Origin of the sequence: Solirubrobacter deserti (assembly GCF_027587175.1) — a bacterium.
Taxonomy (GTDB): Bacteria; Actinomycetota; Thermoleophilia; order Solirubrobacterales; family Solirubrobacteraceae; genus Solirubrobacter; species Solirubrobacter deserti.
The window spans coordinates 1-102,924 of record NZ_JAPCID010000027.1; the positions used below are offsets into that span (position 1 = coordinate 1).

93 protein-coding genes and 4 pseudogenes are annotated in these 102,924 nt (G+C 72.1%); 41 read left to right on the forward strand and 56 right to left on the reverse strand.

Annotation, left to right across the window (positions count from 1 at the left end; translation table 11 throughout):
* Positions 1 to 5,472, reverse strand: a 5,472-nt coding sequence (locus OJ962_RS18610) for a PKD domain-containing protein (protein ID WP_270006526.1), incomplete at its 3' end; no start/stop codon positions are given.
* A 282-nt stretch (positions 5,473 to 5,754) separates the two neighbouring features.
* On the opposite strand from OJ962_RS18610, the pseudogene OJ962_RS18615 reads away from it, so the two are divergent.
* Positions 5,755 to 6,057: pseudogene (locus tag OJ962_RS18615) on the forward strand (ferritin family protein); the annotation flags it as partial.
* 77 nt (positions 6,058 to 6,134) lie between these two features.
* Positions 6,135 to 6,944: a family 1 encapsulin nanocompartment shell protein gene (locus OJ962_RS18620; protein ID WP_202951993.1), complete on the forward strand. Its 810-nt coding sequence runs from the start codon at positions 6,135 to 6,137 to the stop codon at positions 6,942 to 6,944.
* On the opposite strand, the gene OJ962_RS18625 is transcribed toward OJ962_RS18620, so the two are convergent.
* From OJ962_RS18625 to OJ962_RS18635, 3 genes are all read right to left on the reverse strand, one after another.
* Complete coding sequence (locus OJ962_RS18625; RefSeq protein WP_202951994.1) at positions 6,945 to 7,646, reverse strand: hypothetical protein; 702 nt, start codon at positions 7,644 to 7,646, stop codon at positions 6,945 to 6,947.
* Between the two features lie 109 nt (positions 7,647 to 7,755).
* Positions 7,756 to 9,348 (reverse strand): peptide chain release factor 3, encoded by a 1,593-nt coding sequence (locus OJ962_RS18630; RefSeq protein WP_202951995.1) that lies wholly within the window; start codon positions 9,346 to 9,348, stop codon positions 7,756 to 7,758.
* Positions 9,349 to 10,002 (reverse strand): alpha/beta fold hydrolase, encoded by a 654-nt coding sequence (locus tag OJ962_RS18635; RefSeq protein WP_202951996.1) that lies wholly within the window; start codon positions 10,000 to 10,002, stop codon positions 9,349 to 9,351.
* Positions 10,003 to 10,136: 134 nt separating this feature from the next.
* On the opposite strand from OJ962_RS18635, the gene OJ962_RS18640 reads away from it, so the two are divergent.
* The 3 genes from OJ962_RS18640 to OJ962_RS18650 are packed head-to-tail and all read left to right on the forward strand — an operon-like array spanning position 10,137 to position 12,949.
* Complete coding sequence (locus OJ962_RS18640) at positions 10,137 to 10,466, forward strand: winged helix-turn-helix transcriptional regulator (RefSeq protein ID WP_202951997.1); 330 nt, start codon at positions 10,137 to 10,139, stop codon at positions 10,464 to 10,466.
* A gap of 2 nt (positions 10,467 to 10,468) precedes the next feature.
* A complete protein-coding gene (locus OJ962_RS18645) occupies positions 10,469 to 12,682 on the forward strand; it encodes an LLM class flavin-dependent oxidoreductase (RefSeq protein WP_202951998.1) in 2,214 nt (737 codons plus the stop codon).
* 9 nt (positions 12,683 to 12,691) lie between these two features.
* On the forward strand, positions 12,692 to 12,949 hold the full coding sequence (locus OJ962_RS18650) for a hypothetical protein (RefSeq protein ID WP_202951999.1): 258 nt from the start codon (positions 12,692 to 12,694) through the stop codon (positions 12,947 to 12,949).
* A 74-nt stretch (positions 12,950 to 13,023) separates the two neighbouring features.
* On the opposite strand, the gene OJ962_RS18655 is transcribed toward OJ962_RS18650, so the two are convergent.
* The 4 genes from OJ962_RS18655 to OJ962_RS18670 all read right to left on the reverse strand — a co-directional run bounded on the left by OJ962_RS18655 (position 13,024) and on the right by OJ962_RS18670 (position 17,789).
* Entirely contained in the window at positions 13,024 to 13,788 is a 765-nt protein-coding gene (locus OJ962_RS18655; RefSeq protein ID WP_202952000.1) for a sporulation protein, read from the reverse strand.
* Between the two features lie 277 nt (positions 13,789 to 14,065).
* Positions 14,066 to 15,997 carry an ATP-dependent metallopeptidase FtsH/Yme1/Tma family protein gene (locus OJ962_RS18660; RefSeq protein ID WP_202952001.1) on the reverse strand — a complete coding sequence of 644 codons (1,932 nt, stop codon included), beginning with the start codon at positions 15,995 to 15,997 and terminating at the stop codon, positions 14,066 to 14,068.
* Positions 15,998 to 16,062: 65 nt separating this feature from the next.
* On the reverse strand, positions 16,063 to 16,866 hold the full coding sequence (locus tag OJ962_RS18665) for a serine hydrolase (protein WP_202952002.1): 804 nt from the start codon (positions 16,864 to 16,866) through the stop codon (positions 16,063 to 16,065).
* Complete coding sequence (locus OJ962_RS18670; RefSeq protein WP_202952003.1) at positions 16,863 to 17,789, reverse strand: LysR family transcriptional regulator; 927 nt, start codon at positions 17,787 to 17,789, stop codon at positions 16,863 to 16,865. Before OJ962_RS18670 ends, OJ962_RS18665 begins: the two co-directional genes overlap by 4 nt.
* A 98-nt stretch (positions 17,790 to 17,887) precedes the next feature.
* Between OJ962_RS18670 and OJ962_RS18675 the strand changes: the two genes are divergently transcribed.
* The gene (locus OJ962_RS18675; RefSeq protein ID WP_202952004.1) at positions 17,888 to 18,697 is read left to right on the forward strand and encodes a class D beta-lactamase; all 810 of its coding nucleotides are present in this window, start codon (positions 17,888 to 17,890) and stop codon (positions 18,695 to 18,697) included.
* Between the two features lie 11 nt (positions 18,698 to 18,708).
* A complete protein-coding gene (locus OJ962_RS18680) occupies positions 18,709 to 19,845 on the forward strand; it encodes a D-alanyl-D-alanine carboxypeptidase (protein WP_202952005.1) in 1,137 nt (378 codons plus the stop codon).
* Here OJ962_RS18680 and OJ962_RS18685 read toward each other — a convergent pair.
* Together OJ962_RS18685 and OJ962_RS18690 are read right to left on the reverse strand one after the other, a co-directional pair.
* Positions 19,842 to 21,161 (reverse strand): SLC13 family permease, encoded by a 1,320-nt coding sequence (locus OJ962_RS18685; RefSeq protein WP_202952006.1) that lies wholly within the window; start codon positions 21,159 to 21,161, stop codon positions 19,842 to 19,844. The genes OJ962_RS18680 and OJ962_RS18685 overlap by 4 nt on opposite strands.
* A 9-nt stretch (positions 21,162 to 21,170) precedes the next feature.
* Entirely contained in the window at positions 21,171 to 23,921 is a 2,751-nt protein-coding gene (locus OJ962_RS18690; protein WP_202952007.1) for an FAD-binding and (Fe-S)-binding domain-containing protein, read from the reverse strand.
* 85 nt (positions 23,922 to 24,006) lie between these two features.
* Between OJ962_RS18690 and OJ962_RS18695 the strand changes: the two genes are divergently transcribed.
* The 13 genes from OJ962_RS18695 to OJ962_RS18755 all read left to right on the forward strand — a co-directional run bounded on the left by OJ962_RS18695 (position 24,007) and on the right by OJ962_RS18755 (position 35,192).
* On the forward strand, positions 24,007 to 24,612 hold the full coding sequence (locus OJ962_RS18695) for a TetR/AcrR family transcriptional regulator (RefSeq protein WP_407697524.1): 606 nt from the start codon (positions 24,007 to 24,009) through the stop codon (positions 24,610 to 24,612).
* A complete protein-coding gene (locus OJ962_RS18700) occupies positions 24,600 to 25,688 on the forward strand; it encodes a Gfo/Idh/MocA family protein (protein ID WP_202952009.1) in 1,089 nt (362 codons plus the stop codon). The genes OJ962_RS18695 and OJ962_RS18700 overlap by 13 nt, the downstream gene beginning before the upstream one ends.
* A gap of 24 nt (positions 25,689 to 25,712) precedes the next feature.
* Positions 25,713 to 26,846 (forward strand): pyridoxal-phosphate-dependent aminotransferase family protein, encoded by a 1,134-nt coding sequence (locus tag OJ962_RS18705; RefSeq protein ID WP_202952010.1) that lies wholly within the window; start codon positions 25,713 to 25,715, stop codon positions 26,844 to 26,846.
* Complete coding sequence (locus OJ962_RS18710; protein ID WP_202952011.1) at positions 26,843 to 27,970, forward strand: CaiB/BaiF CoA transferase family protein; 1,128 nt, start codon at positions 26,843 to 26,845, stop codon at positions 27,968 to 27,970. Before OJ962_RS18705 ends, OJ962_RS18710 begins: the two co-directional genes overlap by 4 nt.
* Positions 27,967 to 28,698, forward strand: a complete 732-nt coding sequence (locus tag OJ962_RS18715; protein ID WP_202952012.1) for an enoyl-CoA hydratase/isomerase family protein — start codon at positions 27,967 to 27,969, stop codon at positions 28,696 to 28,698. The genes OJ962_RS18710 and OJ962_RS18715 overlap by 4 nt, the downstream gene beginning before the upstream one ends.
* Before the next feature lie 55 nt (positions 28,699 to 28,753).
* On the forward strand, positions 28,754 to 30,043 hold the full coding sequence (locus OJ962_RS18720) for an MFS transporter (RefSeq protein ID WP_202952013.1): 1,290 nt from the start codon (positions 28,754 to 28,756) through the stop codon (positions 30,041 to 30,043).
* Positions 30,040 to 31,152 carry a mannitol dehydrogenase family protein gene (locus OJ962_RS18725; protein WP_202952014.1) on the forward strand — a complete coding sequence of 371 codons (1,113 nt, stop codon included), beginning with the start codon at positions 30,040 to 30,042 and terminating at the stop codon, positions 31,150 to 31,152. Before OJ962_RS18720 ends, OJ962_RS18725 begins: the two co-directional genes overlap by 4 nt.
* Positions 31,149 to 32,168, forward strand: coding sequence for a LacI family DNA-binding transcriptional regulator (locus tag OJ962_RS18730; RefSeq protein WP_202952015.1), 1,020 nt, complete (start codon positions 31,149 to 31,151; stop codon positions 32,166 to 32,168). Before OJ962_RS18725 ends, OJ962_RS18730 begins: the two co-directional genes overlap by 4 nt.
* 25 nt (positions 32,169 to 32,193) lie before the next feature.
* Complete coding sequence (locus OJ962_RS18735) at positions 32,194 to 32,706, forward strand: hypothetical protein (protein ID WP_202952016.1); 513 nt, start codon at positions 32,194 to 32,196, stop codon at positions 32,704 to 32,706.
* Between the two features lie 40 nt (positions 32,707 to 32,746).
* Entirely contained in the window at positions 32,747 to 32,953 is a 207-nt protein-coding gene (locus OJ962_RS18740; RefSeq protein ID WP_202952017.1) for a sigma factor, read from the forward strand.
* A gap of 20 nt (positions 32,954 to 32,973) precedes the next feature.
* Positions 32,974 to 33,270: an RNA polymerase sigma factor gene (locus tag OJ962_RS18745; RefSeq protein ID WP_202952018.1), complete on the forward strand. Its 297-nt coding sequence runs from the start codon at positions 32,974 to 32,976 to the stop codon at positions 33,268 to 33,270.
* 591 nt (positions 33,271 to 33,861) lie between these two features.
* Complete coding sequence (locus OJ962_RS18750) at positions 33,862 to 34,254, forward strand: hypothetical protein (protein WP_270006527.1); 393 nt, start codon at positions 33,862 to 33,864, stop codon at positions 34,252 to 34,254.
* 71 nt (positions 34,255 to 34,325) lie between these two features.
* Positions 34,326 to 35,192 (forward strand): putative metal-binding motif-containing protein, encoded by an 867-nt coding sequence (locus tag OJ962_RS18755; protein WP_270006535.1) that lies wholly within the window; start codon positions 34,326 to 34,328, stop codon positions 35,190 to 35,192.
* Between the two features lie 212 nt (positions 35,193 to 35,404).
* On the opposite strand, the gene OJ962_RS18760 is transcribed toward OJ962_RS18755, so the two are convergent.
* The 16 genes and pseudogenes from OJ962_RS18760 to OJ962_RS18830 form a co-directional block, all read right to left on the reverse strand.
* Positions 35,405 to 36,910 carry a Kelch repeat-containing protein gene (locus OJ962_RS18760; protein WP_270006528.1) on the reverse strand — a complete coding sequence of 502 codons (1,506 nt, stop codon included), beginning with the start codon at positions 36,908 to 36,910 and terminating at the stop codon, positions 35,405 to 35,407.
* A 73-nt stretch (positions 36,911 to 36,983) separates the two neighbouring features.
* Positions 36,984 to 37,220, reverse strand: a pseudogene (locus OJ962_RS34470) (M23 family metallopeptidase); the annotation flags it as partial.
* A 156-nt stretch (positions 37,221 to 37,376) separates the two neighbouring features.
* Positions 37,377 to 37,808: pseudogene (locus OJ962_RS34475) on the reverse strand (peptidoglycan-binding domain-containing protein); the annotation flags it as partial.
* Between the two features lie 60 nt (positions 37,809 to 37,868).
* Entirely contained in the window at positions 37,869 to 38,501 is a 633-nt protein-coding gene (locus OJ962_RS18770; RefSeq protein WP_202952024.1) for a hypothetical protein, read from the reverse strand.
* A 10-nt stretch (positions 38,502 to 38,511) separates the two neighbouring features.
* Positions 38,512 to 39,783, reverse strand: coding sequence for a cytochrome P450 (locus OJ962_RS18775; RefSeq protein ID WP_202952025.1), 1,272 nt, complete (start codon positions 39,781 to 39,783; stop codon positions 38,512 to 38,514).
* Complete coding sequence (locus tag OJ962_RS18780; RefSeq protein WP_202952026.1) at positions 39,780 to 40,886, reverse strand: amidase; 1,107 nt, start codon at positions 40,884 to 40,886, stop codon at positions 39,780 to 39,782. The genes OJ962_RS18775 and OJ962_RS18780 overlap by 4 nt, the downstream gene beginning before the upstream one ends.
* Before the next feature lie 55 nt (positions 40,887 to 40,941).
* Entirely contained in the window at positions 40,942 to 42,591 is a 1,650-nt protein-coding gene (groL, locus tag OJ962_RS18785; protein WP_202952027.1) for a chaperonin GroEL, read from the reverse strand.
* A gap of 18 nt (positions 42,592 to 42,609) precedes the next feature.
* On the reverse strand, positions 42,610 to 43,638 hold the full coding sequence (locus tag OJ962_RS18790) for an NAD(P)-dependent alcohol dehydrogenase (RefSeq protein WP_202952028.1): 1,029 nt from the start codon (positions 43,636 to 43,638) through the stop codon (positions 42,610 to 42,612).
* Positions 43,635 to 44,276 (reverse strand): metal-sulfur cluster assembly factor, encoded by a 642-nt coding sequence (locus OJ962_RS18795; RefSeq protein WP_202952029.1) that lies wholly within the window; start codon positions 44,274 to 44,276, stop codon positions 43,635 to 43,637. The genes OJ962_RS18790 and OJ962_RS18795 overlap by 4 nt, the downstream gene beginning before the upstream one ends.
* Entirely contained in the window at positions 44,273 to 45,325 is a 1,053-nt protein-coding gene (locus OJ962_RS18800; RefSeq protein WP_202952030.1) for an amidohydrolase family protein, read from the reverse strand. The genes OJ962_RS18795 and OJ962_RS18800 overlap by 4 nt, the downstream gene beginning before the upstream one ends.
* A 15-nt stretch (positions 45,326 to 45,340) precedes the next feature.
* Complete coding sequence (gene mimD, locus OJ962_RS18805; protein ID WP_202952031.1) at positions 45,341 to 45,685, reverse strand: propane 2-monooxygenase effector subunit MimD; 345 nt, start codon at positions 45,683 to 45,685, stop codon at positions 45,341 to 45,343.
* A 3-nt stretch (positions 45,686 to 45,688) separates the two neighbouring features.
* Positions 45,689 to 46,771: an aromatic/alkene monooxygenase hydroxylase subunit beta gene (locus OJ962_RS18810; protein ID WP_202952032.1), complete on the reverse strand. Its 1,083-nt coding sequence runs from the start codon at positions 46,769 to 46,771 to the stop codon at positions 45,689 to 45,691.
* Positions 46,772 to 46,780: 9 nt separating this feature from the next.
* Positions 46,781 to 47,779 carry a 2Fe-2S iron-sulfur cluster-binding protein gene (locus tag OJ962_RS18815; RefSeq protein WP_202952033.1) on the reverse strand — a complete coding sequence of 333 codons (999 nt, stop codon included), beginning with the start codon at positions 47,777 to 47,779 and terminating at the stop codon, positions 46,781 to 46,783.
* Positions 47,780 to 47,788: 9 nt separating this feature from the next.
* Positions 47,789 to 49,438 carry a ferritin family protein gene (locus OJ962_RS18820; protein WP_202952034.1) on the reverse strand — a complete coding sequence of 550 codons (1,650 nt, stop codon included), beginning with the start codon at positions 49,436 to 49,438 and terminating at the stop codon, positions 47,789 to 47,791.
* Positions 49,435 to 50,259, reverse strand: coding sequence for an IclR family transcriptional regulator (locus OJ962_RS18825; RefSeq protein WP_202952035.1), 825 nt, complete (start codon positions 50,257 to 50,259; stop codon positions 49,435 to 49,437). The genes OJ962_RS18820 and OJ962_RS18825 overlap by 4 nt, the downstream gene beginning before the upstream one ends.
* 32 nt (positions 50,260 to 50,291) lie before the next feature.
* On the reverse strand, positions 50,292 to 51,797 hold the full coding sequence (locus OJ962_RS18830) for a GAF domain-containing protein (protein WP_238930935.1): 1,506 nt from the start codon (positions 51,795 to 51,797) through the stop codon (positions 50,292 to 50,294).
* A 105-nt stretch (positions 51,798 to 51,902) separates the two neighbouring features.
* Here OJ962_RS18830 and OJ962_RS18835 point away from each other — a divergent pair, with 105 nt between their 5' ends.
* Positions 51,903 to 52,583: an ABC transporter ATP-binding protein gene (locus OJ962_RS18835; protein ID WP_407697525.1), complete on the forward strand. Its 681-nt coding sequence runs from the start codon at positions 51,903 to 51,905 to the stop codon at positions 52,581 to 52,583.
* Entirely contained in the window at positions 52,580 to 53,914 is a 1,335-nt protein-coding gene (locus OJ962_RS18840; RefSeq protein WP_202952038.1) for a hypothetical protein, read from the forward strand. The genes OJ962_RS18835 and OJ962_RS18840 overlap by 4 nt, the downstream gene beginning before the upstream one ends.
* On the opposite strand, the gene OJ962_RS18845 is transcribed toward OJ962_RS18840, so the two are convergent.
* Positions 53,883 to 55,436, reverse strand: coding sequence for an MDR family MFS transporter (locus OJ962_RS18845; RefSeq protein WP_270006529.1), 1,554 nt, complete (start codon positions 55,434 to 55,436; stop codon positions 53,883 to 53,885). The two genes, OJ962_RS18840 and OJ962_RS18845, sit on opposite strands and share 32 nt — an antisense overlap.
* Before the next feature lie 67 nt (positions 55,437 to 55,503).
* Positions 55,504 to 55,941 carry a VOC family protein gene (locus tag OJ962_RS18850; protein WP_202952040.1) on the reverse strand — a complete coding sequence of 146 codons (438 nt, stop codon included), beginning with the start codon at positions 55,939 to 55,941 and terminating at the stop codon, positions 55,504 to 55,506.
* 39 nt (positions 55,942 to 55,980) lie between these two features.
* On the opposite strand from OJ962_RS18850, the gene OJ962_RS18855 reads away from it, so the two are divergent.
* A complete protein-coding gene (locus OJ962_RS18855) occupies positions 55,981 to 56,994 on the forward strand; it encodes an AGE family epimerase/isomerase (protein ID WP_202952041.1) in 1,014 nt (337 codons plus the stop codon).
* Here the strand turns inward: OJ962_RS18855 and OJ962_RS18860 are convergent.
* From OJ962_RS18860 to OJ962_RS18900, 9 genes are all read right to left on the reverse strand, one after another.
* Entirely contained in the window at positions 56,972 to 57,835 is an 864-nt protein-coding gene (locus tag OJ962_RS18860; RefSeq protein WP_202952042.1) for a DMT family protein, read from the reverse strand. The two genes, OJ962_RS18855 and OJ962_RS18860, sit on opposite strands and share 23 nt — an antisense overlap.
* A gap of 28 nt (positions 57,836 to 57,863) precedes the next feature.
* The gene (locus OJ962_RS18865) at positions 57,864 to 58,112 is read right to left on the reverse strand and encodes a hypothetical protein (protein ID WP_202952043.1); all 249 of its coding nucleotides are present in this window, start codon (positions 58,110 to 58,112) and stop codon (positions 57,864 to 57,866) included.
* On the reverse strand, positions 58,112 to 59,620 hold the full coding sequence (locus tag OJ962_RS18870) for a tripartite tricarboxylate transporter permease (protein WP_270006530.1): 1,509 nt from the start codon (positions 59,618 to 59,620) through the stop codon (positions 58,112 to 58,114). The genes OJ962_RS18865 and OJ962_RS18870 overlap by 1 nt, the downstream gene beginning before the upstream one ends.
* Before the next feature lies 1 nt (position 59,621).
* Complete coding sequence (locus tag OJ962_RS18875; RefSeq protein ID WP_202952044.1) at positions 59,622 to 60,068, reverse strand: tripartite tricarboxylate transporter TctB family protein; 447 nt, start codon at positions 60,066 to 60,068, stop codon at positions 59,622 to 59,624.
* Positions 60,065 to 61,039: a Bug family tripartite tricarboxylate transporter substrate binding protein gene (locus OJ962_RS18880; RefSeq protein WP_270006531.1), complete on the reverse strand. Its 975-nt coding sequence runs from the start codon at positions 61,037 to 61,039 to the stop codon at positions 60,065 to 60,067. Before OJ962_RS18880 ends, OJ962_RS18875 begins: the two co-directional genes overlap by 4 nt.
* 46 nt (positions 61,040 to 61,085) lie before the next feature.
* Positions 61,086 to 61,715, reverse strand: a complete 630-nt coding sequence (locus OJ962_RS18885) for a hypothetical protein (RefSeq protein WP_202952046.1) — start codon at positions 61,713 to 61,715, stop codon at positions 61,086 to 61,088.
* 86 nt (positions 61,716 to 61,801) lie between these two features.
* The gene (locus OJ962_RS18890) at positions 61,802 to 63,685 is read right to left on the reverse strand and encodes a TIM barrel protein (protein WP_202952047.1); all 1,884 of its coding nucleotides are present in this window, start codon (positions 63,683 to 63,685) and stop codon (positions 61,802 to 61,804) included.
* Positions 63,686 to 63,832: 147 nt separating this feature from the next.
* A complete protein-coding gene (locus OJ962_RS18895; protein ID WP_202952048.1) occupies positions 63,833 to 64,756 on the reverse strand; it encodes a sialidase family protein in 924 nt (307 codons plus the stop codon).
* Positions 64,757 to 64,775: 19 nt separating this feature from the next.
* The gene (locus tag OJ962_RS18900; protein WP_322101337.1) at positions 64,776 to 65,540 is read right to left on the reverse strand and encodes a ThuA domain-containing protein; all 765 of its coding nucleotides are present in this window, start codon (positions 65,538 to 65,540) and stop codon (positions 64,776 to 64,778) included.
* 135 nt (positions 65,541 to 65,675) lie between these two features.
* On the opposite strand from OJ962_RS18900, the gene OJ962_RS18905 reads away from it, so the two are divergent.
* Genes OJ962_RS18905 through OJ962_RS18935 form a run of 7 tightly spaced genes read left to right on the forward strand, consistent with a single transcriptional unit; the run spans position 65,676 to position 72,659 of the window.
* Positions 65,676 to 66,833: an inositol-3-phosphate synthase gene (locus OJ962_RS18905; protein ID WP_202952050.1), complete on the forward strand. Its 1,158-nt coding sequence runs from the start codon at positions 65,676 to 65,678 to the stop codon at positions 66,831 to 66,833.
* A gap of 2 nt (positions 66,834 to 66,835) precedes the next feature.
* Positions 66,836 to 67,729, forward strand: a complete 894-nt coding sequence (locus OJ962_RS18910) for an SCO3242 family prenyltransferase (RefSeq protein ID WP_202952051.1) — start codon at positions 66,836 to 66,838, stop codon at positions 67,727 to 67,729.
* Positions 67,726 to 68,568: a sugar phosphate isomerase/epimerase family protein gene (locus OJ962_RS18915; RefSeq protein ID WP_202952052.1), complete on the forward strand. Its 843-nt coding sequence runs from the start codon at positions 67,726 to 67,728 to the stop codon at positions 68,566 to 68,568. Before OJ962_RS18910 ends, OJ962_RS18915 begins: the two co-directional genes overlap by 4 nt.
* Positions 68,565 to 69,278 (forward strand): EboA domain-containing protein, encoded by a 714-nt coding sequence (locus tag OJ962_RS18920; protein WP_202952053.1) that lies wholly within the window; start codon positions 68,565 to 68,567, stop codon positions 69,276 to 69,278. Before OJ962_RS18915 ends, OJ962_RS18920 begins: the two co-directional genes overlap by 4 nt.
* Positions 69,275 to 70,135 (forward strand): TatD family hydrolase, encoded by an 861-nt coding sequence (locus tag OJ962_RS18925; RefSeq protein WP_202952054.1) that lies wholly within the window; start codon positions 69,275 to 69,277, stop codon positions 70,133 to 70,135. The genes OJ962_RS18920 and OJ962_RS18925 overlap by 4 nt, the downstream gene beginning before the upstream one ends.
* Positions 70,135 to 71,268: a metabolite traffic protein EboE gene (gene eboE / locus OJ962_RS18930; protein ID WP_202952055.1), complete on the forward strand. Its 1,134-nt coding sequence runs from the start codon at positions 70,135 to 70,137 to the stop codon at positions 71,266 to 71,268. The genes OJ962_RS18925 and eboE overlap by 1 nt, the downstream gene beginning before the upstream one ends.
* Positions 71,268 to 72,659 (forward strand): nucleotide pyrophosphatase/phosphodiesterase family protein, encoded by a 1,392-nt coding sequence (locus tag OJ962_RS18935; RefSeq protein WP_202952056.1) that lies wholly within the window; start codon positions 71,268 to 71,270, stop codon positions 72,657 to 72,659. The genes eboE and OJ962_RS18935 overlap by 1 nt, the downstream gene beginning before the upstream one ends.
* Before the next feature lie 24 nt (positions 72,660 to 72,683).
* Here OJ962_RS18935 and OJ962_RS18940 read toward each other — a convergent pair whose 3' ends face one another.
* The 9 genes from OJ962_RS18940 to mftA form a co-directional block, all read right to left on the reverse strand.
* Entirely contained in the window at positions 72,684 to 73,850 is a 1,167-nt protein-coding gene (locus OJ962_RS18940; protein ID WP_202952057.1) for an ROK family transcriptional regulator, read from the reverse strand.
* Positions 73,851 to 73,965: 115 nt separating this feature from the next.
* Positions 73,966 to 74,385, reverse strand: coding sequence for a MarR family winged helix-turn-helix transcriptional regulator (locus OJ962_RS18945; RefSeq protein WP_202953333.1), 420 nt, complete (start codon positions 74,383 to 74,385; stop codon positions 73,966 to 73,968).
* Positions 74,386 to 74,474: 89 nt separating this feature from the next.
* The gene (locus OJ962_RS18950; protein ID WP_270006532.1) at positions 74,475 to 76,079 is read right to left on the reverse strand and encodes an acyl-CoA mutase large subunit family protein; all 1,605 of its coding nucleotides are present in this window, start codon (positions 76,077 to 76,079) and stop codon (positions 74,475 to 74,477) included.
* Positions 76,054 to 77,055, reverse strand: coding sequence for a glycosyltransferase (locus tag OJ962_RS18955; protein ID WP_202952059.1), 1,002 nt, complete (start codon positions 77,053 to 77,055; stop codon positions 76,054 to 76,056). The genes OJ962_RS18950 and OJ962_RS18955 overlap by 26 nt, the downstream gene beginning before the upstream one ends.
* Positions 77,052 to 77,846, reverse strand: a complete 795-nt coding sequence (locus OJ962_RS18960; RefSeq protein ID WP_202952060.1) for a mycofactocin-coupled SDR family oxidoreductase — start codon at positions 77,844 to 77,846, stop codon at positions 77,052 to 77,054. The genes OJ962_RS18955 and OJ962_RS18960 overlap by 4 nt, the downstream gene beginning before the upstream one ends.
* The gene (gene mftE / locus OJ962_RS18965) at positions 77,843 to 78,565 is read right to left on the reverse strand and encodes a mycofactocin biosynthesis peptidyl-dipeptidase MftE (RefSeq protein WP_202952061.1); all 723 of its coding nucleotides are present in this window, start codon (positions 78,563 to 78,565) and stop codon (positions 77,843 to 77,845) included. Before mftE ends, OJ962_RS18960 begins: the two co-directional genes overlap by 4 nt.
* Positions 78,558 to 79,712: a pre-mycofactocin synthase MftD gene (mftD, locus tag OJ962_RS18970; protein ID WP_202952062.1), complete on the reverse strand. Its 1,155-nt coding sequence runs from the start codon at positions 79,710 to 79,712 to the stop codon at positions 78,558 to 78,560. The genes mftE and mftD overlap by 8 nt, the downstream gene beginning before the upstream one ends.
* Positions 79,712 to 80,893, reverse strand: a complete 1,182-nt coding sequence (mftC, locus tag OJ962_RS18975; RefSeq protein ID WP_202952063.1) for a mycofactocin radical SAM maturase — start codon at positions 80,891 to 80,893, stop codon at positions 79,712 to 79,714. Before mftC ends, mftD begins: the two co-directional genes overlap by 1 nt.
* On the reverse strand, positions 80,893 to 81,012 hold the full coding sequence (gene mftA / locus OJ962_RS18980; RefSeq protein ID WP_202952064.1) for a mycofactocin precursor MftA: 120 nt from the start codon (positions 81,010 to 81,012) through the stop codon (positions 80,893 to 80,895). Before mftA ends, mftC begins: the two co-directional genes overlap by 1 nt.
* Positions 81,013 to 81,084: 72 nt before the next feature.
* On the opposite strand from mftA, the gene OJ962_RS18985 reads away from it, so the two are divergent.
* From OJ962_RS18985 to OJ962_RS18995, 3 genes are read left to right on the forward strand one after another with little or no spacing between them, the layout of a single operon-like run.
* On the forward strand, positions 81,085 to 82,239 hold the full coding sequence (locus tag OJ962_RS18985; RefSeq protein WP_202952065.1) for a glycosyltransferase: 1,155 nt from the start codon (positions 81,085 to 81,087) through the stop codon (positions 82,237 to 82,239).
* A 13-nt stretch (positions 82,240 to 82,252) separates the two neighbouring features.
* Positions 82,253 to 84,220, forward strand: a complete 1,968-nt coding sequence (locus OJ962_RS18990; protein ID WP_202952066.1) for an MMPL family transporter — start codon at positions 82,253 to 82,255, stop codon at positions 84,218 to 84,220.
* The gene (locus OJ962_RS18995; protein ID WP_202952067.1) at positions 84,217 to 85,596 is read left to right on the forward strand and encodes an FAD-dependent oxidoreductase; all 1,380 of its coding nucleotides are present in this window, start codon (positions 84,217 to 84,219) and stop codon (positions 85,594 to 85,596) included. The genes OJ962_RS18990 and OJ962_RS18995 overlap by 4 nt, the downstream gene beginning before the upstream one ends.
* Here the strand turns inward: OJ962_RS18995 and OJ962_RS19000 are convergent.
* Genes OJ962_RS19000 through OJ962_RS19010 form a run of 3 tightly spaced genes read right to left on the reverse strand, consistent with a single transcriptional unit; the run spans position 85,573 to position 89,462 of the window.
* Entirely contained in the window at positions 85,573 to 86,586 is a 1,014-nt protein-coding gene (locus OJ962_RS19000; RefSeq protein ID WP_202952068.1) for a PucR family transcriptional regulator, read from the reverse strand. The two genes, OJ962_RS18995 and OJ962_RS19000, sit on opposite strands and share 24 nt — an antisense overlap.
* Entirely contained in the window at positions 86,587 to 88,137 is a 1,551-nt protein-coding gene (locus tag OJ962_RS19005; protein WP_202952069.1) for an aldehyde dehydrogenase family protein, read from the reverse strand.
* Positions 88,134 to 89,462, reverse strand: a complete 1,329-nt coding sequence (locus OJ962_RS19010) for a proline dehydrogenase family protein (RefSeq protein WP_202952070.1) — start codon at positions 89,460 to 89,462, stop codon at positions 88,134 to 88,136. The genes OJ962_RS19005 and OJ962_RS19010 overlap by 4 nt, the downstream gene beginning before the upstream one ends.
* A 76-nt stretch (positions 89,463 to 89,538) precedes the next feature.
* Between OJ962_RS19010 and OJ962_RS19015 the strand changes: the two genes are divergently transcribed.
* Entirely contained in the window at positions 89,539 to 90,534 is a 996-nt protein-coding gene (locus OJ962_RS19015; RefSeq protein WP_202952071.1) for a zinc-dependent alcohol dehydrogenase, read from the forward strand.
* On the opposite strand, the gene OJ962_RS19020 is transcribed toward OJ962_RS19015, so the two are convergent.
* Genes OJ962_RS19020 through OJ962_RS19030 form a run of 3 tightly spaced genes read right to left on the reverse strand, consistent with a single transcriptional unit; the run spans position 90,531 to position 94,602 of the window.
* Entirely contained in the window at positions 90,531 to 92,369 is a 1,839-nt protein-coding gene (locus OJ962_RS19020) for a CHAT domain-containing protein (RefSeq protein ID WP_202952072.1), read from the reverse strand. The two genes, OJ962_RS19015 and OJ962_RS19020, sit on opposite strands and share 4 nt — an antisense overlap.
* Before the next feature lie 14 nt (positions 92,370 to 92,383).
* A complete protein-coding gene (locus OJ962_RS19025; RefSeq protein ID WP_202952073.1) occupies positions 92,384 to 93,097 on the reverse strand; it encodes a copper chaperone in 714 nt (237 codons plus the stop codon).
* Positions 93,097 to 94,602 carry a tyrosinase family protein gene (locus OJ962_RS19030; RefSeq protein WP_202952074.1) on the reverse strand — a complete coding sequence of 502 codons (1,506 nt, stop codon included), beginning with the start codon at positions 94,600 to 94,602 and terminating at the stop codon, positions 93,097 to 93,099. Before OJ962_RS19030 ends, OJ962_RS19025 begins: the two co-directional genes overlap by 1 nt.
* A 155-nt stretch (positions 94,603 to 94,757) precedes the next feature.
* Between OJ962_RS19030 and OJ962_RS34480 the strand changes: the two are divergent.
* Together OJ962_RS34480 and OJ962_RS19035 are read left to right on the forward strand one after the other, a co-directional pair.
* Positions 94,758 to 95,150: pseudogene (locus tag OJ962_RS34480) on the forward strand (DUF1963 domain-containing protein); the annotation flags it as partial.
* 157 nt (positions 95,151 to 95,307) lie between these two features.
* Positions 95,308 to 95,454 carry a DUF1963 domain-containing protein gene (locus OJ962_RS19035; RefSeq protein ID WP_255525676.1) on the forward strand — a complete coding sequence of 49 codons (147 nt, stop codon included), beginning with the start codon at positions 95,308 to 95,310 and terminating at the stop codon, positions 95,452 to 95,454.
* A gap of 4 nt (positions 95,455 to 95,458) precedes the next feature.
* Here the strand turns inward: OJ962_RS19035 and OJ962_RS19040 are convergent, their stop codons facing one another.
* From OJ962_RS19040 to OJ962_RS19050, 3 genes are all read right to left on the reverse strand, one after another.
* Positions 95,459 to 96,292, reverse strand: a complete 834-nt coding sequence (locus OJ962_RS19040; RefSeq protein ID WP_202952076.1) for a cyclase family protein — start codon at positions 96,290 to 96,292, stop codon at positions 95,459 to 95,461.
* Between the two features lie 86 nt (positions 96,293 to 96,378).
* Entirely contained in the window at positions 96,379 to 97,407 is a 1,029-nt protein-coding gene (locus tag OJ962_RS19045) for a hypothetical protein (RefSeq protein ID WP_202952077.1), read from the reverse strand.
* A gap of 11 nt (positions 97,408 to 97,418) precedes the next feature.
* The gene (locus OJ962_RS19050; protein WP_202952078.1) at positions 97,419 to 98,381 is read right to left on the reverse strand and encodes an LLM class F420-dependent oxidoreductase; all 963 of its coding nucleotides are present in this window, start codon (positions 98,379 to 98,381) and stop codon (positions 97,419 to 97,421) included.
* A 77-nt stretch (positions 98,382 to 98,458) separates the two neighbouring features.
* On the opposite strand from OJ962_RS19050, the gene OJ962_RS19055 reads away from it, so the two are divergent.
* From OJ962_RS19055 to OJ962_RS19075, 5 genes are all read left to right on the forward strand, one after another.
* Positions 98,459 to 99,151: a response regulator transcription factor gene (locus OJ962_RS19055; RefSeq protein ID WP_270006533.1), complete on the forward strand. Its 693-nt coding sequence runs from the start codon at positions 98,459 to 98,461 to the stop codon at positions 99,149 to 99,151.
* Entirely contained in the window at positions 99,148 to 100,536 is a 1,389-nt protein-coding gene (locus tag OJ962_RS19060) for a sensor histidine kinase (protein WP_202952079.1), read from the forward strand. The genes OJ962_RS19055 and OJ962_RS19060 overlap by 4 nt, the downstream gene beginning before the upstream one ends.
* A 236-nt stretch (positions 100,537 to 100,772) precedes the next feature.
* Entirely contained in the window at positions 100,773 to 101,447 is a 675-nt protein-coding gene (locus OJ962_RS19065; RefSeq protein WP_202952080.1) for a lysozyme, read from the forward strand.
* A gap of 2 nt (positions 101,448 to 101,449) precedes the next feature.
* Positions 101,450 to 102,127, forward strand: a complete 678-nt coding sequence (locus OJ962_RS19070) for a M15 family metallopeptidase (protein WP_202952081.1) — start codon at positions 101,450 to 101,452, stop codon at positions 102,125 to 102,127.
* Between the two features lies 1 nt (position 102,128).
* On the forward strand, positions 102,129 to 102,290 hold the full coding sequence (locus OJ962_RS19075; RefSeq protein ID WP_202952082.1) for a hypothetical protein: 162 nt from the start codon (positions 102,129 to 102,131) through the stop codon (positions 102,288 to 102,290).
* Here OJ962_RS19075 and OJ962_RS19080 read toward each other — a convergent pair.
* On the reverse strand, positions 102,287 to 102,924 hold a 638-nt coding region (locus OJ962_RS19080), incomplete at its 5' end, for a penicillin-insensitive murein endopeptidase (RefSeq protein ID WP_270006534.1). The two genes, OJ962_RS19075 and OJ962_RS19080, sit on opposite strands and share 4 nt — an antisense overlap.

Sequence of the window (102,924 nt, forward strand, 5' to 3'; positions counted from 1 at the left end):
CGCGCGCGCCGCGCCGGCGCGGGCCGCGCGGGCCCCGCCGGACTCGGACGCCAGCCCCACGGTGCCGTCGCACGGCCCGCCGTTGTCGGCCGGGCACGCGACGCGCAGGCCCGCGGAGCCGTCCGGGCCGAGCGCGAGCTTGGAACCGGTCGCCGATGACGCGCTGGGCGGCGCGCCCGGGCGCACGGCCCGGACGCCCTTGCCGTCGATCGCGCTGATGACGGTGATCGGCGAGGTCGTGTCGACGCGGAACGTCCACACGGCGGGCGTCTCGTCCACGTTCCCCGCCTTGTCGGAGGCGCGCGCCTCGAAGCGGTGCTCGCCGTCGGCCAGATCGGGGGAGCGGAAGCTGGCGTCGCAGGGCGCGAACGGCGCGTCGCCGAAGCGGCACTCGAACGTCGCGCCCGGCTCGTTGGCGCGCAGCTGGAACTGCGGACGCGTGTCGGTGGTGAGCTTGGCCGGACCGGACGCGATCACCGTGGTCGGCGCGAGCGTGTCGATCGCGAACGAGCGCGTGGCCGGCGTTTGGTCGGTGCCGAACTGGTCCTTGGCGCGCACCTCGAGCTCGTAGGCGCCGTCGGCCAGCGGGCCGGGACGATAGTCGCTCTCGCACGCGGTCCACTCGCCCGGAGCGAAGCGGCACTCGTAGCTGATGCCCTCGTCCTTGGACGCGACCAGCTCGAAGCGCGGCTCCGGGTTCGTGCCGAGCCCGTTGGGGCCGCCGTAGATCGCCGTGTTCGGGATCGAGCCGGCGATCGAGCGCACCTCGACGGACGCCTTGGAGGTGGCGATGTCGGCGATGCCGGTCGACGTCAGGCCCGCGAACTGCGTGGCGTCGTGCGCGGCGGAGGCGGTGGAGACCGCGGTCCGCTGGCCGTTGCGGTGGGTGACGGCGAAGTGCTGCTCGCCGAACCCGTGGCCGGCGACCGTGAACGGGCCGGTCCAGGTGTGCACGCCGTCGGCGATCGCCGGGCTGGCCGTCGAGAGCCCGCTGCTCGTGCCCGGCGTGTAGTCCCACGCGCCGTCGCTGTCCACCGCGATCGAGCCGACGGGCAGCGCGGTCGCGTTCGGGTTGCGGACGGTGAGCACGAACGCGTTGTCGTCGAGCGGCTGCACCTGCGTCTTCGCGGGAGCGAGCGCCACCGTCATCGGGACCACGCCGTCGGGCCCGAAGGCGCCGACCGACGCGCGCGACGTCTCGCCCTGGGCGGGTGCGGTCACGCTCCAGGCGATGCCCACGCCGTGCGCGGCGACCGTGCCTTCGCACGCGCAGCCGTTGCTGAGCTCCGCGCCGGCCTTCACGCGCGCGAACAGGCCGGGGCCGCTCTCGTGGCGGGCGTCGGGCGTGAGCGGCAGCAGCGCGGCCAGCGTGCGGCCCGTGGCCAGCTCGCCCTCGCACGCGGCCATGCCGGTGGCGACGTCGCGCAGCGAGCGGCGCTGCTCCTCCGGCCCGATCGCGCATTCCGCGGCGCGGTAGACCGTCGCCGTGCGGGCGCTGCCGGTGTCGTTGACGAGCGCGGTGTCCGTGCGGTACCAGCCGCGGCCGGCCTGGTAGGCGTCCGTCTGGCGGAGCTTGACGCCGGTGGCGCCGAGCGCGACCGTCGTCACGAGCTTGGCCACCGCGCCGTCCACGGTCGCGACCTGGCTCACGGGCGTGAACGCGGTCGTGCCGGGGAGAACGTCGGCCGGGCCGTAGACCGTCCCGCCGAGCGCGACGAACGTGCCGCACGCGCCGCCGGTCTCGGCGAACAGCGGGATCTCCCGCACCGCGCTGCAGCGCAGCGTCTTGTCGACGCCGAGGAAGTCCAGCGGCACGCTGTTGGCGGTCAGCACGCCCTTGATGGCGATGACCTCGAACTCGAACGTGACCGCGTTGGAGCCGTCGTCCTCGACGATCAGCTTGACGGTGTAGGTGCCGTCGTCGGGGTAGGTGTGCGAGAGCTTGGGCTCACCGACCGTCGTCTGGCCGTCGCCCCACTCCCAGCGGTACTCGACGATGCGGCCGTCGGTGTCGGCCGAGAGCGAGCCGTCGAACGCGAGCGTCAGCGGACCCGTGATCTTGGCGTCGGCGTTGGCCGTCGGCGGCACGTCGAACCACGTGAACACGTCCGCGCCCTGCGCGCCGTTGCCGTCGGCGAAGTCGTCGATCATGGCGGCGGCCGCGGTCGAGAGGATCGCGCGGCGGCCGTCGGCGCTGAGCGCGATCCGCTCGAACGGCGCGGTCGCGCCCGAGGCCACATGCGACGTGCGGTCCTTCGCCAGGTCGCGGCGGAACAGGTCGCCGTCCGTGGTCGCGTACAACAGGAAGCGGCCGTCGTCGGAGAGCCCGTGCAGCGTTGCCTCCGCGATCGTCGTCGTGCCCACCTTGACGTCGGCGCCGGCCTGGTAGGCGACCGTGCTGCCCGCCAGGCGCGGGTTGGTGCCCTCGCCGATCTGGATCTCGGCGCCGTCGCCGCGCCGGTAGATCACGCCTTCGCGCTCGTACGCGACGACGGTGCCGTCCGCGCTGAGCTGGGCGTTCGTCCCGGTGCCGACCAGCTTGTCGTCGAGGCGGAGCTGCTCGCCCTCGGAGAACAGCACGTGCCCGTTCTGAACCGCCACCGGCGCGCCGCCACCGACGCGGTCGAGCGCGCCGGTCGCGACGTCGTACGTGTACGTGCCGTGCTTGCTCGGGTCAGCCGCCTCCTCGGAGCGGAACGCGACCGTCTTGCCGTCGTCGCTCAGGAACGCCGGGCCCGCCGGCCCGACGCGCTTCGTCGTGCTCGACTGCACGTCGCGCAGGTACAGCTGGTCGGCGGCCGTGAACAGCGTGAAGCGGCCGTCGTCGCTCAGGCCCAGCGCCTGCGCGCCCTCGGCGTCGGTGATGGCCACGAGCGCGCCGCTCACCAGGTTGCGGCGGAAGATGGTGCCCGGCGCGCCGAGGTCGGAAGCGGCGGACTCGAAGAGCGCGTACTCGCCCGCGATCGGGCCGGCGGCGCTGGTGGCGTTGGCGCCGGTGGTCTCGGTCCCGGCCGCGCGGCTGGCCAGCGTCAGCTGGTGGTTGACCGGCACGACGCGGTAGTCGACGCTGCGGGTCGTGGTGTTCCCGGCGCCGTCGGTGGCGGTGACGGTGAACGTCTTCTCGCCGGGCGTCTCGGTGTCGAACGGCTCGCCCGAGGCGACGTCGCCCTGGCACTGCTTGACGCCCGAGCCGCCGAAGTCGCGGCAGCTGTAGTCGGCCAGGTAGAAGCGGTCGGCGCGGTAGATGCCGCCGTCGACGGGCGTGTCGATGGCGATGTCGGGCGCGATCGAGTCCTCCCCGGAGACCGCCGGGGCGATCCAGGCGTAGCCGTCGGCGCTCTCGGCGTTGCGGTCCGAGAAGCCCGCGAGCACGTTGGAGGCGGTCGTGACGTAGGCGGCGGTCTGGCCGGCGCTGCTCAGCGCCGCGCCGGTGATCGCGCCGTTCGGGCCCTGGTCGTCGAGATCGGTGAGCGCGGAGTACAGATGCGTGCGCAGGTCGACGCGGTAGACGGCGCGCTGGCCGTCCTGGATGGCGAGCGCGTGCGTGAGGTCCGTCGCCGTGGACGCGATCAAGGCGTGCTTGCCGTCGGCCGACAGGGCCAGCACGTCGCTGTCGGCGTTGCCGCCGTACCGGAGGTCGTCGCCGACGGTGATCAGCTCGGGCGGCGCCTCGTCGTCGGCGGGGTGGCGCCGCACGTACGCGTCCAGGCGGTTGACCCGGCCGAACCCGCCACGGTGGGCCACCGCGGCGAACGCGACCGTCCGGCCGTCGGCGCTGAGCTCGGCGTTGCCGGTCGGCCCGTCGGCGCCGTTGGTATCGCTGGCGGTGAGGTGGGAGGCGAGCGTCGGCGCGGCCGCGTCGAGCGAGCGGCGGTAGACGTCGGCCTCCGCGGGGCCGTTGCGGTCCCTGAACTCGTCCATCACGTCCGTGGCCGCGGAGCTGAACAGCACGACGCGGCCGTCATGGCTCACGCCGCGCAGCCGCACGGACATCTCGGCCTCGCCCGTGGTCTCCGTCGCGCTGCCCAGTCGGCCGTCGACGAGCTTGGTCGTCGCGGTCTGCGCGTCGTGCACGAAGACGCTCGGCTGCTCGCCGTTGCGGTCGATGAAGCCCGGAACGAGGTCGGTCGCGCGCGACTCGAACGCGACGTGGCGGCCGTCGGGCGTCATCCGCGCCGCGAGCGCCTCGTCGCCGATCTCGCCGCTCTCGCCGGTGGTGCGATCGAAGCGGAAGAGGGTGTCGGCGTCGTCGGCGACGAGCACGTAGCGGCCGTCGTCGGAGACGGCGACCGGGGTCCCCGCGCGCACGGCGATCGTGCGGCGGTTCTGCATGTCGCGCAGCCGGACGGAGGACCCGGCGCGGAACGCGACCCAGCGGCCGTCGGCGCTCGCGACCGGCGTGACCGCGTCGCCGTCCTCGTCGACGGACACGAGCTCGATCTCGCCGGCGATCAGGTCGCGCCGGAACACGTCGGCCCGGCCGTCGGTGTCGGCCGTGTCGGTGATGTCCGTCGCGCGGGAGCTGAAGACGGCGTAGCGGCCGTTGCGCGCGAGCGCGACCTCGCCCAGCTCGCCGTCCGCGCCCTCCGTGCCCTTGCCGTGCGCGGCGCTGATCAGCGTCGTAGTGCCACGGTCGGGGCGGCGCGCCCAGTCGATGAACTCGGGAACCTCGTACGGGTTGCAGGCGACGCGCCGCGCGGCGCCGCCGTCGGCGTCCACCACGGCCACCTCGCCGTTGCAGGTGTGCTGGTCGCCGCCGACGCCCGTGAGGCCGAACGCGATCCGCGTGCCGTCCGGCGACCACGCCGGCTCACCGCCGGCGACGCCGGGGGACGTGTACAGGACGGAACCGCTGCCGCCGCCCGCGCCGATCTTGCGCAGCTCCGGCGGCCCGGGGTCGTCGTCGTCCTCGAGCGGCGTATGGATGTAGGCGATCTCGGACCCGTCGGGCGACCAAGCGGGCGACGACTGGCTGTAGCCGCCGCTGGTCAGCCGCGTGGCGGCACCGCCGGTGACCGGGGCGCTGTAGATCCTCTCGCGCTCGTTGAAGTCGGGCTGCGCGGTGAACGCGACGCGGTCGCCGTTCGGCGACCACTTCGGGCGGTGCGGCTCGACCACCCCGCTGATCGCCAGCTTGCGCGGCGCGCCGCCCGCGACGTCGATGACGTAGAGCGCGCGGTCGCTGTCGAGGTCCTCGGCGCTGAAGATCAGCTGCGAGCCGTCCGGGGACCACGTCGGGTCCTGGACGTCGACGACGGTCGAACCCTCGTCGTCGAGATAGAGCACCGCGGGCTCGCCACCGTCGGCGGACACCACGGCAATCCGCGTCTGCTGGTACTCACAGCCCTCGCAGTAGGACTGCTGCCCGAACGCGACGCGGCGGCCGTCGGCCGAGACGGCGATGCCCGCCGGCACCCAGCCCCCGCCGATCCCCGCGAGCGTGCGGGAATTCGTGCCGTCGCGCTTGATCACGCGAAGGTCGTTGGCGCGGTCGACAAAGGCGATGCGGCCTTCCTGGCCTGGGTACGCGGCGTGGGCGGCGGTGCCGCCGGCGGCGCATCCCAGCGCCGCAAGCAAAGTGGCAAGGCCCGTTATGCGCGCGAGCCATCGCGAGATTCGTCCGTGAAGCACGGCGGCAGAGTGCGCCGAGCGCCTTGCCCGACGATTGCCGCAACCTTGCCCGCAGCTAAACTCTAAGGCTCGACTCAACGGTCAGGTACGTCGCTGCGCAGCGCGATGCGTATCGTCCCGCGCATGGGCTTCGACCAGTACCACGAGCCGCCGGAGGAGCTGCCGGCGCGAACCAGAACCTTCGCCCGGTTGTGCGCCTCGCTCACGGAGGAGGCGGAAGCGATCGGGTGGTATGAGCAGCGTCTCGCGGTCGAGCAGGACCCGGAGGCGCTGGCGGTGATGCGCAACGCGCAGACCGAGGAGTTCAAGCACTTCGCGATGGACCTCGAGTTCCTGCTGCGGCGCACGCCCGTGTGGCGAGAGATCGCGCGCGGAATCCTCTTTCAGGAGGGGGACATCGTGGAAGCGGGCGAGGAGGCCGAGGAGGGCGCCGGGCTCGGCGGGTCCGGTGGCGGCGGGCAGGTCGGCTCGCTGGGGATCGGGAGCTTGAGGGGAGCGGGGCTGTGAACCATCTGCTGCGCGAGCGCGCGCCGATCACCGAAGAGGGCTGGGCCGAGCTCGACCAGAGCGCGCGCGAGCGGCTCGAGCCGGGGCTGGCGGCGCGCAAGGTCGTGGACTTCTCCGGTCCGCACGGGTGGGACTACAGCGCGACGAACCTGGGCCGCATCGAACCGCTGCCCGACGGGGGAGACGGCCTGACCGCCTCACGCCGGCGCGTGCTCCCGCTGGTCGAGATGCGCGTGGAGTTCGCGCTCTCGCGTTCCGAGCTCGACGACCTCGAACGCGGGGCCGAGGACATCGACCTCGAGCCGCTGGAGGTCGCCGCGCGGCGGATGGCGCGCGCCGAGAACCGCGCCGTCTTCCACGGCTGGGCGTCAGCCGGCTTCGAGGGGATCGCCGAGTCCTGCACGCACGACCCGGTGACGCTCTCGGACGACTTCAACGCCTACACCGGCCAGGTCGCCGCGGCGGTCGAGACGCTGCTGCGCAACGGCATCAAGGGGCCGTACGCGCTGGCGCTCGCCCCCGAGCAGTACACGGGCGTGGTGCAGGGCACCGAGCACGGCGGCTACCCGCTGTTCGACCACCTGCGCAAGATCCTCCAGGGCGGGCCGATCGTGTGGGCGCCCGGGATCAGCGGCGCGGTGGTGGTGTCCCTGCGCGGCGGCGACTTCCTGTTCGAGTCCGGCCAGGACCTCGCGCTCGGCTACAGCCACCACGACGCGCAGTCGGTCTACCTGTACCTGGAAGAGAGCTTCAGCTTCCGGGTGGCGACGCCGGAGGCGGCCTGCGCCTTGACGCCGCCGAAGTGATCACCAGCCGCTCGCGCCGCCGGCGCCGCTCGGCCCTTCCCCGCTCGACCCCTCGGCCCCGCCGCGCCCCTGCTCGCGCTCCTCGTCGGTCGGCGGGAAGAGCTTCGCGTCCCAGCCGACCGGCGACGGCACCGGGCTCACGCGCGGGATGCCGCACGTCGTCAGCAGGTGGCTGACCACCGTGTTGCTGTTGGGCCCGTACCACTCGTACTTGATCTCGGCGTCGCCGATCCGGATCAGCTCGTCGGCGAGGTGGTCGCCCTTGCCCATCGCCGCGCTGCCGCTCAACGCACGCACGCTGGCCGCCCGCGGGTCGTAGTCCTGGAACGTCTCGGCGGTGTAGAGCCCGTGGTCGATCTCGATGTACGACAGCACGCCGCCCGCGAGGCGGCCGAGGTACTTGCCGCCGCCGTCCGGGCCGGCCCGGTACCCGTACTGCACGCCGCGCTCGTTCGTGTAGACGATGAACAGGTGGTTGGCGCCGAGCCCGGTGGGGACCGCGCACACGTCCACCGCGCAGCGCTCGGGATCGGCCCCCGCTGCCTGCGCGGCCTCCGCCTCACGGGCCAGATAGCGCCCGAAGGCCTGGTTGCCCATCGCCCCGGCGAGCGCCCGGACGTCCGTGTGCGGCGTGCGCCGCACGTCGGGCGCCGCCTCATCCGGCCTTCGTCGCGGCAGCGTGTGCGGGCGTTCGAACGGCATTGGGCACCTCCCGTCAACTGACATGGCCTGTCGGTCCGCCAGACGGAACCCGGGCGCCCGCTATTCCCCGGGCGTGTAGCCGTGCGCGGCCGCGGCGGCGTGGTGCGCGTCAGACCGGGTCGTCGGCGCCGATCAGGCGCTCGAGCCGGACCGTCGGGTTGCGCTGCGCGAAGCGGTCGAGCACGAAGCGGTTCGGGAAGACGGCGACCTGCGTCCCGTCGGCACGGACGAAGACGTCGGTGTGGCCGCTGTCGGCGAGGACCTTGGCCGCGCCGTCGGCGTCCGTGCGCCGCGCGGCCTTCCACTCGAGCATCTGCAGGCTGACCTCGGCGCCGAACTCCGTGCGCAGGCGCTCGACCGCGACCTCGAACTGCATCGGGCCGACGCCGGCCAGCACCGGGACCGGGTCCTGCGTGTGCTCGCGCCGCAGCACGTGCACGACCCCCTCCTGGTCGAGCTGCTCGAGCCCGCGCCGGAACTGCTTGTGGCGGCTCACGTCCCGGTTGGAGACGGTCGCGAACGATTCGGGCGTGAGCGTCGGGATCGCCGGGAAGCGGACGTCGGCGCCGAGGTGGAGCGTGTCGCCGACGCGGACGTCGCCGCCGATCACGACGCCGACGACGTCCCCGGGGAATGCCTCGTCGAGCGAAGAGCGGTCCTGGCCGAAGACCTCGTGCGCGAAGCTCAGCGCCAGCGTGCGCCCGGTGCGCGCGTTCGTGACGCGCATGCCGCGCTCGAAGCGGCCGGAGCAGATGCGCACGAACGCGACGCGGTCGCGGTGGCGCGGGTCCATGTTGGCCTGGACCTTGAACACCAGCGCCGCGAACGGCGACTCCACCGCGCGCGGCGTGCCGTCCTCGAGCGCGCGCGGCTGGGCCGGCGGCGCGAGCTCGCGGACGGCGTCGAGCAGCAGGCCGACGCCGAAGTTCCACGCCGCCGAGCCGAACAGCAGCGGGATCAACTCCCCGCGCCCGTACGCGTCGGCGTCGAACGCGCTGTCGGTCGCGTCGATCAGCTCGAGCTCCTCCTGCGCTGTCGCCCAGGCCGGGTCGTCCTCCGGCCCGCGGTCGGTGACGATGTGCTCGAGCGCGATCCCGCTGCCGCCGGTCACGCGCGTGAACTCGTGGAAGGAGCCGTCGCGCCGGTTGATCACGCCGCGGAACTCGCCGGGCGCACCGACCGGCCACGTCAGCGGCGCGAGCGGCAGCTCGAGCTGCTCGGTCAGGTGGTCGACGATCTCCAGCGGCTCCATGCCCGGGCGGTCGTACTTGTTCACGAACGCCATCAGGGGGATTCCGCGCGCGCGGGCCACCTGGAACAGCTGCTCGGTCTGCGGCTCGACGCCGCGCGCCGCGTCGATCAGGATCACGGCCGAGTCGACCGCCGCCAGCACCCGCAGCGTGTCCTCGGAGAAGTCCTTGTGGCCCGGGGTGTCGAGCAGGTTGAAGACGACGTCCGCGTACTCGAAGCGCAGCACGGTCGAGGTGACCGAGATGCCGCGGCGGCGCTCGACCTCCATCCAGTCCGAGGTCGCCGCGCGGCGGCCCTTGCGCGCCGTCACCGAGCCGGCCTCACCGACCGCGCCGGCGTACAGCAGCAGCTTCTCGGTCAGGGTCGTCTTGCCCGCGTCCGGGTGCGAGATGATGGCGAACGTGCGGCGGCGCGCCGCCTCGTGCACGACGCGTCGGCTGTCGGCATCCACTCAGTGCAGATTACGAACCGCGCTCGGCGCCAGCGCGGCCACGATCGCTTCCGGCTGGCTGAGCGCCGCGAGATGCCCACCCGGCGTGGGCACGACGTCGAGGCCGAGGCGCTCGTGGGCGACGCGCGCCTGGAAGTCGTAGGGGAAGAAGCGATCCTCGCGGGACGCCAGCACGGTGGTCGGCACGTCCGGCCAGCGGTCGAACGCGCACGGCTGCGCGAACGCGATGTCGGCCTCGGGGCGCTGATGGGAGGCCCCGGCGGCACCGACCTCCGGCGGCACGTCGTGGAGCAAGTGCGCGTGCTCGTCGAAGTCGGCGGGGAACTCGTGGCCCGTGTTGTCCCACCACTGGCCCGGCGTCTCGCCCGGCGCGGGAACCATCGCGTTGAGGAGCACGAGCTGCTCGACGGGTAGCCGGTCGCACACGCCGAGCGCTGTGAAGGCCCCCATCGACTGGGCGACGAGTGTCACGCGATCGGCACCGGCCGCGGCGGCGAGCACGATCCGCTCGTACTCGCGCAGGCCCGCGGTCGGGTTCGCGCCGGGCAGGTCGACGGCGATCGCGGTGTGGCCGGCGGCGGTCAGCAGCGGGACGACGCGGTGCCAGTACCAGGCGGCGCCGCCGGCGCCGGGGATCAGGACGAAGGTGGTCACGCGGATAAGACGCCGCGCGCCGCGCGAACTCATCGGACGCGCCGTGCCGCGCCGCGCCGCCGCTCCGTGTCTCCACGGCCTGCTGCCGCCCGCGGCTAGTTGCTTCGATTTCCGAAGTCGCTAATATTTCGTGCGTGAAGCAGCTCACCCACCATGAGTGCGTCGCCGCCGACGTAGCGCTCAGCAAGGCGTTCGGCCTGCTCGGCAAGCGCTGGACCGCGGTCGTGCTCGGCACGCTCGGCGCCGGTGGCCCCACCGGCTTTCGTGAGCTGTCGCGGGCGGTGGGCGGGATCTCGGATTCCGTGCTGTCCGATCGCCTCACCGAGTTGACGCAGGCCGGCCTCGTCACCCGCACCGTCGACGAAGGTCCGCCCATCTCGGTCACCTACGCGCTCTCGGAGCGCGGCGCCGCGCTGATGCCGGCGTTCGATCAGATCTCCACTTGGGCCCAGGAGCACCTCTAGCCATGGCCGACTATGGACACGAACTGGTCTTCGGCACCTTTCTCACGCCGCAGGCCGCCAACCCGGAGAGCGTCGTCGCGCTCGCGCAGCTGACCGAGCGCGCGGGACTCGAGCTCGCCACCTTCCAGGACCACCCGTACCAGTCCGCGTTCCTGGACACGTGGACGCTGATGACGTGGGTGGCCGCCAACACGGAGACGCTGAAGATCTCCCCGAACGTGCTCAACGTGCCGCTGCGGCTGCCGTCCGTGGTGGCCCGCAGCGCCGCCAGCCTCGATCTGCTGTCCAAGGGCCGCTTCGAGCTCGGCCTCGGCGCGGGCGGCTTCTGGGACCCGATCGTCGCCATGGGCGGCCCGCGCCGCACTCCCGGCGAGGGGGTCACGGCGCTCAGCGAGGCGATCGACATCATCCGCCAGCTGTGGGACGTCACCACCCGGCGCGGCGTGCGCGTGGACGGCGAGCACTACAAGGTGATCGGCGCCAAGCGCGGGCCCGAGCCGGCGCACGAGATCCCGATCCACCTCGGCGCGTACAAGCCGCGCATGCTGCGGCTCACGGGGGAGAAGGCGGACGGCTGGCTGCCGTCGCAGGCCTACATGCAGCCGGGCGACTTCGCGCCCGCGAACGCGCGCATCGACGCCGCGGCGGAGGCCGTCGGCCGCGATCCGCGCGAGATCCGGCGCATGCTCAACGTCAACACCGACGACGTGGACCAGCTGGTGGAGCTGGCGCTCGAGCACGGCTTCTCCACGTTCATCCTCGGCAGCGACGACCCGTACGCGATCGAGCGCTTCGGCCAAGACGTCGCGCCGGCAGTGCGCGAGGCGGTCGCGACGGAGCGAGCCGCGCGGGGGACGGCCACCGGCCCTTTCGGTCGTAGCCCAGCCGTCCGCGCGCAGCGGCTGCCGGGCATCGACTACGACGCCGCCCCGGTCGCGGCCGTCGAGCCGGGGGACCGCGCCTACGGCAAGGTCCGCTCGTCGTACTCCTACAAGGGCTCGCCCGGGCTCGTCCTCCAGCCCAAGACCGCCGAGGAGGTCTCGCAGGCGCTCATCTACGCCCGCGAGCAGGACGTCCCGCTGGCCATCCGCAGTGGCGGCCACGGCATCTCCGGGCGCTCGACCAACGAGGGCGGCGTCGTCATCGATCTCGGGGCGCTGAACGGCATCCAGGTCGTGGGGGACAAGGCGCTGCTCGGCCCCGGCGCGCGCTGGGGCCACGTCGCAGCCGAGCTGGGCAAGCACGGGCTCGGGATGAGCTCGGGCGACTACGGCGACGTCGGCGTCGGTGGGCTCGCCACCACCGGCGGGGTCGGCTTCATGTCGCGCCTGCACGGGCTGACCATCGACCACGTCACGGGCGCGCGGGTCGTGCTCGCGGACGGCCGCATCGTGGACGCCGACGAGGAGCTGCTGTGGGCGCTTCGCGGCGCGGGCGCGAACTTCGGCATCGTCACCGAGTTCGAGCTCGAGCCGTACCCGGTCGGCAACGTCGTCTTCTCCTCGATGGCGTTCGACGCGAGCCGGCCGGCCGAGGTGCTCACCCGCTGGGGGTACCGGGTCGAGAACGCGCCGCGCGAGCTGACGAGCTTCCTCAACCTGGTGACGCAGCAGGGCGGGCCGGTCGCGCAGCTGTACTCGGTCTACGCGGGTGAGGACACGGACGCCGCGATCGAGGCGCTCACGCCGCTGCTGGACATCGCGCCCGTGCTCGACCAGCAGGCGCAGCTCGTCCCGTACCCGGCGGTCGTCGCACCGCGCGGCGGCCTGCACATGGGCGGCTCACCGACCGCGGTCCGCGCAGGGCTGGCCACGCACCTGTACGAGCCGACGGCGCAGGCGCTCGAGGATCTGCTTGCGACGCGCGAGTCCTCGTGGCTGCAGGTGCGGGCGGTCGGCGGCGCGGTCAACGACATGCCGGCCGACGCCACCGCCTATGCCCATCGCACGCAGAACTTCAGCGTCAACGCGGTCGGGCGCAGCTCGATCGAGCGCCTCAACGCGGCGTGGGACGAGCACGTGTATCCGCACATGGACGGGCTCTATCTAAGCTTCGACACCGACCCGCGGCCCGAGCGGCTGCTGGACGCGTTCCCGGAGCCGACGCTCTCCCGGCTGCGTGAGTTGAAGGCGAAGTACGACCCGGACAACGTCTTCCGCCAGAACTTCGCCATCGAGCCGGCGGGCTCTAGAATTGGTGTCAACGCGACCCCGTGAGGATTGACGATGGCTGAGAAGAAGAAGAACGCCAAGATGGCGAACCGCAACGTCGGCGTCGAGGTCATCAAGGATGACGGCGACAAGTACGTTGTGCTCCGCAATGGCGCGAAGGTCTACGGCGGCCGCGGCGTCGTGCTGGCCGAGGCCGTCCGCCTCGCCACGAGCCTCCAGGAGGGCGCCGGCATCGCCAAGATCGAGGGCGACAGCTGGACGCCGGGCAAGGTCGACGACGCCGGCGAGTTCGTCGCCTTCCAGGCCGCATAGACATTGAAGGTGGGGCAGCCCTTCCGCCCCACCCCGATCATCCCACCTTCACGAGCCGCGCGGCTGGCGAGCGTTTACCAGCCGCGCCGCTGGCCGAGCGCCTGCAGCTGCTGCTCGACGGTGCCACGCAGGTGGCCGCCGCCCGTCGGGATCGAGAACCACGAGTACGCGTCCCGGCCCTCGCTGAACCAGCCGCCGCGCGTGTCGGCCTCGAAGATCACGCGCGTCTCGTGCGGCCCGCCCAGGAAGGTCACCTCGAGCTCGTTGAAGCGCCCGCGGTACTGGCCGCCCGCGTAGAACTCGATCTCCTGGAAGAACGGCAGCGTGCCGTTCGGCAGCTGGCCCTGCTCGACGTCCGCGCCCTTGAACTCGAACCCGAGCGACTCGAGCGCCTCGATCAGCGCCTGCTGACCCGGCGTCGCGTGGACCTGGATCGGGTCCAGGTCGCCGCGGTCGATGCCGCGCGCGACCTCGAGCTCGGTCCGCACGCCCATCGAGACCCCGCGCAGCGGGCGCCCGCCGATGTGCGTCAGCGGCGTCTCGTACGGCACCTGCAGCTGGAACGGGAACTCGTGCTTGTCCCCGGGCCGCACCGTCAGCGCGCCTGTCACCTGGTTGGTCGCGAACGTCTGGTTCGAGCGCCATTCGCTGTCGCCGCTCTCGACCTCGACGACCGTCTCGAGTGCAACGGTGATGCGCTCGATCTCCTGCTCGACGTCGCCGCCGTCGACTTTCACGACTCCGGTCACTCCATCGCCGGGACGCACGGCCTGGACGGTCAGGACCGCGTCGACCGTCGCCGCGCCGGCACCCATGGCTGCCTTGAGCTTCTTGAGCATGGGCTGAGCCTACGTCACCGCAGGTCGAGATCGACCAGCTGTCGACGTGGGGCCCGACCGCCCGCGGAGTGAGACGACGCGCCCGGGTGAGCGCTCGGCCACCGGACTCGACCACGAACCCGCCCGCGGTCAGGACATGCGGGCGAGCCTAGGTTCAGGCACGCCACGTGCGGTTGTGGGAAACCGGCAGCAATCGCGCGGGATCTACGCGCCACGCGAGCGTTCACCAACTCGGGAAAAGCCCGAGTTCGTGAACGCTCGCGCGCGGCGTCAGCGGCTACGCGCCGGCGGTGCGGCGGTCGCGCTCGGCGCGGAATGCCGCGATCGCGGCGCCGGCCCCCGCGGCGGGCCCCGGGACCCACAGCCGGCGGCGCGGCGTGGCGACGGGCTCCTCCTCGAGCTGCGGCTCGACCGGGTCGGGCAGCGGCGCCAGGTTCGGGCGGCGCGCGGCGACCGTCGAGCCCTCCATCGCCGCGGCGATCTCGAGGTGGTCGATGTCACCCGCGGCCAGCAGGGCCTGCGTGAGGCGCTCGAGCTGCTCGCGGTGCTCCTCGACCAGCGCGATGGCGTCGCGGTAGGCGTCCTCGACGATGCGGCGGACCTCGCTGTCGGCGGTCGCCATCGACGCGTCCGAGCGCACGCCGACGACCTGGCCGACGGCGGCCGACAGGCCGTACTCCTCGACGGCGCTGCGCGCGATCGAGTTGGCCTTCTCGAGGTCGTTCGCCGCGCCCGACGAGACCGTCCCGTTGATCACGTGCTCGGCGGCGCGGCCACCGAGGATGTAGATCAGCTGCTCGTGGATGTGCTGGGCGGTGTGCAGGGCGCGGTCGGAGCGGCCGATCACGGCGAAGCCGGCGGCGCGGCCGCGCGGGTTGATCGTCGCGTGCAGGGTCTTGTCGACCGTCGGGCACAGCTCGGCGCACAGCACGTGGCCGGCCTCGTGGTAGGCGACGGTCTCGCGCTCGCCGGCGGCCAGCATCGCGGACGCCTTGCGCGGCCCGGCGACGACGCGCAGGAAGCCTTCGAAGAGGTCCTCGTGGGTGATCGAGCCGCGCTCGGCGCGGGCGGCCATGATCGCGCCCTCGTTGAGCATCTCGGCCAGCTCGGCGCCGGACGCGCCCGCGGTGACCTTCGCCAGCAGCGGCAGGTCGACGTCCTCGGCCAGCGGCTTGCCCTTGGCGTGCACGCCGAGGATCGCCAGGCGGCCGTCTTCGGAGGGCGACGAAACGTGGATGTGGCGGGAGAATCGGCCCGGGCGCAGCAGCGCCGGGTCGAGGGTGTCCAGGCGGTTGGTGGCGGCGATGACCAGCAGCCGCTCGTTGCCGGTGAAACCGTCCATCTCCACCAGCAGCTGGTTGAGGGTCTGGTCGGCCTCGCGATTGCTCTGGCCGCCGTCGGCGCCGCCGCCGCGCTTGGCGCCGATCGCGTCGACCTCGTCGATGAAGATGATCGCGGGGGAGCTCTCGCGGGCCTTGGCGAACAGGTCACGCACGCGGCTCGCGCCCACGCCGACGTACATCTCGACGAAGTCCGAACCCGACATGGCGTAGAACGCCGCGCCCGCCTCGCCCGCGACGGCCTTGGCCAGCAGCGTCTTGCCCGTGCCGGGAGGCCCGTAGAGCATCAGGCCGCTCGGCATCTTCGCGCCGAGCCGGCGGTAGGCCTCGGGGCGGGAGAGGAACTCGACCAGCTCGGCCGCCTCGAACACGGCCTCGTCGCAGCCCGCGACGTCGGCGAAGCGCACGCTCGGCAGCGCGCCCTGCTGCTCGGCCTTCTTGGTGTGGGTGTTCATGGCGCCCGCGGCCTTGGCCTGCGCGCGCTGCAGGTACAACACGAGCCCGACGACGAGCAACAGGGCCACGATCAGCACGAGCGCGCTCCACGGGAAGCTCCCGCGGGAGCTCACGGACACCTGCGCGCCGGCGCTCGAGAGCCGCTCGGCGAGGCCCTCGTCGGTCGGGGAGTAGCCGACGACATGCCGCTTGCCGTCCTTGAGCTCGACCTCGACCTTGCCCAGCACCGGCTTGAGCGTCGCGGTCTTGACCTCGCGCTCCTGGACCGACCTGCGCAGGTCCGAATAGGTGTACGGCTTCGGCGCGGTGGCGGGGCCCTTGGTGAGCGAGGCGATGCCGAACACCAGCGCCAGCAGCGCGAACCCGAGGACGACGGCGAGCACGACCGGGTTCCGACGGAGCTTGGAGGGCATGACCCCATGGTCGGGCGTCCGAGCGGGAAGCTTGAGGGTGCCGCCCCCCAAACGGTTAGTTCGGATCACCGCCGCGTCAGGGAATCGACCGCCAGGCGCGCGATGCGTCCGAGCAGCGCGTCGTCACCCGGCGCGGGGGGCGTTCCCTCGGGCGTGCGCACGCAGACGGCGACCGCGTGCCGGTGCCCGTCGCGCTCCACGACCCCGATGTCGTTTCGCAGCCCGGGCAGCGTGCCGCTCTTGGTCGCGACGCGCCAGCCCGGCTCGAGGAACCCGGCCGCGATCCGGGGCCGCAGCGCCTGCCGGTGCAGCAGCGCTCTCAGCTGCGCGCACGCGTCGGCGCTCGCGGCCTCGTCGCTCCAGACGAGGGCGAGGAGCCGCGTGAGGTCGCGCGGGGTGGCACGGCTGACGGGCCGCTCCGCCTCGCCGGCGATCGCGGCGAACAGGTCGCGGCAGCAGCCGTGCAGGGACGTGGCGCGCAGGCCGAGCGGCGCCAGCGGTTCGCGCAGCGCGGGCTCTCCACCGAGGGCGTCGAACAGCGCGTCGGCGGCGGCGACGTCGGAGACGGTGAGCGAGAGCACGGCCAGGTCGCGCAGGGAGATCTCGACCGGGTCGGACAGCATCGCCAGCCCCGGAGAACCCGGCGTGCGCTCGGCGCCCACGCGCACCCGCTCGGTCAGGTCGCGTCCGGCGTCGCCGGCGCGCAGGAGCGCCAGCACGAGGTGCACCTTGAACACGGACGACAGCACGACCGGCTCGTCGGCGCCGATCGCGACCTCGCGCGACGGGTCGTCGAGATCGAGGACGTGGACCTGGCCTTCGGCCCCGGCCGCCGCGAGCACGGACGCGATCGTGCGCTCGACGCTCATCCCAGCAACCCCTCCGGCGGCGGGTCCTCACGGCGCGCGGGTGGGATCCAGCCGCCCGTGCCGACGAGCGCCGCGCGCGCGGCGCGCGTGAACTCGGCCGCGCCCGGCAGGTCGGGATCGGCGAGCAGGACGGAACAGCGCGCGGTGAGCGGCGCCGCCAGCGGTCGCCAGCGCAGGCCGGCGGCCTCGACGGGCGGGCGCTCGGTGAGCAGGACGGCGTCGCCGGCGAGCACGAGCGCGCGCGCCCACTCGGCGTCCGGGGCCGGCGTCGTCTGCGCCGGCGACCACCCGTGCGCGGCCAGCCCGGCGAGCAGGTCCTCCGTGCCCGCGGCGTCGACCGGCCGCACGAGGGTCCGGAGCTCGAGCTCGGGCGGTGCGATGTCGGCCTGTGCTGCGAGCGGATCGTCCGCGCGCAGGAGCGCCCCGAGCCGCGCGGTGAGCGTGAGCGCAACCCCGCCGGTGAGCAGCGGTGCCGGCTGGCGCACGAGCGCCGCGTCCAGGTCGCCGGCGGCGAGCTCGCGCCGCACCTCGGCCGGGCCGCGCGGAGCGATCTCGAGGGTCACCGACGTGGCGCCCCGGAACGCGCGGTGGAGCGCGGCGACGATCTCCGCCGGAAAGTCCGGCGCGACGGCGGCGCGCAACGCGGGTCGCTCGGCCTCCGCGACGGCCTCGGCCACCAGGACGCCGAGACCGTCCGCGCGAGCGAGCAGGGCCCTGGCCTCCGGGAGCAGCGCGCGGCCGGCCGGCGTCAACGCGACGCGCCGGCTCGTGCGGTCCAGCAGGCGCGCGCCGAGCGCGGTCTCCAACGCGCGCACGCGCTGGGACAGGGGCGGTTGCGCCATGTGCAGGCGCGCCGCCGCCCGGCCGAAGTGCAGTTCCTCGGCGACCGCGACGAAGCAGCGGAGGTGACGCACGAGGTCCATCGAGACTCAAACGCTATCGATCACCGATACCGAAATCGATCTTGGTGCGGTACGAACTTGGTGTTGCCGATCACGGGACCCGCTGATGGGGTGCGGCGATGCATCGAGTTGTCCTGCTTCTGGCGGTGCTGCTGGCGTTCGCCTCGCCCGCCGCCGCCCACACCGACCTCGAACGCCACTTCCGCGAAGCCGGGACCACCGGCACGATGGTCGTCGAGCGCTCCGGCCCGCAGCCGCGCACGTGGATCGTCGGCGGCGCGCGCAGTGCGCAGCGCTTCATCCCGTCTTCGACGTTCAAGATCCCGAACGCCCTGCTCGCCGTCGACCTGCGGGTCGCGTCCGGTGCCGACCAGCCCTACCCGGGGCCGAACCCGAACTTCGAGGTCGACGGCGCGCCGTTCCTCCCGGCCGCCTGCGAAGGCGACCTGACGCTCGCCACCGCGCTGATGAACTCGTGCATCCCGATCTTCCAGCGCATCGCCCGCCGGATCGGCCTGCCCGCGTACCGCCGCGCGGTCGACCGCTTCCACTACGGCAACGAGGACCTGCGCGGCGCGGTCGAGGACCGCTTCTGGCTCGACGGACCGCTCGCCATCTCCGCCCGCGAGCAGGTCCGGTTCCTGCAGAGGCTGCAACGCGAGTCGCTGCCCGTCTCCCGCCACGCGCTGCGCGACGTGCGCGAGATGCTCGTCCTCCAGCGCGACCGCTGCGCAACCCTGCGCGGCAAGACCGGTTATGTCTTCACGACCGCGCCGCGCGTGGGCTGGTGGGTCGGTTGGGTCGAGCGCGGACCGAGGACATGGACGTTCGCGCTCAACCTCGATATCACGCGCCCCGATCACGCTGCCGCGCGCGTGACGATCGGCAAGGCGATCCTGCACGAGCTCGGAGCCAAGACCACATGCTGAGACGGACCCTTGTGACCACCTTCGTCCTGGCGGCCATCGCGGCTCCCGCGCAGGCGGCGCCGCTCTCGCGCACCGACAAGGCGCAGGTCGAGCGCCTCGCGCGCTCGCTCGGCGCCAAGACGAGCTTCGTGGTCACCGACACCAAGGGCCGCACGCTGGCTGCCGTGCGCCCCGCCACGCGCCGCCCGCTCGGCTCGGTGACGAAGCTGTTCACCTCCAGCGCCGCGCTGCTCGGCCTGTCCGCGCCGCCGAGCACCGCCGTCGAGCTCGCCGGGACGCTCGGGCCGGACGGCACGCTCACCGGCGACATCGTCCTGCGCGGCGGCGGTGACGCCGGCCTGGACGACACCGGCCTCACCCGGCTGCGCGACGCGGTCACCGCGGCCGGCGTCCGTCGCATCACCGGCCGCGTCGTCGGCGACGGTTCACTGTTCGACGCCGCGATCGGCGGCCCCGCGACCAGCGGCGGCTTCGACCAGGAGTTCGACGGCGTCGTCGGCGCGCTCAGCTTCGAGCACGGCCGCGCGACGCCCGGCGGCCCGTACCAGACCGACCCCGCGGCGGCCGCGGCCGCCCACTTTGACGATCTGCTCGAGGCGGTCGGCGTCGTGATCCCCAACGGCGCGGTCTCCGGCACGCGCCCGCCGATCCCGCCGCTGGCGACCGTCGACGGCGACCTCGCCGAGCTGATCAAGACGACCAACACGGACTCGAGCGCGGTGACCGCCGAGACGCTGGGCAAGCTGCTCGCCGCCCGCGGCGGCCGTCCCGGCACGAGCGCGGCGGGCGCGGACGCGGTCGAGGCCGTCGTCGGCACGCACCTGAAAGTGCAGCCGCGACTGGCCGACAGCGCGGGCTTCGTCGCGGGCTCGCAGGCCACGCCGCGCGACGTCGCCCGGTTGCTGCGCCAGATGGACCGGCGCCCGACGTTCCGGCGCTCACTCGCCAAGGGCGGCGAGGGGACGCTACGCGGCCGCACCGTGCCCAGCGGGTGCCGGGCGAAGACGGGCACGCTGCGCTCGGCCAAGACGACCACGCTGGCCGGCATCTGCCGCGGCCGGATCTTCGCCGTCCTCACCGTCGGACCCGCCACCGAGCGCGCGCGGCGGGTCCACGACCAGATCGCGGGCGTGCTCGGACGGCGCTAGAGCCAGCCCGGCAGCACGAAGATCGCCCACGCCGTGACCGGGGCGATGATGATCATGCTCATGCCCCACTGCAGCAGCCTGCGGTAGACGCGGTCGCGCCGTTCCTCGGGTGTGTTGGCCACCGTCAGCGCGCCCGAGGTCGAGAACGGGCTCGAGTCCACGACCGAGGACGCGATGCAGAGCGCGATGATCACGCCGACGGCGCCGATCTCGCCCTGGGAGAGGAACGGCACCGCGAGCGGGATCAGCGCCGCGAGGATGCCGGTGGTGGACGCGAACGCGCTCACCGCCGCGCCGATGAAGCAGATCAGCAGCGCGGTGATCAGCGGGGTGCCGACGTCGGCGACCGTCTCACCGAGCCAGTCGATCGTGCCCATCTCCCGCAGCAGCTCGACGTACATCACGATGCCGCAGATCAGCAGCACGGTCGGCCACGCGACCTTGGCCGCGGCGTCCTTGGTGACGTGCGGCATCAGCAGCGAGAGGACGACCGCGATCGTGACGGCGATGAAGGCCGGGTTCCAGTCGATCCCGGGCGCGACCGCGAGGCCGACGAGCGTGACGATGCCGACCAGCGTGATGACCCGCTCGCGGTTCAGGCCCGGGGACTCGGCCGCGACGTCGACGGCGCCGCCGCCGATCACCGGCTGTCCCGTCTCGGTCCGCTCGCGGTTGAAGCGCTCGGTCGCCTCCGGGTCCGTGTCCACGCGGCGCGTCAGCAGCTCGCGCCCGCCGAACAGGAAGAACACGACGATGCTCAGCACCAGGTTGAACAGGTACGAGGAGATCCACAGCAGCGTCGGGTTGCCCTCGAGGTTGGCGTCGTTGACCACGCCATTGGTGATCGAGCCGAACACCGAGATCGGCGAGAAGCCGCCCGCGGTGGCGCCGTTGATGATCAGCAGGCCCATCAGCACCGGGTTGATGCGGTAGCGGACGGCGAACCCGAGGCCGATCGGCGCCATGATCGCGACGGCGGCCGGGACGACCGCTCCCACCCAGGTCAGCACCGAGGTGACGAGGAACATCACCCACGGGATGAACGCCACGCGCCCCCCGACGCCGCGTACGGCAGCGTGGACGAGCCAGTCCACGGTGCCGTTGTTGTTGGCGATCGCGAACAGGTAGGTGACGCCGACGAGGATGATGAACAGCTCGCCGGGGAAGCCGGCGAAGATCGTGTCCTCGTCCGTGCCGATCGCCGTTCCGACGATGAACGCGGCGGCGATGCCGAGCAGGCCCATGTTGATCGGGCGCAGCGTGCCGATGGCGAAGATCGCCACCAGCACGAGGATCGATACGACTTCCTGAGACATCTCGCTCTCCTATTCGAGTGCGTCCCGGACGATTTGCACGGGGTGGCGCGCCGCGCGCCCCGTGCCGTGCTGGATCTGCTGGCGGCAGGACACGCCCGTCGCCGCGATGAGCGTCTCCGCGGGCTCTCTCCGGACCGCGGGGAACAGGCGCAGGGCGCCGATCCGCATGGACAGCTCGTAGTGCTCTGACTCGAACCCGAACGAGCCCGCCATGCCGCAGCAGCCGGCGTCGAGCTCGACGACCTCCGTGTTGGGGATGCGCTTGAGCAGTTGCACCGTCGAGGCCGTGCCCGCGAGTGCCTTCTGGTGGCAGTGGCCGTGGAAGACGATCCGCTGCGGCGTGTCGTTGCGCAGCGGCAGCTCGCTGTCGAGCAGCAGCTCCTCGACCAGCCGCGTGCGCTCCGCGATCCCGCGGTCCCCGAGCAGCTGCACGTGCTCCTCGCGCAACGTCATCAGGCAGGAGGGCTCGCAGCCTGTGATTGGGCCCTCGGTCTTGAGCAGGCGCTCGGTCAGCGACTCGGCTTTCGCGCGCGCGTCGTCGAGCAGGCCCTTGGAGATGCTCGCCCGCCCGCAGCAACCGGCGTGCTCCAACCGCACGTCGTAGCCCGCGGCGGTCAGCAGCTCGATCGACGCGCGGCCGACACCCGGCTCCGTGAAGGTCGTGAACGAGTCGGCGAGGAACGTCACGGGGCGGCCCGTGCGGCGCGCGCGCTTGCGGTTCCAGCGGATCAGGTTCTCGCGCTCGAACACCGGGCGCGGGCGCTTGCTGGTGATGCCGAGCAGGCCGGTCGGCGCGGGCAGGTTCGAGAGCGGCGCGAACGCGCTGCCGAGCCGGTTGAGCGTCCGGATGCCGGCGAACACGCGCGAGCGCAGCGGCGTGCCGTGGATGGCGTTGTAGTGGCTGAGGAACTCGCTCTTCATCGACGCCATGTCGACGCTCAGCGGGCATTCGCTCTTGCACGCCTTGCACTCGAGGCAGAGGTCGAGGATCTCGTGCAGGCGTTCGTCGCCCATCGCCTTGGCGGGGTCGGGCTCGGAGAGCGCCTTGACGAGCGCGTTGGCGCGCCCGCGCGTGGCGTGCTCCTCCTCGCGCGTGGCCATGTAGGACGGACACATCACGCCCTGCCCGGTCTTGCGGCAGGCGCCGATGCGCTGGCAGCGGTCCGCGGCGGCGTACATCCCGCCCTCACCGAAGTCGAGGTGGGTGACGAGCGGGTTCGGGCGCTTGGGCAGCGTCGCGTCGCGCAGGTCGGCCGTCATCGGCGCCGGGTCCACCATCACGCCCGGGTTGAGCCGGTTGTGCGGGTCGAACAGCGTCTTGACCTTGCGCATCGCGCCGTACAGCTCAGGGCCGAAGATGCGCTCGTTGAACTCCGAGCGCACGCGGCCGTCGCCGTGCTCGGAGGAGTTGACGCCGTCGAACTCGGCGACCAGGTCCTTGATCTCCTCCGCGACGGTGCGGAACGTCTCGACGTCCTCGGACAGGTCGATGAACGGGCGGATGTGCAGGCAACCGACCGAGCAGTGGCCGTAGAACCCGGCCTCGAGCCCGTGGCGGTCGAGGATCTGCGCGAAGCGCTCCACGTAGGGGCCGAGCCGCTCGGGCGCCACCGCGGTGTCCTCCACGAACGCGGCCGGACGCTTGCGGCCTTCCGACGACGCCATCAGCAGGCCCAGGCCCGCCTTGCGCACCTTGGTCAGCTCGTTCTGCTCGGCGGCCGTCTCGGCGCGCAGCGTGTGGTAGCCGTGACCGTGCTGCTGCCAGGCGGCGGCCAGCGCGTCGAGCTTGCCGCGCACCTCGTCGTCGGTGTCGCCCGCGAATGAGACGAACAGCAGCGCGCCGGGGTCGCCCTCCAGCCGGTCCGACAGCTTGCGGTACTCGAGCTTCGCGCGCGAGAGGCTGAGGATCGTGCGGTCGATCATCTCGACCGCCCACGGATGCAGGTCGAGCGCGTCCTGCGTGGCCGCGATCGCGTCCGCGACCGACGCGAAGTGCCCGACCGAGAACATCTTCGCCTTCGGCAGCTCGACCAGCCGCACCGTCGCCGCGGTGACGATCGCGAGCGTCCCTTCGCTGCCCACGATCAGCTTCGAGAGGTCGAACGGCTCCATGCGATCCAGCCGGTAGCCGCCGGACTGGCGCCAATGCTTGGGATAGTCCTCGGCGATGGCGCGCGCGTGCTCGCGCAGGATGGCCTTCACCGGCTCGTCGAAGGCGTGCGTCGAGTCGCGCGAGAACGTGGCCTGGCTGCCGTCGGCCAGCACCACCTCGAGCTCCTCGACGTGATCGATGGTCGTGCCGTGCACGATCGACTCCGACCCGCTCGAGTTGTTGCCGATCATGCCGCCGAGCGTCGCCCGGTTGGAGGTACTCGTGTCCGGCCCGAAGCCGAGGCCGAACCGCTTGGCGGCGCGGTTGAGGTCCTCCTGCACGACCCCCGGCTGCACCCGCACACGGCGCGCGTCCGGATCGATCGCGTCGATCACGTTCATGTGGCGGGAGAAGTCGAGCACCAGCCCGCGCCCGCCGGCGGTCTGGCCCGCGAGCGACGTGCCGCCGCCACGCGCCACGACCGGCACGCCGCGCTCGGCGCAGATCCGCACCGCCGCGCTCACGTCTTCGGCGGTGCGCGGGAACGCCACCGCCGCCGGCTCGACCGCGTACGCGCTCGCGTCGGCGGCGAACAGGTGCCGCGTGTACTCGTCGTCGCGGACCTCTCCCACCAGCTCGCGCCCGAGCGCGAGAGCCAACTCCCCCATGACGACTCAGTCCCCGCTCCGGGCAGGGCACCAAACGTCGAGCGGGCACGCGCGTTCAAAACCGGTCGGTACAGAAGTGACTAGGATGCAGGGCATGGGGAACGCCACCATCGGCCGACCGCGCGGCTTCGACGCCGACGAGGCGCTCGAACGCGCCATGCACGTGTTCTGGGAGCACGGCTACGAGGGGGCGTGCCTGACCGCGCTCACAGACGCGATGGGCATCAATAAGACGAGCCTGTACGCGGCCTTCGGCAACAAGGAGCAGCTGTTCCTCAAGGTCCTGGACCGCTACGCGGACGGGCCGGCCGGGTACGCGCAGCGCGCGTTGGAGGAGCCGACGGCGCGCGCCGTGGTGGAGGCGCTGCTGCGCGGAGCGGCCGAGACGACCACCCGGCCCGACAGCCCGGCGGGGTGCCTGGGCGTCCAGGCCGCGCTGCCCGCCAGCGACGGCAACCGGTGCGCCCATGAGGCGCTCGTCGAGTGGCGCAACACCGCGGCCGTGCGGCTGGAGGAGCGCTTTCGGCGCGCGGTCGACGAGGGCGACCTGCCGGCCGACGCCGATCCGCACGAGCTGGCCACCTACGTGTCGACGGTCGCGCAGGGCATCGCCGTGCAGGCCGCCAACGGCTTGGACCGGGACGCGCTGCAGCGCATCGTGGACACGACGCTGAGGCAGTGGGCGCCGTGATCGGCGTCGGCATCGTGGGGCTCAGCGCCGGCGGCGGCTGGGCCGCGAAGGCGCACCTGCCCGCGCTCGCCGCGGTGGACGGGATCGAGCTGCGCGCGCTCGCCGCGAGCTCCCCCAAGGCGGCCCGCGCCGCGGGCGAGGCCCACGGGGTGCCCGCGTACGCGTCCGTCGAGGCGCTGGTGCAGGACCCGGGCGTCGACCTGGTCGTCGTCGCGGTCAAGGTGCCGCAGCACCGCGCGCTCATCCTGCCGGCGCTGCAGGCGCGGGTGCCGGTGCTGAGCGAGTGGCCGCTCGCTCTGGATCTCGCCGAGGCCCAGGAGCTCGAGCAGGCCGCGGAAGGGACCCGCACGTTCGTCGGGCTGCAGGGACGGTCCGCGCCGGCGTTCCGCTGGCTCGCCGACCTGATGGCGGAGCGCTACGTGGGCGACGTGCTGTCGGCCACCGTCGTGGCGTCCTCGTCCGGCTGGGGCGCCTCGACGTCCGAGCGCGGGCGCTACACGCTCGATCGCGCGCAGGGCGCCACGATGCTGACGATCGCGTTCGGCCACGCGATCGACGCCGTCGCGCTGCTGGTCGGCGAGCTCGAGGAGCTGGTGGCGACGACCGCGACCCGCCGCCCGCAGGTCGAGCTCGAAGGCACCGGACGCACCGTCCCGATGACGGCCGAGGACCAGATCGCCGTGTCCGGCACGCTCGCGAGCGGCGCGGTCCTCTCGGCCCACTATCGCGGCGGCACCCTGTCGGGCCCGGGCTTCTCGCTCACCGTCGACGGCACCGAGGGGACGCTCGAGGTCACCGCTCCGAGCCACCCCAACATCAACCCCGTGTCCGTGCGCGGGGCACGCGGCTACGCGCCCCCGGCCGAGCTCGCACTGCCCGAGCGCTACGACGCCTACCCGCAGTTGGCCGGAACGCAGAGCCACGCGCTCGCGCACGCCTACGCCGCCATCCGCGACGACCTCCTGCACGGCACCGCGACCGTGCCGGACTTCGCGCACGCCGTGGCGCGCCACCGGCTGCTGGACGCGATCACGCGCTCGGCCGCCACCGGCCGCCGCGTCGAGCTGATGAACTGACGCCAAACGGGTACGACCGCAGCGATGTCCCATCGCCCCGGTCGCCACTTCCTGCAGATCCCCGGTCCCACGAACGTTCCAGACCGGGTGCTGCGAGCCATCGACGCGCCCACGATCGACCACCGCGGGCCGGAGTTCGCGCAGCTCGGCCTCGAGGTGCTCGAAGGCATGCGCTGGGTGTTCGGGACCGAAGGCCCGGTGGTCATCTATCCCGCGTCCGGCACGGGTGCGTGGGAGGCGGCGATCGTCAACACGCTCTCGCCCGGCGACAAGGTGATCGCGTCGGAGACGGGGCACTTCGCGACGCTCTGGCGAGAGATGGCCGAGCGGCTCGGGCTCGACGTGGTCTGGCTGGAGGGCGACTGGCGCCACGGCGCCGACCCGGAGCGGATCGCGGACGCGCTCGACGACGACGTCAAGGCCGTGATGGTCGTCCACAACGAGACCTCCACGGGTGTCACGAGCCGGATCGCCGACGTGCGCGCGGCGATGGGTGACCACGACGCGCTGCTGCTCGTGGACACGATCTCCTCGCTGGCCAGCATCGACTACCGCCACGACGAGTGGGGCGTGGACGTGACCGTCGGCGGGTCGCAGAAAGGCCTGATGCTTCCGGCCGGGCTGAGCTTCAACGCCGTCTCCCAGAAGGCGCTGGAAGCCTCGCGCGACGCGCGGATGCCGCGCTCGTACTGGGACTGGAAGCCGATCATCGCCGCCAACGAGGCGGGCTTCTGGCCTTACACGTCCGCGACCAACCTGCTCTACGGACTCAAAGAGGCGATCGCGATGCTGCGCGAGGAAGGCCTCGACAACGTGTTCGCCCGCCACGCGCGCCACGCGACCGCCACGCGCGCCGCCGTCCACGGCTGGGGCCTGGAGGTGCTGGCGCTCGACGAGCGCGAGTTCTCCGGCTCGCTCACCGCGGTGCTGCTCGACGGCTCCGACGAGGTGCGGCGAATGATCCTGGAGCGCTACGACATGTCGCTGGGCGCGGGGCTGGGCAAGCTCAAGGACCAGGTGTTCCGGATCGGCCACCTCGGCGACTTCAACGACCTGATGCTCGCGGGGACGCTGGCCGGGGTGCAGATGGGCCTGCAGCTCGCCGGCCACGACGTCGGCGACGGGCTGACCCCCGCGCTTGAGGTCCTCAAGACATGAGCGGCGCCCTCGAGGGCGTGCGCGTGCTCGAGCTCACGCAGATCATGGCCGGCCCGTTCTGCGGGCAGGTGCTGGCGGACATGGGCGCGGACGTGATCAAGGTCGAGCCGCGCGACGGCGGCGACCAGACGCGGCGTTCGATGGGCGAGCCGGCGTTCCGGGCCGTCAACCGCAACAAGCGCTCGATCGCCCTCGACCTCAAGGACGCGGCGGACCAGGCGACGCTGCACCGGCTGGTGAAGACCGCCGACGTGCTGCTGGAGAACTACCGGCCGGGCGTGGCGGCGAAGCTGCAGGCCGACTACGAGACGCTGTGCGCGCTCAACCCGCGCTTGATCTACGCGTCGATCTCCGGCTTCGGGCAGACCGGGCCGTACGCGCAGCGGCCCGGGTTCGACCTGATCGCGCAGGGCATGAGCGGCGTGATGAGCGTCACCGGCGAGCCCGGTGGCAACCCGATCAAGGCCGGCGTGCCAGTGTCCGACCTGTCCGCGGGACTGTTCTGCGCGATCGGCATCCTGTCCGCGCTGCACGCCCGCCAGCGCACGGGGGAGGGCCAGCGGATCGACACCTCGCTGTGGGAGGGCGCGATGGCGCTGACGGTGTGGGAGACGGCCGAGCTGTGGTCGACGGGCAACGTCCCGCAGCCGCTCGGCTCCGCGCACCGCATCAGCGCGCCCTACCAGGCGCTGCGCACGCGCGACGGCCACGTCACCGTCGGCGGCAACTCCAACAAGCTCTACGCGCGGCTGTGCGAGGCGATCGGCCGGCCGGAGCTGATCGACGACCCGCGCTTCCTCGAGAACCCGGACCGGATGGCGAACCGGCCCGCGCTCGTGGCCGAGCTGGAGGCCGCGCTGGCCGCACGCGACACCGCCGAATGGGTGGATCTGCTGCTGGCGGCGGGCGTGCCCGCGGGCCCGTTGCATAACGTGCAGCAGGTGGTCGACGATCCGCACACGCACGCACGCGAGATGGTGGTCGAGATGGAGCATCCCGAGGCCGGCACGGTCTACGGGCTCGGCATCCCCGTGAAGTTGAGCGCCACGCCGGGCAGCGTCCGGCGGCCGGCGCCGTTGCTCGGACAGCACAGCGACGAGATCCTCGCGGAGCTCGACGGGTGAGCGTCGAGTATGAGCGGCGCGGCGACGCCGCGTGGGTGACCTTCAACCGCCCCGAGGCGCACAACGCGATGACGTTTGAGATGTACGACCAGCTCGTGGAGGCGTGCGACCAGGTCGACCTCGACGACGAGGTGAAGGTGATGGTCCTGCGCGGCGCGGGCGGCCGCGCGTTCGTCGCCGGCACCGACATCCGCCAGTTCACGCAGTTCGCCACCGCGCAGGACGGCGTGATCTACGAGACCCGGATTGACAATGTGCTCGACCGGCTCGAGGCCGTCAAGAAGCCGACGGTCGCGCTCGTCGAGGGGTTCGCGTTCGGCAGCGGGTTCGCGATCGCGGCGTGCTGCGATCTGCGCGTGATGACGCCGTCGGCGACGTTCGGGATGCCGATCGCGCGCACCGTCGGCAACTGCCTCTCGATGGCCAACTACGCGCGGCTGGGGGCGGCGCTCGGCACGCCTCGCCTGAAGGACGTGATCTTCCGCGCGCGGCCGATCGAGGCCGAGGAGGCGCTGCAGATCGGGTTCGTGAGCGCGGTCGTCGAGGACGCCGAGGGTTGGGCCGCCGACCTGTGCACCACGCTGGCTGACCACTCGCCGATCACGATGCAGGTCACCAAGGAAGCGCTGCGGCGTGGCCGCGTGGTCCCCGAAGGTGAGGACCTGATCCGCCTCGCGTATGGCAGCGAGGAGTTCCGCACCAACGTCCAACGCTTCCTCAATCGGTAGACCGGTTTAGGCAACCGGTTTACCGGTGACCTCCCTGAGTGGGAGGTAGAGACCTATGGACGAGGCTCCACGCAGCAGCGCCCTTCGGCGCGCGCTGGCCGGTTCGGTCGTCGGCACCGCGCTCGAGTGGTACGACTTCTTCATCTACGGCACCGCCGCCGCGCTGGTGTTCGACGAGCTGTTCTTCAATGACAAGGAGGGCAGCGCGGGCACACTGGCGGCGTTCGCGACCTTCGGCGTCGGCTTCGCCGTGCGGCCGCTCGGCGGCGTGCTGTTCGGCAACATGGGCGACCGCATCGGGCGGCGCGAGACGCTGGTGGTCACGACGCTGCTGATGGGCATCTCCACGGGCGTCATCGGCCTGCTGCCGACCTACGACTCGATCGGCATCTGGGCGCCGATCCTGCTCACGCTCATGCGCGTCTGCCAGGGCCTCGGCGCGGGCGCGGAGTTCGGCGGCGCCTCGACGCTGCTGGCCGAGCACGCGCCGAAGGAGCGCCGCGGCTTCTACGGCTCGTTCGCGCAGCTCGGCGTGCAGACCGGGCTCGTGCTCGGCACGCTCACGTTCCTGATCGTCGGCCAGCTGCCCGACGAGGACCTCAACTCGTGGGGCTGGCGGATCCCGTTCCTGATCTCGTTCCTGATGATCTTCGTGACGTTGTACTTCCGGCTGCGCGTCGAGGAGTCGCCGGTGTTCGAGGCGCTGCGCGCGCAGCGCAAGGTCGTCAAGGTGCCGGTGCTGGACACGATCAAGCGCTACCCGAAGTCGGTCGCGGTCGCGGCCGGCGCGCACATCGCCGACACCGCCGTGATCTACATCTTCGTGACGTTCTCGGTGGCGTACGTGACCGATCAGCTGGACCTCTCGAGAACCACGGCACTCGGCGGCGTCGTGGTCGCCGCGTTCGTCGGCGTGCTGCTGCAGCCCGTCTATGGGGCGTTGAGCGACCGGATCGGACGCAAGCCGCTGAACCTGTGGAGCGTGATCTTCACCGCGCTGTACGCGTTCCCGTTCTGGCTGCTGGTGGACACGGGCTCACCCGCCGTGATCTGGCTGGCGCTGACCATCGGATTGGCGATCGGGCTCGGGCCGATGATCGCCGTCCAGGGCGCGTTCAACGCCGAGCTGTTCGGGGCCGACGTGCGCTACACGGGCTTCGCCGGCTCGCGGGAGCTGGGCGCCGCGCTGGTGGGCTTCTCACCGACGCTCTCGGTCGCGCTGCTGGGCTGGGGGGACGACGAGCCGTGGCTCGTCGCGGTGTGGATGATCGTGGCCTGCCTGATCTCCCTGGCCGCGTTCGTGGCCTCGCGCGAGACGAAGGACGTCGACATGGTCGAGGCGTGAGGCGGCTCGAGCGCTCGCGACGGCCCCGGCACCCGCGCATCGTCCACCTCGGATTGGGCGCGTTCGCGCGGGCGCATCTGGCCGAGTACACCGAGGACGCCGGTGGTTGGGGGATCGTGGGCGTCGCGCCGCGCCGGCGCGACGTCGTCGAGGCGCTCGACCCGCAGGGCGGCGCGTACACGTTGATCGAGCGCGCCGAGCGGGACGCCCTGCGCGTGATCGAATGCGTGTGCGACGTGCTGCACGCGCCGTCCGAGCACGACTGGGTGCTGTCGGCGATCGCGGACGCCGACATCGTGACGCTGACCGTGACCGAGAAGGCCTACACCGACGACTCGCCCGTGATCGCGTTGCTGCGTGAGGCGCTGGCGCTGCGCGAGACGCCGCTCACCGTCCTCTCGCTCGACAACCTGCCGCGCAACGGCGAGGTGCTCGAGCGGCTGGTGGGCGGCGGCGGGCACCGCTTTCCGTGCTCGATGGTCGACCGGGTCGTGCCCTCAACCACGCCGGAAGACCTGGCGGTGGTGGCGCGCGAGCTGGGCGCCGAGGACCGGGGCGCGGTGGTGGCCGAGCCGTTCCGCCAGTGGGTGATCGAGGACTTCGACGGTCCGCGGCCGGACTGGGACGCGCTGTTCGTGGAGTCCAGCGCGCCGCACGAGGCGCTCAAGCTGCGGCTGCTCAACGGCACGCACTCGCTGCTCGCGTACGCCGGGCTGGCGCTCGGGCACGTCACCGTCGCCGACGCGTGGGCCGATGAGGACCTGCGCGCCGTCGCCGACCGGCTCGCCACCGACGACTTGATCCCCACGCTGCCGGAGGTCCCGGGCCTCGACGTCGACGACTACCGGGCGACGCTCGACGCGCGCTGGTCGAACCCGCGCATCGGCCACCGGCTCGAGCAGATCGCGCTCGACGGCCAGCAGAAGCTTCCCGCCCGCTTCGGCGGGCTGCGCGGGCGCTGGGTCGCGCTCGCGATCGCGGCCTGGCTCGAGCATGAGCCCGGCGGCGACGTGTCGATGTTCGAGCCGGACGCGGTCGAGCGGGTGGGCGAGTGGCGCCAGCGGATCGCCGCCGACGGGCTGCGCGCCGCATTGCGGAGCGAGCTGTGAGACGGGTCCGGCTCGAGGACGTCGCGCGCGCGGCGGGCGTCTCGAAGGCGACGGCGTCACGCGTGCTCAACGACGACCCGTCGCTGTCGGTGCGCGCGGACACCCGTGCGCGCATCCACGCCGCGGCCGAGCGGCTCGAGTACCGGCCCCACCCGGTCGCGCGGGCGCTCGCGGTGCCGGGCACGGGCGCGCTGGCGATGCTCGTCCCCGAGCTCTCCAACCCCGCCTACGGTGAGATGATCCGCTTCGCCTACCGCGCCGCGCGGGCCCGCGGCTACGTGCTGCTCGCGGCCGAGGACACCGAGGAGCAGGAAGCCGACGAGGCGTTCACCGCGTTGGTCGAGGGCGGGCGCATCGACGGGCTGCTGATCGCGTCCGCGCGGCCCGCGAACCGCCTGCTCGAAGCGCTGCGCCGCCATCCCGTGCCGCACGTGTTCGTCAACCGCTCCGTCGAGGGCGCGCTGGCGAACGTCACCGTGGACGTCGAGAGCGCGGCGCGGTTGGCCTTCACGCACCTGGCGCAGCTCGGGCACGTGCGGCTCGGGCACGTGGCGGGACCCCGCGGCGTGCAGTCCACGGAGGGTCGCGAGCGCGCGTTCCTGGCCGCCGCGACCGCGGCGGGCGTGCCGCTGCCGCCGGTGGCCCACGGGCCGTTCACGCCCGCGGGCGGCGCGGCCGCGGGCGAACGACTGCTGCGCGAGCACCCGGACGTGACCGCCGTCTTCGTCTCCTCGCTGGCACAGGCCATCGGGGTGCTGCACGCCGCTCGGGGCGCTGCCCGCGTCGTGCCGGAAACGCTTTCGGTGATCGCCTACGACGACCTGCCGATCGCGCACTTCCTGGACCCGCCGCTGACGACGATCGCGCTGCCGATCGGGCCGCTCGCGGCCGAGGGTGTCGAGATCCTCGCCGACATGCTCGCGGGCGCACCGCCGCGCTCCTCCGTCCTGGACGCCGAGCCCGACCTGCGCGTACGCGCCTCGACGGTTTCCTTGCAGCGGGAGGAGCGCACGTGAGCGCGACGAAACGATCGATGCGGCCATGCTCGACCTACGCACGCTCGATCCCGCCCGCCAGACCGCCGACCGGCGTGTCGCGCTGGCACTCGGGTATGGCGCGCTGGCTTGCTTGACGTTCGCGGCCGTCGGAGCAGGAGCAGGCGGGTGGGCGCTGGCGACCGCGGTCGTCCTCGCTTTGGGAGGCCTGCCCTGGATCTTCGCCTTCGGCGGCCGCTGGCGTCTGCTCGACGACGCCTTGGACGGGGTCCCGTTCTGGCTGCGCGGTGACCGCGTCGGCGCGTGGGCGACGGCGCCGATCGGCGGCGCGGCGCTCGCGCTCTGGCTGGCGGCGCTGCTGGGGATGCCGGATGCGCTGGCCGTGCTGGCCACGCTCGCGGGTGCGGGGGCGTACGTCGCGTTCGTCGCCTGGGTCGAGGCGCGCTACGAGCGTCTGATCCTGCTCGACCTGACCGTGCTGGAGACGCGCTTCGAGCGCATCACCGACCTGCGCGAGTCGCGCCTGGTCGCGGCCAGCCAGTACCTGCCGACCGCGTAGCTTCGTCACAGCACGGCCGCTCGCGCGTAGAAGCGGGTGGATGCGGGCTGACGTGGACCTGTTGCGCGGTGGCGCCGAGGACTTCGGCGTCTTCTACGAGCGCCACGTCGGCATGGTGACCGCGTACGTGGGGCGGCGGGTGCGGCGGCCGGAGCTGACGATCGACCTCGTCGCCGAGACGTTCGCGCGGGCGCTCGAGCGGCGGCTGCAGTTCGATGCCAGGCGCTGGCCGCGGAGGCCTGGCTGATCAGGATCGCGCGCAACCTGATGGTCGACGCCGCCCGGCGCGGCCGCGTGGCCGACGCCGCGCGCGTCCGGCTGGGGATGCCCCCGATGGTGCTCGACGACGAGCAGCTCGCGCGGGTGGAGGAGCGCGCGTCGGTGGACCTGGCGGCGGCGCTCTCGCGGTGGCCCGCTTCTCAGCGCGAGGCGGTGTTGCGGCGCGTGGTGGGCGAGCAGGAGTACCCGGAGATCGCGCAGGACGTCGGCTGCTCGGAGCAGGTCGTGCGCCAGCGTGTCTCCCGCGGCCTGGCGGCTCTGCGCCGCGGACTGGAGGACCGATGAACGATCCGTTCGACGCGCTGCGGGACAACCTCGTCGCGGCGGCGCGCTCACGTCCGGTGTGGCGCCGCGGGCGCCGCGGGCTGCTTGCGCTGCTGGGCGCGTCCGTGCTCGCCGGCGGCGGTGTGGCGACCGCGGTGGTGGTGCGCGACGAGCCGTCCCGGCCCGCGCGCGGGACGGTGCCGACGACGGGCGAGCAGTATTCGATCGAGCTGCGCCCCGACCTCACCGCGGGCGCGATCGGCTGGTGCGCGTCGCTGTCGCTGCGGCGCGAGCGCTCCGGCGCGGCCGGGTCCGGGTGTGGTCCGGCCGCGCCGCCCGGGCGGCCGCAGATCATCGGCATCGGCATGGTTGGCCCGCGTGAAGGCGTGTTGGGCATGGTCGTCGACGAGCGCGTCGCCGTCGTGGAGCTGCCCGGCGGGCGGCGGATCGTCCCGCGGGCCGACCCCGGCGTGCCCGCGCCGTGGAAGCTCGCAATCGCAACGGTGCGCGGCGAACCCGGTCCGGACATCCGCTTCTTCGACGCGCGAGGCCGGCGATTGCAGGACGACGATCCGCCGGGAGGCTGGGGCCGCGGACGCAGCTCGCCTGCCGGTGCGCAAGGTCGACGCGGCGGACCCGCCGGACCGGCCGTGCGCGCTGCGCACCGACCGCCCGGACCGTTTCCGCGCCGTCTCGGCCACCTTGCTCTCGCGCTTCCCGAGCGAGCCGCCCCGGGTCGCCGGACCGGCGCTGTTGAGCTGCTCGACCACGGTCTTCTATCGCGGCCAGCGCCGGCTGCGCGCCGCGGTGCTGGTCGATCCTGCCGACCCCGCGAAGCCCGCGCCGCTGCTCCCGGGCATGGCCGCCGAGCCGGCGCGCGGCGCGGTCGTCTCCACGGGTGAACTGGTGAGCGCGCGCCGCGCCGGACCCGGCTGGATCGCGGTCTTCGGCGGCAACGCGGCCCAGCGGGAGGCGCTGCTGCGCTCGCTCCGCACGACGCCATGAGGCACACTTGACGGGTGGAGGCAGGCGGCAGGCGGGAGGGTGCAGTGCGAAGGATCGTGGTGTTGGCGTTGGTGCTGGCGTGTGCGCTGCCGGCGAGCGCGAGCGCGCAGGCGGTGCCGACGATCAAGCTCGACCGGGACGGCCCGGTGACGGTGCTGGTGCAGTCCAAGTCGGCGCTCAACGTGCTCGGGATGGCCGTGGCCTCGCCGTCGCCGGTGGACCTCTGCGCCGACTGCCGCGGCGGTGAGACCGTGCAGCTCGGCGCGATGTCGGCGGGCACCGAGATCGTGCTGCGGCTCACCGACGGCGAGAAGACGTTCCTCTCCGTCGACCCCACACACGCGCGGATCGAGCAGACCGGCGGGACCTGGCGCATCGGCTGGGACGACTCCCTCGGCGACGGCGACTTCCAGGACCTCGTCGTCACCATCGCGGTGCCCACGCTCCCGCCGCCCGTCGACCGCGACGCCGACGGCGTCTCCCCGCCGACCGACTGCAACGACACGAACTCCGCGGTGCGTCCGGGCGCGCCGGAGGTCCCGGGCAACGAGCTCGACGACGACTGCCTCAACGGCGACGCGCCCGCGTCGATCGCCGCCGTCGTGACCGTGCTCTGGAATGGGCACCGCGGTGGCGGGGTGCGCCTGTCCAAGCTCGAGGTGCGGGACGCGCCGCCCGCCGCGCAGATCCTGGTCCGCTGCCGCGGCAAGCGGTGCGCGTTCAAGACCAAGCGGGCGACGGCGAAGGCCGACGGCACCGCGAAGCTGCTCACGCTCGTCAAAGGCCGGCGCCTGCGCCCGAACATCACCCTGGACGTCGTCATCAGCGCGCCCAACATGATCGGCAAGGTGCGCCGCTACGAGGTGCAGCGGCGCAAGATGAGCAACGGCCGCACCTACTGCACGCCGCCGGGCCTGACGAACGCGATCCGCTGCTGAGTCCGCCCAAGCTTTCGCCAACGTGGGCGGGATAGACCTCCGCCCATGCTCAACACCATCATCGTCGGCTCCGGCATCATCGCCATCCTGATCGGTCTGATGCCGCGATGACCGTCACCCAGCCCGTTCGCGCAGCACGACGGCGAGTGGCCCCGGGTCGGCGATGACTCAGCGGTCCCGTGCCATAGCACGAGGCCCGCGCGCGCCTGCCACTAGGCGCGCTTGACGGTCAACGCCAGCGAGACGCGCTGGCGGGGCAGCTCGAGCGTCAGCTTCGTCCCGCGGCGCGACAGCTTGCCGCGCGCGGACTTGGAGAGCTTGAGCTTGACCGTCGCGACCGCGTTGCGCGGGAGCGACACCTGGGCGCGGGCGAGCACGACCTTGCCTCGGCGCAGCACAAGTGAGTCCTTGCAGTCGCCGGTGTCGTCACAGCGCACCTTGACGGCCAGCGCGCCGGAGCGACTCAGGGTCATGCGCTTCAGGTTCGACCGGAACGCCACGCGGCCGGGGACAGCCGCGGGGGACGGCGAGGGCGTGGGCGTGGCCGTGGCCGTGGGCGCGGGATCGGCCGGGGGGTCCGGGGTCGGGGTCGGCACCGCGGGCGGCGTAAAACGCTCGGCGACGGTGCCCGCGAAGAATCCGCCGGCGACCAGGAGCGAGCCGTCATTGAGTGCCAGCGCGACGTGACCCGCACGTCCGCGCTTCATCGTCGAGGAGAGCGCCCACGTGCCGCGAGCGGGATCGAAGATCTCGAGCGTGTCCTCGTAGCGGTCACCGGACCAAGTCGGCAGGCCCCCGTTGACGCCGGGGTTCACGACGCTCCACCAGAAGCCGCCGGTGATCGCCGGCCGTCCGTCGGCGAGCGTGACCATCGCGGACCCTTCGCCGCGCGGAGTGGCGAGGTCGGCGGTCCTGGTCCACGTGTTGCTCCGCGGGTCGTAGATCTCGGCGGTGCGGCTGGCGGTCGGGTGGCGGTTCTCGAAGCCGTAGCCGCCCGCCACGAGGACGCGACCGTCGGGAAGTAGTGCGGCCTCCGCGTGTCCGCGCCGCTCGCCCATCGGCGCCGTCGCGGTCCACGCGTCCGCGATCGGGTCATAAATCTCGGCACTGTCGAGTTCGTCGCCGTTCCAGCCGCCGGCGACGAAGACCCTGCCGTCCGCCAGGCGCGTGACGGCGGGCTGGAAGCGCGTGGTCACGACCGGGCCGGTCGCCTTCCATTGGTTCGTCGCAGGGTTCCAGCGCTCCGCCCCTGTCGCGCGGTCGTAGAGCCCGTCGCCGCCGATCACGAGCGGTTGCCCGTTCGCGAGCAGGACCGCGTCGTGATAGCCGCGCGCTTCTACGAGCGTGCCCGCATCGTCCCACCGCCCGGTCTTGGGGTCATAGACCTCGGCCGAGTCGGTCGCGTCGTAGTTGGTGTGGCGGCCGCCCGGCACGAGCACTCGCCCGTCGGGGAGGGTGACGGCCGGCGCCTGTGAGCGTGGCAGGCGCATCTTGGGCAGTGGAGACCATTGGTTGGCCGCCGGATCGAACCGCTCGACCGTGTCGAGCACGGTGGCGCGGGCGCCGCCCGCCACCAGCACGCTGCCGTCGGCGAGCTTCGCGGCGGCCGCTCCGCCGCGCTGGTCGGTCATCGAGCCCGCGTCCGACCACGTGCCCACGGCGGCGTGTGCGGTCGCGACGGGCGCAACGAGCAGGACGAGGGAGACGACCGGAATCAAACGGCGACTGTTCACAACCGGTACTGAAGCGACCCACCACCGGTGAGGGAAGGGAATATACGTCCAAACGCGCTCAGAGGCCGCGCGCGGGGTCGACGTTTGCGCCCCGCACGACGACCTCGAAGTGCAGGTGCGGGCCGGTCGCGAAGCCGGTCGCACCGACGAGCCCGACCCGCTCACCGGCGCTCACCGCCTCACCGGGGGAGACGGTCGCCCGCGAGAGGTGCGCGTAGCGCGTCTTCCAACCGCCGTGGTCGACGGTGACGACGAGGCCCCAGCCGGTCGCGAACCCCGCGTACGTGACCCGGCCGGACGCGGCGGCGCGGACCGTGGTGCCGGCCGGCGCGGGGAAGTCGAGCCCCGCGTGGAAGCTGTTGCCGCGCGGGCCGTAGCGGTCGCCGATCGGCGCGGCGATCGGCATCCGTAGCGGCGGGGTCGCCGGCCCGGGACGCCGGAGGACGGCCATGGTGGCCGGTCCCGCGACGCCGTCGGCGGGCAGGCCCGCATAGATCTGCACGCGCCGGACGGCCGCCGCCGTGCGCGCGCCGAACCCGCCGTCGACCGGGCCGCCCGGGAAGCCTTTGACCGCGAGCGCGAACTGCAGCGCCGCGACGTCCCAGCCGCTGTGGCCGGGCCGTAGTGGCCGGCTGCCGATGGGATGGCGGCCGAGCGCGCCGAGCGCGCGGCGGGTGCGCGGGCCGACGACGCCGTCCGCGCTCAGCCCGCGCCGCGCCTGGAAGCGCCGCAGCGCCGCCGCCGTCGCGGGCCCGGAGACGCCGTCGACCGTGCCCGAGTACACGCCGTGGTGGCGCAGCGCGACCTGCAGCGCGGCGACACGGGGGCTCGCGGCGGACGCGCTCGCCGGCACGACGAGCAGCAGCGCCGCGGCCAGCACCACCCATGTGCGGAACAGTCGGGACAACGCGCGAATGTTCGCGCACTGACAACCAATTTCCTGCTATTTCGCTGCCTCGAAGCGATTCTCGCCCGGGATGCGCCGCACCGATCCCCAGCCCCAGCGCGCCCAGACCACGAGCAGCGCCGCCCCGGCCGCTGACCCGAGCGAGTCCGCGGCGAGGTCGCCGACCGTGTCGGTGTTGTCGATCTGCAGGCTCGAGCCGAGGGTCCGGTCGGAGAAGTACTCCCACAGCTCCCACAGCCCGCCCAGCGCCACTCCGAGCGCGAACGTGATGATCGCGATCCCCGCGTAGTGGCGGCCGTGCGTCTCGTCCCGCGGGTCCGGCACGACGTCGAGCCGCGCGAGGACGATGTACAGCGTCGGGGCGAAGAAGAACGGGAGCGAGAAGTGCACGATGTTGTCGAACCACGGCAGCGTGTCGTAGAACCCGAGCGCCTCACCCCAGGCCTGCAGCGTGAGCGCCAGCACGAGGAACAGGTCGTAGGCGCGGGGGAGCAGCACCGGCCGCACGAGCCACGCGAGCGCGGCGGCGCCGCCGAGGAGCGTGGCGGCGAAGGAGTCACCCAGAGCGGCGAAGATGGCCGCGCCGGCAACCAGGGTCCAGCGCAGGAGGTCGATCGGGTCGCGCACCCATGGGTGCCAGTCGCCGAGCAGGAGTCGTCGTGTGGCCACGACGCAGTCACTACCCGCCGACGCGCGCGGAGGCGATCACGCGGGTGCCGTGGCGAGGCGAGAAGGTGACGTTGCGGCGGGCGATGCCCTCGGCGCCGCGGGCGGCGGGGCGCAGGTCGAACCGCGCCAGCACCTCCGCGAGCACGACGCGCATCTCCAGCTCGGCGAAGGGCGCGCCGATGCAGCGGCGCACGCCGCCGCCGAACGGGATCCACGTGTAGGTGGAGGGAGGACTCGACTCAAAGCGCTCGGGCCGGAATGCGTACGGGTCCGGGTACTCCTCGGCGCGGGTGTGGGTGAGCCACATGGCGGGCGTGACGTCCGTGCCCGCCGGCAGCGACAGCCCGTCCGCCTCCAGCGGGACCGCCAATCGGCGGCCGGCGAGGGGCACGACCGGCCGTAGGCGCAGCGACTCGCTCACGACGGCGCGCAGGTACGCCTCGTCGCCGCCGCGGGCGCGCTCGAGCACGTCAGGGTGCCGGACGAGCAGGTCGAGCGCCCACGCCAGACCGGTCGCCGTGGTCTCGTGGCCGGCGAGCAGCAGCGTCATGAGCTGGTCGCGGATCTCCTCGTCCGCCATGCCGCTGCCGTCCTCGAAGCGGGCCTGGACGAGCAGCGAACAGATGTCCTGCCCCGGCGCCTGCCGCCGCGCGGCGATCTCCTCGAGCAGGAGGCCGTTGAGGTCGCGCGCCATCTGGTGCAGCCGCTCCAGCGGCGCCGTCCGGCCGAACAGCACCTGGACCTGCAAGGACATCGACGTCGTCGCCGCCAGCAGCTCTCCGAGCAGCTGGTGCAGCCGCGCGCGGCGCGCCGGATCCTCGACGCCGAAGACGGCCTGGAGGATGACGTCGAGCGTGATCGACTGCATCGACCCGTGGACCGAGAACGCGCGGCCGACGGGCCAGGACGCCAGCGCCCGCTCGGTCGCCTCGCGCATGATCGGCTCGTACGCGCGCATCCGGTCCCCGCGGAACGGCGGCAGCATCACCTTCCGGCGCGAAAGGTGCTCATCGCCCTCCAGCAGCAACAGCGACCGTGCGCCGACCAGCGGCTTGAGCGTGATCTGCCGCCCCGGCGGCATCCGGTGCCCGCGCTCGCCGTACAGCGCCCGCAGCACGTCCGGGTGCGAGACGATCACCAGCGGCGTCTTGAAGCCGCGGAACATGACCTGGAACGCGTCGCCGTAACGGCGCCGGTTGTCCTCGAGAAAGCGGATCGGCCGCGCGAGCCAGCGCGCGGTCTGCCAAGCAGCCGACTCAGTCGGTCCGGGAACGGCGGTCATGGAGCAACGTAGCCTCCCAGAGCCCGCTGCAGGACACCACCGGCAGCCAGCGCGACCTCATCCTCCCACGGCCGCGCCGCGACCTGCACGCCGATCGGCAGCCCGTCCGCGCTCGCGCCGCAGCGCACGGTCGCCGCCGGCCACCCGGTCAGATTGTGCACGTTCGTGTAGTGGGTCCGGTCGGGCGCACCGGTCAGCGCGCCGTGCAGCGGCGCCGGATCCGGGAACACGGGGGAGAGCAGCAGGTCGCACGTCTCGCCGAAGCGCCGCCACTGCTCGCGGAACGCGTCCCAGCGCCGCAGCACGTCGTAGCCCACGGCACCGTCGCCGTAGGACTTCCAGATGGCCACCGTGAGTTCGTGGCCGCCGCGTGGGATCGACACCGGCTCCGCGCCCAGCACCTCGGCCGCCGCGCGCACCACGCTCGCGGTCTCCGCAGACACGTCGTCGTCCAGCCACAGGCCCACGCGAAGCGACGGCGCTTTCCTAAAGAGGGACTGTCCCTCTTTAGGAAAGTCAGGCATGCCTAAACCGGGCCGGGGGCGGTCCTCGATGATCGACAGCACCAGCGCGACGTCCGCGACCGACCGTGCCAGCACGCCGACCTGCGTCCGCGGGTCGCTCATCGCCGCGATCGGTCCGAGGTCGTCCACGACCCCGTCCACCGGCACCCGGCCCGCGGTCGGCTTCAGCGCCGCGAGCCCGCAGAAGTGCGCGGGCAGCCGGACCGAGGCGCCCGAGTCCGACCCGAGCCCGAACCGCGACTCGCCGCTCGCGACCGCCGCCGCCTCACCGCCGGAAGACCCACCGACCGTGCGCGACCGGTCGTACGGGTTCGACGTGCGCCCGAACACGTCGTTGACGGTCTCGATCCCGCCGCCGTAGGGCGGGAGGTTCGTCTTGCCGATCAGCTCCGCGCCGGCGTCGAGCAACCGCGCGACGGCCGGCGCCGTCCGCGACGACACCGGCGCGTTCGCGTGGACCCCCAAAGACAGCGGCCAGCCCGCGACCTCGATGTTGTCCTTGACCGAGAACGGGACGCCCGACAGCGGGCCCGGCCGCGGCGGACCGGGCTCACGTCGAGAAACGAAGGCATTAGTCACAATCGGCACGCTTTCCTAAAGAGGGACAGTCCCTCTTTAGGAAAGTGAGGCTTGTCTAAATCGGTGAGGACGGGCGAGCGAGGCCCTCCGCCAGGTCGCCGAAGCCCGGGGCGACGATCGCGCCCGGCTGGGCGATCAGCTCCTCGGCCACGAGCGCCTCGGTCGTCAGCAGCAGCGCCGCCACCGAGGCCGCGTGCTCGAGCGACAGGCGCGTCACACGCACTGGATCGATCACGCCCTTCTCGAACAGGTCACCGAACTCGCCGGTGAGCGCGTTCAGCCCGTGCCCGGCCGGCGCGGCGAGCACCTGGTCGATCGCGGCCTGCCCGTCATAGCCCGCGTTCGAGGCGATCCAATACAGAGGCTCCGAGAGCACGGAACGGACGATCTCCGCGCCGCGCGCGTAGTCGCCGGAGAGCTCCAGCGCGTCCAGCGCCGTCGCCGACCGCAGCAACGCCGTACCGCCACCCGGGACCACCCCCTCGGAGACCGCCGCCTGCGTCGCCGCCAGCGAGCCCTCGGTGCGCCGGAAGCGCTCCTTCAAAGCGGGCTCGGTCGGCGCGCCCACGCGGATCACGGCCAGGTTCGCGGACAGCCGCGCGATCCGCTCCTGCAGGATCTCGATGTCGCGGTCGTGGACGGCCCGCGACAGCTCGACACGCAGCTGCGCGAGCCGCCCGGCGACCGCGTCCGAGGTCCCGCCGCCCTCGATGAACGTGCAGTCGTCCGCGGTGCACACGACGCGCCGCGCGGTGCCGAAGTGCTCCAGAGCGACGTCGTCCAACCCGAACCCGGCCTCCTCCGCGATGACCGTCCCGCCACAGAACGCGGCCAGGTCGCCGAGATGCTGGATGCGCCGGTGCCCGAAGCCGGGGGCGCGCACGGCCACGGCCTGCACGGTCCCGGCGGAGTTGTTGTGGACGAGCATGCCGAGCGCCGCCGCCTCGGCGTTCTCGCACAGGATCACGATCGGCCGCCCGGGCTCGCGGCCCGCCGCCTGCAGGACCGGCATCAGGTCGTTCGGGTGCTTGAACGCCCGGTTGGTCATGAAGATCAGCGGGTTCTCGAAGACCGTCTCCATCCGCTCCTGGTCGCGGACCATGTAGGGGGAGAGCCAGCCGTTCTCGACGACCATGCCCTCGACGAACTTGACCGTGACGCCCGGCTCCTCGGTCTCCTCGATCGTCACCACGCCGTCGGAGCCGACGCGCTCGAGCGCTTCCGCGACCACGCGCCCGATGCCCTCGTCCTCCTTGGCGGCGATCGTCGCCACCTTGACCAGGTCGGGACCCTCGACCGGCCGCGCGATCCGGCCGAGCTCAACCACGACCGCCGCCGCGCCCTCCTCGATCCCGCGGCGCAGGAGCATCGGGTTGGCGCCCTCCTCGAGCGCGCGCATCCCCTCACGCACGATCGCCTGCGCGAGCAGCGTCGCGGTCGTCGTGCCGTCGCCGGTCTGGTCGGACGTCTTGTTGGCGACCTCGCGGACGAGCTGCGCGCCCATGTTCTTGTACTGGTCGGTGAGCTCGATCTCGCGCGCGATCGTGACGCCGTCATTGGTGATCGTCGGCGCGCCGGCGAGCCGTTCGAGCACCACGTTGCGGCCCTTCGGACCCAACGTCACCTTCACCGTGTTGGCCAGCTCGTCCACGCCCGCTTGCAGCAACAATCGAGCCTCGTGGTTGAAGTAGAGGCGCTTGCCCATCGTCTATGTCCTCCGAGCTCAGGCCGGGACGAGAATCCCGCGGCCCTGCAGCCGTCCGTTGTCCAGATCCGCCATCGCGTCGTTGATGGCGTCGAGCGGGTACTGCGAGGTGTGCAGCTTGACCTTGCCCTGCGCGGTCAGGGTCATCAGGTCCTGTAGGTCGACGTAGGTCCCGACGAGGTTCCCGATGAAGGAGATCTCGCGCGAGATGATGTCGATCGTCGGCACGTTGATGTTCTCTCCGTAGCCGATCACGTAGTAGAAGCCGCCGTCCATCACCATCTCGACGCCGTCCTCGATCGCGCCCTTCTCACCGACGAAGTCGATGATCGCGTCGGCGCCCATCCCGTCGGTCAGCTCGCGCACGAGCTCCCGCTGCGAGCCGTCCACCTTCACGGTGTGGTCGGCGCCCGTCTCGCGCGCCAGCTCGAGCGCCTGCTCGGACGGGTCGATGACGATGATCTCGGTCGGCGTGTAGGCCTTCAGGCACTGAATGCCGATGTGGCCGAGCCCGCCGGCGCCGATCACCACGGCCTTCGTGCCCGCGCCCAGCACGGGGATCGCCTTCTTGACGGCATGGATCGCCGTCAACCCCGCGTCCGCCAGCGCCGCGATGTCCGTCGGGTGCAGCGACGGATCGAGCTTGATGACGGAGCGAGCGCTCGTGTGCAGGAACTGCGCGAAGCCACCGTCGCGCCCGATGCCCGGGAACTCGCCGTTGACGCAGTGCATGTCGTCGCCCTTGCGGCACGGCCGGCACAGCCCGCACGAGATGAACGGGTGGACGATCACGGTGTCGCCGACCTCGACGTTGGTCACGCCGGAGCCCACCTCGTGGATCCAGCCCGCGTTCTCGTGCCCGGGCACGTACGGCAGCGCCACGCCCGACTTCTCCGCCCACTGGCCTTCCTGGATGTGCAGGTCGGTGCGGCACAGCCCCGCGGCGCCGATCCTGACGATCACGTCGTAGGGACCCACGATCTTCGGCTCGTCGATCTCCTCGACCTTCAACGCCTCGTGGTAGTTGTGCAGACGCGCGGCAATCATGCGGCAGCTTCCTCCCCGTATCGAACTCGCAGCAGATCGCGGCACAGATGGCCGTTGGTCTCCAGGGACAGCGCGGTCATCGACGCCATCCGCCGGAAGCGCACATCGGTCGCGTCGACCGGCACGCCGTCGCCGGTGACGAACGGCGCGGCCTCGTCGGACGCGTCGATCCCGAGCGCCCGCCGCAGCTCACGGCAGCGGTCGGCCTCCGGCCCGTGCAGGTCGCCCAGCCGTCGCGGCACCTCGGACAGCAACCGCGACTGCCGGGCGAGCAACGCCTTGCGCTGAAACAGCGCGCGCAGTGCGTCCAGCTCCCCGCGCGTCTCCCCGGGAAACGCGTCGCTGAACGATCCGCCGGCGTTGACGGTGGCGTTGATCTCGGCCCCCGTGTAGTGATCCTCGAGCACGACGTCCACGGACGTCACGCCCTCCAGTCGCCACAGCGCGCGGGAGGCGTCCGCGGCCATCAGGAACGCGAAGTTGGGCGCGCACTGGGGCGTCGGCAACCGGAGGCGGACCGCCACGGAACCACCGTCCACGGCCACGGAGCCGACGAAGCCGAGCGTGGTGATCGGCTCGTCGAGCTCCGGGTCGTAGACCGTCCCGAGCGCCTCGAGGACTCGGGGGCGCGTGATCATGGGTGAACCGCGACCGCGCTCTCTTCGCGCGCCGGCTCCTCCGGCGGCACCGGGATCCGGTACTCCTCGGGGACCTCGATGTCGTAGAGCTTCGCCGCGTTGAGGCCGAGGATCTTCTTCTTGCCCTCGACGCCGAGCCGCGGGAAGTCCGAGAACGCCTCGTCGTCGGGCATCTCCCAGTCGACGAAGCCCTCGATCTGCCACTTCGGCTCCCAGATCGCGTAGTCGGAGCCGAACAGCATCTTGTCCTCGCCGACCCAGAACAGCAGCTCGCCCATGACCTTCGCGAAGAACTTCGGGCGCGCGTGCATCAGGCCGCCGATCACCACCGACAGGCCCGCGTAGACGTTGGGCTCCTGCGTCGCCATGAAGCAGAAGTCCTCGATCCGCGGCAGGCCGACGTGCTCGACGATGAAGTTCAGCTCGCCGTTGTAGTCGGTCGCGACGTGGTCGACGTCGGACACGTCGAAGGAGTCCTTGTCCAGCGGCCAGATCGTCGGGCCCTTGTGGACGTGGATGTTCTTGATGCCGAGCTCGACGCACTTGTCGAAGAACGGCCGCGCTTCGGGGTCGGTCAGCTTCCAGCCGCGCGAGCCGTTGTTCCACTCGGCGGTGTAGAGCTTGAGCCCCTTGATGCCGTACTTGGCGTGATCGGCCTCGAGCTGCTCCAGGCCGGCCTCGCCGTCACGCGGGTCAAAGCGCCCGTTGACCATGAGCTTGCCCGGGAAGCGGTCCAGCAGCGACCCGTTCTGCTCGATGTCGTTGAAGCCGGTCGTGTACCACTCCTTCAGGTACGTCGACTGGAAGATCGCCCGGTCGACGTAGCCCTCGGTGAACACGTCCTTCTCGAAGTCCTCGACCGAGTACTTCTGGAAGTGCTCGAGCGTCCAGTGCGTGTCCGCCGGCCCGAGGCCCTGATAGGCGTGGAAGCACTCGATCCAGCCCTTGGCGAACTCCTCCTGGCCCTTCACCCAGTTCGCCGGCGAGGCGTCCCAGAAGTGCAGGTGGCTGTCGACGATGAAGTACTTCTCCCCGTCCTTCTCGTACATCCGCTCTCCTCCGTCCTACTCGACGACTTGGAGGTCGAAGTCGATGTACTCGGCCGCGTCCTCCGGATTGGCGAACAGCAACACGCGATCGTCGAGGACAACCATACGCCCATAGTGCGTGGACATGATCTCTTCGAAGTCGTCGTTGCCGAAGTCGTCCCAGCCGAGGGCCTCGGCGATCTCCTCGTAGTCGAAGTCGATCTTGTTGACGCCGTCGACGCGGATCATCGACGGCAGCTCCGTGACGGTCACGTTGTCCTTGTCGCGCATGACGTTCGCGACCACGTAGCCGACCTGGTTGTTCATCAACGTCACGCCCGCCTTGTTGGACGGCGTGGCGTCCGCTTGGAAGTGCGTCATGCGCTAGGCCTCCAGTCCGATGTCCGCCAGCAGCGCCTGCTGACGCGCCTTCGAGCGCTCGAGCGAGTCCTCGAAGCGCACGACCTTCTCCGAGATCTGCGACCAGATCGGCTGCAGCGTGCGGGCGGCGTTCTCCGCCGCCGCGTTCCACGTCGACAGCCACTGGCGCAGCTGCGCCTGGTTCGCCGCGCCGTGCTCGGCGTCGTCGGTGAGCATCCGGAACAGCACGCGCGCGCCGCGCTGCTCGCGGGCGGCGTCGGACTCTCCGGCGCCCATGATCGTCGGCGTGACGAAGTCGCCGTGCAGCGCCGCGACCTGCATCACGAAGCCCGACCGGAACAGCTCCCCCAGCATCGGCTCGAACACGACCGAGGTGGCGAACCACTGCTCGGCCCAGTCGCGGGTGGCGGTGAGCTGCTCGACGAACTCGCGCGTCGGCTGCCAGACCGGATCCTCCTGCCAGGTCTGCCGGTGGATCGAGCCGTCGAAGCCGTCGATCTCCTCGCTCAGCGCGAGGTTGTAGAGGATCAGGTCCTGCGCGAAGCGCAGCTTGTGGACGGCGCCGACCGCCATCGCGTTGTTGATCATGTTCGTCGGCGCGTCGCGCTGCGCGGGCGTGTAGACGTGCAGCCCGATGCCGTGCTCGGCGTGCGCCCACGCGAACACGTGCCGCTCGAGCACCTTCACCCACGCGGGGTCGAAGGCCGCGTACACGCCCGCGGTGCGGCCGTGCTCGATGTTCTGCGAGATCTGGCGGACGACGTTCGCGTTGTTGCGATAGATCGTCTGCTCCCACTCCTCGTTCGGGTCGAGGAACTGGTGCCAGTTCGAGGACTTGAGTGCGGTCCACTCCTGCGGGTAGCCGCCGACACCGTTCGCGAACTCGTACACCCAGCCCTGGGAGAGGTGGCGGGCGGGGTCGGGCTGGACGTCGACCGTGACGTCCTCATAGACCGTCGCGCGCCGCTTGCGCGGAGTGAAGTAGTTGTAGCTCCGGCTCTGCCAGGACGGGAACTCCTTGGCGCCCGCCTCGGCGTCCGTGAACGCAGGCTTGGGGACGCTGCGTTCCTTGACCTCTGTGGCCATCCGGCCTCCTCACTGGTCCGCGGTGGTGGTGAACTTGTCGTAGTAGATGTGCGCCTCGGGCACGCCCTTGGCCTCCAGCAGCGCGATGGCCGCCTCGACCATCGGCGGCGGGCCGCAGACGTAGGCGTCGACCTCGGCGATGTCGCCCTCCAGGCGGGAGACGACATCGGTGATCAGCCCGCACTCGCCCCTCCAGCCGTTGCTGTTCTCGCTGCAGGCGGGCACGAAGCCGCATTCGAGCGAGGCCAGCTCGTCCAGCTGGAACAGGTCGGCCTCGGTGCGCGCGCCGTAGTAGTAGGCCCGAGCGCGCTCGGACCCGCTCTCACGCAGGGAGCGCAGCAGGGAGAGGATCGGCGCCATGCCCGCGCCGCCGCCGATGAACAGCAGCCGGCGCGGGGAGCTGGGGCGCAGGGTGAAGACGCCGTAGGGGCCGGTGACGTTGAGCTCGTCCCCCGGCCGGATCGAGCCGTCCGCGAGCTGGCCGCTGAACCTGCCGCCCTCGTAGTGCTTGATCATGAACTCGAGCGTGTCCGGGTCCGTGTTGGCCATCGAGAACGAGCGGTGCAGCTCGGTGCCCGGGATCTGGATGTCCACGTACTGGCCGGGCTTGAACTCGAAGGGCTCGGACGGCTTGAGCGTGAGCGAGTAGATGTCGGAGGTGAGCTTGGCCACCGACACCACCGACGTGGAAATCGTCCGCGGCGGCACGCCACCGTGGATGATCTCCTCGTCGTAGTTGATGAGCTCGATCTCGAGGTCCGAGTAGGGGTGGGCGCGGCACAGCAGCGTCCACCCCTCGGCCTCCTCGAAGTCGGGGAGCGCGAACGTCGAGTAGCGGTCCAGATCGACCTCGCCGTCGAGGATGAACGACTTGCACGCCGAGCACTGACCCTCCTTGCAGCCGTGCATCAGCATGATGCCCTGCTGGAAGGCGGCGTTGAGGATGGTCTCTTCCTCGTCGACCTCGATCTCGATGCCGACGGGCTCGAAGCGCACGGTGTGCTTCATCGCTGATCCCTACGCGGCCGCCGGCCGCCCGGCCGGGCCTCCGCGCTTGTACTGGGCCATGTGGGCCTCACGCTCCTCCGGCGACATCTCGTTCAGCAGCACGTTCGGGCTGTTGAGCGTGATCCCGCGGACCTCGTCGAGCGTCCACATCTCCTTCGGGTCCAGGTTCAGGTGCGGCTGCGGGATCAGCGTGTGGCCGTCGTCGCGGACGTAGCCGAGCGAGTCCTGCATGATCTCGGCGAGGTCCTTGCCGTGGTGGAGCGTCTCCCACTCGCGCATGCCGCCCAGCCGGCCCATGCTCGGCGTGTCACGGCCCTCGTACTGCGGCCGGAAGGCGACCTTGTCGGTCCAGTGGCAGGTCTGCGAGCAGTACGTGCGCACCTGGCCGTCGACCTCGTCCATGACCGTGTCCTCGCGGATCAGGCACGGGACCATGCAGGTCCAGCAGCGGTGCGGGTACTGGTAGTTGGCCTCGGCCTCGAAGGCGATCGGCTTGTGGCCGTTCTTCTTGGAGAGCTCGGTGTACTTCTCCCACCAGCGGCCGTACTTGTCGTACCAGCCGGGGTACTTGAACTCGAACCACTCGAAGTCGGAGTCGTCCATCCCGTCGATCCGCCAGTAGTTGGCGAACCAGCCCGTGGCGAAGAACTGGGCGACCTCGTGGATGTAGCCCTTGTTCCAGATCCGGTTCCAGGACTCCTCGACCAGGTCGTGCGGGATCGTGAGGCCGTACTTCTCCAGCGGGACCAGGTAGGAGCGGTAGTAGTCGTCGTAGATCCAGCGCCGCCAGGCCTCCGCGTAGGACTCGCGGTCCTTGCGGCGGTCCTTGGTGCCGTACTCGATGAACGTGCCGATGGCGGCGTCCACGACGGCGTGGTTGTTCCACCATGCGTAGCGCAGATCGCGCTCGAGCAGCTGGCGGTTGCGCTCGTCGGCGAGCGCCATGAGGATGATCGAGTAGCCGTTGGAGATGTGGCGTGACTCGTCCGACTGGACGCTGTGGAAGACCGTCGGCAGCAGGTAGTCGCCGTTGGCCGCGGCCTCGCCCGGCATGGCGACGAACAGCACGTTGGTGAACGCGGTCTCGGCGACGATCGTCAGGTAGACGTTCGCGGCGGTGATCGCGTCACCGGTGATGAAGCCCTCGCCGAACTGGCGGCCGATCGTGCCGGCATAGCAGTTGGCGAAGCCCTTCTCGGTGAGGTCGAACCCGGCGGGGTCGATGTAGTGGTTCATGTACAGCCGCTTCAGGTTCATCTGAATCGTGCTGTGGCGGACCTCGTCGATCATCTGGATCGCGAGCCCGTTGTGGACCTCGGGGTTCGGCACCGCGTTGATGGCGAGCGGCATCGCCCGGGCGGCGCTGATCTCCGGGAACGGGATGATCGACAGGAACAGCTTCTGCCACTCCATCCAGCGCTCCTGGACCTGCCGGAACATGTTGCCCCGGATGGCGCCGTCCATCGCGCCGAAGACGCGGTTGTCCTTCTCCTCCTCCATCGGGAAGTAGGAGCGCAGGACCTGCTTGAGCGGGTCCTTCTTGGGCGCCTTCTCGAACGTGTAGTCGGTCGGGTACTTGTCGACCGGTTCCACGAAGGTGGGCTCCCAGGACAGCTCCTGGATCTTCTGATGGGCCTTTGTGATGCTGGCTCGGCTCAAGGCCGCCTCCTTTGGAAACGTCGTCCCTGGAGAGCAGTTACGTGGGCGTGTGGGCCGTGATCAAGTTCGGCCCGGATCTCGGCAGATCGTTGGAATCCGACGACGTCGCGGAGCGTCTCCTCGAGCTGCTCGCGTTCGTGGTCGAAGGCCCGCCTGGACATCGAGATGCCGACCGCGCCGAGGAAGCGGCGGTCGTGGTCGAGCACGGGCGCGGCCAGACAGCAGAAGTCGCGCTCGAACTCCTCGCGCTCCTGGGCGACGCCCGTGAGGCGGACCCGGCGCAGCTCCTCGTGCAGCGCGTCGGGCTCCGTGATGGTCGCGGCGGTGAAGCGTTTGAGGCCGGCGTGCGCGTAGGCGTCGACCGCGGATCGCGGGCCGAGCGCGAGCACGACCTTGCCCAGCGCCAGCGCGTGCGCGTTGTCGGCGATCTCCGGGCTCATCCCGGGCAGCTTCGGCATGCCCTGCAGGCCGCGCTCGAGCACGATCCGCAGCTCGTTGTCGCGCAGGACGGCCAGATAGGCCCGCTTGTGCGTACGCGCGAGGAGGTCGTCGACGACGCCGCTGAGATCGTGGCGGTCGGACTCCTCGGCCACCGTCTCCCGGAATGCGGGAGAGAGCCTGTAGACGCCGCCCGTGTGGCGCTCGGCGACGCCCTCGTCGCACAGCGAGGCGAGCAGGTTGTAGGCCGTGCTCGAGCTCTTGCCGAGCGTCTCGGCCACCTGGTCCGCGCGGATGCCGTCGGGGGCACGGGCCAGCAGCCACGTGACACGCAGTGCCGCGCGCGCGGTGCTGAGGCCCCGATGTGTACGGGTCGCCTGCATTCTCCTCCGCAGAGGAGTCCACCACCGGGGCGTTACATCAGCGCTGCACGAAGAGCAGAGACCCGGGCCGCCGCCAGCGGGCGCCGCGGGTCGCGGAACTCGAGGTGGGTGAGCAGCCGCTTCCAGGCGGCGAGATCGTCGTGCGCGACCTGCACGTACGCCCACAGCGCCTCGGGATCCTCCGCCGTCATGACGGCCTGGCGCAGCCAGTGCTCGACCCGCTCGCGCTCGCGCGTGACGCCGGGCGCCTCGCTGCTCGGCAGCAGCGGGCCCGGGTAGGCCTCAGCCGCCGCCCGCGTGTTGCCGGCGGCGAGCAGGCCCTCCACGCGGCGCACGTCGGACTCCACGTCGCAGGTGAGCCGGTAGCGCTCGGTGTCGATCCACGGGCCGAGGAGCTTGCGCAGCCGCGACACCTCGACCCGGACGGAGGACACGCTGCCGCCGTCCCCGTGCAGGTCCGCGCACAGGCGCTCCGCGCTCATGCCTTCCGGGTTCGCGCACAGCAGCGCGAGGATCTCCGCCAAGCGCGGCCGCAGCGTCGTGATCTGCTCGCCGGTGTCCAGCTCCGCTCGGTCGCGGCCGAGGAAGCGCAGCTTGACCAGCGGCTTGGAGACGGAGGTCACGCGCTTGGGCTCGAGCGCGTGCACGACGAACGCCTCCAGCGTCGGCGCGACCGGCTCGGCCACGGCGTGCGCGCCGGACGGCAGCGTCAGCTCGCCGCCGCCCGGCGGGATGACGAGCCGCCCGGTGAGCTTCCAGCCGCGCGGGACCGCGCCGATCGCGCGGCCCGTGGGCGTGACGAGCGCGCTGCGGTCCGGGCTGACCCGCCCGCCGTAGCGGGCCTGCAGGCGCGCGTCGCGTTCCTGCAGCGCGAGCTGGAGGCTGGCCTCGACGGCGCGCGCGGTGGCGGTCGCGACCGCGAGGCTGTGCGGATGGACGGTCTGCAGGTCGCCCGTGAGGTCGATCACGCCGATCACCTCGCCCGTGTCCGGGTCGTGGATCGGGCAGGCGCTGCACGTCCAGCGCTGGACGGGGTCGGAGAAGTGCTCGGGCCCGAAGACCTGGACGGCGTGGTCGAGCGCGAGCGCGGTGCCGATCGCGTTCGTGCCCGCACCGCCCTCGCTCCACAGCGTGCCCTCGGCGAAGTTCATGTCGCCGGCGGCCCGCAGGCGCACGTCCGCGCTGCCCTCGATGCTCATCAGCGTGCCGTCGGCGTCGCTGATCACGATCAGGTAGCCGGCCTCGTCGGCGATCGCGGACAGGCACTCGTGGATCAACGGCGAGGCCCGGTGCAGCGGGTGCTCGGAGTAGCGGTCGTGCGTCTCGCGCTCGTCGGCGACGATCGGGGCGAGGCGCCCGCCGGTGGGGTCCACACCCGCGGCACTGCTGCGGCGCCAGGAGTCCGTGATCGCCTCGCGCACGAGCGCCGGGTCGCCGTCGTCGTCCGCCATGAAGCGCTCCCACGCGAAGCGCAGCTCCTGTGCTCTTACCAGGGGCGTGGTGCCGGCGCTGACGGCGAGCCACGAATTTTCGCCCACGATGGTCAGGCTACAGGCGTTTTGCACATCCGTGGAAATCTCCAGGATGGCTGGAACGCGGGCAGGCTGGGTCGCCTGCTCGGTCCGCTCGGCTACGGTTGCGCAATCCCGCGCGCAGTCCTCGAGCTGATCGGCGTCGAGTACGCCTACACGCGCACGCCGGCGCTGCGCGGCGTCGAGCTGCACGTCGACGCGGGGGAGGTCGTGGCCGTGACCGGGCCCAGCGGGTGCGGGAAGTCCACGCTGCTGCACGTCGCGGCCGGGATCCTGCCCGCACAGCTCGGGGTGGTGCGGCTGCTCGGCTACGACCTGACCGCGCTGAGCGAGGCGCAGCGCGCGGCGCTGCGGCGGCGCGACGTCGGCGTCGTGCTGCAGTTCGGCCAGCTCGTTCCCGATCTGGCGGCGGTGGAGAACGTCGCGCTGCCGCTGCTGCTGGACGGGTGGGCGCGCGGGCGTGCGCTGCGCGCCGCCGCCGGGTGGCTGGACCGCGTGGGCATCGGGCAGGAGCGCGACACGCTCGCGGCCGAGCTCAGCGGCGGCGAGTCCCAGCGCGTGGCGGTCGCCCGGGCGCTGGTCACCGAGCCCGAGATCGTGTTCGCCGACGAGCCCACCGGCAGCCTCGACCAGGCCGGCGGGTTCGAGCTGCTCGAGCTGCTGGTCGGCGAGGCGGGGGAGGGCGGCGTGGCCGTCGTGATCGTCACGCACGATCGCGACGTGGCCGCCCGCGCGGATCGTGAGGTGCGGCTGCTCGACGGCCGCCTGGACATGGCGAGGTTGACGCGATGAAGGTGACGACCACCATCCGGCTGGCCCGGTCCGCGGCGGACGCGGAGCGGCGTCGGACCGCGATCATCGCCGGCTCGATCGCGCTCGCCGGGCAGCTGCTGCTGTTCGCGCTGCACGTCGCGCGCGGGTCGAGCGCCGACGGCCTGGTCAGCTACGTCACCGAGGACGACCTGCAGCTCGGCGTGATCGTCGGCGCGCTGCTGCTGATCGTTCCGGTGCTGGCGCTGACCGTGCAGGCGCTGCGGACCGCGTCGGTCGCGCGCGACCAGCGCCTGGCGGCGCTGCGCCTCGCCGGGGCGACGCCCGGCCAGCTGCGCGCGATCGCGGCCGCCCAGGCGGGCTGGGCCGCGGCGCTGGGCGCCGTGCTGGCCGCGCCCGCGTACCTGGTGTTCTGGATCGCCGCGGGCGTGCTCCCACCGTCGGGGGCCCGGCTCGTCGCCGTGCCGGATGCGGCCGACGTCGTCACTTGGCTCGCGCTGATCCCGGTGCTGACCGTCTGCGGCACGGGCGCGGGCGCGCTGTTGCGCGAGCGCGGCGGCGGGACCTCGGCGCGCCCGGGCGCCGCGAACGCGGCGGCGCTCATTGCGGGCGCGCTTCTGGTGGTGGTGAGCATGGCCAGCTACGTGGACTCCGAGAGCAACGTCGGGCTGCTGATCGCCATCGTCGGACTGCTCGTGTTCGCCTTCGCCGCCGGCCCCCGGCTCGTGCTCGCCGCCGCGCGGGCGCTCGAGCGCCGGCCGGACACCGAGTCGCTGCTCGCGGCGCGCCGGCTGCGGGCCGACCCGCGGACCGCGGGGCGCGTCGCGGCGGTGCTGATGGTGTGCGGCGTCGCGCTCGGCTTCCAGGCGCTGTACGCGTACGAGACGCTGAACTTCGAGTACGAGTGGGCGGCACAGGATCTCGGCTTCTACGTCGGTGGATTGGGGCTGTCGGTGGCCGTGGTCGTCGCCGGCGCCGCGGTGGCCGTCTTCTCGCTCGTGCTCAACGCGATCGAGCACCTCGTCGCCGCGCGTCGCCCGCTCGCCACGCTGGCCGTCTTCGGCCTCGACGAGCGCGGGCTCGGGCGCGTGCTGGTCCGCCAGCTGCTCGCCACGGTCGTGCCGGCCGTCGCGCTCGGCGCGGCGCTCGGCAACGTGGTCCTGTTCTCGCTCATCAGCGTGGCGATCGGCGCGTGGCCGCCGGCGGACGAGCTGCTCGGTCCGGCGCTGCTCGGGCTCGCGGCGGCCGTCGTCGCCGCGCTGCTCCTCGCACTCGTCGCGCGGCTCGCGGTCCGGCTGCTGCGCCCGCTCGTGCGCGCCGCTATCGCGCCCGAGAACCTTCGCGCGGCGTGACGAGCTCGTCGGCGCCCGTGGCGCCGGCGACCGCGTCGGCGCCCTCGAGGTCCGCGGGCGGGCGTGCGGACCCGCGCAGCGGCACCTCCTTCAGGCCCCAGGCGAGCAGGAACGCCAGCGCGGTCAGCACCGCGCCGACGAGAAACACGGGCTGCAGCGCAGCGACGAACGCGTGCAGGAAGTCGGTCTGAGCCTCGGTCGGAAGGCTGTGGACCTCGTCCGGGCTGATGCTCAGCCCGCCGCTGAAGCGGGACGCGATCGCGGGCGGGAACTGCGCGAGCTCGTTCGCGAGCCGGGCGGCGAAGACCGCGCCAAACAGCGCGACGCCGAGCGAGCCGCCCATCGAGCGGAAGAACGTCGCGGCACTGGTCGCGACCCCGATGTCCTTCGGCGGCGCGCAGTTCTGCACCGCGAGCACGAGCACCTGCATCGTCAAGCCGATCCCGATGCCGACGACCAGCATGTACACGGACGCGAGCCACGGGGGCGTGTCGACCTCCAGCCGCGAGAGCAGGAACATGCCGCACGCGGTGACGGCGCAGCCCGCGATCGGGAACGGCTTGTAGCGGCCGATCCGGCTGATCGTGCGGCCGCTGATGATCGATGCGCTGAGCAGCCCCGCCATCAGCGGCAGCATGCGCAGGCCCGAGGAAGTCGGCGAGACGCCGTAGACGAGCTGCAGGAACAGCGGGATGAACGTGATCGCGCCGAACATCGCCAGGCCGATCAGGAACCCCAGGGAGGACGCGACGCTGAAGACGACCGAGCGGAACAGGTTCAGCGGGATGATCGGCTCGTCCGCGCGTGACTCCTGCGCGATGAACAGCGCGACCAGCATCACGCCGGCGATCGCTAGGCCGATGATCGTCGGCGAGGCCCAGGCGTACTCGCTGCCGCCCCAGGTGGTGACGAGGATGATCGCGCTCACGCCCGCGGTCAGCAGCGTCGCGCCGAGGTAGTCGATCTTGTGGCGCGTGGCGGGCGTGTGCAGGCGCAGCCGGAAGACGATGATCGCGATCGCGATCACGCCGACCGGCAGGTTCACGTAGAACACCCAGCGCCAGGAGAGCGTGTCGACGAAGAAGCCGCCGAGCAGCGGGCCCGCGACGGACGCGACCGCGAACACGGAGCCGATCAGGCCCATGTAGCGGCCGCGGTCGCGCGGCGGGACGACGTCGGCGATGATCGCCTGTGCGCCGACCATCAGCCCGCCGGCGCCCAGCCCCTGCACGGCGCGGAACGCGATCAGCTCCGTCATCGACTGGCTGAGCCCGCTCAGCACCGACCCGATCAGGAAGATCACGATCGCGACCAGGAACACGGGCTTGCGCCCGTACATGTCGCCGAGCTTGCCGTACAGCGGCGTGGAGGCGGTGGTCGCGAGCAGGTAGGACGTGACCACCCAGGACAGGTGCTCGAGCCCGCCGAGCTCGCCGACGATCGTCGGCAACGCGGTCGACACGATCGTCTGGTCGAGCGCGGCGAGGAACATGCCGAGCATCAGCGCGGCGAACACCGGCACGAGCGCGCGGCCCGTGAGCGTGTTGTCGTGCGGGGAGGACGTGCCTGAAGAACTACCCAGGATCGGACTACGCCGTCTCAGCCATGTCCGGCGGGCCGTCGGCGGCGGCCTGCGGGTCCATCCACATGACCTGCCAGCCATGCCCTTCGAGGTCCCGGAACGCGCGGCTGTACATGAAGCCGTGGTCCTGGGCGGCGCCGTGCTCGGCGCCGCCTGCGGCCACCGCGGCGGCCACGGTCGCGTCGACGGCCTCGCGGGAATCGGCCGAGAGCGCGTACAACGCGGCGGTCGTGTTCTCGCGCGGGTCGAGGATGGCGGCGCCGTCCGTGAAGTCCGCGAAGTGCTCGTACGAGAGCCACATCACGAACGCGGAGTCGTTGAGCGCCATGCACGCGGACTGTGGCGAGGCGAACGCGGGGTTGAAGGCGAACCCGAGCGACGTGTAGAAGGCGGTGGTGGCCTCGATGTCCCGGACCGGGAGGTTGATGAAGATCATGCGGTTCATGGCGGCAAGGACGGGCCGCGTGCGCGAAACTCATCGGCCGTGCTGGAACTTTCTGCTGAACGCGCCCGGCTGCTGGATTTCGCCCGCGGGTCCGTGCACCCGGAGGGCGGCTTCGGGTGGCTGCGGGTGGACGGCTCGCTCGACCTGTCGCGCCGGCGCGAGCTGTGGATCAACACGCGCATGACGTACGTGTTCGCTCGCGCGGGGGAGACCGAGCTCGTCGAGCACGGCCTGGCGGCGCTGCGCGAGGACTTCCGGGACCCGGAGCACGGCGGCTGGTTCTCGGTCGCCGGCGAGCCGGGGGACAAGAAGGCCTACGAGCACGTGTTCGTCGTGCTCGCGGCGGCCGCCGCGGGCGACGCCGACCTGCTCGCCGAGGCGCTTGAGGTGCTCGAGACCCGCTTCTGGGAGGAGCGCTTCGGCGCGCTGGCCGACGTGTGCTCGCGCGACTGGAGCGCGGTCGAGCCCTATCGCGGCGCGAACGCGAACATGCACGGCGTCGAGGCGATGGTGGCGACCGGCGACCCGCTGTGGGTCGAGCGGGCCTCGCGCATCACGGAGCGGTTCGTCGGCGGCGTGCGGGTGATCGAGCACTACGACCCGAGCTGGCGCCCGCTCCCGCACTACAACCGCGACGACCCGGCGCACCCGTTCCGGCCCTACGGCTCGACGCCCGGCCACGGGTTCGAGTGGGCGCGGCTCGCCCACGGGCTCGGGTTCGAGGCGGAGGCGCAGCGGCTGTTCGCGGGCGCCGTCCACGACGGCTGGGACGGCTCAGGCTTCCTCTACACCGTCGACTTCGACGGGCGCCCGGTCGTGCGGGCCCGCTTGCACTGGGTGCTGTGCGAGGCGATCGCGGCGGCCGCCGTGCTCGGCGAGCGCGAGTTCGAGCGGGCGTGGTGGGAGCTGGCCGAGCAGCACTTCATCGACCGTGAGGGCGGCTCCTGGTGGCACGAGCTCGATACCGACAACCGTCCGGCGTCCACGATCTGGGACGGCAAGCCGGACGTCTACCACGCCCTGACCGCGGTTACGCAGGCACTTCCTTCTTGAGCTCAGAGCCCGGCGGCGGGGTCATCGCCGCCGCCGTGATCACGAGCGCGAACGCGGCCAGGCGGATCAGCAGCGCGCCCGGGTCCTCGGGCAGCGGCTCCTGGAACACGACCGGGCCGGCGGCGATCGTGAGCACGTTCGCGGTCGCGCTGGTGAGCGCGATCACCGGCACCACGGGCCCGAGCTGCAGCGACTTGGCGGAGATCAGCAGCGCGACCAGCGACCACACGACGATGATCACCGCGAACGGGTGGAAGATCGTGCTCAGGCCGAGGCCGTCGTGGCCGGTGAGCGCCTTGATCGTGATGTCGCTACCCGCCCACAGCAGGCCCGCGGCGACTGCCAGCGCCGGCCCGTTGGTGCCGTTGCGGAACGTGAGCACGACTGCGGCGACGGTGGTCGCGATCAGCGTGACGGCGAAGATCGCCGCGTCGTAGTCCGAGTGCGCCTCATCCGCCGTGCCCTCGAGCGTCGCGGCGAGGAAGGCCAGCCCTGCGGCCGTGAGGGCGACGCCGATCCATTCCCGCCGCGTGACCTTGTGCCCGAAGAAGCGGTCGGCCACGACCGTGATCAGCACCAGCCCGCCCGCGATCACGGATTGCACGAGGCTGATCGGCGCGAGCGCCAGCGCCGCGACGTGGAAGCCCCACGAGGTGGTCGCCACGACGCAGCCGAGCGTGTAGATCGGCGACTTGAACAGCTGGATGGAGCTGTGGATCGGGCGCTTGGCGTCCACCAGCGGCGCCTTGATCGCCCCCTTGTGCTTGAGGAAGAAGCCGACGATCGACCCGAGCGCGGTCAACACCGCGCACAACACACCCACCTGAACCGACAGAGGCACGGCGAGACAGGGTACGAGGCGGTCCGGATCAGGCCGGGTCGTCCGGCCAGCGGCCGTGCTCGGCGAAGTACTCGCGCGCGGACTCCTCCGCCTCGCGCTCCTCGTCGCCCTTCGCTCCGTAGCGGAACAGGACGTTGAGCAGCAGCAGGGCGAGGCCGGAGCCGACGAGCATCGCCCAGCCGTCCCAGCGGATGTCGTCGTCGACGGCGAACAGCACGACGAAGCCGGCGAGGACCAGCAGGGCGGGGAGGACGTAGCGCAGGAAGGTGAGGGCCATCAGTCGTCTTCACCGAACGCTAGCCGCTTCTTCAGAGCCGGCAGGTGCGGGATGACGAAGGCGGCGACCGCGAGGATCAGCAAGATGACCGTGAGCGGCCGCGAGAAGAAGACGGAGAAGTCATCGCCGGAGGCGGTCAGCGCGCGCCGGGCCTGCGTCTCCATCAGCGGCCCGAGGATGACCCCGAGGATCACGGGCGCGATCGGGAAGTCGAAGCGGCGCATGAAGAAGCCCATCACGCCGATCGCGTACATCACCAGCACCTCGACGACGCTCCCGCTGAGCGAGTAGACGCCGAGCGTGCCGAACACCAGGATGCCCGCGTACAGCAGCGCGCGCGGGATCTCGAGCACCTTCACCCACACGCGGATCAGCGGCAGGTTCAGCGCCAGCAGCATGATGTTGCCGACGTACAGCGACGCGATCAGCGTCCACACGAGCTCGCTGTTGGTCTCGAACAGCTCCGGCCCGGGCTGCAGGTTGAAGATCTGGAACGCGGCGAGCATGATCGCGGCGGTCGCGCTCGTCGGGATGCCCAGCGTCAGCAGCGGCACCAGCGTCCCGGAGAAGGACGCGTTGTTGGCCGCCTCCGGACCGGCGACCCCCTCGATCGCGCCCTCGCCCCACTCGCGGTCGGGCGCGAGCTTCTTCTCGGTCGCGTAGGACAGGAACGTCGGCACCTCGGCGCCGCCCGCGGGCAGCGCGCCGAACGGGAAGCCGATCCCGGCGCCGCGCACCCACGGCTTCCAGGAGCGCCGGAGGTCCTGCTTGGACAGCCACGACCCGCCCGGCTCGGTCGGCACCAGCTCGTCCGGCCGCGACCGCAGCTTGGCGGCCATGTGCAGCGCCTCGCCGACCGCGAACAGCCCGACGGCGACGATCACGATGTCGACGCCGTTGCCGAGCTGGTCGACGCTGAAGGTGAGCCGCGACTGGCCCGTCAGCTGGTCGATGCCGACGAAGCCGATCAGCAGCCCGACGCACAGCGACGCGAAGCCCCGAACCAGCGACGAGGACGTGAGCGCCGTGACCGACGCGAACGCCAGCAGCGTCAGCGCGAAGTAGTCCTCGGCGCGGAACTTGACCGCCAGCGACGCGACCGGATCGGCCACCAGCGTCAGCGCGACGATCCCGATCGTCCCGGCCACGAACGAGCCGATCGCCGCCGTGGCCAGCGCGGCGCGCCCGCGCCCGCGTCTGGCCATCTCGAACCCCTCGATGGCCGTCGCCACCGACGCCGACTCGCCCGGCGTGTTGAGCAGGATCGACGTCGTCGAGCCGCCGTACATGCCGCCCGCGTAGATGCCGGCGAACAGGATGAACGCGCCCACCGGGTCCTCGAAGTTGAACGTGATCGGCAGCAGCAGCGCGATCGTCAGCGCGGGCCCGATCCCCGGCAGCACACCGACCAGCGTCCCGAGCGTCACGCCCAGCGCGGCCAGCAGCAGGTTCTGCGGCGTCAGCACCGCGGCGAAGCCGTCCAGCAGGTTGGCGGCGAGCACGAGCACGTCAGAGGCCCCAGGGCCCGGTCGGCAGCTGCACGTTGAGCCACTCGGAGAACACGAACGACGTCACCACGCCCAGCGCGACGGCGATCGCGACGTCACGCACGGGCGAGCGCGAGCCGAGCAGCCACGTCGCCAGCCAGTAGAAGATCGCGGTCGCGAGCGCATAGCCGAGCAGGTCGAGCGCGAGCGCGTAGCCCACGAGCAGTGCGACCAGCAGCGCGGGCGTCGGCCAGTGCGTGCGCTCACCGGCCTCCGTCACGTGCGCCGCCAGCTTCTCGCCCGGCCGGACCAGGAACGCCAGCGCCAGCACCACGAGCGCCGCCGCCGAGACCGCGGGCGCGAGCCGCGGCCCGCTCGCCTGCCAGCCGTCGCCCACGCCCAGCGTGGCCACGAACGCGACGACGCCCAACGCCAGCAGCACGCCGCCGAAGACGCGTGCGCCGGTCACTTGCCGATGCCCAGATCCGCCACGACCTGCTGCACGCGCCGCTGCTCGCTCGCCACGAAGTCGTCGAGCTCGCGCCCCGTCTTGACGAACGGCTGCCAGTCGTAGCGCTCGACGTTCTCCTGCCACGCCGGCGACTCGAGCACCTTGGTCACGTACTCGGTGATCCGCTCGCGCTCGGCGTCCTCGAGCCCCGGCGGCGCGACCAGCATCCGCCAGTTGGTGAGCTCGAGGTCCACGCCCGCGTCCTTGATCGTCGGCGGCACCTTGCCGTCGACCTGCGCCTCCACCGGGGAGGACACGGCGAGCAGGCGCATCTTGCCCGCCTCGACCTGGTCGACGAATTCGCCCAGCCCGGAGATCCCGGCGTCCACCGAGCCGGAGAGGATCGCGGCGTTCGCTTCACCGCCGCCGGAGTGCGCGACGTAGCGCGTCCGCTTCGGGTCCACGCCGAGCACGCGGGCGATCTCGCCGAGCAGCAGCTGGTCAGCGCCGCCCGCGGACCCGCCCGCCACGCGCACCGACCCCGGATCGGCCTTCAGCGCCGCGGCGAGGTCCTCCATCGAGCGGTACTTCGAGTCGGCCGGGACGACGATCGCCTCGGCTTCGGTGATCAGCGTCGCGATCGGCGTCGTGCGCGTGATCGGCACGTCGGAGCCGTTGGTCTCGATCGCGCCGAGCATCACGAGCCCGGTCATCATCAGCTGGTACGGGTCGCCGCTCGACTTCGAGACCAGCTCGGAGAGCCCGAGCGTCCCGCCCGCGCCCTCGACGTTGAAGACCTCGACGCCCTTGTCGAGCCCCGCGTCGCGCGAGGCCTGCTGGAACGCGCGCGCGGTCGTGTCCCACCCGCCGCCCGGCGCGGCCGGCGCCATGATCTCGAGCTGGCGGGTCGGGTACGGCTGCGACGCGTCGTCGCCGCCCGAAGCTCCGCCGGGAGCGATGATCGCGACGAGCGCGAGAACGGCGAGCACGCCGCCGATGAGTGCCCTGGACCCCACCCAGGGGGTTCAGTACCCGCTACTCGAGGTTCCAGATCCCGCCGGCGATCGTCGGCACGACCTCGAGCGCGAGCTGGAAGCGCTCGGGCATCTTGTCGCCGGACCGCGGGAACAGCAGGCAACCCCTCCGGGAACGATTCGGCTCGATGAACACGATGTCGTCCAGGCCGTTCGAGCACTTGGCCTTCGCCTCGGTGTCCAGCGGCGTCGGCTTCTCGCCCGGGTACGTGATCGACGCCATCTCCATCGGTCGGTTGTACTGCGTCACACCCGTGCCCTCGAGCTTGATGTGGACGGCCATCAGGTCGTCGCCGACCGGCTCGACCTTGGTCGGCGTGACCTTGAACCGCACGCCGATCTCCGTGCCCGTGAGCTCGATCGGCTCGCCGAGCTTGGCCTCGGCGGGTTTGGGCGGCTGGTGGTACTCGGCCTCGGCGCTCCCGAGCTCGGTGTCCGCGTGGGTGTGCGCGCCGCCGTAGTACTCCTGGACGCCGGCGGAGTAGCCCGACAGATCGAGCTCGTGCTCGTTCCCCTGCTCCTCGGCTTCGGCGACGGGCACCGGCGTCGCGGCCTCCGGCGGCTGCGAGTCGGAACCGCCACAGCCCGCGAAGGCGGTGGCGAGCACGATGGCTGAAAGCAACTTGCGCATCTCTGACTCCTGGAATAGCAAGGGAGCGCCGGTCTGAGACCGGCGCTCCCCGTTTGACCCCCTAAAGCAAGAGGTCGACTACTGGCCTACGGCTGCGTCGTGCCCAGCGTGAACGTCAGCGTCTTCGAGTACGTGCCCGCACGCAGGACCTCGTTGACGGCGATCGCCTGACGGAGGCCGATCGTCGCCTGCACCGCGCCCGCGGTCGGGCCGTTGAACGTGAGCAGCGAGGTGGGCGTGCCGCTGATCGGCGAGAACGCGGACGCCGTGTTCGCCGGCGGCTGGCTCACGTTGACCTGCACCGGCTGCGACAGCGCGAACGTGCCGTTCACCAGGCGGCCGGGAGCGGCGGCGCTGGGGTCGTGGACCGTCAGCGCGGCGTTGCCGGCGGTGCTCACGATGTTGGCGAGGACCGTCTGGTCGTAGTTGCGCGCCGTGGCCGGCTGGAACGTGCCGAACGTGTTCGAGGCGCTCAGCGTGAGGTTGAGCACCGTGTCGACGTTGCCGCCGATCGGGAGCTCAGCCGGGCCTTCCAGGCTCGTGCCGTTCAGCAGGATCGACTCCGTCGCGTTGTCGGCGTTGGACTGGACGATCAGGCGGGCGACCGACTTGTAATCCGTCGTGGTCGGCTTGAAGCCGACGTTGACGAAGCACGTCGCGTTGGGAGCGAGGTCGGTGGCGAGGCAGGCGGCGCTGTCGACGACGGCGAAGTCGCCGGGACGCTCGCCCGGGAACTGGTACAGCTGGTTGTTCTGGTTGTTGTTGTTGGCCAGCGCGATGTTCGTGATGTCCAGCGGCGCGTCGCCCGTGTTCTTGATCGTGATCGGGACGACGTTCGAGGCGGCCGGGGTGCCGGCGGCGACGGACGGGAACGTGGTCGGCAGGCCGAGGACCGCCGGGACGATCGCCGAGCCACGGCCCTTGAAGTTGCGCAGGCTCGTGACCATCGTGGTCAGCGTGGCGTTGTCGTTCTCCTGCGAGTAGTACTGGACGCGGCCCTTGCCGGCGGCCAGGATCGGCCGGTAGTCGACCTCGCCCTCGCCGAAGGCGCTCGGGCTGCCGCCGCGGCTGTTCGGCGGGTTCTGGTTGGCCGGGTTGAACTCGGCGCCGACCCGCGTGCCGTCCTTGACGTGCATCAACTTGATGCGGTTGGCGTACTTGTTGATGAACGCCGCCGTCGCGGTGCCGGTGGCGTCGTCGAACGCGTCCGAGGACCAGAACGCGTCGACCTGGAAGGCCACGTAGCGCGCGTCGGTGCGCTCGATCATGATCTCCCAGGCGGTCTTGAGCGTCCCGTTGTCCATGTACTTGCGGTCGAACTCGGTCGTGTGGTTGTGCACGTAGACCGGGCCGACGCCGTTCTCGACGGAGTACTTGCCGAGGCGATCGAGGATCTGGGCGCTGCGCAGGATGCTGGCGTAGCTGTCGAGGTTCTCGCCGTCGGCCTGGCCGGAGCCCGTGCCGATGTAGTCGAGGCCGAGGATCTTGGCGGCGGCGACGCGGGCGGGCCACTGCGACTCGTTCAGCGAGCCGTGCCAGCCCGAGGCGTGCAGGCCGTGCTTGTCGAGCATCGCGCGGTACGCCTTCCAGCCGTACGGACCCTCGATCTCGTCGTTGGTCGGCAGGGACGGGTGGCCGTACAGCTCGATGTTGTCCAGGCCGTTGGCCGCGTAGTAGCCGTAGAGCGCGTCGAGGCGCTTCCACACGCACTCGTCGGAGGTCCCCGTGGCGCAGCTCGAGCCGTCGGCGGCGGGAGCGATCGTCAGCGCCGGCGGGTTGGCGCCGAGGCCGCCACCGTTGCCGATGAAGTTGCGGTGGCTAAAGGTCTGGATGCTCCCCTGGCCGGTCTGGACGCCGTCGCCGGTCTTCTCCGGGAACGTGGTCTGGGCCTGGGCGGTACCGGTGAGCGCCAACGCTCCGGTGGCCGCCAGAACGGCGCACGCGCGCGTGCGCCGAGAGATTCCCTTCATGTAGCTCCTCCTCTTTCTGGCCCCAAGCGACAGGAATGGAGCCAAATGACAACCCGGGTACCAACGCTAGCCGAAGTTTGGAACAAAAGTCAATCGACTTTTGCATTGTCTGACAACGAAAGCTAAACGTGTAGCCAGCCCCTCGCCTCAGTTCAGCGTCGCCACCGTCTCCCAGGACTTCCCCCCGTCCGAGGACTTCCGGATCTTGCCTCCGACCACGGCGACGAACAACTCATCTTTTCGTCCGTTGGCGGTGAATTCGCTCGGGAGGCCGCCGACGTCGCCGCGGTCGCTGAACGACTGCCCGCCGTCGGTACTGATGCGCAGCTTGCCGTTGCGGTCGAGGCTGTAGAGCGCGTCGCCCTTGGGCCAGGCGAGGCGGGCGCCGGAGGCGGGATCGCGCGGGCGCCACGAGCCGCCGACGTCGTTGGAGATGAACGTGCCCTGCTCGGTCGACACGGCCCAGCGCTGCGGGTCCGACGGGTCGACGACGACGTCGATCGGGAGCTGCGGCGGCGTGCTCTTGTTCCAGCTCTTGCCGCCGTCGCGGCTGGAGAGGATGTCCGGGGAGTCGACGCTGACGGCGATGATCAGGTCGTCGTAGACCTCGAACTCGTGGTAATCGGCCTCTGCGGTGCCCGGCACCGCCTCCCAGGTCTTGCCCAGATCGGTGGAGCGGACGATCGGCAGGTTCTCCGGCAGGTTGCCGCCCTGCGGGTGGCCGGACGCGAGCAGCTCGCCCGGCCCGGTGAAGCGCATGACCATGTTGCCCGACACCGTGCCCTCGCCCGCGGGCGTGGTGACCGTCCCCAGCACCCGCTCGCCCTCCTTCTCGCCCGGCCGGACGATGAACATGGCCGGGCCGGTGCCGACCATCAGCGTCCCGTCCTCCGGGTCGACCGTGATCGAGTTCACGGCCGGGCTGGAGCCGTCGTCGGGCGCCGGAGGCGGCGTGGTGGACACGGGCGCTTCGCTCGTCGGCGCTGCGGTCGCCTCGCTGGTCGCCTCGGCCGTGGGCTCCGGCGTGGGCTCGGGATCGCTCCCGCCGCACGCCATCAGGGCGAGGGCCACAACGAACGGAAGCGGTCTACTAAGGCGCACAGTTGAACCTCGCGCGGCCGGCGGCCATCTCGATTGCGCCCCTCAGGTGGGCGAGGAAGTCCGGCTCGGAGAAGGACTCCCGCGTGTGCCCCATCGCGGTGTACACCGAGCGGCCGCCATCGTAGCGATGGCACCAGGCGATCGGATGGTCCGCGCCCATCGTCCCGCCCTCGTAGGTGGACTCGTCGACGGTGGCCAGGATGTGCGCGGCGCCGCGCGGGTTGCGGTCGAACTCGTACCACTCGTCCGTGCGCGCCCAGGCGGCGGGAAGCGGCTTGGTCGCCGCGGAGGTGCGGTCCTCCACGCGCACGGTCGCGCGCGCCGTCCCGGGCGCGTGACGCGTGAAGCGCGCGCCCACGAGCCGCTCATACCACGCCCACTTCCCGCGTGTATCAGAGGCCGCGTGCACGCCGAGGTAGCCGCCGCCGGCCCTGATGTAGCGCTCGAACGCGCGCTGCTCGGCGCGCTCGGCGACCGGCGTGCCGGTCGTCGAGAGGAAGACCACGGCGTCGTAGCGGGCAAGGCCCTTGGCGGTGAACCGCCTGGACGTTCCGGTCGTATCCACAGATATCCGGTGAGAGCGGCCTAGCCTTTGTATGGCACGCACTCCGTCGGGTATGGACTCGTGACGGAAACCGGTCGTCTCTGTGAACACCAGCACACGAAGGCGCTCGGACGATTGGCTAGGCCGGGCCTCACTGCCGCAAGCGGACGCTAGCGTCAGGGCAACGGCCAGGAAAAGCATCCGTGACATCGCTACGCACCTAGCCAAAAGATTTGTTTTGCCGGGCAACGAACAGACTTGGTCTTGACATGCAGCATAAAGTGGACGCGATGAGTCGAGGAGAGGCACGGCGCTACGCTCGTCGTGTAGTGGAGGGTCCAGGTCATGAGTAGCCGGGTCGGCGTCTGGATGGTCGGTGGCCGCGGTTCGGTCGCCACCACCGCGCTCACGGGCGCGGCGGCCGTCGCTGCCGGTCTTGCCGAGCCTACGGGCATGGTGACCATGCGGCCCGACTTCGCCGAAGCGAGCATGCCCGAGCTCGGCGATCTGGTGTTCGGCGGGCACGACGTGGTGGAGACGCCGCTCGCGCTGCGCGCCGCTCGCCTGGTTGACGACGGCGTGCTGCCGGTCGGGCTGCCGAACGCGCTCGGCGCCGCCATCGAGGCCGCTGAGTCCGAGCAGCGCCCCGGCATCACGGGGCATGACGCGCGCACGGAGCCGCGCGCCGCGCTCGGGCGCATCGTGTCCGACCTGAGCTCGTTCAAGTCGCGCCACGACCTGCAGAAGGTCGTCGTGGTCAACGTCTCCTCGACGGAGGCGCCGGTCGACGCGCACCCCGCCCACCAGGACCCGGCGCTGCTGATGGACGCGCTGGACCGCGGCCTGGCCGTGCTGCCGCCGAGCGCGCTGTACGCGCTGGCGGCGATCGAGGTCGGCGCGGCGTTCGTGGACTTCACGCCTTCGGTCGGCGCGCGCCTGCCCGCCATCGAGGCGCTGGCCGAGGCGCACGAGGTGCCCGTGGCCGGCTCGGACGGCAAGACGGGCGAGACGTTCATGAAGTCCGTCCTCGCCCCGGCGCTCGGTGCGCGAAACCTGAAGGTCCGCTCCTGGGCGGGCTACAACATCCTCGGCGGCGGCGACGGCGCGGCGCTGGCCGACCCGGAGCGCGCGCAGTCCAAGCTCGACTCCAAGGGCAAGCTGCTCGAGGACATCCTGGGCTACCCGGTCGAGGCGCCCATCCGCATCGAGGACGTGCGCGACATGGGCGAGTGGAAGACCGCCTGGGACCACATCGTCTTCGAGGGCTTCCTCGGCGTGCGCATGAAGCTCCAGTTCACGTGGGAGGGCTGCGACTCCTCGCTGGCCGCCCCGCTGCTGCTGGACCTGATCCGGCTGATGGCGCTGGCGCTGGAGCGCGAGGAGCGCGGCGTGCTGAGCGAGCTCGCGTTCTTCTTCAAGGATCCGGCCGGCACGCGTGAGCACTCGCTGCACCGCCAGTACGAGATGCTCGAGCGCTGGGTACTCCAGCGGGTCGTCGCATAGGAATGGCTCTTCGCCGGCGGGCTCGCATCCAGCGCGCGGGGGACCTCGCCGAGCTGGTCCGGCTCCCGGCCGTGCTGTCGGTCCCGGGCGACGTGCTCGTCGGCGCCGCCGCCTCCGGGCAGCTCGGGAACGTCAGCCGCACCGCCGGGCTCGTCGGCTCCTCGTCGCTGATGTACCTGGCGGGAATGGCCCTCAACGACTACGCCGACCGTGAGATCGACGCGGTCGAGCGGCCCTCGCGGCCGATTCCGTCCGGCCGCGTCTCGCCCGAGCTGGCGCTGGGGGTCGCGGGCACGCTGACGGCGGCCTCGCTCGCGCTGGCCGTGGCCGCCGACGGGCGTCGTGCGCTGCCGGTCGCGTGGCCGCTGGCCGCCGCCGTGTGGGGCTACGACCTGTTCGGCAAGGACACGCCGGTCGCGTCGCTGTCCATGGCCGCGTGCCGTGGGCTGGACGTGATGATGGGCTCCGGCACGCAGGGCGCGGCCGCCGCGCTGCCCGCCGCCGCCGTCGTCACCGCGCACATCACGGTCGTGACCGAGGTCTCGCGCCAGGAGGTCACCGGCGGGGACGCGAGCGTGTCCAAGCGGGCGCTGGCCGGCACGGCCGCCGTCGCGGGCGTGAGCGCGCTGCTCGCCCAGCGGGCGCCGAAGCTCGCGCGCGTCGCGGGCGTTGGGCTCAGCGCGGCGTACGGCGCGTTCGTCGGGCGCGCCCACGTGGACGCGATCGAGCAGCCGACCCCGGCGCGGCTGCAGAAGTCGGTCGGCGCGGGGATCATGGGCCTGATGCCGCTGGAAGCGGGCCTGCTCGCCGGCTCTGGCTCGGTCGTGCCCGCCGCGGGCGTCGCCGCGCTGTTCCCACTGGCCCGCAAGATGGCGAAGAGGAGGAAAGTGACGTGAGCCTGCGCTTCGGATACGTCTCCAACGGGCTCTCGGACCACCGGCTCGAGGACGCGCTCGACCTGCTGTCCGAGAACGGCTACGGCGGGATCGCATTGACGCTCGACCACATTCACTTCGACCCGTTCGCGCCGCGCCTGCGCGCGCGTGCGCAACGCGTGCGCGCGGAGCTGGAGGAGCGCGGGATGACGTGTGTGGTGGAGACGGGCGCGCGGTTCGTGCTGGACCCGCGGCGCAAGCACTTCCCGACCCTGGTCAGCGACGGGCGTCAGAAGCGCGTCGACCTGCTGTGCACGGCGGTCGACGTCGCCGTCGAGCTCGGCTCGCCCGTGGTGTCCATGTGGAGCGGGTCGATCGCGGCCGACGAGTCGCCCGAGCGCGCCTGGGACCTGCTGGTCGAGGGCTGCGAGCGGGTGCTCGCGCACGCCTCCGACAACGGTGTGACGCTCGCGTTCGAGCCGGAGCCGGGGATGCTCGTGGAGCAGCTGTCGGACTACGAGGAGCTGCAGCGGCGGCTCGGGCACCCCGAGGCGCTCGGGCTGACGTTGGACATCGGCCACATCGTCTGCCTGGAGCCGATGTCGGTCACGGAGTGCGTCCGGCGCGGCGCGCCGACGCTGGCGCACGTGCACATCGAGGACATGCGCCGCGGCGTGCACGAGCACCTGATGTTCGGCGAGGGCGAGCTGGACCTCGACGAGAGCCTGAAGGTCTTGACGGAGATCGGGTACGAGGGCATGGTCGCGGTCGAGTTGTCGCGCCATTCCCACGCCGCGCACGAGACGGTGCCGGCGGCCAAGTCCGCGCTGCGCGCGGCCGAGCGTGAGGCGGTGCGATGAAGGATCTGACCGAGGCGTTGGAGGCGCGGGCGAAGCCCGAAGGCCTGGAGTGGCTGCGCGAGGCGAGCGCTGCGGTCGCGGCCGACGCGACCGTGCTGCGGACGCGGTTCGCGATGGTGGGGCGCAAGGTCGGGCGCGACCCGCTGGACCCGGGCGCCGACCCGGCCGACGTGTGGGCGTGGACCGTCGACGACGCCGCGCGCGTGCTCCTGCTCAAGGCCGCGGGTGAGCGTGCCGAGGGCGAGCTGGCCGAGCTGTACCGCTTCGGCGACGCCGCCGAGCGCCGCGGCGTGCTGCGCGCGCTGCCGTACCTGGACATCGGCGACCGCGGGCTGCCGCTGGTGGACGACGCCATCCGCACCAACGACACCCGCTTGATCGCCGCCGCGCTCGGCCCGTACGCGACCGAGCACCTGTCGGACGCCCAGTACGACCAGGCCGTGCTCAAGTGCGTGTTCGTGGGCGTGCCGATCACCGGGCTGGACGGCATCCCTTCGCGCGTGACGCCGGACGGCGCGCGCATGCTCGGCGCGTTCGTGCACGAGCGCGTGGCCGCCGGGCGCGACCTGCCGCCCGAGGTCTGGACCGTGATCGACAAGTACCCGCCCGCCGAGGAGATCGCCGCGATCGAGGCGGAGCTGCAGAGCCCCTTCGAGGATCGCCGCGCGGCTGCGGAGCGCGCACTGAGCTACAGGAGCCAACGAGTATGAGGATCTTCGACCCCCACGCGCACATGACGTCGCGCACGACCGACGACTACGAGGCGATGTACGCCTCGGGCGTGCGGGCGCTCGTCGAGCCGGCGTTCTGGCTCGGCCAGCCACGCACGTCGGTCGGGTCGTTCATCGACTACTTCAACTCGCTGCTGGGCTGGGAGCGCTTCCGCTCCGGTCAGTTCGGCATCCGCCACCACTGCACGATCGGCCTGAACCCGAAGGAAGCCAACGACGAGAACCTCGCGCGCGAGGTGATCGAGATCCTGCCGCGCTTCTTGGCCAAGGATGGCGTCGTCGCGGTCGGCGAGATCGGGTTCGACGCCATGACCAAGGCCGAGGAGTGGGCGCTGCTGGAGCAGCTCAAGCTCGCCGCCGAGTTCGAACTCCCGGTGCTCGTGCACACGCCGCACCGCGACAAGGCGCACGGCACCAAGCGCACGATCGAGCTCGTCACCGAGTCCGGCGTCAAGCCCGAGATGGTGGTCATCGACCACAACAACGAGCTCACGGTCAAGGAAGTCCTGGACTCCGGCTGCTGGGCGGGCTTCTCGATCTACCCGGGCACCAAGATGGACGAATACCGCATGGTGCGCGTCGCGCAGGAGCACGGCCTGGAGCGCGTGCTGGTGAACTCGGCCTGCGACTGGGGCGTCTCGGACCCGCTGAAGGTGCGCAAGACCGCCGACGCGATGGCCGAGGCCGGCTTCAGCTCCGACGACATCGACCGCCTCGTCTGGCGCAACCCGGTCGAGTTCTTCGGCCAGAGCGGCCAGCTGATCCTGGACGACATCGACTCGCCCGATCTGACCGCGACCTTCGAGGGCAGCGGCGTGCTGCGCGGTGAGCGGTAGTGAGGCTCCGCCACGCCGACGGCAGCCTGCTCCATCTCGCGTATTGCTCCAACGTCCATCCCGCTGACGATCTCGACGGCGTCTCCGCCCAGCTCGAGCGCTACACGGCGCGCGTGCGTGAGCGGTTGGACGTGCCGTCGCTCGGGATCGGACTGTGGGTGGCGGCGCCGGCGCTCGCCGACGTGGGCGCCGCGGACCGGCTCGCGGAGCAGCTGGATCGGTTGTCGCTGGAAGTGGTGACGCTGAACGGCTTCCCCTACAAGGCCTTCCACGCCGATGTGGTGAAGACCGACGTCTACTGGCCGCACTGGGCCGAGAAGCCGCGCCAGGACTACACGCTGGCGCTGGCGCGCCTGCTCGCGAAGCTGTTGCCGGACGACGTGCACGAGGGCTCGATCTCGACGCTGCCGCTGGGCTGGCGCGAGGGCTGGACGGCGGAGAACCAGGCGGCGTCGCTGCGGGCGCTCGCCGACCTCGCGAGCGAGCTCGAGGCGCTCGAGCGCGAGACGGGGAAGAAGATCCGGATCGCGATGGAGCCGGAGCCGGGGTGCACGATCGAGACCGTCGCGCAGGCGGCCGAGTCGCTGCGCGCCCTCGCGCCCGAGTGGATCGGCGTGTGCCTGGATTCCTGCCACCTCGCCGTGCAGTTCGAGACGGGGACCGGCGCGGTCGCCGCACTCGAGGAGGCCGGGTTGGCGGTCGTCAAGACGCAGGTGTCGAGCGCGCTGCGGGTGGACGATCCGGCGTCCGAGGAAGGGCGCGAGCTGCTCGCGCGCTTCGACGAGCCGAAGTTCCTGCACCAGACGCGCGAGATCGTCGACGCGCGCGTGCAGGGCACGGACGATCTGCCGGAGGCGCTCGAGGGCGCGCTCCCCGCGAAGGACCAGTGGCGCGTGCACTTCCACGTGCCGGTCAACACGTCCGAGCACACGACGCAGGATGAGCTGCTCGACACGCTCGGCGCGCTGGCGGGCGCGAACGCGCCCGTGACGCGCCACTACGAGGTCGAGACCTACACGTGGAGCGTCATGCGTGACGCGCCCACGGACGACGAAGGGCTCGTGGCCGGGCTGGCCTCCGAGCTCGAATGGACGCGCGACCGCCTGGTCGCGCTCGGAGCGGAGGTTCTCTGATGACGCTGGTGGTCGTGGACGCGGTGGGCCTGACACCGCGCGCCCTCAAGCACATGCCGCGCACGTCCAAGCTCGGCGCGGACGGCTTCTCGGCCGCCCTGGACCCGATCGTCCCGGCCGTCACCTGCTCGGTGCAGGCGTCGTTCGTGACCGGCAAGACGCCGGCCGACCACGGCATCGTCGGCAACGGCTGGTACTTCCGCGACCTCGGCGAAGTGTTCCTCTGGCGCCAGCACAACAAGCTCGTGCAGGGCGAGAAGGTGTGGGAGACGGCGCGCCGCGCCAAGAGCGACTTCCGCGTCGCGAACATCTGCTGGTGGTACGCGATGGGCGCCTCCACCGACCTGACGGTCACGCCGCGGCCGATCTATCACGCGGACGGCGCCAAGTCGCCGGACTGCTACACGTTTCCGCCGCAGCTGCACGACAACCTGGTCAACCCGCTCGGCGAGTTCCCGCTGTTCCAGTACTGGGGCCCGACGGCGAGCATCAAGTCGACCAAGTGGATCGCGGACGCCACGAAGATCGTGCTCGACAACGAGCGCCTGGACATGGCGCTCGTGTACCTGCCGCACCTGGACTACGACCACCAGCGGTTCGGCCCCGAGGGTCCGGAGGCGGCGAATGCGGCGCGCGAGCTCGACGAGGTCCTCGGCGACCTGATCGACCACTGCCGCCTGCGCGGCCACCAGATCGTCGTGCTCAGCGAGTACGGCATCACCGAGGCGCGCCGCCCGGTCGAGATCAACCGCGCGCTGCGCCGCGCCGGCCTTCTGAACGTGTACACGCAAACCGGGATGGAGTACCTGGACCCGTGGACCTCGCGCGCGTTCTGCGTATCCGACCACCAGATCGGGCACGTGTACGTCCCGAACGCCGCGGATCTGGACGCCGTGCGCGAGGTCGTCGCGAACCTGGACGGCGTGGGGCAGGTGCTCGAGGGCGAGTCGCTGGCCGCCGCCGGGCTCAACCACGAGCGCTCCGGCGAGCTCGTCGTGCTCGCCGAGCGCGACGCCTGGTTCACCTACCACTACTGGCTCGACAACGCGCGCGCTCCGGACTTCGGCCAGCAGGTGGAGATCCACCGCAAGCCGGGCTACGACCCCGCCGAGCTGTTCTGGGACCCGGACGACGAGAAGGGCGCGAAGATCCGCGGCGCGAAGGCGCTCGTGCGTAAGAAGGCCGGCTTCCGGTACGTGCTGAGCGTGGTCGGCCTGGACGCGTCCAAGTACGTCAAGGGCACGCACGGCCTGTTGCCGCCGGGCGACGAGGACGGGCCGGTGTTCCTGTGCAGCGAGACCTCGCACGCGCGTGACCGCGTCGCGGCCACCGACGTCCGCGATCTGCTGCTCGACCTCGCCGGCGTGCGCGAGAGCGTGCGCGCCGGCTAGCGCCGCGCACGGGCTCGTCGCGCTCTACGCGGCGAGCCCGGCCTGGATGGCGCGGTCCACGGCCTCGGGCGCGAGGACGTGCTCGATCACCATGATCGCCGCGCCGATCGCGCCGGCGCGATCGCCCAGGCGCGAGGGCACGATCCGCAGATCGCCCGTGGCGAGCGGGAGCGAGCGCTGGAAGATGACCTCGCGCACGCCCGCGAGCAGCTGCTGGTGGGCTTCGGCGATGTCGCCGCCGATGACGATCGCGCCCGGGTTGAAGAAGTTCACGCAGCCGGCGAGGACCTCGCCGAGGTAGCGGCCGGCGTCGCGCACGGCCTGGATGGCCTGCGGCTCGCCGGCGCGGACGAGCGTCACGACGTCGCGCGAGGACTCGGCGTGCAGGCCCCCGGCCGTGAGGTTGGAAGCGAGCGCGCGGCCGCCGGCGACGGCCTCCAGGCAGCCGATGTTGCCGCAGCGGCAGATGACCTCGTCGTGGCCGGCGAGGCGGACGTGGCCGATGTCGCCCGCGGCGCCCTGGGCGCCGCGATGGATGCGGCGGCCGGCGACGATGCCGCAGCCGATGCCGGTGCCGATCTTCACGTACAGCAGGTGCTCGATGTCGCGCCAGTGGGTCCAGTGCTCACCGAGCGCCATGATGTTCACGTCGTTGTCGACGAGCACGGGCGCGTCGTAGTGCGAGGCGAACCAGCCGGGAACCGAGAACCCGTCCCAGCCCGGCATGATCGGCGGGGCGACGGGCTCGCCGCGCGAGAACGCGACCGGGCCCGGGACGCCCACGCCGATGCCCCGGACGTCGTGCGCGCCGCGGTTGATCTCGGCGAGCAGGCCGGCGAACGCCTCGTTGACGTGCGCGAGCACGATCTCGGGGCCGTCGGCGATGTCGAGGTCGAACGTCGTCTCGGCGAGCGGCGCGCCCGCCAGGTCGGAGATCACCAGGCGCGAATGGGTGGCGCCGAGGTCGGCCACGAGCACCACGCCGGCGCCCTGGTTGAAGGCGAGCACCGTCGGCGGGCGGCCGCCCGTGGACGCGCTGCCGCCGGCCTCGTAGACGAGCTGGTGGGCGAGCAGGGCGTCGAGACGCTGCGCAACGGTGGAGCGAGCCAGACCGGTTCGGCGCACGAGATCCGCACGGGTGACGGCCTCGCCGTTGCGGATCAGGCGGAGCAGCGATCCCGCCCCGGTCATGTGACTTGGTTCGATCGATCGGCCGCCATCGACGAAAGTAAAGCAGAGGAAGCGGCGGCTTTGGTGCGCTACCGGGTGGAAAGTTCCTGCTGCATTCCGGCAAAAGTTGCCGCAGCTACTCGAAGCCGTCGGCGTCCGCGCGCAGGCGGTGGAGCAGGCGCGTGATGGCGTCGAGCTCCTCGGCCGCCAGCGGCTCCGTGCCGAAGTGGATGCGGTTCAGGACGGCGGTCGCCTCCTCAGCGGTCTGACGACCTTTATCGGTGAGCGCGGCAAGGGTCGTCCGGCGGTCCCGCTCGTGGGGTTCGCGCGTGACGAAGCCGCTGCGCTCGAGCCCGTCGATGATGTTGGTGACGCTCGTCCGGTGCACCTGCAGCCGGTCTCCCATCTTCCCGAGCGGCAGCGAGCCGCGCCGGCTGTAGTAGAGGAGCATCAGCGCCTCGTAGCGCGGGAACGTCAGGTCGAACGGCTTCAGCGTGTCGTTGAGCCGAGCGAGCAGGATCTGCTGCACGCGCATGATGCTCGTGACCGCCGCCATCGACGGGACCGGCTCATCACCGAAGTGCTTGGCCCAGTTGCGGGCCGCCTCGTGGACTGGATCGAAATTCGGCAGGTCGCCGAGGGTACTTAGAAGACCGGCGACTCGGTGTAGGCGCCCCACACGTGCTGCAGCGCGTCGACCATCTCGCCCTCGGTCGTGTGCACGCGCGCGCAGTCGATCAGCAGTGGCATCAGGTTGCCTTCGCCGGCCGCCGCCTCGCGCAGCGCCGCCAGCCGGCGCTCCACCTCCGCGCCGTCGCGTCGCGCCCGCACGGCCTGCACGCGGCCGATCTGCTTGCGCTCGAGTTCGGGGTCGATGCGCAGGATCGGGGTCTCGCCGTCGTCGCCCTCGGTGTAGCGGTTCACGCCGACCACGACCTGCTCGCCCGCGTCGATCTTCTCCTGCAGCTCGAAGGCGGCGTCCGCGATCTCGCGCTGCGGGTAGTTGCGCTTGACGGCCTCGACCATTCCGCCGAGCTCGTCGATCTTGCGAAAGTACTCGTAGGCGGCTTCTTCCATGCGATCGGTCAGCGCCTCGACGAAGTAGGAGCCGCCGAGCGGGTCGACGGTGTTGGTCACGCCCGTCTCGTGCGCGATGACCTGTTGGGTGCGCAGCGCGATCCGCACCGCGTCCTCGGTCGGGAGCGCGAGCGCCTCGTCGTAGGAGTTGGTGTGCAGCGACTGGGTGCCGCCGAGCACGCCCGCCAGCGCCTCGATCGCGGTGCGGATGATGTTGTTGAGCGGCTGCTGGGCGGTGAGGCTTACGCCGGCCGTCTGCGTGTGGAAGCGCATCAGCCAGCTGCGCGGGTTCTTGGCGCCGTACGTGTCGCGCAGCTCGCGCGCCCAGATCCGGCGCGCGGCGCGGTACTTGGCGATCTCCTCGAAGAAGTCGATCTGGGCGTTGAAGAAGAAGGAGAGCCGGGGCGCGAACGCGTCCACGTCCAGCCCTCGCGCCATCTGCTCCTCGACGTAGGTGAACCCGTCCTTGAGTGTGAACGCGAGCTCCTGCGCGGCGGTCGCTCCCGCCTCGCGGATGTGGTAGCCGGAGATCGAGACCGGGTGCCAGCGCGGCAGGTTGCGCGTGGACCACTCCATCATGTCGCCGAGCAGGCGCATCGCCGGGTCGACCGGGAAGCACCACTCCTTCTGGGCGATGTACTCCTTGAGGATGTCGGCCTGGATCGTGCCGCCGAGCCTGTCCAGCGGCACGCCGCTGTCCTCGGCCGCCACGACGTAGAACGCGAGCATGATCGCGGCCGGCGCGTTGATGGTCATCGAGACCGTCACGTCGCCGAGGTCGATGCCCTGGAAGAGCGTCTCCATGTCGTCGACCGTGTCGATCGCGACGCCCTCGCGGCCCACCTCGCCGAGGCTGCGCGGCGAGTCGCTGTCGTGGCCCATCAGGCTCGGCATGTCGAACGCGGTGGAGAGACCTGTCTGCCCGTGGTCGAGCAGGTAGCGGAAGCGCTCGTTGGTCTCCTCGGCGGTGCCGAAGCCGGCGAACTGGCGCATCGTCCACAGCCGCCCGCGGTACATCGTCGGGTAGACGCCGCGGGTGAACGGGAACTCGCCCGGGTTGCCGATGTGCTCGTCGTGCTCGCGGACGTCCTGCGGCCCGTAGAGCGCCTTGATCGGTTCGCCGGAGAGCGTCGTGCGCTCGGCCTGCTCAGTGTGTGGTTTGGTCGCGCTCACGGATGCTCGGAGGTGAGATAGTTGGAAGTCCTCGTATCCTACCCCAGAGGACGCCGATTCCATACGGGCTCAGCAGGTTTCGCAGCCCGCGCGCGCTCTGACCGAGCGATTGCAGCGTCCATGTGAGCGCGAGCCGCCGGGGAACGCCCTTCTCGTGCAGGGTGCGTGCGAGCGCGAACGGCCGCGGCCTCGAGAACGCGACGTGCCGGAGCCGGCCAGGGTGGCGGGCCGCGAGCGGCGCCGCTGACGTGCCGTACGCGAACCGGCGCCGCATGACGTGCGATTCGTGGTGCAGCACGACCACGCTCGGGTCGTAGACGACGCGGTGCCCGGCGTCGAGCAGCCGCCAGACGAGGTCGACGTCCTCGCCGTAGCGCAGCCCTTCGTCGAACCGCACCGGCGTGCGCACGATCAGCGCCGCGCTCGGCACGTACGGCTGGTTGCGGTCCGGGCCGAGGTCGAGCGGAGAACGGCGCCGGTTGGCGGCCCGGATCCGCGGCGCGACCGCGGTCACGCGCGGATCGTCGAAGTGCCCCGCGAGCCGCTCGGTCCAGTCCGGCGGCGGCAGCGTGTCCGCGTCCAGGAAGGCGACGAGCTCGGTGCTCGCGTGGTCGAGCCCGGTGTTGCGCGCGGCGGCCGGCCCGCCGCACCGGTCCCGCCGGATCGCGCCGGGGATGGGGGAGGCCGAGCCGTCGTCGACGACGATCGTGCGCTCGTCGACCGGAGCCAGGATGGGCCCGTCCTTCACCGGGATGACGACGGTCACGTCGACGCGCTTCGGGGCGGGGCGCGGGTGGGCGAAGCCGGCGTCGAGCAGGCGCTCGCCGAGCCGTTGCTGTGCGGGCGAGGCGGTGTCGGCGAGCAATGCGCGGAGCGCGCCGGGACCCTCCTCGGTCAGGCGGATGATGCGTCCGCGCGCGGCGAGGACGCGGCCGCCGTCATAGAGGCGGACCGCCGGGTCGAGGATGAGCCTCACAAGGACAGGCCGCCGTCGACGGCGTAGTTCGCGCCGGTGACCGCGCGGGACGCGGGGCTCGCGAGGAAGGCGATCACCGCGGCGACCTCGCCGGGCTCGAGCAGGCGCCCGAGCGGCTGCTTGGCGGCGAACGCCTCAGCCGACTCGAGGTCGTAGAGCCGCGCGCTCTCGTCGAGGATCGGCGTGCGCGTGCACCCGGGGGAGACGGTGTTGGCGGTGACGCCGGAGCCGCCGAGCTCGACGGCCAGCGCGCGCACGAACCCCGTGACGCCCGCCTTGGTCGCGCAGTACGCGGCGAGCATCGGCAGCCCGCGCGTGGCGGCGGCCGATGCGACCGCGATGAAGCGTCCTTCCCGCGGCTCCGGCCGGCGCAGCAGCGCGGGCACGCCGGCCCGCGCGGCGGCCAGGACGCCACCGAGGTTGACCTCGAGCACCGCCGCCTCCTGCTCGGGCGGCACTTCCCACGCGGGGACGCCGCCCGCGATCACGCCCGCGGCAGCGACGATCACGTCGAGCGCGCCGCCCGCGGCTTCGATCACCGCCCGCAGCGCCTCGGCGTCGGCGGCGTCGGCCTGCACCGGCGTGACGCGCCCGGCGCCGCCGGCGTCGGCGGCCGCGTCCGCCTCCGCGGCGTCCGGACCGCGGCTGAAGCGGCCCATGGCGTACGGGAGGCGCGCGTCGTCGTCGCCCCGATCGACCGCGATCACGTCGTACCCGTCGGCCTTGAGCCGCGCGACGGTCGCCGCCCCGATCCCGCGCGCCGCGCCCGTGACGAGTGCGAGCCGCGTCAAGGGCGCCCCTCCGCGGCGGCGCCGCCCGCACGCGGCGGGGAGGGGTGCGGTCGGAAAGCTGCCTGAGAGGAAGCTTTGCGACCGCACCCCCCGAGCCAGGCCGTGGTGAACGCCACGAGATCCGCGACGGCGCGGGCGAGGAGCGCGTGGCCCTCGCCAGCCGAGGCGCCGGCGGCGTCGCCGAGCACGCCGTTCGGTGCGACCGCGCGCACGCCGCCCGCCACCAACGCGGGCATGAGCGAGGCGAGCGGCTCGGTCGCCCCGGCCGGGCGCGCGGCGCCGACGAGCTCCGGGGCGAGCGCGAGCATCAGCGACGTCTCGACCCGCCCGGCGTGCGCGTCGCCGCCGAACGACGGCGACCATGCGCGCGCGTCCGGCAGCGCGCGCATCGCTTCGGCGAGCGGCTCGGCGTTGCCTCCGTGCCCGCACACGAACAGCATCGGCCCGGGCCACGACCGCGCCAGCTGGACAAGCACGAGGCGGAGCGCCTCCCGCCCGATCGACAACGTCCCCGCGAACCCCGCGTGCTCGCCGGAGGAGCCGTACGGCAACGCCGGCGCCACCACGACGTCGTCACGCGCCGCGGCCAGCCCGGCCGCGAGCGCGCACGCGATCGTCGTGTCCGTGCCGAGCGGCAGGTGCGGGCCGTGCTGCTCGGTCGCGCCGAGCGGCACGACCGCCACCGCGGCGGTCACGGCCGGAGACGCGAGCTCAGCCAAGCCGGCGATGGAACCCCTCCGGGACCAGCAGATCGTGCACCGACAACTCCTGGACCGACGCACGGCCGAGCCCCAGCAGCGCGGAGTCGATCCCGGTCTTGAACACGTCGAGCACGTTCTCGACGCCCGGCTGCCCGTGGGCCGCCAGCCCCCACAGGTACGGCCGGCCGATCATCACCGCCCGGGCGCCGAGCGCCAGCGCCTTCACGACGTCGCTGCCGCGCCGCACGCCGCCGTCGAGCACGACCTCGGCGCGGTCGCCGACCGCCTCGACGACGGCCGCCAGCGCCCGCACCGACGCCGGCGTCCCGTCCAGGTTGTTCCCCCCGTGGTTGGACACCGACAGCGCCGTCGCGCCCACGTCGTCCACCGCGCGCACCGCGTCGTCGACCCGCATCACGCCCTTGACCATGAACGGCCCGTCCCACAGTCCGCGCAGCCACGCCAGGTCCGCCCAGGACGGCGGCGGTGTGCCCATCCACTCGCCGTAGGCGGCGAAGAACCCGGGCGCGCCCTCCACGTTGGGCACGCCGAGATCCGGGAGCGCGCCCGAGCGCACCCAGCGCGCCAGCCACACCGGCCGCAGCGCCACCTCGGGCGCGAAGCGCGCCATCGTCCGCAGATCCAGCTGTGAGGGGATCGTCGGCGACCCCCAGTCCCGTGCGTGCGAGAACGTCCAGTCGAGCGTGACGATCAGCCCCGCCGCGCCCGCCGCCCGCGCCCGCTCCACGCGGGCCGCGATCGCCTCCCGCGACCCCGCCCAGTACAGCTGCGCGAACGTCTTCGCACACAGCGGCAGGATCTCCTCGATCGCGGTCGAGGCCAAAGCGCTCAACCCCATCGCCGTCCCGCGTGAAGCCGCCGCCCGCGCCACCGCCCGCTCGCCCTCCGGGTGCACGGCCTGCACACCCGTCGGCGACAGCAGCACGGGCAGATCCACGTCCACACCCATCACCGACGTCGCCTGCGAGCGCACCGCCGACCCGCCGGCCACGTGCGGCGCGAACCCCAACTCCGCGAACGCGTCGAGGTTGTCCCGGTAGGTCTGCCCGCGCTCGGCCCCGGCGAGGATCGCCTTGTAGACCGAGCGCGGCAACGTGCGCCGAGCCCGCCGCTGTGCCTCCGCGACCGACTCGAACCACGCCATCAGACCGGCGACTCGTCGCAGAGCTTCACGCGCGAGTGATCCTGGGACGGCCGCGGCCGCTCGCCGCGCCGCGCGCGCTCGCCGTGCCCGAAGACGCACTCCGGGTCCGGCCCGGCCAGCGGCAGCCCGGTGAAGAACTTCGCCGCCATGCAGCCGCCGCGGCACGCGTCGTACATCGAGCACGACCCGCACGCGCCCGCCGCCTGCGGCTCTCGCAGCTCGCGAAACAGCGACGAGTCCCGCCACACCGTCCCGAATCCGGCGTCGCGCACGTTGCCGGCCAGGAACGTCTCGTGGATCGCGAACGGGCACGCATAGACGTCGCCGATCGGGTCGATCAGGCACACGACGCGCCCCGCGCCGCACAGGTTGAGCCCCGGCAGCGCCTTCCCGTACGCACCCAGGTGGAAGAACGAGTCGCCGGTCAGCACGTCCTCGCCGTGCGCGAGCAGCCACTCGTACACCGCCCGTTGCTGCTGGCGCGTGGGATGCAGCTCGTCCCACACGTCCGCGCCGCGTCCGGAAGGCCGCAGCCGCGTGAGCCGGAGCGTCGCGCCGAATTCGTCCGCGATCGCCTTGAACGCGTCCAGCTGATCCGCGTTCTCGCGCGTGATGACGACGCTGAGCTTCGCGCCCATCCCCGCCAGCAATCCGAGCGCGCGCATCGCGGTCGCGTACGACCCCACGCCGCGCACGCGGTCGTTGACCTCCGCGGTCGCGCCGTCGAGCGAGACCTGCACGTCCACGTAGTCCGACGCCCGCAGCCACTCGGCCCGTGCCGCATCGATCCGCGACCCGTTGGTGGAGAACTTCACGCCCACGTGATGCGCGGTGGCGTACTCGACGAGCTCCCAGAAGTCGCGCCGCACGGTCGGCTCGCCGCCGCCGATGTTCACGTAGAAGACCTGCATGCGCTCGAGCTCGTCGATGACCGCCTTGCACTCGGCGGTCGTCAGCTCGCGCGGGTCCCGCCGTCCGGAGGACGACAGGCAGTGCACGCACGCGAGGTTGCAGGCGTACGTGAGCTCCCACGTGAGGCAGATCGGCGCGTTCAGCCCGCGCTCGAACTCGTCGTTGAGCGGCCGCGACGCCTGGGACCGCCGGCGCATGAAGCTCAGCCGTCGCGTGTCGAAGTCGTAGGCCAGCGCGCCGAAGCGCTCGGGCCGAAGCGCCGCGCCCATCAGTAGACGCCGCACATCCCGTCGATCGACACCTCCTCAACGACGAGATCCTCCTCCACCAGCTCCTCGACGGGCGCCTCTTCGACCTCGACCTCGGGCTCGACGACCGGATCCGGCATGGTTCTCTCCCTTCGATGGTCTCTCCGCGGCGGAACGTACCAAGCGACTTCGGCCTGCGGCTCACTGCCCGGATGGACGGTGACACCCTGCTCGGAGGCGAGCCGTTCCAGCTCGTGCGCCTCAGGCCCGAGTCGCGCGCCCGCATCCGCGCGTGGGAGGCGGGCGAGCCGGTCGGCGACGGCGGCGCGCTGGCCCGCGACCTGGTGATGGCGAACCTGGCGCAACCGCTCCCACCGCCGCTGCAGGCGAAGGTCAGCGTCGTGATCCCGACGCGCGACCGCACGCCGCTGGCGGTCCCGGACGCCGACGAGGTGATCGTCGTCGACGACGGCTCCGATGTGCCCGGTGCGACCATCCGCCGCGCGACCCGGGGCGGCGCCGCGGCCGCGCGCAACCACGGCCTGCGCGCCGCTCGCAACGAGCTCGTCGCGCTGCTCGACAGCGACACCGTCCCCCAGCCGGGCTGGCTGGAGCCGCTGCTCGCCCACTTCAACGACCCGCTGGTGGACATCGTCGCCCCGCGGATCGTGCCGCTGAAGCCAGGCGGCTACGAGGCGCGCCGTTCGCCGCTGGATCGTGGCCCGGACGCGGCACGGGTGGTGCCGTACGGTCGCGTGCCGTTCGTGCCGGGCGCGGCGCTGCTGGTGAGACACCACGTGCGCTTCGACGAGACGCTCACCAGTGGCGGGGAGGACGTCGAGCTCGTGTGGCGCACGCCGTACGTGCGCTACGAGCCGGCCGCGCACGTCGCGCACGCGCACCGGACCGAGCCGCGCGCCTGGTTTGCGCGCCGGGTCTACTACGGACGGACCGCCGCGCGGGTCGCGCAGCGCCACCCCGGCGAGGCGCGCCCGCTGCACGTCTCGCCCTGGACGACCGCCGCCTGGGCCGCCGCCCTGCTCGGCCGGCCCTACACCGCCGCGGCGATCACCGCCACCGCGACCGCCCTCCTCGCCCGCGACACCGGCCCGCAGACCGCCGCCCAGCTCGCCGCGCTCGGCACCCTCCGCTCCGGCCGCGTCGTCGCCGACGCCCTCACCCGCCACTGGTGGCCGCTGGCCGCGCTGCACCCGCGCACGCGCCTCGCCTTCCTCACCAAGCCGCCGCTCGCCATCGTCGACGACCTCGCCTACGGCACCGGCGTCTGGCTCGGCTGCGTCGAGCGTCGCACGATCGACCCGCTTCTGCCCGCCCGACCATGGAAGCTGGCCCGACGCACTCTGTAAGACTCCCGCGCCGATGAAGAAGTGGGTCGTCATCGCGGCCTGGCTGATCGCCGCCGCGGTCGCCTTCCCGTTCCAGTCCGAGCTGCAGGTCCTCGCCTCCGATGAGAGCGACGCGTTCAAGGACCGCGGCGCCGAGTCCACCCGCGTCGACGAGCTGATCGACACACGCTTCGAGGGCGGCAACGAGACCACCGCGGTGATCGTCTACGAACGCCCCGAGCCGGAGCGCGCGCTCGCCGACGGCGTGAGAATGTGCGAGCGGATCCCGGACGTCGCGCGGATCATCACGGCCTATCAGGGCGTGTGCGGCGAGCTGCCGGCGATCAGCCCGCCGCAGTCGAGCCCGATCACGCCGTTCGGTAACGACGGCACGACGAACCTGACGACGGTCTGGACGCGCGACGACGCGACCGAGTCGGTCGTTCGCGATGTCGCCGTCATGCGAGAGATCCGGCCGGACTGGGCCTACGTCACCGGCGAGGCGGCCTTCGCGGCCGACCAGGCCGAGGCGCTGGCGGGCATCGACGAGACGCTGCTGGTCGCCACGCTGATCCTCGTCCTGGTGCTGCTGCTGATCATCTACCGCAGCCCGACGATCGCGCTCGTGCCGCTGCTGGTGGTCGGCATCGCCTACCTGGTCGCGGCGGGCGTCGTCTACGCGGGCGCGCGCGCCGGCCTCTACCAGGCCACGGGCCAGGCGACCGCGATCCTGATCGTGCTGATGTTCGGCGCGGGCACGGACTACTGCCTGTTGCTGCTCGCCCGCTACCGGGAGGAGCTGGCGACGAACGCACCCGACCCGATGGGGACCGCGCTCAGGCGCACCGCGCCCGCGATCGTCTCCGCGGGCGGGATCGTCGTCGTCGCGATGCTCGTCCTCAGCCTCGCCGACTACAACGCCACGCGCTGGATGGGACCCGTGCTCGCGATCGGCACCGCGATCACCGTCCTGGCCGGCGTGACGCTGCTGCCCGCGGTCCTCTCCGTGCTGCCGCACAAGGCCTTCACGCACAAGCAGCCGATCGGCGCGATCTGGCCGCGCATCGGCGCGCTCGTCCGGCGCCGCCCGCTGGTGCTCGCGACCGCCGTCGTCGCCCTGCTGGTCGCGGGCGCGCTGGCCAACACGCGCGACCAGCGGACGCTCACCTTCGACGAGCAGTTCCGCGAGACGCCGGAGTCGGTCACCGGCCTGCAGGCGCTGCAGGCGAACTTCCCGCCCGGCCAGGCCGGCCCGGTGGACCTGCTGGTGCCGTTCGAGGTCTCCAACGCCGACAACTATCCGTACCTCGGCCTGGACCTGGCCCACAGCGTCGACCCGGTCGGCACGTCGCGCGACGGGAAGCTCGCGCTGATCCGCGTCACGCTGCTCGGCAGCCCGTTCGGGCCGGGCGGGGACACGATCCCGCGCCTGCGCGAGAACGCGCGCAAGTTCAGCCCGCAGGCGATGATCGGCGGCCCGACGGCCGAGGCGCTGGACTCCGAGAACGCGCTCGCCCGCGACGCGCGGCTGATCATCCCGCTGACGCTCGCGCTCGTGCTGGTGATCGTGGCGGTGCTGCTGCGCAGCCTGATCGCCCCGATCTACGCCGTCGCGACCGTCATCCTGTCCTACGCGTTCGCGCTCGGGGTCTCCGCGCTGCTGTTCGAAGCGACCGACCCGGCGATGCCGCTGTTCACGTTCATCTTCCTGGTCGCGCTGGGCGTGGACTACAACGTCTTCCTGCTCACCCGCATCCGGGAGGCGCGGCGCGACCTCGCCCCGCAGGACGCGGTGATCGCCGGCCTCGAACGCACCGGAGGCGTGATCACCAGCGCCGGGCTGATCCTCGCCGGCACGTTCTGCACGCTGCTGGCGACGCAGCTGGAGAGCCTGTTCCAGGTGGGCTTCACGGTGGCGCTGGGCCTGCTGGTGGACACCTTCCTGATCCGCATCTTCCTCGTGCCGTCGATCGCGGTCCTTCTACGATCAAAGGCTCTATGAGTGAGAACGCGCTGCGCGTGGCAGTCGTCGGTGCCGGTCCGTCGGGGTTCTACGCCACCGACCAGCTGCTCAAGGCCGGATTCGAAGTCGACCTGCTGGAGGTCCTCCCGACCCCGTTCGGCCTCGTCCGCGCCGGCGTGGCTCCCGATCACCCGAAGATTAAGAGCGTCACGCGCGTGTACGAGAAGACCGCGAAGCATCCCGGCTTCCGCTTCTTCGGCGGCGTCGAGCTCGGCGGCCACGTCACCCGCGAGGACCTGCTGGACCGCTACCACGCGGTGCTCTACGCGGTCGGCACCGCCAGCGACAACAAGCTCGGCATCCCGGGCGAGGACCGGCCCGGCTCGCACGGCGCCCTCGAGTTCGTCGCCTGGTACAACGGCCACCCGGACTACGCCGACCACGAGTTCGACCTCACCGCCACGCGCGCGGTTGTGATCGGCAACGGCAACGTCGCGGTCGACGTCGCGCGCATGCTCGTCCTGGATCCGGACGAGATGGCCGTCACGGACACCGCCGACCACGCGATCGGCCCGCTCGCCTCCGCGTCCGTGCACGAGGTGATCGTCCTCGGCCGCCGCGGGCCCGCGCAGGCCGCGTTCACCACGCCGGAGCTGCGCGAGCTGGGCGAGCTCACGCGCGCGGACATCGTCGTCGACCCCGCCGACCTCGAGCTCGACGAGTACAGCGCGCAGTGGCTGGAGGAGCAGGGCGAGCCGACCAACCAGCGCAACGTCGAGCTCATGCGGGAGTACGCCGCGCGCGAGCCGCACGGCCACGAGCGTCGCGTCGAGCTGCGCTTCCTGCGCTCCCCGCTGGAGATCCTCGGCGAAGGCGAGGACGGCCCCGTCACCGGCGTGCGGATCGGCATCAACAAGATCGAGAACGGCCGCGCCGTGCCCACGGGCGAGGAGGAGGTCATCTCCTGCGGCCTGGTCATCCGCTCGATCGGCTACCGCGGCGCGCCGCTCGCCGGCATCCCCTTCGACGAGCGCAAGGGCCTGATCTCCAACCTCGGCGGGCGCGTCCTGAACCCGGAGACGGGGGAGCACGAGCTCGGCGAGTACGTCGTCGGCTGGGTCAAGCGCGGCCCGTCGGGCGTGATCGGCACCAACAAGAAGGACGCGACGGACACCGTCGCGCGCATCATCGAGGACCGCGACGCGGGCAAGCTCAACGCGCCCAAGAACGCGGATGCCGACGAGGTGCCGAAGTTCCTGGCCGAGGTCTGCCCGAGCGTCGTCACGTGGGACGGCTGGCGCGCCATCGACGTGCACGAGACCGGTCTGGGCGAGCCGCAGGGCCGCCCGCGCGTGAAGCTCGTCCGCACGGGCGAGATGGTCGACGTCGCCTCAGGCGCGCTTAGCCAGCCTTAGCGCCACGTGGCACAGCAGCCGGTCCTCACCCTTGTTGAGGTCCACGCCCGCGATCTCCTCGATGCGCCGCAGCCGGTAGTAGAGGCTCGTGCGGTGCAGCCACAGCTCGGCGGCGGTCTGCTTGACGTCGCCGGCGTGGTCGAGATAGGTCTCGAGCGTCAGCGCGAGCTGCTCGTGCTCGAGCAGTGAGCGCACGCCGGCGGGAAGGTCGCCGAGCGCGGTGGGGGGCAGCGCGGACAGCAGCCGCTGCGCGCGCAGGTCGTCCCAGCGCGTGACGCCGCTCTCGCCCAGCGCCGCCTGCGCGTGCCGGTGCGAGCGCGGCACGCCGCGCAGGTCCGCGATCGGTTCGCCCACGCCGATCGGGCCCTCGAGCCCGTCGAGGTGGTGCGGGGCGACGATCGCCGCCGCCTCGCCGACGAGCGCGTGCTTGGCCGGCGTGCGGGTCCGCAGCTCCTCCACCGCGCCGACGCACACGACCACCGGCCGCTGCGGCAGATAGCGCTCCTGGTCGAGGGCGGCGGCCGCGTCGGACGCGCCGGCCAGCAGCGCCGTGAGCAGCTGCAGCTCGCGTCGGCGGCGCTCTCGCTGGGTGTCGGCCTCGCTCTGCAGGACGGCGGCCGCGTCGGCGGCGGACGTGCGGGCCAGCTCGAGCTCGGGGGCCTCGACGGGGCGGTCTTCGAGCAGCCACAGATAGCCGAGGCGGCGCCGCGCGCGCAGGATCGGGATGCACAGTCGCGCCTCCATCCCGTTCGCGGGGTGCGGCGGGATGTGGACGGGCTCGGTGGCGGAGCGGATGCCGTGCCCGAACAGCACCTCGCGTGCCCAGGCGGGCGCCGCGCGGCCGAGGATGCTGGCGGTGCGCAGCGTGTCCAGCTCGCCGAACTGGGAAGAGTACGCGAGCGGGCGCAGGTCGACGTCGTCCACCAGCACGGGCCGGTTCAGCCGCACGCTGAGCGCGTCGACGATCTCCTGGAGCGCGTCCTCGCTCATCTACACCACGAGGCCGTGGCGCATCGTGTCCTCGGTCACGACGCGCGGTTCGACGAACTGCAGCAGGTAGTCCGGGCCGCCGGCCTTCGTGCCGGTGCCCGAGAGCCGGTTGCCGCCGAAGGGCTGGCGGGCGACCATCGCGCCGGTGATGTGGCGGTTGACGTAGAGGTTGCCGACGGGGAGGAGCCGGCTCACGCGCTCGACGGTCGCCGGGTCGCGAGAGAACAGGCCGCCGGTGAGCGCGAACGGCTGCGCGCCGACGATCGCGCACGCCTCATCCACCGATCGCACGCTCTCGACCGCGAGCACGGGCCCGAAGATCTCCTCCTCGGTCACGCGCGAGCCGACCGGGAGGCCGTCGATCACGGCGGGGGCGACGAAGTGGCCGTGCGGCGGCACCGTCCCGGGTTGGTGGACGCGGGCGCCCTGGTCGCGGGCGGTCTGGACGAACGCGTGGATGCGGTCGCGGGCGGCGGGCTCGATCACCGGCGGCACGTCGACGCCGAAGCGCTCCGCCTGGTCGATCAGCAGCTGGTCGACCGCGCCGTGCAGGCGCTCGAGCAGCGTGTCCTTGACGCGGTGGTGCACGAGCGCGCGGGCGGCCGCGGAGCACTTCTGGCCCGCGAACCCGAACGCCGAGTACACGAGCGCGGGGACGGCGTCGTCGAGGTCGGCGTCGGCGTCGACGATCACGCAGTTCTTGCCGCCCATCTCGGCCACGACGCGCTTGAGATGACGCTGGCCGGGTTGCAGCTCCGCCGCGGTCTTCAGGATGCTCAGGCCGACCGCGCCGGAGCCGGTGAAGGCGATCGTGTGGACGCCGGGGTGCGCGACCAGCGCTGCACCCACGTCCCCCTCGCCGGGCAGCAGGTTGAGCGCCGCCGGCGGCACGCCCGCGGCGTGGAAGGCCTCGACGAGCGCGAGCGCGCACGCCGGTGACTGCTCGGCGGGCTTGAGCACGACGCCGTTGCCCGTGGCGAGGCCGGCGGCGACCATCCCGGCGGGGATCGCGAGCGGGAAGTTCCACGGGCCGACGACCGCGACCACGCCGCGCGCGGCGTAGCGCAGCGTGTTGCGCTCGCCCGGCAGCTGGACGAGCCCGTCGGTGGACTCGAGCGCGATCGCCCGCTGCGCGTAGTACTCGAGGAAGTCGATCGCCTCGCAGACGTCGGCGTCGGCTTCCGGCCAGGGCTTGGCGCACTCGCGGACGGCGAGCGCGGCCAGCTGGGGGCGGCGGCGCCGCAGCTCCCCGGCCGCGCGCGACAGGATCGCCGCGCGGGCGTGCGCGCCCTTGGCCTCCCACGCCGGCGCGGCGCGGGCCGCCGCGTGGACCGCGGCGTCGACGTCGGCTTCGGTGGCCGCGGTGACCTCCGCCACGACGCGGGTGGGGGCGCCGGGATCGGTGCTCGTGAAGGTCGGTGCGTCGCGGCGCTCACCGGCGACGATCACCGGCACCGACCACGGCAGCGCGAGGGCGATCAGCGCGTCGGTGAGCCCTGCCCGCACCGGCGCGCGCCGCAGCTCCAGCAGCGGTTCGTTCGTGAAGCTCACGGCTTGGTGAGCAGGGCGTCGAGGTCCGCGCCGCGCGTCCGGTTGACCAGGAACGAGTCGTTGGACGTGTTCTCGAGCAGCCGGCGCACGAGGTAGCTCATGCCGGCCACGAGGTCACCGACCGGGCAGTACGTGCGCACGCGCAGCCCCATGCCGGTGAGCGCCTGCTGCAGGTCGTCGCCGAGGCCGCGCAGGACCTGGAGCTCGAGGTCGCGGTCGGGCGCGCAGGCCAGCGCGTGCGCGATCGAGCGGACGTTGTGCGAGGCGATCGCGACGCGGACGTGCGGGCGCGCTTGGAGCAGGCGCCGGGTCAGGCACTCGAACGCGCGGTCGGATTCCACCTTGGTCTCGTACACGGGCGCGGCCCACCCGTGCTGGCGAGCCTCGACCGTCTCGTGCTCCCAGTACGCGCCCTTCACGAGCCGGACCGTGAACGGCTGGGCGATGCCGTCCAGGAGCTGGTCGAGCTGCTCGTCGGCGTCCTTGAGATAGGCCTGCAGGACGATCCCCGCGGACGGGCCGTCCCGGAACTCGGGCTCGCCGAGCAGGTCGATGACCAGCTGCGTGATCAACTCGCGCGAGTCCATCGACTCCATGTCCACGTGCAGGTGCGCGCCGACGCGCTTCGCCGTCCTGAGCAGCGTCCGGAGCCGGTGGCGCGCGTCCGCGATGCCCAGCTCGGGCGCATCCGGCTTGACCTTGGCCGTGAGCGCCGTGACCTTGACGGAGAGGTTCACGCGCGGGACGACGTCCAGCGTGGGCCGGGCCGGCCACGTGCGTGCGGCGTCGGCGAGCGTGCGCAGGGCTTCGTCGCAGCGGCGCGCGTAGCGGTCGGCCTCCGCGGCGGTGACGGTCGCCTCGCCGAGCAGGTCCACGGACGCCGCGGCGCCTTCCCGCCACAGCTGCTCGAGCTTGGGCACCGCGTCGCCTGGGTCGGCGCCGACGATGAACCGCGTCGCCATCCGGTGCACCACCAGGTCCGCGAGGGCGCCGACCGCCGGGCCGCCCGCGCGGCGGGTCGAGACGCGCCGCGCGAAGCCGATCGGTGTGCCCGGCCGCTCCGCCTCGCCGAGGAGAGCAGCGAGGTGGGCGGCCAGGTCACGCCGGTTCTCGCACGCGGGCGCCACGTCGACGAGGCGGAAGAGCGCCGCACGCAGCGCAGGATCGCGCGCCAGCCACTCCATGCCCCGATCTTCGAGCGCCCGCGTGCGGGTGCGGCCGGCCTTCGCCTGACCGGCCGCGATCTGTCGCCCCAACGCACGCACCCGCGCCTCTTCAGGAGGAGTGGAACTGGGCGCGGCCGCGGGCGGGGCGACGATGGTCATGCGCTTCGCGACGCTATGTGAGCAACCGTTTTGCCACCATCGTCACCCGTCCGGACTTCCTTAGACGAGTGTTCAAATGCGCGCGATCGAATTTCACGGTGACGAACGGCTCGAGCTGGTCGAGCGGCCCGACCCGGCGCCCGCCCCGGGGCAATTGTTGATCGCGCCCACCGCGGTCGGCATCTGCGGCACCGACGTCGAGATCTTCGAGGGCTCGCTCGCGTACTTCCGCATGGGCATCGCGGAGTATCCGATCGTGCCCGGGCACGAGTGGACCGGCGTGGTCGTCGACGTGGGGAAGGGGGTCGAGGGCTTTTCGGCCGGTGACCAGATCGTGGGCGAGGTCGCGATCGGGTGCGGTGTCTGCGTCCGCTGCCGGGCCGGCCGCAGCCACCTGTGCGCCCGCCGGACCGAGACCGGGATCGTGCACATGGACGGCGCGATGGCGTCGCGGATGGTGTTCCCGGCCGCCTACGCGCACGTGGTCCCGTTCGAGTCGCGTGCGGCGGCGCTCGTGGAGCCGACGTCCGTCGCTCTGCACGGCGTGACGCGCGGCCGGGTCGCCGGTCAGCACGTCGTCGTGATCGGGATCGGCCCGATCGGCCTGCTGGCGGCGCAGATCGCCCGCGCGCACGGTGCCGCGTCGGTCGTGGTCAGCGACACGCGCGCCGACCGGCTCGAGCTCGCGGCGACGCTCGGCTTCGACACGTTCACGCCCGTGGGCGAGGACGGGCCGGACGTCGCGTTGCTGTGCGCCGGCGGCCAGGGCGCGATCCGCGCGGCGTTCGAGGCCGTCCGGCCGGGCGGCACGGTCGTCGCGCTCGGCCTCTCCGGCCGGCCCGAGATCCCGTTCGACTGGGACGGCCTCGTCGTGCGCGACATCGACCTGATCGGCGTGCTCGGCTCCGTCGGCTACTGGGACGGCGCGATCGAGCTGATCGCGTCCGGCGCCGTGCAGACCGCTCCCCTCGTCACGCAGACGTTCGGGATCGAGCACGCCCGCGACGCGATCGAGCGGCTCGTCGATCCCGGCTCGCTGAAGGTGCTCGTCGAACCGACCTCGGCCGGCTAGCTCTCCACGACCTTCGCGGTGGGGTCGGCGAAGAGCGTGTACGCAAGCCAGGTGGGATCCCCGGCGGCGCGAACGCCGAGCCGCGCAGCGCGCGTGGCGCCGGCGATCGTGGCGCCGCCGAGCAGGCCATCGTAAAAGGCGGTGGCGAACCGGCACGCGAGGTCGTCGTCGACCTCCCAGTGCGCGCCGACGAACGCGCTGGCGCCCGCGCGCAGGAGCGCGGCGGCCCATCCGCCGACGCCGGTGAGCCCACGCGACTGCCGGCCGGCCTGGCAGGCGTTGAGGAACACGATCGGCTTCGCGAGCCCGAGGTTGGAGACGTTGCCCGAGATGTCGGTGGGACGCAGCGACTGACCGCCGTCGAGCTCGATCTCCGCCTTGGACGGGTTCGACTGGTCCGGGAACACGCCGTGCCCGGCGAAGTGGATCCCGTCCAGTGTGCCGGCGGACAGCGCGTTGCGCACCCCGACGTACGTCGGGGTCACGTCGGCGACCTGCCGGCTCGGGCCGGCGAGGGCGTGCAGCATCGCGGCCTCGCCCGCGGCGCTGGTCAGGCCTGAACCGGGCGGGACGATGAGGCCGATGTTCGTCAGCCGCACCTCCGGCAACCGCGGGATGCCGGGAATCCAGCGCGCGAACTCGAACGCCTCGCAGAAGAACTGGCCCTCCTCGACGCGCCCGTCCTGCTTGCCCTGCAGGCGGCAGATCTCCCACGGGATCCACGGCTCCTCGGACTGCACCCACACGGTCGCGATCCGTTCCTTGAGCTCCCACAGCAGCGTCTGCAGCTCCGGCGGGATCAGCGTCGAGAACAGCTCCGATCCCACGGCGTGCAGTCTTTGGGTCGCCGCCTCGCGCTCACTTTCGGTCGTGAGCCGCAGCCGTTCGATCTGTTTGTAGAGTTCCGTGAAGTAGGGGCCCGGGCCTCCGCCGCCCAGGGTGATCGGGCCGAAGGGCCGCAGGTTGAGCCCGAGCGACGGCGCACCCGGCGACGAGAGCCGGAACAGCAGCTGGCGCTCGCCCGCCGCGGTGGGCTGCTCGAAGATCACGAGCTCGAGGTCGGCGCCGGCGGGACCGGCGCTTGCGAGCTCCGTCCTGCTCGCCGCCGGCCGTGCCGCCGTCGCCGCGTCGGCGGTGACGACCTCCGGCGCGATCGTCAACGAGCCGAGCGCCTCGGTGTCGCGGAACGCGTAGATCACCACCCGTGACAGCCCGAGCGCGGTGGCCGTCAGCTGGATCTGGAGCGGCAGGGGGTCCGGTTCGCTGCCGACGACGAGCCGGCCCTGCGCGCGCCCGGCGACCACGAAGCCGACCTTGGGCGAGACGACGATGTCGATCGCGTCACCGAGGGCGGCGACGATCGGGATCGCGTCCTCGCTGGTCGCGTCCCCGGTCAGCGAGATCAACAGCGAGACGGTCTCGCCGACCACCACGGACTCGGGGTACTCGACGGCCACGCCCAGCGGGAGACCGTCATCGCCGTTGTCCTGGCCCCCTCCGCCATTGCGTCGCACCGTCCGCTCGCCCACGACGGTGCGAACCACGCCGTCCGCCAGCAGGACCGTCTCGCCCGTGGTGCGAAGCGCGGGGGCCTCGGCCACCGGCCCGACCTCGACGGCGGCGACGGGGTCCAGGCGCATGTGGCCGAGCAGAGTGCCCATGGTGTCGTCGCCCGCTTGCGCGGACGCCGCGATGTCGCCGGCCGGCACGACGTAGAAGTCGTCCTCGTCCTCGTCGTGCACGACCACGCTGGTCAGTGCGCGGTCGTAGAGCAACTCGACGACGTCCGACACCCGCGCGGACGACTCGACGGACAGGAACTCGTGTTCGAACATCGGCGGAAGATCTCCTACGCCGGTGGGACGATCGCCGAGACGCACGCGGCGAGAACGAGGACGCTCGCGGCAGCGCGCGCGAGCCGGCTGGGTTCGGCCGCGCGCTTCTCGGCGACGGCCACGGCGCTCAGCAGCAGCATGAGCCCGATCGCGGCGTGCCCGGCGATCGCCATCGCGAGCATCAGCGGCCAGCACGCGAGCACGCAGCGCTGTCCGTAGCGCACGCCGGTCCGCCAGCACGCCCGGTCGGCCGTCCAGCCGCTCGGCGGCAGCGGGTCGACCAGCCGGCAGGCCCGCACGGCGCGCCACTTCGCGGGGCAGAACGCCCATGCCGCGGCGACGAGCAGGACGGCCGGGAGGAGCGTCGCCGCGTCGGACCCCAGCAGCGCGACGAGCGGGAGCACGGCCGCGCCGAACAGGCCCCAGACCGCGACGTAGGACGCGAGAAAGAGCGCGATGGTGCGGCCGCGGCGCCGCCACAGCGACGTCAGCGCGAGGCGCCGGGCGACCGGCAGCGCCGTCGGCACCATCGTCGCGGTCGTCATCGTCAGCCACCCCAGCGCCTCCGCAGGGACCGCCGCGCCGGCGTGCAGCGCGGCGTGGAGGTCCTGCATCGGCGCGCCCCCTGCGATCAGGAGGAACAGCAGTAGCCAGGCCGCCATGACGAGGAGCGCGGCGCCCGCCTCCGGGTGCTGGGCTCCGGCGCGCCGGAGCGCGACGGCCGTCATCAGCGGTAGTACACGCTGACGCGGCCGATCTGCACCGCCGGTGTCTCTGCCGCGTCGGGGTCCGGCCCCGCGCCGCCGCGCCGCCGCCGTACCGCGTCACCCGACGAGTGGACCGGCGAGAGCGTCACCCGCACCTCCTGCGGGTCCCACTCATCGTCATCGTCGAGGGCCTCTACGAGTTCGGTGACGTCGAACGCGTGGTTGAGCCCGTGCCCGCCCGGGCGGTCGGTGTCGACGTCGCCCGCACGCTCGACGCCGAAGAACGCGAGGTTGCCGACGTAGTAGTCCTCCGGATCGGCCGCGGTCGCGTCGTCATCGGGCAGGTTCAGGTAAACGGCGTAGGTGATCCCGGGCTGCTCGCCCGTGATGCCCTCGAACCGCAGGTAGACCCGCTCCGGCCGGCCACCGCCCCGGCGCGCCATCGGCCCGGTGGGGCGGGCGGTCTCGAACGACACCCGCTCCTCGGCACCCGCGAGCCGGATCGGCTTCGGGGTTCCGCCGACGAACTCGGGAGGGTTGGTAGCGGCGTCCTCGGACATGGGCGTCGTCGTCCGGCGCCGGCCACGGCGGCGTGGCGGCGCCGGCGGGGTGATGTCCTCGTAGGTGTACTCCAAGTTCCCGGCCGTGTCGACCGCGAACTCCGCGGTCTTCGCGACCGCGGCGCCGGCCTCGTCGTGGAAGTGGAAGCTCGGGGCGTAGAACGGCGAGCCCGCTGGCGGGTTGACGTGGGCGTCGTCCTCGCCGAGCCACATCTCCCAGAGCCGGTCGAGGTTGCAGTGGTGCAGCCAGAAGAGCGGATCGAGCCCGGCGGTGGCGAAGATGGCCATCAAGCCGTCTTGCGGATCGCCCGCTTGGCGCAGGCCGCCGACCTGCACGTGGACGCTGCCGTGGGGCGCGTTCTCGAGCTCGCCGGAGTCCGCGCCGGCGACCTCTCCGACATGGCTCGGGCCGACCGCGGGGCCGGCGAAGCCGCCGACGCTCCCGTCCGGGAAGGCGAACTCGCGCGGGAGACGGGCGAGGTCCGAGCGGACGTCGTTCGGGTCCAGTGGGGTGCCCTGGTTGCGGCCGGGCTTGCGCTGTCGGATGAACAGGGGGTTCGGTTCGCCGCGGCCCGCCAGCGTCTGGTCCCGGAACGCCGGTGGCAGGCTGCGCGCCGCGTCGTTGCGCTCGTAGTTCCAGTACGGCAGGGCCCACTGCGCCTTGACGTCCTCGTCGACCTCGTCCAGCGTCTGGATCGCGGCCCGGACGATCCGCTCGAAGTAGTAGAGGTACAGGCGGTGCCAGGGCAGGAAGAACCAGCAGAAGTGCTGGCACTGGGCGAGGAACTGGTCGCCTGCGACCCCGCGAGGCAAGGCGTGGATCTTGGCCTGATAGGCCCACGTCAGCGGCTCGGCCCGCTCCGGCCTCTGAAGCTCCCGGACACCGAGGGCATAGGCTTCGATGATCGGGTGCCACGGATCAGTCTCCGAAAGCCCCCAGATGTCCCTGCGCACGTACTGAGCCATGCCCGACCATCCTTCCGCGATGGTTGCCCGTTCGGTGGCGCCAGTCTCTTAGACCACGACGCGTAAAGTCAAGACCACCGCAACGGTGTGCACTGCTGTGAAGGTCGACACGATCGGAGTGCTCAGGTCCGCGGTCATCGGGTACCGCCTGGGCCATGAATCGCTCTGAGGTCGAAGAGGCCCTCCGTGAACGCTGTCGCACCATCGCCGAAGAGGTGATCGCGGCGCTCGAGCCCTGCTTGGTTCTCGACGTCGAGCCGACCGACGACGTCCCGGTCGGCGCGTCCAAGCTCGGCGGCGAGCCGGACGTGCCGAAGGACTTCGAGTGGCCGACGTGGGAGCACGGCCCGCTGAGCTTTCTCGCGCAGATCGACGTGACCGAGGTCGACAGCGCGTTCGGGCTGCCAGACAAGGGCGTGATCCTGTTCTTTGCCGACTTCCAGAACAACCTCGGGCTGAGCCTCGAGGACCGGGACGGCTTCCGCGTCCTGTGGACGGACGCCGAGCTCGAGCGACGCCCCGCGCCGGAGGGGGCGCAGCGCTACGCCTGCGGCCGGGTCACGTTCCGCGAACAGCTGAGCGTGCCGCTCGTCGGGGGAGGCTACGCCGACGGGGTCGAGGCGCCCGAGGACGAGTTCGAAGCCCTGGAGGAATCCGCGACGAGTTCGGAGTGCGGGCCACGCACCAGCTGCTCGGGCACGCCGACTGGATCCAGCGCCCGATCGAGGAGGAGGCGACGACGCGCTCGACTACATGTGGGGCGATGCCGGAGTGCTGTACTTCGCGATCCAGCGCGACGCGCTCGCCCACCCCGAGAGCGAGCGCGCCTGGTACGTGTTCCAGACCTCGTGACGGGTCAGTCCCCGACGAAGGCCAGCGCCCGCAGCGGGCCGCCGCTGCCGCCTTCGATCTTCATCGGCAGCGCGATCACGTGGAAGCCCTCGGCCGGCAGCCGGTCGAGGTTCGCGACGTTCTCGAACACGGGGACCTGCGCGGCCGCCAGCACGCGGTGGGCCTCGAAGGCGGTCGACTGGCCGCGGTCGATGCTGGCCGTGTCGATGCCGACCGCCTTGACGCGCCTCTGCTCGACGAGCCAGCGCGCCGCTTGCTCGCTGAGGCCAGGGAAGTGCAGGTTCGGGACGGCGTCGGCGCCGCGGTCGGCCGTGCCCATGTAGCGGCGCGCGTCGGGCCAGTGACGAGCCCAGCCCGTCCGCAGCAGCACCACCGTGTTCGTCGCGATCCGGCCGTGCTCTGCCTCGAAGGCCTCGAGGTCGGCGACCGTGACGAGGTAATCGCGATCGGCGTCGGCCTTCGCGCGCACGTCGACGTTCACGGCCGGCCCGGCGAGCTTGCGCAGCGGGATCTCGTCGGCGGTGTCGCCGTTGCGCGCGAAGTGGATCGGCGCGTCGAGATGCGTCCCGCCGTGCTCGGCGGCGCGGAAGTTGTTCGCCGCGTAGTGCCAGCCGCCCTCGGTCTCACCGTCCGCGACCTCGGTCAGGCGGAACTGCTGCGCCGTCGGCCAGTAGATCGTGCGGCGGTTGAAGGCGTGGCTGAGATCGACGAGCCGATCGCCGGTCAGGTCGACCGTGGCCTCCGGCGGCTCCTGGGCGTCCGGCTGCTCGAGCTGGCCCGCGGCCACACCGGCCAGCCCCGCCGCTGCGGCGATGACGACGACAAACGAACCCCGCATGCCCGCTCCTCCTCGTGCGCGCGACTTCCCTTACAGTCGCTGAGCGGTGAACGTTCGCACAAAACGCCCCGCCGCGAAAGCGCCGCTCAGAGGTCGCCGTCCGGCACCACACCCGCAAGGAAGCGCTCGACCTGCTCGTCGGTGAAGGGCGCGGTCGCCATCTCGGCGCGCAAGTGGAAGACGCGGAACAGGTGCACGATGTAGTGCATCCGCTGCTCGAGCGAGGACCAGTCCTCGGCGCCGCAGTCGTCGAGCGCCGGCGGCACCGGCTCGTACTGGTTCACGAGCGCGATCAGCTCCTCGTCCACGAGCTCGTGCAGCGTGTCCGGGTACGCGTCTTCCAGGTGCGTGCCGAGGGAGAGGATCCGGCCAGGCAGCGAGAGCACCATCAGCGAGTGCGTGATGACCTCGCGCGAGAAGCGGGCGACCAGGGTCTGGGCCGGCAGCGCCACCGCGCCGACCACCTTCGCGAGCCGCCGCCGCGTCGTCCCGCAGAGCATGCGCCCCAGCTCCTCCGCGGTGACGTAGGGCGCGTCCAACGCCTCGCCGATCTCGGGCTGCAGACGCGTCTGCTCGTGCAGCCCGATGCACAGGTTCGCGCGCAGCATCAGCTCGGCGCGGCGCTTGACGTCATCGGTCGCGAACGCCTCGTCGTAACACGCGAACGCGACCTGCAGCAGCGGCGCGTCGACCGCGAACGGACCGCCTTGCAGATAGCGCGCGAACTCGTAGCCGATCTCCGCGAACACCTTCAGGTTCCCGCGCGCCACGGCGTCCGAGGCCAGCTCGATCGCGTCGAACGGCGTGCGCAGCGGGGCCATAACGCGCCCCACGCGCGAGGACTTGTCGAACAGCCCTTTGCGCAGCATCCAGCGGCCGACCGAGCGGAACGGGTGCAGCAGCGAGCGCCCGATGCAGAGCCGCCGCTCGATGTAGCCCATGGCGTCCTCGCCGCGGATCGTGCGGCCGGCCTGCCGTGAGGCCCAGGTCGCGTACGTGCACCAGTTCGCGCCCGCCCCGCTGCGCGCCGTGATCTCGGCGGCGAGCAGCGAGTAGGCGTAGGTGATCTCGAGGTTGCGGATGACGGGGTTGCGGATCGCGGCGATCCGCTCCACCTCGTCGGGCGTTACGCGGTGCGAGTCCCGATCACCGCCCCGAGCGTCTCACCCGCCAGCCTCACCGTCTCGACGTCGTGCACGTCCGGGAGCGTAATGGTGATGCCGTCCAGGCCGGCGTCGAGATACGCCTGGACTTGCTCGGCGACCTCGCCCGGGTCACCGACGAACGCGCCCGCGCGGGCCTGCTCGGAGCCACCCGTGGCCGCCTGGAACTTGGCCTCGGCGTCATCGTGCGTCGATGCGATGTACACGCTTCCCATGCGCGTCTTGGTGATCTCCGCCGGGTCGCGGCCGACGTCCTCGCAGTGGCCCTCGAGCACGCCGAGGAGGTGCTTGACCCGCTCCACGTCGCCGAACAGGTTCGACCCGTCCGCGTACTGGGCGACGAACCGCAGCGTCTTGCGCTCGCCGCTGCCGCCGATCAGGATCGGGATGTCGCCGCGGATCGGCTTCGGGTTGTTGAACGCGCCCTCGACGTGGAAGTGCTTGCCGCGTACGGTCGCCACGTCCTGCGTGAACAGCGCGCGGCAGATCTGCAGCGCGTCCTCCAGATACTCGAAGCGCGTCTTCAAGGGCGGGAACTCGTACCCGTAGGCCTTGTGCTCGTCCTCGAACCAGGCGGCGCCCAGCCCGAGCACGGCGCGCCCGCCGCTGATCACGTCCAGCGTCGTGGTGATCTTGGCCACCAGCGCCGGGTTGCGGTAGGTGACCCCGCCGACCAGCAGCCCGAGGTGGATGGAGGACGTCCGCGCGGCGATCGCGGCCAGCATCGTGTTGCCGTCGAACATGTGGTTCTCGGGCGGGCCGACCGGACCGATCTGGTGCAGGTGGTCCATCAGCGAGAGCGAGCTGAAGCCGGATTCCTCGGCGGCCGTGGCGATCTCGACGAGCTTCTCGAACAGCGCGCCGGGCGCCACGTCCGGGTAGTTGAAGTTCGGGACATGGAGGTCCAGCTGAAACGGTGCGCGCATGGTGGTTCACACGCTACCCGCGCAACGGCTCAGGCCTTTCCCAGGAAACCCACAGCCAACGAGCCGATACTGCCCGTGTGAACGAGTCCAGCCGAGTTCTCGTCGTTGACGACGAGCCCAACATCGTCGACGTCATCTCGATGGCCCTTCGCTTCCAGGGCTTCGCCGTGGAGTCGGCGGGGACCGGCGCCGACGCGCTCACGCAGGTCGCGGCCTTCCGTCCGGACCTGATCGTCCTCGACGTGATGCTCCCGGACATGGAGGGCTTCGAGGTCGCCAAGCGCCTGGGCGCCGAGCGCGCGGGCACGCCGATCATCTTCCTCACCGCGCGCGACGCGCCCGAGGACAAGATCCGAGGGCTCACCACGGGCGGCGACGACTATGTCACCAAGCCCTTCAGCCTCGAGGAGCTGCTGGCGCGGGTGCGCAATGTGCTGCGCCGCACCGGGGCGGCCGAGCCGGAGTCCAGCCGCCTGTCGTTCGAGGACCTCGAGCTCGACGAGGACACACGCGAGGTCGCGCGCGGCGGCGAGCCGATCGACCTCACCGCCACCGAGTACCGGCTGCTGCGCTACCTGATGCTCAACCCGCGCCGCGTCCTCACGCGCGCGCAGCTGCTCGACCACGTGTGGGACTACGACTTCGGCGGCGACGCGCGCGTGCTGGAGACCTACATCTCCTACCTGCGCAAGAAGCTCGACCAGCACGGGCCGTCGCTGATCCACACCGTGCGCGGCGTCGGTTACACGCTGCGCGCGCCGCGGGCATGATCGCTTCGCTGCGTGGGCGGCTGGTCGCCGGCGTGCTCGCGTTGGCCGCTGCGGGCATGCTGCTCGTCGGCGGGATCACGTACGCCCAGCAGCGCTCGTTCCAGCTCGACCGCGTCGACGAGCAGCTGCAGAGCGCGTCCGTGGCGCTCCAGCACCAGCTGCTCGACCCGGACCGGCCGTTCAAGGGCGGGCGAGGCCGCGGCGGTCCGCCGCCCGGGGCGGGCGCGCCCACCGACACGTACGGGCAGCTGCGCGACGAGTCCGGCGCGGTCCTGGACGGCGAGTTCCTCGGCCCGGACGACACCAGCGAGGCGCCGCAGCTGCCGGAGGACATCCCGGTGGGCGGCGAGCAGACCGTGGACACGCCGCAGGGCTCCTACCGCGTGCTCGCCGTGACCAACCCGAACGGCACGATCACCGTCGCGGCGATCCCGATGAACGCGACCGACCAGGCACTGGACCGGCTGCTGCTCGTTCTCGCGCTGGTGATCGCCGGCGTGCTGGCGCTCGTCGGCGCGTTCGCGTGGGTCGTCGTGCGCGTCGGCCTGCTTCCGCTCGACCGCATGGGCCACACGGCCGCCGCGATCGCCGGCGGCGACCTCTCGCACCGTGTGGAGAGCACCGATCCGCGCACGGAGGTCGGCCGCCTCGGCACGGCCTTGAATCGCATGCTCGACCGGCTCGAGGACGCGTTCGCCGCGCGCGAGACGAGCCAGGAGCGCCTGCGCCGCTTCATCGCCGACGCCTCGCACGAGCTGCGCACGCCGCTCGTCTCGATCCGCGGCTACGCGGAGCTCCACCGCATGGGCGCCGCGCGCTCCGAAGACGACGTGGCCAAGGCGATGCGCCGGATCGAGGACGAGGCCGCGCGCATGGGGGTGCTCGTCGAGGATCTGCTCACGCTCGCGCGGCTGGACGAGGTGCGCAGCGCACCGCACGGGCCGGTCGACCTGGCGGTGCTCGCCAAGGACGCGGTGGACGACGCGCGGGTGACCGCGCCGGACCGCGAGATCTCGCTCGCCGCGGAGCGCGGCTACGTGACCGGCGACGCCGACCAGCTGCGCCAGGTGCTCGCGAACCTGCTGCGCAACGCGCTCGTGCACACGCCCGATGGAACGCCGATCGACGTCTCGGTGCAAGCGTCGGACGGCACCGTCGCGCTGGAGGTGCGCGACCATGGCCGCGGGCTGCCCGGGGCGAACCCGAGCGCGCTGTTCGAGCGCTTCTGGCGCGCCGAGGGCGGGCGCGAGCGCGGCAAGGGCGGCGCCGGCCTCGGCCTGGCGATCGTCGCCGGAATCGTGGACGCGCACGGCGGAACCGTCAGCGCCGCCAACGCCCCGGACGGGGGCGCGGCCTTCCAGGTACGCTTCCCGGCGCGTGGCTGAGTGGGTGCCGTCGCGGCTGGGGTTCATCCACGCGCGTTCTCCAGTCACTCTGACCGACGCACGCATCGGTGCGCTCTCATACGCAGCAGCCTTGACGGGCTGTGCCGACGCGAACCAGAATCGCGCATGTCCGCCCTTCCCGCTCTCGATGACGATCTCGTCGACGACGAGGTCGAGCTGGCCGACGAAGAGCCGGCGCTCGACTCGCGCCTGACCCCCGATCCGCCGGATGAGCCATGAGGACGAGCACGGTCGGCGTCGCCCTCATCAAGGAGTTCGAGGGCTTCCCGTACAACGGGCGCCCCTACCAGGACATGGTCAAGGTGTGGACCATCGGCTACGGCCACACCAAGGGCGTCGGTCCAGGCACGAAGCCGCTCACCGAGGCGCAGGCCAGCCGCCTGCTGCAGCAGGATCTCGACGAGCACTACGCGCCCGCGGTGTTGAACCTGGGCCTGCCGCTGGAGCAGAACCAGTTCGACGCGCTGGTGTCGTTCGTCTACAACTGCGGCCCGGGCGCGCTCGCGCCGAGCACGACGATCGGCCGTGAGCTGCGCGCGCGGCGCTGGCAGGCTGCCGCGGACGCGCTGCTGATGTGGGACAAGGCGGGCGGTCGGCGCGTCGCGGGGCTCACCCGTCGCCGGCACGCCGAGCGGGCGCTGTTCCTCGACGACATCGACCCGCTCGAGGGCTACACCGAGCATGAGAAGGCCTGGATCCGCGAGTACGACGAGCTGCGGCGGGCGGACACCGACCTCGAGCGGCGGCGCGAGCTGCGCGAGAAGATGCGCGCGCAGCGCAAACGCATCTGGCGCGCCGCGCAACCCGCCGAGAAGGGCGGCGACGGCCAGGGCTGGGAGCACGCCCACCGCCGCTCGCGCTACCGCTCGCTCAAGGCCCGTTCGAGCTGATCATGCCCCCGGCCAATGGCGAGCTCACCGAGCGCGACCTCAGCCCGATCCCGGGCGGACGACTGCGCGCCGACGCCGCTGACGCGTGGCTGGCGATGCGCCGCCGGATCGCATCCGAGCGCGGCCTCTGGATCTGCCCGACGTCCCCGCGCACGTCCTATCGCTCCTACGCCGACCAGGAGCACTTCTGGCGGCTCTACCAGTCCGGCCGCGGGGCGCTCGCCGCGCGGCCCGGCAGCTCCAACCACGGCTGGGGGATCGCCGTCGACCTCCCGCGGCCGGAGATGGCCGCCGCGGTGCGTGCGGTCGCCCACGAGTACGGCTGGGGGATCGCGGGCGGCAAGCTGCGCTCGGACGCCATGTCGGAGTGGTGGCACTGCACGTTCCACCCGGGCGTCTACAAGGGCGGGGCGGCCAAGCCCAAGCACGTGCACCCGTACAAGCTCATGAGCGACAAGGAGCGGGAGGCGCGCGACATCCTGCTCCACCAGCGGCGGGTGGCGCGCCGCGCGGGTGGCTGGTCGCAGGTCGATGAGATGCACCTGCGCAAGGCCAAGCAGGCCAAGAAGGACCTGCGCCAGTACGCGGTCAACCTCCGCGTCGCCGCGGAGCGGACGGGGTGGGACGAGAACCACCGCAGGGCGCGCTACGCGTACATCAACCAGCTGATCGGAGCCTGAGATGGAGACGACCGCCGAGCCCGTGACCGAGACGACGACGTTCGGTCCCCCTGACGCCGACTACCAGGGCATTGCCGACGCGCCCGACGCCGCGTTCGACGAAGCCGACGACGACTACGACATCGAGACGCCCGACGACGGCGAGCCCGACGGCCTCGACTAGCCCAGCCGGATGTGGACGTGGTTGTCGTGGTTCGGCCACGGCTGCACGCCGCGCCCGCGCAGCTTCAGCGACGGCCCCACGAGCAGCGTCGGCACGCCCGCCCGGATGAAGCGGTCCACGAGGTCCTGCGCGAGCCGGCGGTCGACCTGCGCCGCCGTGAGCGGCGCCCGCTCCCGGCCATCCTTGCGGGGGTAGTAGACGTCCGCGTCGAGCCCGTTCTGGTGCGAGACGTGGCCGAGCGGCCCGTACGCCCGCCCGAAGTCCCCCCCACGCGGACGTGACAGGTCGCCGATCAGCAGCCGCGGCGCGTGCGGGTGCGCGCGGGCGAACGCGCGCGTGACGCGCAGCAGCAGCCGCACGAGCTCGTCGGTGCCGTACCGCCGCCACCACCGGTTCGGCGTCGTCTTGCGCACCGGGTCCCAGGTGAGGAAGTGCGTGCCGCGCACGGGCAGCTTGACGCCGCGCACGAGCCGCCCGCCGGTGGGGGAGCCGAGCGCACGCGAGGAACGCCACGCGACAGGCGGCGCCGCCGGGCCACGAGGCCGGGCGGGCGGGCGGGCACGACGTGCTGCACGCGGCCCGCCGCGCGCCTCGGAGGCCCCGCCGCTCGGCCTCGCGTCGTCGCCGCGCGCCT

Excerpts from the sequence above, each read along its gene's own strand:
- OJ962_RS18925 (WP_202952054.1), top strand. The coding sequence starts at position 69,275 with ATGAGGATCTTCGACCCCCACGCGCACATGACGTCGCGCACGACCGAC.
- OJ962_RS18840 (WP_202952038.1), top strand. The coding sequence starts at position 52,580 with ATGAAGGTGACGACCACCATCCGGCTGGCCCGGTCCGCGGCGGACGCG.
- OJ962_RS18660 (WP_202952001.1), bottom strand. The coding sequence starts at position 15,997 with ATGCCCTCCAAGCTCCGTCGGAACCCGGTCGTGCTCGCCGTCGTCCTC.
- OJ962_RS19000 (WP_202952068.1), bottom strand. The coding sequence starts at position 86,586 with ATGAGCGAGGACGCGCTCCAGGAGATCGTCGACGCGCTCAGCGTGCGG.
- OJ962_RS19020 (WP_202952072.1), bottom strand. The coding sequence starts at position 92,369 with ATGTTCGAACACGAGTTCCTGTCCGTCGAGTCGTCCGCGCGGGTGTCG.
- OJ962_RS18995 (WP_202952067.1), top strand. The coding sequence starts at position 84,217 with ATGAGTGAGAACGCGCTGCGCGTGGCAGTCGTCGGTGCCGGTCCGTCG.
- OJ962_RS18890 (WP_202952047.1), bottom strand. The coding sequence starts at position 63,685 with ATGAAGGGAATCTCTCGGCGCACGCGCGCGTGCGCCGTTCTGGCGGCC.
- OJ962_RS18690 (WP_202952007.1), bottom strand. The coding sequence starts at position 23,921 with ATGGGGGAGTTGGCTCTCGCGCTCGGGCGCGAGCTGGTGGGAGAGGTC.
- OJ962_RS19040 (WP_202952076.1), bottom strand. The coding sequence starts at position 96,292 with ATGCGGGGTTCGTTTGTCGTCGTCATCGCCGCAGCGGCGGGGCTGGCC.
- OJ962_RS18695 (WP_407697524.1), top strand. The coding sequence starts at position 24,007 with ATGCAGGGCATGGGGAACGCCACCATCGGCCGACCGCGCGGCTTCGAC.
- OJ962_RS18675 (WP_202952004.1), top strand. The coding sequence starts at position 17,888 with ATGCATCGAGTTGTCCTGCTTCTGGCGGTGCTGCTGGCGTTCGCCTCG.
- OJ962_RS18665 (WP_202952002.1), bottom strand. The coding sequence starts at position 16,866 with ATGAGCGTCGAGCGCACGATCGCGTCCGTGCTCGCGGCGGCCGGGGCC.
- OJ962_RS18945 (WP_202953333.1), bottom strand. The coding sequence starts at position 74,385 with ATGGCGGCGGTCACGAGCATCATGCGCGTGCAGCAGATCCTGCTCGCT.
- OJ962_RS19075 (WP_202952082.1), top strand. The coding sequence starts at position 102,129 with ATGGAGACGACCGCCGAGCCCGTGACCGAGACGACGACGTTCGGTCCC.
- OJ962_RS18935 (WP_202952056.1), top strand. The coding sequence starts at position 71,268 with ATGACGCTGGTGGTCGTGGACGCGGTGGGCCTGACACCGCGCGCCCTC.
- OJ962_RS18920 (WP_202952053.1), top strand. The coding sequence starts at position 68,565 with ATGAAGGATCTGACCGAGGCGTTGGAGGCGCGGGCGAAGCCCGAAGGC.
- OJ962_RS19010 (WP_202952070.1), bottom strand. The coding sequence starts at position 89,462 with ATGACCATCGTCGCCCCGCCCGCGGCCGCGCCCAGTTCCACTCCTCCT.
- OJ962_RS18865 (WP_202952043.1), bottom strand. The coding sequence starts at position 58,112 with ATGGCCCTCACCTTCCTGCGCTACGTCCTCCCCGCCCTGCTGGTCCTC.
- OJ962_RS19030 (WP_202952074.1), bottom strand. The coding sequence starts at position 94,602 with ATGGCTCAGTACGTGCGCAGGGACATCTGGGGGCTTTCGGAGACTGAT.
- mimD (WP_202952031.1), bottom strand. The coding sequence starts at position 45,685 with ATGACGCACTTCCAAGCGGACGCCACGCCGTCCAACAAGGCGGGCGTG.
- OJ962_RS18810 (WP_202952032.1), bottom strand. The coding sequence starts at position 46,771 with ATGGCCACAGAGGTCAAGGAACGCAGCGTCCCCAAGCCTGCGTTCACG.
- OJ962_RS19065 (WP_202952080.1), top strand. The coding sequence starts at position 100,773 with ATGAGGACGAGCACGGTCGGCGTCGCCCTCATCAAGGAGTTCGAGGGC.
- OJ962_RS19070 (WP_202952081.1), top strand. The coding sequence starts at position 101,450 with ATGCCCCCGGCCAATGGCGAGCTCACCGAGCGCGACCTCAGCCCGATC.
- OJ962_RS18710 (WP_202952011.1), top strand. The coding sequence starts at position 26,843 with ATGAGCGGCGCCCTCGAGGGCGTGCGCGTGCTCGAGCTCACGCAGATC.
- OJ962_RS18940 (WP_202952057.1), bottom strand. The coding sequence starts at position 73,850 with ATGACCGGGGCGGGATCGCTGCTCCGCCTGATCCGCAACGGCGAGGCC.
- OJ962_RS19050 (WP_202952078.1), bottom strand. The coding sequence starts at position 98,381 with ATGCGCGCACCGTTTCAGCTGGACCTCCATGTCCCGAACTTCAACTAC.
- OJ962_RS18825 (WP_202952035.1), bottom strand. The coding sequence starts at position 50,259 with ATGCAGGCGACCCGTACACATCGGGGCCTCAGCACCGCGCGCGCGGCA.
- OJ962_RS19060 (WP_202952079.1), top strand. The coding sequence starts at position 99,148 with ATGATCGCTTCGCTGCGTGGGCGGCTGGTCGCCGGCGTGCTCGCGTTG.
- OJ962_RS18720 (WP_202952013.1), top strand. The coding sequence starts at position 28,754 with ATGGACGAGGCTCCACGCAGCAGCGCCCTTCGGCGCGCGCTGGCCGGT.
- mftC (WP_202952063.1), bottom strand. The coding sequence starts at position 80,893 with ATGGGCGCGGCGCTTCGGCCCGAGCGCTTCGGCGCGCTGGCCTACGAC.
- OJ962_RS18790 (WP_202952028.1), bottom strand. The coding sequence starts at position 43,638 with ATGATTGCCGCGCGTCTGCACAACTACCACGAGGCGTTGAAGGTCGAG.
- OJ962_RS18815 (WP_202952033.1), bottom strand. The coding sequence starts at position 47,779 with ATGAAGCACACCGTGCGCTTCGAGCCCGTCGGCATCGAGATCGAGGTC.
- OJ962_RS18775 (WP_202952025.1), bottom strand. The coding sequence starts at position 39,783 with ATGACCGCCGTTCCCGGACCGACTGAGTCGGCTGCTTGGCAGACCGCG.
- OJ962_RS19015 (WP_202952071.1), top strand. The coding sequence starts at position 89,539 with ATGCGCGCGATCGAATTTCACGGTGACGAACGGCTCGAGCTGGTCGAG.
- mftA (WP_202952064.1), bottom strand. The coding sequence starts at position 81,012 with ATGCCGGATCCGGTCGTCGAGCCCGAGGTCGAGGTCGAAGAGGCGCCC.
- OJ962_RS18985 (WP_202952065.1), top strand. The coding sequence starts at position 81,085 with ATGGACGGTGACACCCTGCTCGGAGGCGAGCCGTTCCAGCTCGTGCGC.
- OJ962_RS18670 (WP_202952003.1), bottom strand. The coding sequence starts at position 17,789 with ATGGACCTCGTGCGTCACCTCCGCTGCTTCGTCGCGGTCGCCGAGGAA.
- OJ962_RS18905 (WP_202952050.1), top strand. The coding sequence starts at position 65,676 with ATGAGTAGCCGGGTCGGCGTCTGGATGGTCGGTGGCCGCGGTTCGGTC.
- OJ962_RS18735 (WP_202952016.1), top strand. The coding sequence starts at position 32,194 with ATGCTCGACCTACGCACGCTCGATCCCGCCCGCCAGACCGCCGACCGG.
- OJ962_RS18795 (WP_202952029.1), bottom strand. The coding sequence starts at position 44,276 with ATGATCACGCGCCCCCGAGTCCTCGAGGCGCTCGGGACGGTCTACGAC.
- OJ962_RS18650 (WP_202951999.1), top strand. The coding sequence starts at position 12,692 with ATGGCTGAGAAGAAGAAGAACGCCAAGATGGCGAACCGCAACGTCGGC.
- OJ962_RS18990 (WP_202952066.1), top strand. The coding sequence starts at position 82,253 with ATGAAGAAGTGGGTCGTCATCGCGGCCTGGCTGATCGCCGCCGCGGTC.
- OJ962_RS18885 (WP_202952046.1), bottom strand. The coding sequence starts at position 61,715 with ATGCGCAAGTTGCTTTCAGCCATCGTGCTCGCCACCGCCTTCGCGGGC.
- OJ962_RS18705 (WP_202952010.1), top strand. The coding sequence starts at position 25,713 with ATGTCCCATCGCCCCGGTCGCCACTTCCTGCAGATCCCCGGTCCCACG.
- OJ962_RS18850 (WP_202952040.1), bottom strand. The coding sequence starts at position 55,941 with ATGAACCGCATGATCTTCATCAACCTCCCGGTCCGGGACATCGAGGCC.
- groL (WP_202952027.1), bottom strand. The coding sequence starts at position 42,591 with ATGGGCAAGCGCCTCTACTTCAACCACGAGGCTCGATTGTTGCTGCAA.
- OJ962_RS18655 (WP_202952000.1), bottom strand. The coding sequence starts at position 13,788 with ATGCTCAAGAAGCTCAAGGCAGCCATGGGTGCCGGCGCGGCGACGGTC.
- OJ962_RS18800 (WP_202952030.1), bottom strand. The coding sequence starts at position 45,325 with ATGTACGAGAAGGACGGGGAGAAGTACTTCATCGTCGACAGCCACCTG.
- OJ962_RS18900 (WP_322101337.1), bottom strand. The coding sequence starts at position 65,540 with ATGTCACGGATGCTTTTCCTGGCCGTTGCCCTGACGCTAGCGTCCGCT.
- OJ962_RS19025 (WP_202952073.1), bottom strand. The coding sequence starts at position 93,097 with ATGACGGCCGTCGCGCTCCGGCGCGCCGGAGCCCAGCACCCGGAGGCG.
- OJ962_RS18745 (WP_202952018.1), top strand. The coding sequence starts at position 32,974 with ATGGTCGACGCCGCCCGGCGCGGCCGCGTGGCCGACGCCGCGCGCGTC.
- mftD (WP_202952062.1), bottom strand. The coding sequence starts at position 79,712 with ATGGCGTGGTTCGAGTCGGTCGCGGAGGCACAGCGGCGGGCTCGGCGC.
- OJ962_RS18740 (WP_202952017.1), top strand. The coding sequence starts at position 32,747 with ATGCGGGCTGACGTGGACCTGTTGCGCGGTGGCGCCGAGGACTTCGGC.
- OJ962_RS18645 (WP_202951998.1), top strand. The coding sequence starts at position 10,469 with ATGGCCGACTATGGACACGAACTGGTCTTCGGCACCTTTCTCACGCCG.
- OJ962_RS18685 (WP_202952006.1), bottom strand. The coding sequence starts at position 21,161 with ATGTCTCAGGAAGTCGTATCGATCCTCGTGCTGGTGGCGATCTTCGCC.
- OJ962_RS18625 (WP_202951994.1), bottom strand. The coding sequence starts at position 7,646 with ATGCCGTTCGAACGCCCGCACACGCTGCCGCGACGAAGGCCGGATGAG.
- OJ962_RS18910 (WP_202952051.1), top strand. The coding sequence starts at position 66,836 with ATGGCTCTTCGCCGGCGGGCTCGCATCCAGCGCGCGGGGGACCTCGCC.